We start from the raw sequence: 115343 nt of genomic DNA on the forward strand, positions 1-115343 counted from the left end.
GATGTGGAGCCAGGGCTGCCGGATAAGAAACGGGTTTTGATTCCCGCATTCCGGTCACTTGCCGGCAGTCTGGGAGCAGAGCGGGTCATATGGCGGTATGATCCTATCTTTTTCAGCGAACGGTATACGGCTGATTACCATCTGCAGGCATTTACACAGATTGCGGATGCATTGGAAGGATATACAAAGCGGGTGGTCATCAGTTTTCTGGATTTCTACCCTAAGATACGAAAGAACCTGGAAAGATTGGGCTGTGACCCCTTTGAGGAGGAAAGTCTGTGCGTGCTGGCCGGGAAGTTGGCCCGGACTGCCAAAAGCCACGGCATGGAGATCGTGACCTGCGCGGAAAAGGCGGACCTTCAGAAATACGGGATCGCCCACGGGAGCTGTATGGACAAAGAACTGATCCAGCGCCTGTGCGGCTGCGGCCTGGAAGCTGGAAAGGACAAGAACCAGAGAAGTGAGTGCGGCTGCATGGAGAGTATTGATATTGGCGCCTATGACACCTGTCCCCATGGATGCCTCTACTGCTATGCCAACCAAAGCGGTGCTGCCGTGGCTGGGGGAAGGAAGAAATATAGGGTGGATTCTCCGATCCTCTGCAGTGAGATACTGCCGGAGGACAGGGTGACGGAGAGAAAGGTGAGATCATGGAAACGGCTGCAGGAGAGTCTGGAATCTTATTTCAGCTGAGACGGAAATAAAGAGGATTGCATATGCCATTGAGGACAGCGGCACCAGCCGTGCAATTTGTCCGGCAGCAGGTGAGGAAAAGCTATAGGGGCGTGCAGAAAAATAGGAAATTGGGATTTTATACGAAAGCGGCAGTGACAATAACCCACTTACCGTGATATAATAATGGCTATATTTTATGGCATCAGCCGGAGAGGAGGAAATATAGGTGCAATGCACACTTATGAATAAAAATACTCCTATTATAGATTTGCAGATTGACCATGATTCATCTGCCATTACTAAAGTTTTAAAAGTATATGATTTGAATTACCTTCCAGTGGGAATAGAGAAAAGAGCGGGTCTGCCCAATCGCAGAGATTTAAACGAATGGTGGCAGGGGCGTTCCATACCAGCCAGCCGTCTGGGTATCCTGGAAGCACTGGAGCATTTGGAAATGTTTGACACAAAGCAGCTTCTTATGAAATGCTTTGGCCTGAGTTTGTCAGATCAGTATTGGATGAAGCCGGCAGATATGGAATTGTCATGGAGAAAGGTAAACTTTTTTGAGAATTCTTTTTCTGAGGATGTAGGAAATGCATTGTTTGGACAGCCGCTGGGAAAAGAGGCAGACCTTATGTCTCCCTGCAACACTTCTGACGGCTGGTTAAGGAAAAAGTGGAAAATTATCAACGGTAAAAGATGCCTGATAAAAGGGGGAAGTGCGCCCTATATGCAGGAGCCGCTGAACGAAGTATTCGCCACAAAACTATTAGAATGTATGGGGATAGATAACCATGTTTCATATGGCCTTCTATGGGAAGAACAAATACCATACAGCATATGCGAAAATTTTATTACAACCAGTACAGAACTTGTAAGTGCAGTCAGTATTAACAAGTCACTAAAAAAGAGAAGCCAATATTCTGCTTATGAACATTTCCTGCGGGCATGTGACAGCCTTGGGATACCCGGAATCCATAAATTTCTCGATCAGATGCTGGTATTTGATTATCTGATGGCGAACACAGACAGGCATTTCGGTAACTTTGGTGCCGTACGAAATGTAGAGACGTTAGAATGGATGGGGCCGGCACCCATTTTTGACAGCGGCACCAGCCTCTGGCATAACATTCTCACCAGCCGTATCCAGCCCCTTGCAGAAGTTGATACGAAACCCTTCTGCACTAACGAAACAAAGCAATTAAGCTTGATCACAGATTTTACCTGGATTCCCTTTGAAAAGTTAAAGAATCTCCACCAGGAGCTATACAATATTTTTATACAATCTCCATACCTGGACGAGCAAAGATGCTGCGCATTATCACAAGCCTTCCAGGAGAGGATGACTAACCTTCAATACCTTGCCGCTCATAGAAAAAAATAAAATATTTACCTTTTAAGGTCCTTCCATTCCATAGAGAGCACCGAAGATCTGTTGAGGAGCAGGGGCAGCAGCAAAGTTATACTGCCTGCCTCCGCTTCTTAGCAATTACATTAAATACCGTCCAAAAATCCCCTCACAAATTCCAACGACGCCCCAACAGGCACAGAATCCCTTGCAGTTTCCGACAAAAAGATAAAATCCTCCTCATCCGGAAAGGCAGATCTTTCCCATACTTTTTCATGCAGGACATCCATATCCGCCCTTGTCAGATAAGGCGCCATATGTCCTCCCAGAATCACATCGCAGTCCATCACCATATGCAGGTTATTCACCGCTGTGGAAAGATGATCCAGATATTCATCAAAACGTCTCTTTTTCTCCGCCTCCCCATCTCTAAGTCCGGTGAAGAACTCCTCCAATGTCTCCTCCTCATGTATAAGCGCATTGACAGAACAGTATGTCTCCATACAGCCTGATTTTCCACAGTAACAGGGCCGTCCTCCCGGGATCAGGGTCATATGTTCCACGGCACCGCCATGGTTCTGTTTTCCCATCACAGTCTGTCCCCCGATGATCACGGCACCACCCAGATGCTTTCCGATCGAGAGATAGATGGCGTCCGTCAAATCCCTGCGGTTCCACAGCTCTGTGGCAGCAGCGCATTTGGCGTCATGGAGAAACATACAAGGATATTTCAGATGTCCGGAAAGAGCCGTGATCTTAAGCCCTGTATATCCCAGTGTTTTGCCAAAGATGATCTCCTGCCCGTCAGCCGTTGTCAGGCCCTGCACAGCAAATCCGATTCCGAGAACCTGTCCTTCTTCAAATCCGCTGTCCCGGATAAAGGTGCTGACAAAGTTTGCCGTCTCCTTATAATAGGCATCGTCATTTCTATAGAGAAGCTTATGTTCCACACAGCCGCAGATTTGGCCTTTTAGGTCAACGGCCAGGATCCTTACCTGCTTCTTTAATATTTCCACCCCGATCCCAATTCCTGCCTGAGGGCAGACGGTGTAGGCAACAGCCCTTCTTCCCACCTGCGATTCAAACTGTCCTCCCTTTTCGATCAGTCCGGCCTCCTCCAGTGCAACCAGATTCTGTGTGACGGTTGGCAGGCTCAAGTGAAGCTGGTTTGCAATTTCCTGCTTGGAGAGCTTTTCCTGCTCGTACAGAAGATTGTAAATTAAAGAGTAGTTGTTTTTCTTTATATCAGTCAATGTAATATTTCCCATATTCTTTTCATTCCTTTCCGGCAGGCAGCGGGAGATACCCAGCAGCCTTAGATTTATAAAGGATATTTATAAAAAAACTTTACACAATAGAGTATAACACAAACACCCAGCAAACACCGTTGGTAGAAATTCATAAAAATGCAACCCAATATTTGGATAGTTATACATATTGACGAATTGGCGTCCGGGGATTATTATATAAATATATTTTACAAAATGATTTTACAAAATTAAATCACAAAACAAATATCACCAAGAAAAGGAGAGAGACCATGGGTATTATCGAGAAAATGAGACTGGATGGAAAAGTATCTTTTGTAACAGGAGGTGCCCGAGGCATCGGCAAACAGATCGCGATCGCGCTTGCGGAAGCAGGCAGTGATGTGGCGATCGTGGATGTGGACATTGAGGAAGCGAAAAAGACCGCAAAAGCCATTGGGGAGGAGAACGGTGTGAAGACCATTGCCATCCGGACGGATGTGACAAAGCCCGAAGAAGTCAATGCCATGATGGAAGAGATCGTGGGCACATTCGGCAAGCTGGACGCCGCATTCTGTAATGCGGGCATCTGCATGAATATCCCCTGTGAGGAGATGACCTATGAACAGTGGAAAAAAGTCATTGATATTAATTTAAGCGGCGTATTTTTAACGGCACAGGCAGCCGCAAAACAGATGCTGAAACAGGGACACGGCTCTATCATCAACACAGCGTCCATGTCAGCACACATTGTAAATGTACCTCAGCCCCAGTGTTCCTACAACGCGTCAAAGGCAGGTGTGATCCAGCTCACAAAATCCATGGCCATTGAGTTTGCAAAACGCGGTGTGAGGGTGAACTGTATCAGCCCGGGATACATGGGAACAGAGCTGACACTCAATTCCCCAAGCCTGAAACCATTGATCGAACAGTGGAATGCCATGGCGCCTATGGGACGTATGGGACGCCCCGAAGAACTGCAGTCCATAGCCGTGTATCTGGCGGGAGATACCAGCAGCTTTACCACAGGTTCTGACTTCATTGTGGACGGCGCTTTTACCTGCTTCTAAAAAATCTGCAGTTGTTCAGCGGCTTTGCCTTTGGCTATGGGGCCGGCTGCTGAACACTTTTTACGGTCAGCGCAGTCAGTGCGCGGACCTACGGAATCGTTATGCCTTTACTATAAATGTCTGCCAAAGGAGAACAGGATGAAATATTTATTAGGCACAGATATCGGCACATCCGGTACAAAGACTATTTTAATGGATACAGAGGGGAAACTGATCGCAAAGCATCTGGTGGAGTACGACGTACTGACACCACGTCCCCTATGGGCGGAGCAGTGGCCAAAGGTTTGGCTTGACGCAGCGTTTGCTTCTATACGGGAAACGGTTAAAAAATCCGGTGTGGCAAAAGAGGACATAAGCGGCCTTGCTGTCAGCGGCCTCTACGGAGGTTCCGGGATTCCCCTGGACAAGGATATGAAGCCGGTGCGCCCCTGCCTCATATGGATGGACCGGAGAGCCCAGGAGGAAAGTGATTGGGTTCTCTCGCACATCGGGGAGGAGAAACTGTTAGAGATCACACAAAACGGTGCGGACCCATACTATGGGTACACAAAAATGCTGTGGATCAAGAACCATGAACCGGAAAACTGGGAGAAGACAGAGCTTTTCCTGCCGCCCAATGATTATGTGATCTACCATCTCACCGGACAAATTGCCATTGACTACTCCTCAGCCGGAAATATCGGCGGTATTTTCGACATGCGGACCAGAACCTGGTCAGAGGAAATGATGGAGGCCATGGGGATCCCCATGGAGAAAATGCCCCAAAACATTGTGGAATCCACGGATATTGTAGGGGGCCTGACAAAAGAGGCAGCACAGGACCTGGGGCTTATGGAGGGGATGCCGGTCATTGCAGGGGGCATTGACTGCGGCGCTGCCAATATTGGCCTGGGTGTGCTGGAGTCAGGGATTTATGCAGCGGCGATCGGAACATCCATGTGTGCGGCCCTGATTTCCGATCAGCCCGTAAAAGGGAACGGGCTGATCGTATGGCCGTATCTGTATGACGCGAAAAACCTCTCCTATTATTTTGCGGGAGGAGCCACGGCAGGTGCCATTGTCAAATGGTTCCGAAATACTTTTGCGGAGGAAGAAATGCGTGCGGAAGCAGAGGGAAGGGGCAATGCCTACGATTTCCTGAACAGGCAGGCAGAGAAAATCCCTGCGGGAAGTGAGGGACTGGTTGTGCTTCCTTATTTTATGGGGGAGAGAAGCCCGGTCTGGGACTCTGATGCAAAAGGAACCATTGTGGGGCTTTCCCTGACACACACGAAAGGTCATGTGTACCGTGCATTTCTGGAGGCAGTTGCCTATTCCCTGAGAGACGCTATGGAAGCTACCAATGAGAACCTTGGGGAGTATATCCTTCTTGCCGGGGGCGTAACAAAATCCCAGGTGTGGAGACATATTTTTGCTGATGTGACCGGGTATCCGGTGGTCTGTCCGAAACAGGATGTGGAGGCAAACATGGGGGATGTGATCCTGGCAGGGATCGGAACCGGAATCCTGTCCTATGAGAAAGTGAAAAAATGGCAGGTGCTGGATGAGATGATCCTGCCGGATGCAAAGAACCATGAGAAATATAACGAATATTTTAAGCTGTACCACTCAATCTATCAGAACCTGAAAGAGGATATGAAAAAGCTCACAAAACTGGCAGAGTAGGGACTGCCATGGGAAACACCGCCCCGGACGGCGGCTGTGGACCGTAATTGGGAATACCAATAGGAAAGTATGAAAAAGAAAGAGATTAGGGAGGAAGAAGAATGGAGCAGACAGCAAATTTGCAGAACCCTTCACGTGCGGCAAAAAACGAAGGAGCAGCAAAATGGAAGAAACGGATCGGATACGGGGTGGGGGACCTGGGATGCAATCTGGTATTCAGTACCATGGCGTCTTATCTGATGATATTTTATACAGACGTATTTGGAATCTCAGCGGCAGTGGCGGGGACGCTGATGCTGGTAACAAAGTTTATCGACGCACTGACGGATACAGGCATGGGGATCCTGGTGGACAGGACCAACACAAAATGGGGACAGGGCAGGCCTTATTTCCTGATCGGCGCAGTTCCCTTTGCCATATTTACCGTCATGACGTTTTTTGTGCCGGATCTGCATATGACAGGAAAGATCGTTTGGGCTTATGTTACATACTGTCTGCTCTGTACAGCTTATACAGTGGTGAACATTCCACTTAATACCATTGTTCCCCGGCTGACCTCAGATCTGCATGAGAGAAACTGTCTGGTTTCCTCCCGCATGATCTGTGCTATGATCGGAACCGCCATTGTCATGACCATCACCTCTCCCCTTGTGGAGTTTTTCGGAAAAGGAAATGCCAGGAAAGGCTACCTGGTGACCATGACCATCTACGGAATCGCAGCCATGCTTATTTTTGTAGTGACATTTTTAAACACAGAGGAAGTGGTGCCTCCTTCGGTAAAACGGGAGAAGTCCTCCCTGGCACAGGATTTAAAAGGACTGACAGGCCAGAGTGTGATCTTTTTTGCAGTTAACTTTCTCTATTTTGCCATCTATGTGGTGCGGAATACCACAGTTATCTATTATTTTACTTACAATCTCCAGAAGACCCAATGGCTGACTTTTGTGGGACTTTTCGGAATCCTTTCAGGACTTCCCATGCTTCTCGTATTGCCTTATCTGGAGAAGAAAATGTCGAAGCGGAATGTAATGTTTCTGAGTGTACTTATTTATATCATCGGGGATTTTGTGATCTATTTTGGAAAATCTTCCGCAGCATGCCTGATCATCGGCCTGGCGGTGACAGGACTGGGCATATACGGCATATTTGGAACCACTTTTGCCATTCAGCCGGATGTCATTGACTATTCTGAGTACAGGAAAAACAAAAGTGTTTCAGGTCTCATTGCCGCTTTTCAGGGCTTTTTTGTAAAGGCCAGTATGGGCCTTGCAAGCGCCATCATCGGTCTGCTCTTGAAAAAGGGCGGCTATGTGGCAAACGCGGCCCAGACGCCTAAGGCACTTGCATACATTGAGGCCAGCTTTATCTGGATCCCCATGGTGCTCTGTGTAGTCATCGGCGTTGTGATGTGCTTCTACAGACTGGATAAGGAGCGGGGAAATATGGATGTGGAGCTGGAGCGAAGAAGGCGTTCCCTGCGCGCGGACTGAGCCGGGTCCGAACAGGTGGGCATAAGGGGATGTACCTCAGGCAGAAAAAAACGGATATTGTGAGCAGCCTATTGACATTCTGCGAAAACCGTCTTAAGATGCGGGAAAGGACAGTGGAAGGAGAATGCAATATGATATTTCAAAATAATAAAAGGGCCTGGATCCTCTTTGCCCTGACACTCATACTTACTGTTCCCGCATATTTTATGCTGGGAGAGAATACGGAGATTTTGGTGTTTCCGGCCATACAGGCGGCCATCCTGATCCTGGGCAGCAGTGAATCCGTAAAGACTTGGTTTATGAATTATAAGATAAGTGTCATGCACAGTGAGCATCAGTATTATTTTATCTTGTTCCTGGTAGTCTTGCTGATGCTGCTTGTGGGGATCGGATATTTTTATAACCAATATATAGATTTGAACGCTATACATGTATCCGACTCTTAGTTACGGTTCATAGTATACTGGCCAACTCGGGATTTTGCTGCGCATCGCGCAGTATCCCTTTGGGAAAATACCTCCCGGGACATTGGACTGTGAACGGTAACGATTCTTAACAGAAATTAAGTATCTTATATAAATATAGGTAGATATTCGTCATCTGTTACGTTATAATGAGCCTTAGGAAAAATCATGCCGCGCGTCAGCAAAACGGCTGGCAGCAGTCATGGACGCGGTTGGAGATAAAAAGACGTAAGATAGGAGCGTGAGGGTGACGGATATAGAAGGTTCACTTAAGATGATCTTCGGTGCAGAGGAGATCCGGCAGTCCAGTCTGGAACATCTGTCCCGGTACAGTGTGCTGCTACAGATGAAAAAAGGCCAGCACCTGTACCGGGAGAGGGAGGAGATCGTCACGGTTTATGCCGTGGTCAGCGGGACGGCTGCCTTATATAAGATGAATGCCATGGGAGAAAAGAAGGTGATCTTCGTCCTGGGAAAAGGCAGTATCCTGAATGAGGAGATACTTCAGGATTTGCCGGAACCTGTGAGCTGTGAGATCATGGAGGCCGCGGAGATTCTGGCAATCCCCAGAAAGCAGCTTTTGTCTTTGATGGAAACAGATGGGAGACTCATGCGTTTCCTTTTTTCCTCTCAGTCCCATAAAGTCCGGAGACTGTACCGTCAGCTAAAGAATACCACCAATGCCACAAGAGGGGAAAAGAAAATGGCAGCCAAGCTGTGGAAGCTGGCACGTGATTACGGGAAAAAGGAGGAGGGCGGTGTCCGTATCTGCCTGAAACTCACCGTGACCCAGATTGCGGATATGCTGGGAACCAAAAGGGAGACAGCTTCCCGCCAGCTTAAAGTCCTGGTGGAACATGGGCTTGTCCGCTATGATAAGAATACTTTTGTGATACCAAACCCGGATGCTTTAAACCGGTACTTTAAAGAATAAGCAGTTAGGAACATTGTCTAAAACCGTGATTTATGTCACGGTTTTTTTGCGTGTATGGCGTTATCCTTTTTATATAGAAGAAAGCATGGAAGACATTCTCCCGCCTCTGCAGGTGGAGAGAGAGCATCACCAAGAACAAGGGTAACGGCAGCGGCGGGCGGAGAGGAATCGGTATCCCACACTGACATGAGGTCGATCCATGCATCTATATAAGAAGTAGTCGTACTCTGTGAAATTACCGAACAGGATTGAAATAAGGAAAATAGGAGGAAGTCATGAAGAAAATACAATCCACCTGCAATTACTGTGCCATAGACTGTAATCTGGATTTTTACGTGGAGGACGGCAGGATCATGAAAGTTGTGCCCACAAAAGGGTATCCGGTCAATGACGGATTCTGCTGTATCAAAGGTCTATCCCTGGACAAGCAGCTTACCGTTAAAAAACCGTCCCCTCTTCCTAAGATCAGGCAGGCAGACGGGACCATGCGGGAAGTATCCTGGGAAAAGGGCTTTCAGTATGTGGCTGACAAGCTTGCAGAGCTTCAGGAAAAATACGGGACAGAGAGTGTGGCGGGCATCAGTACGGGACAGCTCACCATGGAAGAGTTTGCACTGTTCGGCCATGTGATGCGCAATTATCTGAAGACAAATGTGGACGGAAACACCCGCCTTTGTATGGCAACCGCGGTAGTGGCACATAAACAGAGCTACGGTTTTGATGCCCCGGGGTATACCTTAAAGGATCTGGAGCTGTCTGACACCATTATCCTTATAGGAGCCAATCCGGTGGTGACACATCCGATTATGTGGGGGAAGATCAAAGACAATCACAATAAGAAACTGATCGTCATAGACCCCAGAAAGTCTGAGAGTGCCAGAAATGCGGATTACTGGTATAGCCTGAAGCATAAAAGCGATCTGTACCTCTATTATGCCATAGCCAATCTGCTGATCGAGAAAGGCTATATTGATAAAACATACATAGAGGAGCACACAGAAAAGTTCCAGGAATTCAAGGCGTTTGTGAAAGACTATACACTGAACCGGGCAGCAGAGGCGACAGGCCTGTCGGAGGGACAGATCCTGGAGCTGGCGGAGCTGATCCACACCGGCAAACGTGTCTCTTTTTGGTGGACCATGGGTGTGAACCAGGGGTATGAAGCTGTCCGCACCGCCCAGGCTGTGATCAATCTGGCGTTAATGACAGGCAATATGGGGCGCCCCGGAACAGGAGCAAACTCCATCACAGGCCAGTGCAATGCCATGGGCTCCCGGGCCTACAGTAATACTGCCGTACTCTATGCAGGGGGCGATTTCACCAATCCCACCAGAAGGGCAAGGGTGGCAGAAGCTCTGGGCGTGGAGGAAAGTGTGCTGGCGGAGAAACCCACCAAGACCTATAACCAGATCATTGAGGGGATCAATGCAGGGGAGATCAAGGGTCTGTGGATCCTCTGCACCAATCCAAGACATAGCTGGACCAACAATGAAACCTTTGCGGAGGCTGTGAAAAAACTGGAGCTATACGTGGTGCAGGATATCTATGACACCATTGAGAGCGCAGAGGGGGCCACCGTATTTTTCCCTGTGGTATCAGGTATGAAAAAGGAAGGCACCTATATCAACCTGGAACGCAGACTTTCAGCTATGCGGCAGGTACTTCCGAGACAGGAAAATGAGATATCAGACTACGAGGCCATTTTAGGAGTGGGAAAAGCCCTGGGGATGGGGGATCTGCTTCACGGCTGGGAGACACCAAAGGACTGCTTTGCCCTGATGAAGGAATGTTCCAGAGGGATGCCCTGTGATATTACAGGGGTGACTTGGGAGGGCCTGGAAAATTCCCATGGCATCCAGTGGCCGTTCCGGGAAGGCGATAAACTGCAGGAAGACCAGAGAAGGCTTTACGAGGACGGTAAATTTTTTACTCCCTCCCAAAAGGCACAGTTTATTTTTGAGAAGCCTATGGAAAATCCCATGCCTGTAACCAAAGAGTTTCCCTTTGTGTTTAACACCGGGCGCGGTTCTGTTGGGCAGTGGCATACACAGAGCAGGACAAAAGAGGTGAAATTCGTGGAGGATGTCTCCCTGAAAAAAGCATATCTCTACATGCACCCAAACACAGCAAAACATCACGGTATAATAGAAAACGAGAAGATCCGTGTCTGTTCCGCCAACGGCCGGAACGCAGAGTTTGCTGTAAAGATAACGGAAAATGTCAGGGAGGACGAGTTGTACGCGCCCATCCATTATATGGAGTGCAACAAGCTCACCCCATCCATCTATGACTCTTATTCCAAAGAACCATCCTACAAATCAGCGGCTGTCCGCATTGAAAAAAGATAAGGGGGAACCAAAATGTATCGGATAAAAATAGACCGCAGCAAATGTATCGGCTGCCTGACCTGCGTTACCGCCTGTGTGGTCAGCCATGAGACAGACAGCGGGGATGCCAGAAACCGTGTGGTGATCGACAGTGAGACAAAACCGGCCCCCATATTCTGCCGGCACTGTGAGAGACCGGAGTGTGTTTATACCTGTATGACAGGAGCTATGAGCAAGAACCCTGAGACGGGCTATGTGGAATACCACAAGGAACGGTGTGCCAGCTGTTATATGTGCATCATGTCGTGCCCCTTTGGTATCTTGAAAAGTGACAGCCATGAGCATAAGGAAATTATGAAGTGTAATATGTGTGTGCACAGGAGCCGCGACCATAAAGGCGCCCCCATGTGTGTGGAGAAATGTCCCATGCAGGCCATAACATTTGAGGAGGTGTAGGGTATGAGATATGTGATTCTGGGTTCCTCCGCAGCAGGCGTCAATGCGGCAAAAGAGATCCGCAGGGTGGACAGGGACGGGGAGATCCTCATGATCTCCAGGGATGAAACCATTTATTCCAGATGCATCCTGCATCATTATCTGGGAAATATAAGGAATATACAGCAGCTTGATTTTACGGAACCGGATTTTACGGAAAAATACAGAATAAAGTTTTTGAAAGGCAGAGAGGCTGTATCTGTAAACTGCCGGGAGCACGCCGTTCTTTTAGAGGATGGGGAGCGTGTTTCCTTCGACAGGCTTCTCATAGCAACCGGTTCCCATACTTTCATCCCTCCCGTAAAAGGAATGAGGGAGGCCGGGAATGTGGTTGGTTTCAGGAACCTGTGCGATATTGACAGGATCAAGGCGGCACTGCCAAAGGCCAGCCATGTGGTTGTCATGGGGGCAGGGCTTGTGGGCCTGGATACGGTTTCCGGACTGCTGGATAACAAGGTAAAGCCAGTGGTCGTGGAGCTGGCGGACCATCTGCTGTGTAAACAGCTTGACAAAAAGGCAGCTTCTGTCTATGAGGCAGCTATGGATGAAAAAGGAGTAAAGCAGTATTATGGTGTGGGCGTACAGGAACTTTTTACCGGCCGGGATGGAAATGTAAAAGAACTCCTTCTCTCAGACGGCAGCAAGATTCCCTGTGATTTCCTCATTGTGACGGCAGGTGTGCGCGCAAATGTGGAATTTCTGGAAGGATGCCGGGTGGAGACCGACCGCTTCGGTCTTCTCTTTAATGAATCCGGAGAGACTAACGTGCCGGGAATCTACGGGGCCGGGGATGTATCCGGCAGGGCACCCATCTGGCCCGTGGCTGTCAAGGAGGGCATTATCGCCGGCAGCAATATGGCTGGGGTGAAACGGAAGATGACAGATTTCTTTGCCAGTAAGTCCACCATGAATTTCTTTGGTATCCCCACCATGTCCCTGGGACAGGCAGAGCCTAAAGATGAGACAGAGCTTGTGGAGACACAGGAGGGAAGAGAGGGGTACAAAAAGATCATCCATAAAAACGGACGGATCCTGGGTGCGGTCATCCAGGGGGATCTATCCTACAGTGGTGTTCTCCAGCAGTTAATTGCCAGGAGGATTGACGTGTCAAAGGTGAAGAAACCCATATTTGAGATAGATTACTCCGACTTTTTCCATGTGAGCGACAATTTTGAATATTATTATCAGGAGGACACAAAAGATGAATAGATTGGAAAAATTACCTGTGCCCATACTGCCCACATTTGTGGGAGCACTGACTCTGAGCAATGTATATGCAGGGTTTGGCTATAGCTGGCTGAGGCATGTTATGATGTGGACAGCCATGGTGATCCTGATCTGCTATATAGTAAAAATGATCCGTTTTCCCAAAACCTGTCTGGAAGAGTATAAGGCAGTAGTGCCCTGTAGTCTTTATGCAGGGTTTTCCATGGTGACGATGATCCTGGGCAGTTACTTCTTTGAACTGGGATTCACAGCGGGAAAATTCATCTGGGGAGCGGGCCTGGCCATCCATACGGTGCATTTGCTTGTGTTCACAGTCCGCAACATGATCATGAAACGCGAGATCAGCACCTTTGTGCCCAGTTGGTTTGTTACATATAACGGTATCATGGTGAGCTGTGTGACGGGGGGAGCCATGAATGCCAAGGGGATCCTGACGGTGGTGACATATTATGGGATCGCTATCTATGTGATCCTAGTCCCGTTCATGATATGGAGACTTATGAAAGTGGAAGTTAAGCCGGCGGTCTACCACACCATGGCTGTCCTGCTGGCACCCTGCAGCCTCTGTGTGGTGAGTGTTCTGAATGTTCTGGAAAAACCGAGTCAGGTTCTGGTGACATTTTTGTACCTCTGTGTGCTGGCGTCCCTGGTGTTTATTCTTATAAAACTGCCTAAGTTTTTTTCCTTCCCCTTTGCTCCGGGGTATGCAGGCATGACCTTCCCCATGGCCATCGGGATCGTGGCGTCCGCAAAAATGGGGGCTTTCCTCACAGAAGGAGGACAAGAAGCACTGGGAAATGCAGTGATCCAGCTTGCAGGTTTCCAGACTTTTATCACGACCATGATCATCGGCTATGTACTGCTTCGCTTCTTTATGATGTTTATAAAAATAGAAGCAAGATAAATTTGATCGTCTACGGACAGATATAGGGACGGAAACTTGATATTTTGAAAAAACAGCGGAGAATATTTGAAGATTGGATATTCTCCGCCTTGTTATTCTTGTGAACCATTTTCTTATTATTGGCTATTTCTGCTATTTATGATATAATACATAAATATGTATGTGAACAAACGAGGAAGACTTGTTTTGATACAGGTGTTTTGAGGGATAAGAGGATTAATCGGTTGAAGGAGAAAGACATGGAATGTCAAAGAAATACAGACCCTGCAGTGAACAGAGCTGAGGGGAGCATGCCATCCGGTGAGTGCAGCAGGCTGTCAGGCTTGAGAGAGGGAACCTGCAATTCGGATAGAAGATCAGATTATTTTAAATGGATGATGGATGAATATGTGGGAAATGTCTATCTGGCCGATCTGGAGACATATGAACTTCTGTATTTGAATTCGTCTTCCTGTGAAACCCTGGGCAGGCCGTTTGAGCAGGTGGCAGGCCGCAAATGCTATGAGGTAATACAGGGCAGGACCAGCCCTTGTCCTTTCTGTACCAATCACCTTTTGACAGAAGATGAATTCTATGAATGGGAATATTATAATCCTGTGCTGGACCGCACATTTCTGATCAAGAACCGTATTGTGTACTGGGAGGGCCACAGGGCACGCCTGGAGTTGTCCCACGATAATCACAGTATGGAATACAACATGGCAAAAAAGGACAGGGAAAAAGAAGCCATCATCCGGACCATCCCCGGTGGGTTTGCCAGGGTGGATGCCAGGGATATGCGGACGGTTCTATGGTATGGAGGCGGTTTTCTGCAGATGATCGGTTATACCAAATCGCAGTTTGAAGCAGAACTGCATTCCCGCTGTGATTATGTGCACCCGGATGATCTGGAGCGGGCGGTAAAGGTCATGGAGAATTCCAGAGAAAATGGCGGAGATACAAGCACCGAGGCCCGCATTATCACACGCAGCGGCAGGATTAAAATCCTCACCATGACGTTCAGCTATGTGAGTGCTGAGGAGAGCTGGGATGGTATCCCTTCTTTTTACAGTGTGGGGATTGATATGACCAATGACCGGGAGGAACAGCAGAGACAGCGCATCGCCCTGGAAGAAGCCTGCCAGGCTGCCAGGATAGCCAATCAGGCGAAGACAAACTTCCTTTCTTCCATGTCACATGATATCCGGACACCCATGAACGCTATTATGGGAATGGCGGTAATTGCCCAGGCCAATATAAATTCTCCGGAAAAGATACGGGATTGTCTCAACAAGATCGGCACATCAAGCCGTCATCTGCTCAGTCTGATCAATGAAGTCCTTGATATGTCAAAGATTGAAAGCGGGAAAATCGATCTGACGCCGGAAAAGGTCAATCTGCCGGAGCTGGTCCAGAATATAACGGACATGTGCCGCCCTCTGGTGACAGAAAAACAGCAGGAATTTCAGATCAGTATCGGCCAGGTACGGCATGAGAATATCATTGCTGACGGCGATCGGCTGCAGCAGATCCTCATGAACCTTTTGTCCAATGCGATCAAGTATACCCCTGAAAAAGGAAAGGTCATACTGCGCATCAATGAACTGCACGCACCGTCTCCGGGGAAAAGCCAGTATGAATTTATCTGTATCGACAATGGGATAGGGATAGCCGATGATTTCATCCCCCGGATATTTGAACCATTCACCAGGGCAGAGGATTCCCGCATCAGTAAACTGCAGGGCACAGGCCTGGGTATGACCATTACGGAGAATATTGTCAGAATGATGAACGGTTCCATCCATGTGCAGAGCGAGCTGGGGAAGGGCAGTAAATTTACCGTTTCCGTTCCCCTTGAACTCTGTCTGGAAAAAGAGGAATACAGTGAGGAACTTGCCGGTCTGCCGGTACTGATCGTGGATGATGATAAAATAACCTGTGAAAGTGCAGCGGCACTGCTCAATGAATTGGGAATGCGGGGATATTGGGTATTATCCGGTAAGGAAGCTGTCCGGCGGATCGTAGAAGCCCATGAAGAGAAGGATGATTTTTTTGCCGTTGTGCTGGATTGGAAGATGCCGGAGATGGATGGTCTGGAGACAGTGAGAGCCATCCGCAGAGAACTGGGCAGCGATGTGCCCATTATCATTGTTTCCGCTTATGACTATTCGGAAATCGAGGAGGAATTTCTGCAGGCAGGAGCAGATGCGTTTATCACAAAACCACTGTTTAAGTCCAAAATGCTGCAGGTACTCCATATATTTATATCTTCAGATCTGGGTGAGGCGGCAGAATCAAAGGATGAGAATATACATACGCAGACAGACTGCAAAAAGATCCTGTTGGCAGAGGACAATGACATGAACCGTGAGATCGCGGTGGAGCTGCTCCAGATGCAGAATTTCGCTGTAGACGCAGTGGAGAACGGACAGCGTGCCCGGGAAGTGTTTGAAGCATCCGCAGTGGGTGAATATGATGCCATTTTGATGGATATCCAGATGCCGGTCATGAATGGTTATGACGCTACTTCTGCCATACGTTCCCTGAACCGCTGTGATGCGGGGACTGTACCCATTATAGCGCTGACAGCGGACGCTTTTACCGCTGACGTGGCAAGAGCCAGGGATAAAGGTATGAATGATCATATTGCCAAGCCCATTGAACTTAAGCGGCTGCTGGATGTTTTAAACAGATGGATGCAATAAAGGTTGTGCGTGATCCTGTCTGAGCTGCAGGGAAATGGGATAGGAAATGCAAAGGTCAGGTACCAGACGATACCTGACCTTTGCATTTCTGTCTGTATAAAGTTAGCATACATCGGAGATAAAGCCCAGTGTACTGTCCGCGGCTGTGCCGCTGATGACATAGCGGGCAGTATTCCGGCAGGATTCCGAGTAAATAAAAATCTGATGAGCCTCCCGGTCTGGTCCCTGAGGGACTTCCGCATAAAAAGTGATACAGGAACCTTCCGAGATTCCGTGATCCTTCAGACTGATGGTGGCGGAAGCTCCGGGTGGGAGCATGGTGTGCCCCTTCTCATAAATCCGGCAGCCCCGGCAGTCCACATAGACAAAGCCGGGACGCACAATAAAATTTCCCTGGTTTTTCAAATGAATATGGCTGATCTCCTTCATGTAAAGACTCCTTTTCACAGAATATCCTCTATAGACACTCTATGCGGAAATCCTTGAAATCAGTATGCTTACTTGAAAGCAACTTCCAGACGCACCGGCTGGTGGTCTGTGTATTCAAACCCCACGTCAATGACATTTACATTTCTCACCGCCAGGTTGTCGGATACAAGGAAGCCGTCGATGACATACACCTGAGAGGTATCGTATGACCCGGTATAAGGGGCGTTCAGCAGACGGCAGGTGGGGAAGGAATCATCTATGGCAAAGGAAAAATGTTCGGGGATGTCACTTTCCCCGATCACACCGGGAACCCAGTCTTCCTTATGGGTGACAGGATATTTGTCTACGCCCTCAAAGGTCTGGTTGAAATCTCCCCCTGCAATGACATAATTTCCTTTTTCATATTCCCTGGCCAGCACATCTGCAAGCATTTTGCTCTGAGCTATTTTACCCTCCCCGCTGTCATATGCCTCCAGATGGAAATTGATGAGCACCAGTTCTTTGGAGGAATCCTTCAGAGGAAATCTGGTAACCAGAAGACAGCGTTTCAGATTACAGGTCTTTACCGGCCAGGAGAAGGACTCCGGCAGGGAAAGTCTGACAGCATCTGTAACATAGTTGTCCGTCAGAGTGACCAGGCCGCTTTCCACATGCCCGATAGGAGGAATCGGGTAGGGTACAAAATCACATTTGAAATTATAGGCGAAGAAGCTGTTTTTGTTCAGAGCTTCGCTGTAGATGCTGCGTTGATCTATGCCGTAGGAGCGGGTGGAATTGATGTCAACCTCCTGTAAGAAATACGCGTCAGAGGGATTATCCTGAAGGATTTTTGTGATACCGTCCAGGTTGTCTTCCACCAGGGATTTGGAGCCGGGTTTGACCTTGCTCCCGCCGTCCATGAAAAAATCCTCATCTTTACTCAGGGATGCATAACCGGTATTGTAGCTCATGACAGAAAAAGGACGGCCCAGTGAGAGCAGTTCACCGTCTTTGTAATTCCCCTCCACGGTTTCCTCTGCCTTTGGACGGTATTCCCTAACGGTAAGGTAAACCACAAGAAGCAGTAAAATACCAATGAGAACCAGTAAAAGGATACCAATGCCTTTGAAAACGGTTTTTGCTTTTTCCATAATCTTCCTCCTCTTTTGTTATAGTTTCATTATAATAGACTGCAAGGGAAACTGTAAAGGAGTTTCTTTAATTCAAATTGACGGGGCATCCGCGCTCCTATATAATATATAGAAGAGACACGGAGTCGGCGTTCAGGAAGAAGGAATGATATGCAGAAAAAAAAGAGGTGGATCACAGTCGGAATCCTCACCCTGGCCATTGGGTTTATCATAGGGGCATCTTTCTTCTATGCTGCTTATATTTATGACATTCTGGAAAATGAAACAAATGCCTATGCGCAGGAGCTTGCGCAGCAGAGTATAAAGCTGATCAATGAGCGGATAAACAATGATTATCTGTATCTGGAGGGAATCGCGGATTCTATTGGGGGACAGAAAACATCGGTCCATTCAGAGCGGGTTTTGGATATCCTGGAGCAGAAATCCAATATAACCCGTTTTACAAAGCTTGCTGTTGTGGATTTGGACGGCAATATGTATTACAACGGCATGGAGCAGCAAAGGAATGTGAAGGACAGGGATTATTTCAAAAAGGCGATGCAGGGGGAAAGCTCCGTGGAGAGCCTAGTTGGAACCGACAGCAGCAGGAGAATGATGATCATCAGCGTACCCATATACCGGGAAGGGGAAATCAAAGGGATCGTGCTGGGACAGTATACCATGGACCAGCTGGAATATTTAATGTCCATCCAATATTTCAATGGAGAAGGGTACAACTATATAACGGATTCCTCCGGAGAAATATTAGTGCGTTCAGAGCAGGGGGACGCCAAAGAGAATGTGCTGGAAGACCTGGAAAAAGTGGTCAGTAAAGAATTCACCAGGCAGAATCTGCAGGATTTGGCAGAGCATATGAAAAAGAAAGACAATGGATATATTCGTTACCAAAAAAAGGGTGAGGAATATATATTAGAGTATACGGCTGTGGGGATCAATGACTGGTATCTGCTTCTGGTGATCCCCTGTAATGTGGTGGACGCCAAGACAAGGGATGTGATCGACGGCACGGCACTGTACTGTGTTTCCGTTCTGCTGGTGCTGGGTCTGATGGTTTTTGTCATGCTGAACAGCCGCCGTATGACCCATAAAAAAATAAAGCAGGCATATGAGAATATCCGTTCTATTTACCGGACTGTGCCCAGTGCCATTGTCCGTTTTCGCCTGGATGAGAATCTGCCGATCCTGGATTCCAATGACGGTTTTTACCAGTTCATGGAATGTTCTTCGGACGAGTATCAGGAGAAATACGGAAGCTTCCTTTGGCCGGTCCTGGAGAGCGGAGACCGTGAGTGGTTTCAGAATCTCAAAGAGGGGCTGGTGTCCAGGGAGTTTTTGATCCGATGCGGAAAAAAGCAGAGCAAATGGGCTTACGGGAATTTTGATGTGCAGAGACAGGAAGGTCATCTGGTTGTCCAGTGCGCCTTTATAGATATCAGCCGCCAGAAACAACAGCTTTCAGAGGCTGTGAAAAGTGCATCCAGAGATTCCCTGACCGGTTTAAAGAACAAGAGAGCACTGGAGCAGGAGATGGATTTGGTCATTGAGGAGAGCGGCAATGCAGGGGCTTTTCTGATCTTAGATCTGGATAATTTCAAGAATGTGAATGATACCTGCGGCCATCCCCAGGGGGACCGGGTTCTGCAGTTATTTGCAGCCTGTATGAAGAACACCTTCCGGGGAGATGACTTTACGGGACGTATGGGCGGCGATGAGTTTGTGGTGTTTATGAGGAATGTAAATGAACGGCAGAAAATTTCCAGAAAGGCAGAGCAGCTTATGGAAAATTTCCAGAGCAGCCTGCCGAAGGAGTTCAAGGGATGCAGCCTGTCGGTCAGTATAGGGATCGCTGTGGCACCTGATGACGGAACTACATTTCCTGTGCTTTACCAAAAGTCAGATAAGGCACTTTATGAGGCGAAAAAGCGCGGAAAAGACCAAGTTTGTTTTTATGAAGGATAAGAGGTATGGGAACTGTCCACACAGGGGCTGTTCCCATACCTTATTATATTTCGTGCAAAAATTCATCTATATAATAGAGAGCCGCCCCCACGGGAGGTGCAAGCTGTCCGTGGGTACTCAGAAAAATAAAATCCTTCTGCTGTTTATATGGGGAGGAGTCTGTGATCATACGTGTGAGCCGTTCCAAATCTTCCGGTAGAAAGTAGGGGGCCAGATATCCGCTTATAATGACATAGCAGTCCAGCACCACATTCAGGTTACATATGGCAAACGCCAAGTGCCGCAGGTAATCCTCCCAGATCTTTATGAAGGCAGGGGTTCCAAGCCGGAGTTGTCCGAAGAAAGTGGGAATGTCGGTCCCTGCCGCCCGCTCCAGACTGTCCGCGGAACAGTAGGTTTCCAGACAGCCCCGCTCCCCGCAGTAGCAGAGCGGGCCGTCAGGATTGATACACATATGTTCTATGGAACCGCTGTGCATGCCGAGGCCGTTATGCACTTTTCCATCCAGAATGACAGCCCCGCCCAGATTCTGGTTCAGCAGGACTACAATGGAATCCCGGAACTTTTCCTGATGCCAGGTTTCCAGATAACCGGCTGCTTTGGAGTCGTGTTCCAGGCGGCAGGGATAGGGAATATGGCGGGCAAAATCCGAAAGCTTCATACCGGTATGGTCCAGCACCCTGCCATAGCTTACAGAGGTACCGTCAGTGGAGATCAGGCCCTGCATTGCGATCGCTGCGCCCAGGATCTGTTGCCGGGGCAGCCTATATTTTTCTGTGAAAGCATTTACCGTTTGCCCTACTTTTTCACAGTATGCATCTGAGACATGAAAAGGGAGGGGGTAAGATTCCTGTTCTAGAATGCAGCCGTATAGATCCACAGCGGCAATATGCAGGGTTTTCCTGAGTATCTCAATACCGAGAGATATTCTGGCCCTGGGCAGAATGCGGATAGCCTGGGCCTTTCTGCCGCCTGTGGATTCAAAATAACCGTTCCGTTCGATCAAGCCTTCCTCCTCCAGAAGCTTCAGATTCTGTGTCACAGTGTTCATACCCATCTGCAGGGCAGAGGCGATCCCCTGCTTGGAGATGGTGTGGCTGTCATATATGAGATGGTATACTTTGCTCTTATTTATCTTTTTGATTTCCATTGTGGTCATGCCGGTTGTCATCATGAATTTCCTCCTGGGATATTGCTGTTTGCATCGGTTCCGTATCTCGCCGGTTACTGCTGCTGTTTCTATTTTAGTATGAGAAAAAGAAAAAGACAATTCCTAATCAAAAGTTATAGCAGAATGAATAAAAACTTGTGCTTAAAATTGGTATTATTGTCAATTGTAATTTGTGGTACCTTGCTATATAGTGAACTTATGCGTAATACATAATCATAAGTTTAAGGTAAAAGTAAAAATTAGTTTTGATTCAGGAGGAGTCGGATATGAGAAGTGCAGTATTTTACGGAAAACATGATCTGAGAGTGGAAGAACATAAGATGCCTGTTGTGGGGCCTCATGATGTGTTGATTCAGGTTAAGGCATGTGGCGTGTGCGGAACCGATGTTCATATTTATGAGGGAGATAAAGGCGCAGCGGAAGTGACACCGCCCACCATCCTGGGACATGAATTTTCCGGTGTGATCCGGGAAGTGGGAAGCCAGGTGAAGAATTACAAAGCGGGGGACAGGGTGTGTATTGATCCAAACTGTTACTGCGGAGCCTGTGACCCGTGCAGAAACGGGGTTGCCCATTACTGTGAAAATATGATCGGATATGGAACCACAGTGGACGGCGGATTTGCGGAATATTGTGCGGTGGATGAACGTCAGGTCTATCTGCTGGGCGAGCACACCACTTTTGAGCAGGGCGCAATGGCAGAACCGGTGGCCTGCTGTCTCCACGGTATTGACATGTGCGAGATCCAGCCCGGACACCAAGTGGTGGTGATCGGCGGCGGTATGATAGGGCTTTTGATGCTTCAGCTTGCAAAGCTGGCAGGGGCCGCTAAGGTGGCCTTGCTGGAACCGGTGGAGAACAAGAGGGAAGTGGGAAGAAAGCTTGGGGCAGATGTATGTATTGACCCGCTGAAGGAAGATGTAAAAGGCCGTCTGGCAGAATGTGGGATGAACTGGGTGAATGTGGTGATCGAATGTGTGGGGCGTCCGACTACTATTGAGCAGGCAATTGATATTGCGGGGAATAAGGCGGTTGTCATGATGTTTGGGCTTACAAAGCCGGATGAAGAGATTGCTGTGAAGCCGTTTCAGATCTTTCAGAAGGAGTTGGTGCTGAAGGCTTCCTATATTAATCCTTATACACAGAGACGGGCGCTGGATCTGATTAATTCGGGGAGACTGGATGTGAGCAGTATGGTTTATGCGGTATGCGGACTGGAGGAATTGGAGGATGTTTTGGGGAGGCCTGAGGTGAGGGCGAAAGGGAAGTATGTGATCGATCCGGGAAAATAGGGGAGGAGATGAGTGGACTTTGGTAAGCGGATTTAGATAAGCGGATTTAGATAAGCGAGTATAGATAAGCGGATTTAGATGAGCGGATTTAGATGAGCGGATTTAAATGAACGGATTCAAATAAACGGATTCGGGGGAGAGGCTGTCGGGCGGAACACGGTTGTGGGAGCTTGGCGGCTTCTTTTTTTGTGTTTTGGCTGGGAGGGACGGGATGAGGGGAGGTACCGGGAGGGGCGGCGGGGTGTATATCTGTGGCCGCTCGACGTTCCAGAACCTGTGAGCTAGCCAATAACTACGACTAAGACGTTCGCCAGCGGGCTCACGCCTAAGTCTGCGTAATTGGCGGATCTCACAGAACCTTCCACTTAACCTCGCTGCCACAGATATACACCCCGCCGCCCCTCCCGGTACCTCCCCTCATCCCTGGTGTTCTCAGGCGGATGGGTTTGAGGCAGACGGAATCCAGGCGAAAAGTGCTTGAGACAGATGAGCTTGAGGCATAAGGGCTTGAGGTAGAAAAGGCTTGAGACGGATATGCTTGAGGTGGAGAGCATTGAGGCGGAAAGTGCTTGAGACAGAAGTGCTTGAGGCAGAATAGGCTTGAGACGGATATGCTTGAGGCGGAAGTGCTTGAAGCGAAAAGTGCTTGAGGCAGAAAGTGTTTGAGGCTTAATGAGTTTGAGACGGATAGGCTTGAGACGGAGAGCATTGAGACTGAAAGTGCTTAAGACAGAAGGGCTTGAGGTAGAAAAGGCATGAGACGGATAGGCATGAGACGGAAGGGCTTGAAGCGGAAAGTGCTTGAGGCAGAAAGTGCTTGAGGCAGAAAGTGCTTGAGGCAGAAAGTGCTTGAGGCAGAAAGTGCTTGAGGCGAAAGTGCTTGAGGCAGAAAGTACTTGAGACGGATAGGCCTGAGGCGGAGGGCATTGAGGTAGAAAGTGCTTGAGGTGAAAGTGCTTGAGGCGGATAGGCTTGAGATGGACAGGATTGGGGCAGAAGGGCTTAAGGCAGAATGGATTAAGGGGGAATGTGATTTGGTTACATAAGAGGGGGAAATGGAAAAAATGTGGGAAAGGGTATTGACATTTGGAACTGTAACTAATATAATTTCAGTATGAACTGTAACAGAGAAGATAACAATATGGAGGTTTATTATGAGAAAACGGAGACAGTATTGGATGGCAATGGCGGTGACGGCTGTAGTGGCGGCTGGGGTGCTGGCTGGTTGTGGGGATAAAGAGGATGATGGGGGGAAGGTTGAGACACAGACAGAAGAGAGCGCGAAAAGCCAGAAGGAGGAGAGTGTAGCCTCCGGCAGTGCTGCAGAGGAAAGTGCAGAGACGAAAGAAGTGCAGGAGGGGAAGGATGACAGTCAGGGAGAGGGACAGAAGGCGGACGTAGAGAGCGGCAGCCAGGATGGACAGCAGGCAGAAGCGCAGGATGAGGGCGCTGGGGATGCGGTGGAGAAGAATGATGTTTTTGGGGAGTTTCAGACTAAGACACTGGATGGGGAGGATGTGGACCAGGAATTGTTTGGGAAATCGGATCTGACCATGGTGAATATCTGGGGGACTTTCTGCGGGCCTTGTATCAGGGAAATGCCGGATCTTGGGGAACTGAGCCGGGAATATGCGGATAAAGGATTTCAGATGGTGGGGATCATCAGTGATGTGAGTAAACCGGGGGATGAGACGGCGCTTGAGATCGTGGAGTCAACAGAAGCTGATTATACACATCTTGTGATACCGAAGGATGCCAATATGCAGTATAGGATCTTGAAAAATGCGCAGGTTGTACCCACAACGATTTTCCTGGATAAGGATGGTAACCAGATTGGAGATACTTACCCGGGAGCAAAGAGTAAGAAGCAGTGGACAGCTATTATAGATGAGATGCTTGGGAAGGTGTCAAATGAGTAGGAAGAAAGCGGCAGTGATCAGAGGCCTGCTTCTTGTCACGGCGGCGGCCTTTATCCTGTTTGGGGTGAGCCGGGGGGAAGCGGATACAGTGCTTACAAAAGCGATCAATATATGTCTGGAGTGTATAGGAATTGGTTAATATCTGGCAGAAGATCCAGAACAGGCTGCGGCTGATTGTGCAGGTGGGATTTACGGCACTGACCAACGGCTATGTTTTGGGATTTATCAAAGGAAGGATTTATAAAGGTCCCACCAAGGCGCTGTGTGTGCCGGGGCTGAATTGCTACTCCTGTCCGGGAGCACTTGGGGCCTGTCCCATTGGCTCTCTGCAGGCAGTGCTGGGGAGTCGTAATTATCGGTTTTCCTTTTATATTATCGGATTTCTGATTTTTATCGGTTCCCTGATCGGAAGATTTGTGTGCGGCTGGCTTTGCCCGTTTGGGCTGATTCAGGATCTTCTTTATAAGATACCGTTTCTTAAAAAGAGAAAGAGGAAGAATCTGCCGGGGCACAGATGGCTTATATGGCTGAAATATGTGATATTAGTGGTATTTGTGATACTGCTGCCAATGTTTTATGTGGATATTATCGGACAGGGAAGTCCCTGGTTCTGCCAGTTTATCTGTCCCAGCGGGACACTGACCGCAGGTATTCCCCTGGTGCTTTTAAATAAGGATCTGCAGGGAGCGATCGGATTTCTGTTTGCCTGGAAGGTGGCGATCCTGGTGGTGATCGTGCTCCTTTCCCTTATGGTATACAGGCCGTTTTGTAAATATCTGTGTCCTCTGGGCGCGGTTTACGGCCTGTTTAATCCGATTGCGCTGTACCGATATCAGGTGGATGAATCTAAGTGCAACCGGTGCGGGAGCTGTCAGAGGGCCTGTAAGATGGATATCCGTGTGTGGGAGAATCCCAACAGCAGGGAGTGTATCCGCTGCGGCGACTGCATCAGGAGTTGTAAACGCGGTGCTATATGCACAAGCATGAAAAAGAACAGGAGTGAGGGTGAGAAAAATGACAAGTGAATTTGCAATTGCAGTACATGCGCTGGTTTATCTGAACCATAAACAGGAGACCCTGGCAAGTGAGGAGCTGGCAAAGAATGTCTGTACCAATCCGGCGCGTATCCGTAAGGTTATGGCAAAGCTGAAAAAGAAGAATCTTATCGCCACCAAAGAGGGACAGAATGGTGGGTACCATACTTCTATGGAAGCAGGGGATGTGGATCTTGCCATGATTTATGACGCATTGGAGACAGAGGCTGTGTGCGCGTCCTGGAAGTCCGGGAATCCGGATATGGAATGTATGGTAGCTTCTGGGATGGCTGACATTATGGATGATATTTATGGCGAGCTGAATGAAGTTTGCAGGGAAAAACTCAGTAAAATAACCATAGAGGATATAGATAAAAGGATTTTCCACAGAGAGGAAAGGTAAAGAGATATGAAAAAATATGATGCAGTGATCATCGGATTTGGCAAAGGCGGCAAAACACTGGCAGGCAAGCTGGCAGGACAGGGTAAAAAGGTGGCAATGATTGAGAAGGACGCGGGCATGTACGGCGGAACCTGTATCAATGTGGGGTGTATCCCGTCAAAATCCCTGATCAGAAGCTCCGGGCTGGCTTTTAATAAGAAAGAAGCATCACCGGAAGAGAGGACTGCGGATTATGAAGCGGCCATTGATGAAAAGAGAAGGCTTACCTCCATGCTCCGGGAAAAGAATTTCAGGAAGCTGGATGACCTGGAAAATGTGGATGTATATAACGGAACTGCATCGTTTGTCTCCAACACAGTTGTGGAGGTGAAGATGGCTGAGGAAACCTTTGAAATCAAGGGGGAGAAAATCTTTATCAACGCAGGAGGAACCCCTGTGATCCCGCCGATCAAAGGGCTGGAAGGTAATCCCTTTGTACATACCAGCGCAGAACTGATGGATTTAAGAGACTATCCAAAGCGCCTTGTGATCGTGGGAGGCGGTTATATTGGCCTGGAGTTTGCTTCCATGTATTCAGGATTCGGAACAAAGGTGACGGTTCTGCAGGACGGGGAAGTGCTGATCCCAAGAGAAGACAGGGATATCGCGGGTGCTATTCAGGGTGTGCTGGAAAACCGCGGTGTGACCTTTAAGCTGGGAGCCGGGATCCACGAGATCGCCCAGGCAGACGGCCATGCCCTGGTGAAGCTGACGTTCAAAGGACAGGAGGAAATCCTGGAGGCAGATGCTGTGCTGATCGCAACCGGAAGAAAACCCAACACGGAAGGTCTGCACGCGGAGCGGGCAGGGGTAGCGCTTAACAGCAGAGGGGCAGTGGTTGTGGATGACAATCTGAAGACAACGGCTGATAATATCTGGGCCATGGGAGATGTGCACGGCGGGCTGCAGTTTACTTATACTTCCCTGGATGATTTCAGGATCATCTGGTCCCAGATGAACGGCGGCAGCTATGCACTCTCCAGGAGAAAGGCGGTTCCTTACAGTGTGTTTATCTCTCCCTCCTATTCCCGCGTGGGAATGAATGAGACAGAGGCCAGGAAGGCAGAGATACCGGTGAAGATCGCAGTACTTCCGGCAGCAGCCATCCCCAAAGCACAAGTTTTGAAGAATCCCCAGGGCATGTTAAAGGCAGTGATCCATGAGGAAACAGGGCAGATACTGGGAGCTATGCTTCTCTGTGAGGAGTCCTACGAGATGATCAACACTATAAAACTGGCAATGGACTTAGGTGCTCCTTATCAAGTGCTGCGTGACCAGATCTATACCCATCCAACTATGAGCGAGGCGTTCAACGACCTGTTTGCTGTCTGATGAAAAAAGAATTGCTATTTTTCCTGTTTCTGTTATAATAAATTCATTGCTTTACATTCATAAAGGGAAACAGGGGAAACAGCATGAAAGACAAGAGAGATTTTGGATATAATATCGTCCTTATCGGATTTATGGGAGCAGGAAAATCCACAATTGCGCGTACACTGAGTGAAAAGTACGGCCTGGAAGTAGTGGAGATGGACCAGCTTATCTCCGAAAGAGAGAAGATGAGCATACCGGAAATTTTTGAGACTCACGGTGAGGAATATTTCCGCAATCTGGAGACAGAACTTTTGATCGAGCTGCAGGACAGGAAAAATGTAGTCGTATCCTGCGGAGGCGGGGTACCTATGCGGGAGTGTAATGTGGCAGAGATGAAAAAGAACGGCAGAGTGGTGCTGCTGTCCGCCTCTGCGGAGGTGATCCTGGAACGGGTAAAGGACAGTCATGACCGTCCCGTCATAGAGGGCAACAAGACAGTAGCGTACATCCGTTCGCTTATGGAAAAACGCAGAGAAAAATACATGGCAGCAGCGGATTTTATTGTCAATACGGACAAAAAAAGCGCGGAAGAAATCTGTAGGGAACTGGTGGAAAAATTGGAAGAAAGTAACAAAAATATGGAATAATGTTACGTGAAAAAACGGCATTTTGCAGTAAAAAAACCTGCAAATTGCCGTTTTTTTGCCTTCTTAAGGAGTCTTCAGAAAATGTTTTGTTGCCTTTTCGTTAAATTTATAGTATTATAAGTGGGAATTATCGTAACTAAGCAGCAGGTCTGCGCATTTACTGTGCTGACTGTAAGACCGCGTTTTACAGACAGGCGCAAATTCCATTGTCAAAGGCAGTTTGCATGGATTTTTGTCTGTGATTGTGAAGGTACTGAACGGTTACGGATGATCGTGGTCAGCTGGCAGAGTAAAGTGCAGATGGCTGCGAATTATGAAGAAGAGAAGGTGATAAACCTTGATAAAAGAGAACCAGAAGCATTTTAACCGTCTGCAGGTGGTGATCGATGCTTTTGTGATTGCGCTCTCTTATTTTCTGGCTTGGGTCATTAAGTTTTATGTACCTTTCCTGAACGACAATGTAGGAAGATTACCTTTCCGGGTCTATATGTCAGCGCTGCTGTTCATTGTGCCCGGATATTTGATATTAAATTATGCATTTAACATGTATACGCCAAAGCGTATGCAGGGAAGAAGGCTGGAACTTTCCAATATCATTAAGGCCAATACCATTGGGATGTTTCTGTTTGTCGGGGCCTTATATCTGGTTAAGCAGATTGATTTTTCCCGTCATGTTATTGTCATTTTTTATGTGGTCAATATTTTTCTGGAGACTGTGTCCAGGAACCTTATAAGGCTGGGGCTGCGTCAGATGCGCTCCAAGGGATATAACCAGAAGCATGTTCTTTTGGTGGGCTACAGCCGTGCCGCTGAGGAATATATCGACCGTATTCTCGCAAATCCCCAGTGGGGATATAAGGTGAGAGGAATTCTGGATGACCATATTGAGGCGGGAACCGAGTATAAGGGGATCAAAGTGCTGGGAAGGATTGCCAATCTGATGGTGATCCTGCCGCAGAACCACCTGGATGAGATTGCCATCACTCTTGGACTGAATGAGTATTACCGTCTGGAACAGATTGTGGCGCTCTGTGAAAAATCAGGAGTGCATACAAAATTTATACCGGATTATAACCGCATCATCCCCACAAAACCCTATACAGAGGACATTCTGGGACTGCCGGTTATCAATATCCGATATGTGCCCCTATCCAATACCTTCAATGCCCTGATAAAGCGCATTATGGATCTTGGAGGCGCGCTGGCCGCAATTGTATTATTTTCACCGGTTATGCTTTTCTCGGTGATCATGATAAAAATCACATCTCCCGGGCCGCTTATTTATAAGCAGGAGAGGGTGGGTCTGCACAACCGGAATTTTATGATGTACAAATTCCGCTCCATGGATGTGCAGCCGCCGGAAGAGGAGAAAAAAGCCTGGACCGTTAAGGATGACCCAAGAGTCACCAATTTCGGCAAATTTATGAGAAAAACAAGTATCGACGAACTGCCTCAGCTTTTCAATGTACTGCGCGGAGAGATGAGTCTGGTTGGTCCCAGACCGGAGCGTCCGTTTTTTGTGGAAAAGTTCCGGGAAGAGATACCCAGATACATGATCAAGCATCAGGTACGCCCAGGACTTACGGGATGGGCTCAGGTGAATGGATACAGGGGAAACACCTCCATCCGCAAGCGAATTGAGTATGACCTGTATTACATTGAGAACTGGACCATAGGGCTTGATATTAAGATACTGTTTCTCACAGTTTTTAAGGGCTTTGTAAACAAAAACGCTTATTAGTAAATAAGGGGAAGTGAAATGGCAAAAAAGAACAAAAGCGTCAGAAGACGCAGAAAAAGAAGAGTGCTTTTTGGTATTGAACTGTTTGTGCTGCTGATCCTGGTGGGCGGACTCTTCATATACGCTAAGGTTAACGAAAAGATGAATAAGCTGGATCTTGACAACAACAACTCGGAAGAAGCAAGCCAGGTTGAGGTCAATGAGGACGTGATCGGTAGCAAAACGCTGAAGGGATTTACCAACATTGCTTTGTTCGGTGTGGATAATAGAGAAGAAAATGTAAAATCAGGACAGAGTGATACGACCATTATTGCCAGTATCAACAATGATACAAAAGAAGTGAAGCTGGTTTCTCTTTACAGGGATACCTATGTGAATATTGGCAATGACGTCTATACCAGATGTAATGCCGCGTATAATACCGGCGGTCCGACCCAGGCAATGTCTATGATAAATACAAACCTGGATTTGAATATTACTAATTATGTTGCCGTGAATTTTAAAGCGTTGGCTACTGCAATTGACTGTCTGGGCGGTCTTGATGTGGATATGACCTATGTTGAGATCAAGAACATGAATGATTACTGTGTGGAGACGGCAAAAGTGACAGGTATGGATTATGAACCTATTGAAATGCCGGAGTACCCTGGTGATGATAAACAGGAGTCAGAGATTATAGGCACTTATCACCTGAATGGTGTCCAGGCAACATCATACTGCCGTATCCGCTATACCAGCGGCTGGGATATGAAGCGTACCGAACGTCAGCGATACATCATTTCTCTTATTGTAGAAAAGGCAAAAAAAGCAAGTCTGTCCACATTGAACGATATTATGGACGAGGTATTTCCAATGATCGCCACTGATTTCAGTAAGAGCGATCTGATAAAGCTTGGCATGGGCATCCTGTCTTACAAGCTGGGAGAAACCAGCGGATTTCCCACCAGTAACATGATGGGAGAGGAAGTGAAACGCAGTCCTGTAGGTGAAGATTATGTGATACCTACAACTTTGGAGACAAACGTTAAAGCACTGCATCAGTTCCTTTTTGGAGAAGAAAGCTATGAACCTTCTGAGACAGTAAAACAGAGAAGTGACTATATTGCAGGCTTTTCAGGATTCGGAAATTCTTATGTTTCAGATGAGCAGAAAGCATTTATATCAGAACGGGCCTCCACTTATGACGGGTCTGCGCTCAAGCAGTCAAGCAAAAGCGGTTCTGTCGGCTCCGGTGATACGGATGACAGCGGTTCCGGTGGCTATAGCGATTCTTCTGATTACAGCGACAGTGGCCCTTCCGACTACAGCGACAGCGGCTCTTCCGACTACAGTGACAGCGGTTCTTCCGACTACAGCGACAGCGGTTCTTCCGATTACAGTGACAGCGGATCCTCCGACTACAGTGACGGCGGATCATCCGATTACAACAGCGGAGATGATTACGATGATTCCGACGATAATTATGACAATGGTTATGATGACAGCCAGGATAACGGATACAGCGGCGGTGGTTCAGGAGATTCCGGTGACAATGGAACCGGAAGCGGCGAGTATGAAGATTATGAATAAAAAATAAGAAAAGCGGCAGGGGATGTTGTGTGTATAACACAGCATCCCTTGTGCCATATCAAGGAGGGATCCAATGGATTCTTATACAGTGACAGTGATAATACCGGTATACAAACCGGATGAAAAGTTCAGGAAGCTGATGAAAGGGCTGAAGAGGCAGACCTATCCCATAAAAGAAATCCTGATCATGAATACAGAAGAAGAATTCTGGAAAGATGCCTGGATACAGGGGATGGAAAATGTCCGGGTGGAACACTTAAAAAAAGAAGAATTTGACCACGGTGGAACAAGGGCCAGGGCGGCGGCTGTGAGCACAGGCAATATACTGGTCTTTTTTACACAGGATGCAGTGCCTGCGGATGAACATGTGGTGGAAGAACTGGTAAAAGCTTTCCATGATCCCAAGGTGGGGGCAGCTTACGGCAGACAGCTTGCAGACAAAGACTGCCGTATCATTGAAAAGTACACACGTTCCTTTAATTATCCGGCAAAGAGCAGCGTCAAGAGCAAAGACGACCTGCCGGATCTGGGGATCAAAACCTTTTTCTGCTCCAACGTCTGTGCAGCATACAGAAGGAGTATTTATGAAAAAATGGGAGGGTTTATCACACACACCATTTTTAATGAGGATATGATTTTTGCTGGCAGACTGATTCTGGAAGGTTACTGTGTGGCATATGAGGCGGAGGCCAAGGTCATTCATTCCCACAATTACGGGTGTATGCAGCAGTTTAGACGAAACTTTGATCTGGCAGTATCTCAGGCGGACCATCCGGAAGTTTTTGCAGGTATCCGTTCTGAAAGTGAGGGCATCCGCCTGGTAAAAAAGACGGCAGGGTATCTGTTCAAAATACACAGACCCTGGCTGATCGCGGAGCTGGTGGTGAAGAGCGGCTTTAAATTTCTGGGTTACCGCATGGGAAAATCCTACCGCCGTCTGCCCAGATCCGTTATAAATTTTTGTACTATGAACGCTTCTTACTGGACATCAACACAATAATCTGCTAAAATAGGCCATGTTTCATGGATAGAAAGACAAACACACCGGATGATAAGACAAAGATAGAAAGACCGATCCGGTTACATGGAGGAAATGATTATGTGTGGAATAGTTGGTTATATCGGAGAAGAACAGGCAGCCCCCATTTTGCTGGAAGGCCTGGAGAAACTGGAATACAGAGGATACGATTCCGCGGGAATCGCTGTCTATAATGGAACATCCATTGAGATGATGAAGTCCATGGGAAGGCTGAAGATCCTGGATGAGCTTACCCACGGCGGAGCAACTCTGCCGGGTACCGTGGGGATCGGACATACCAGATGGGCAACGCACGGTTCACCTTCCGATGTCAATGCCCATCCCCATTTCAATAAAGAGCAGACCATTGTTGTAGTACATAATGGGATCATCGAGAACTATATGAAACTGAAGAAGAAACTGGAGGCAAAAGGTTACGAATTTGTGTCTGAGACAGATACAGAGGTAATCGCCCATCTTCTGGATTATTATTACAAGGGAGATCCGCTGGAGACCATCGCCAAGATCATGCACCGTATGGAAGGCTCTTATGCACTGGGCATTATGTTCAAAGACCAGCCCGATAAACTTTACGCAGTGAGAAAAGACAGCCCTCTCATTGTGGGGAGGAGCAATGTGGGAAATTTGATCGCCTCCGATGTGCCGGCAGTGCTGAAATACACAAGAGATGTGTATTTTATTGAGAATGAAGAGATTGTCTGCATGACAAAAGACAACATCACCTTCTACAATATTGACGAGGAGGAACTGGAGAAAGAGCCTACTACCATTGAATGGGACATTGACGCGGCAGAAAAAGGCGGCTATGAGTTTTTCATGCTCAAAGAGATGTATGAACAGCCCCAGGCAGTCGGTGACACCCTGAATCCCCGGATCAAGGACGGCAATGTAGTGATTGAAGAACTGGGCATGTCTGATGACGAGATCCGCAGCATCCGCAAGATATACATGATCGCCTGCGGTTCCGCTTACCATACCTGCGTATCCGCAAAATATGTGTTTGAAGGTCTGGCCAGGATACCGGTTGAGGTAGACCTGGCAAGTGAATTCCGTTACCGCCACCCCATCTATGAGCCGGATACCCTGGCGATCATCGTGAGCCAGTCAGGGGAAACCGCGGATTCCTTAGCCGCTCTGCGTGAGGCGAAAGATCACGGGATCAAGGTGCTGGGGATTGTCAATGTGGTGGGAAGCTCCATTGCCAGGGAAGCAGACAATGTAATGTACACTTGGGCAGGACCCGAGATCGCGGTTGCCACCACAAAGGCATACAGTACCCAGCTCATCGCCCATTATCTGCTGGCGCTGAAATTTGCCAAAGCCAGAGGAGAGATTGATGATACACAGATGGCGGAGATGGTGGAGGATTTGAAGAAGCTTCCCGGACAGATTGAGATGCTGCTGGAGAACAAGAAAAGGATCCAGAAATTTGCCAACCGTTATCTGGCTACAGAGCATGTGTTTTTCATCGGAAGGGGACTGGACTATGCCATTTCTCTGGAAGGTTCCTTGAAATTAAAGGAAATCTCCTATATCCATTCAGAGGCGTACGCAGCGGGCGAATTAAAACACGGCACGATCTCCCTGATCGAGGAGGATACCCTTGTGACCGCAGTTGCCACCCAGGAAGAACTGTACAAGAAAACACTCAGCAATATACAGGAAGTTAAGACAAGAGGCGCATTTGTGCTGGCTGTGACAAATGTGGGCAATACCGAAATTGAGAAAACTGCGGATTATGTGATCTATCTGCCAAAGACAAATAAATACTTTACCAATTCTCTGGCAGTGGTACCGCTTCAGCTTTTTGCATACTATGTGTCTCTCGGAAAAGGCCTGGACGTGGATAAGCCCAGAAACCTGGCCAAATCTGTGACTGTAGAATAGAATTTCATTTTTTCTTTGCTGTTTTATCACAATTTGAACACAAATGGCTGGTAAACTATGTTCAGAAAGATAAGAAATAAGAGAATTAAAGTAACGATTCCGCAGCCGAGCAAAATCCCAACGCCAAAGGCGGTTCCACAGGGATTTTTGTTCGTGACTGTGAAGAGACGGAACCGTTACAATTTAGAGATAGATAGCAGTGAAGGGAGAATGTATCATGAGTGAAGAATTCAAAGAAGGCATGAATGAGAACCGTGGTGTGGAGGAAGACAATACTTCCGGTATGGATACAACGGGCGGTGTAAACTTTACGATAAAAGATGCGGCAGATGTGAGGCCGTCAGAACCGGAGCAGGCAGCACCGGAACAGGCGGCACCGGAAACTTTGGTTCAGACAGCACCGGATTCTGCAGCGGCACCCGGAATGGAATCCCCAGTACCGGGCAGGGAGCCGGGGACACCGGCCTATGAAACCGGAGCAGCCATGTCAGAGGCAGCTGCAGCCAAAGAGCCGGATCATACGAATACAGACAGCGCCGGAGAAAAAGCAGAAGAACCTGCCGCAGCTCCCACACCGGAGAATCCTGTCTATGCCCGTTCCTACAAGGGTGAACCGAAAAAGGAAGAGTGGTATGAGAAGGAGAGGAAGAAAAATTATGATTCCTACAAATTTTCATCCCCCATTCCTCCGGAGAATAATAAAAAAGAGAGGCCCCGGAGATCGCAGGGCGGAATCGGAAAGAAGCTGGGGACAGCAGCAGCCTGCGCAGCAGTTTTCGGTCTGGTTGCCGGTGTAGTCTTTCAGGCAACCAATTACGTGGGTGACAAAGTAAATCCAAAAGAAAATATAAAAATAGAGAACACGCAGACAACCGGTGATAACTCCGCAAAAGAAAACAACGCGATCAGCACCGGCAATACGGATTCCTCCGGGGCCACTGTTGCCCAGGTGGCTAAAAATGCCATGCCTTCTATTGTGTCCATTGTAGGAGTGAGTGTTCAGGAACTGCCTGATATCTATAAGTATTTCTATGGGGAGCAGGCACAGGAAGCAAAGAGCAGTGGTTCCGGTATCATTGTCAGCCAGAATGATACAGAACTTCTCATAGCCACCAACAATCATGTGGTGAGCGGTGCGGATTCCCTCACGGTATTCTTTACCAACCAGGACGGCAGCGCGGTTACAAGTTCCCAGGTGGAGAAGACCAGCAGCGAACAGGGAGAGGGCACAGAGGAGTCGGAAAACCCGGGCAGTGCGGTTGCAGCCCAGGTGAAGGGTACAGATGCGGACAATGACCTGGCGGTCATCTCTGTAAAGCTGTCGGATATCCCTCAGGATATTCTGGAGGAAATCAAAGTGGCAACCATCGGTGACTCCGATGCTCTGGCTATGGGTGAGCAGGTGGTGGCCATCGGCAATGCACTTGGATACGGACAGTCCGTGACCAGCGGTTATGTGAGTGCCCTGAACCGTCATGTGAACTCTGAGAATGCCAACAGCACATTTATCCAGACCGATGCAGCCATCAACCCGGGCAACAGCGGCGGTGCGCTTCTGAATATGAACGGGGAGCTGGTAGGGATTAACTCTGCCAAGATCGCATCCAACGAAGTGGAGGGAGTAGGATTCGCGATTCCTATTTCAAAAGCGGAACCTATCCTGGATGAACTGATGAGCAAGGAAACCAGATATAAAGTGGAAGACGAGGATAAAGCATCTTATCTTGGAATTACATGTACCGATGTAACATCCGAGGCCGTTCAGGTATACGGCATGCCGGTAGGTGTCTTTGTATACAGCCTGGAGGAGGACGGTCCTGCTGCACAGGCAGGTATCCAGAAGGGCGATGTGATCCTGAAGATTGACGGAACAACCCTGAACACCAGGGATGAACTGATCGAGAGACTGCAGTATTATGAAGCAGGGGAGAGCGTGGAGTTTGTCATCTCCCGTGCCCAGAACGGAGAGTACAAAGAGCAGACCGTTACTGTGACCCTGGGTGCAAAAAAAGATGCCAAGACAACGGACAAAGCAGCTGACAAAGGAGAGGAACAATCCCGTTAAGGGTTAAAACAGCAGATAAAAGGTGTCTGCCTGTACATATAAGGGTACAGGCAGATGCCTTTTTCTGCGCAGTTCGGAGCCTGGAGGAGGTTTAAAAGCCCGGTTTTACAGGCAGTTAATGAAAAGTTTACTTGTTACTCATATGAATTTGTGATAAGATACCCACAAACGATATAGAAAATAGTTATGATCAAATTTTATATAGAAAAGGCAGGGAGAACAGGAAATGGCAGACGATAAGGACTATTTGGAGAAATCCGATAAAGAACAAACAGCACCGGACAATACCTCCGGCGATGAGGAAGAATTTGAGAAGATCTGTTTTATGTGCAGAAGGCCGGAGAGCAAAGCAGGGAAGATGATAGACCTGCCAAACGATATCCATATCTGTGTGGAATGTATGCAGAAAAGCTTTGACACCATGAACAATGCACCCATTGACTACAACGATCTGATGAAAAACATGCCAAATGTGAGCATGATCGATCTGAATTCACTGCAGAACCAGATTCCCAAGCGCCAGAGGGTGAAGAAGAAAAAAGAGGAGCCAAAGCAGGAAAATGTGGCGCCAAAGGCATTTGACATCAGAAGTATTCCTGCGCCTCACAAAATAAAAGCAAGCCTGGATGAGTATGTGATCGGACAGGAACGGGCAAAGAAAGTTATGTCGGTAGCTGTATACAACCACTATAAAAGGGTGTTCGCTGACAGGGAAGATGATATAGAGATTGAAAAATCCAATATGCTGATGATTGGACCAACAGGAAGCGGCAAGACATACCTGGTTAAGACCTTGGCAAGGCTTCTGGATGTGCCGCTTGCGATCACGGATGCCACTTCCCTGACGGAGGCCGGTTATATCGGTGATGATATTGAGAGTGTTGTCAGCAAACTTCTGGCAGCAGCCGGCAATGATGTGGAGCGTGCGGAGCACGGCATCATCTTTATTGATGAGATTGATAAGATCGCCAAGAAAAAGAATACCAACCAGAGAGATGTAAGCGGGGAAGCCGTACAGCAGGGAATGCTGAAGCTCTTAGAGGGCAGTGAGGTGGAGGTTCCGGTGGGAGCTAACAGTAAGAATGCTATGGTGCCTCTCACCACTGTGGATACGAAGAACATTCTGTTTATCTGCGGCGGAGCCTTTCCGGATCTGGAAAATATTATCAAGGAGCGGCTGAATAAACAGGCATCCATCGGTTTCTTTGCGGATCTGAAAGACAAATACGACCAAGATGCCAATATACTGGATAAAGTCATTGTGGATGACTTAAAGAAGTTCGGCATGATCCCTGAGTTCTTAGGACGTCTTCCCATTGTCTTCACCCTCAGCGGTCTGACGGAGGAGATGCTGGTGCAGATCCTCAAAGAGCCCAAGAACGCCATCTTAAAACAGTACCAGAAGCTGCTGGCACTGGATGAAGTGAAGCTGGAGTTTGATGACGGAGCCCTGGGCGCCATCGCCAGAATGGCATTGGAGAAACATACAGGTGCCAGAGCCCTGCGGGCTATCCTGGAGGAATACATGCTGGATATTATGTATGAAATTCCCAAGGATGAAAATATTGGGGAAGTTATTATCACAAAGGAATACATTGAACATACCGGCGGTCCCAGGATCCTTCTGCGCGGACAGGAGATTCCCAGGATAGGCATGAACTGATCAATAAAAAAGGACTGTGCATCAGAGGCTAGTGTTCCATCCAGTCAGAAATCATAGTGGCAGTGCTGCTACTATGGTTTCTGGCCGGATGGAGCACTAGTACAGCAGTCCTGAATATGTTCTGCCGGGCGGACATAAGAGGCGCGGCGTGTTTATTTGGCAGGAACCACCTCCAGCCAGTAGCCGTCCGGGTCTGCAATGAAGTAGATGCCCATATCATGATTTTCAAAACAGATACATCCCATTTTTTCGTGGAGTGCATGAGCTTTTTCAAAATCATCTGCCTGGAAAGCCAGATGGAACTCATTGTCACCCAGGCTGTACGGTTCTTCTCTGTCCCGGAGCCATGTCAGTTCCAGCTCAAAGTCAGTCGTCTCATTTCCCACATACACAATGATAAAGGAACCGTCATCGGCAGTGATGCGTCTTTTTTCCGTGAGACCCAGCGCTTCCTCGTAGAAAGCCAGAGAACGTGACAGGTCAGCTACATTGTAATTTTCATGTATCATTTGAAATTTCATAATAACAGTCTCCTTTTCGTAACTGTAAGGGTGCAAAACAGTTACTCTTTTTCTTTTTTTCTATTATAAAATAAGTGAGAGCAGATGGCAATAAGGCAGCAGAAGAAAAAAATCATAAAATGCATATTATTCTTTTGCTTTTTTCCAGAAAGTATGATAGGATAAAAAAGAAGTAGAGACATTCGTAACTATTCAGTAGGTCTGCGCATTTACAAACATTCATAGATCTATTCAAGTCGAATCAGACATTTATCCATTTACCATTATTTTTGAAGAAAGGATTATTAAATGAGAGAAAAATATGAGTCCCTGTCTTTAGGGGCATTAAAAGAAATAGCAAAAGCCAGAGGTATGAGAGGAATATCCACCCTGAAAAAAAGTGAATTGGTGGAGCGTATGGTGCAGGAAGATGATAAGGAACGCCAGATGAAGGATAGCACGGCATCCCAGGAGAACGGACAGGAATCAAGAACTGGGATGAGAGCAGGCAGGGCAGAGGAACGCCAGGATAGCCGGTCATCCCTCCGCCAGGAAGACGTTCAGGAAAACCGGGACCGTCAGGAGAACAGAACATCCGGCCGCCAGGAGGAACACCAGGAAAGCCGCACATTCAGCCGTCAGGAACCCAGGCAGGAGAACCGTACAGAGCGTCCGCCTATGGAGCAGTCTGATCTGGACAGCGGTATCAGTGTCAGCGGGATTTTGGAGGTTCTGCCGGATGGTTATGGATTTATCCGGAGCGAGAATTATCTGCCGGGCGAGAACGATGTCTATGTGTCCCCGTCACAGATCCGCAGATTTAATCTGAAGACCGGGGATATTCTGCGGGGCAATACAAGAGTAAAGAGCCAGAACGAAAAATTTTCAGCTCTCCTGTATGTGACCTCCATTAACGGAATCAAACCCAATGAGATGCGTAGACTGAACTTTGAAGATATGACCCCTATTTTCCCCAATGAGAGACTGCACCTGGAGCGTCCGGGCGGAAGCCTGGCCATGCGTATTGTGGACCTGGTAAGTCCTATCGGCAAGGGACAGAGGGGAATGATCGTATCTCCGCCGAAAGCCGGTAAGACAACCCTCTTAAAAGATGCAGCCAAATCCATTCTGAAGAACAGCCCCAAGATGCATTTGATCATCCTGCTGATCGATGAGCGTCCTGAGGAGGTAACAGATATCAGGGAAGCCATTCAGGGGCCAAATGTGGAGATCATCTATTCCACCTTTGACGAGCTGCCGGAGCATCACAAGAGAGTCTCCGAAATGACCATCGAGCGTGCCAAACGCCTGGTTGAGCATAAAAAAGATGTTACCATATTCATAGACAGTATCACAAGACTGGCAAGGGCTTACAACCTGACAGTTCCGCCCAGCGGCCGTACCCTGTCCGGTGGTCTTGACCCGGCTGCCCTGCACATGCCCAAGCGTTTCTTTGGTGCTGCCAGAAATATGAGAGAGGGCGGAAGCCTTACCATCCTGGCAACAGCCCTGGTGGATACCGGAAGCAAGATGGATGATGTGGTCTACGAGGAGTTCAAGGGAACCGGCAATATGGAGCTGGTCCTGGACAGAAGACTTCAGGAGAAGCGTGTGTTCCCGGCTATTGACATTGCCAAATCCGGTACCAGAAGAGAGGACCTTCTGCTTACGAAAGAGGAGCAGGAGGCAGTGGATATCATGCGCAAAGCCCTGAACGGTATGAAGGCGGATGACGCACTGGAAAATATCCTGAATATGTTCGCTCACACACGCAATAACAGCGAATTTGTACAGACTGTGAAAAAACAACGATTTCTATAATAATACTTGCATTTATAAAAATCATATGCTATAATTTAAAAGCTGTTTGAATTTGTAAAACGCAAAATAAAGATAAATAACAAACGATAGAAGAGGTGAAAAAGATGAAAGAAGGAATCCATCCAAACTACCAGGAATGTACAGTAGTATGCAACTGTGGAAATACATTTAAAACAGGTTCTACAAAGAAAGAACTCCACGTAGAAGTTTGCTCTAAATGTCATCCTTTCTATACAGGACAGCAGAAAGCTGCACAGGCTCGTGGACGTATTGATAAGTTCAACAAAAAATACGGCATGGACAAATAAAAAAACGGGAGAGGCTGAGGTTTTCGGACTTCAGCCTCTTATTGTATCTCCCAGGCAGTTTCTCTGCTTTGGTTAAAACAGAGCTGCCTTTGGGATTTGGATTTTATGGAGGTATAGATGAAATCATCCAACATCGGCGGACAGGCAGTCATGGAAGGCATCATGATGCGTCATCAGGACCAGTATTCTATTGCTGTCCGAAAGCCGGATAAAGAGATTGAAGTTAAGATAGAGGACTACAAGAGTTTTATCAAGAACAAAAAAATCCTTTCTCTTCCTATTATCAGAGGTGTCTTCAATTTTATTGATTCCCTGGTGGTGGGCACGAAATGCCTGATGTATTCCGCCACTTTCTTTGAGGAGGAAGAGGAGGAGATCAAAAAGAGGGAAGCCCTGAACCGGGAGGACCGGGAAAAATACGATGCGAAGCAGAAGAAGATGGAAAATATCCTGATGACAGGAACCGTGATATTTTCCGTTATCCTTTCGGTTGGCCTGTTTATGGTGCTGCCGTATCTGATCGCCAGCCTGCTTCATAAAGTGGGGGCATCCGAGACCGGGGTGACCCTGGCGGAGGCGGTTGTGAGGATCCTGCTCTTTTTGGGATACCTGCTCTTGATCTCTAAGATGGAGGATATCCAGAGAGTGTTCATGTACCATGGAGCGGAGCACAAGTGCATCAACTGTGTGGAGCATGGAAAAGCCCTGACTGTGGAAAATGTCATGGAAAGCTCCAGACTCCACAAACGCTGCGGAACCAGTTTCTTATTTTTTGTTATTGTTGTGAGTATTATATTTTTCCTGGGATTTTTTGCTGTTGTGCCGGTACATACCATGTGGCTGCGTGTTGTGATCCGTATCCTGCTGGTGCCGGTGATCGCAGGGATTTCTTATGAGATTATCCGTCTGGCGGGAAGGAGCGAGAATCCGGTAGTATGCGCTCTCTCAAAGCCCGGTATGGCTATGCAGAAGCTGACCACAAAAGAACCCACACCGGATATGGCAGAGGTTGCCATTGCGGCGGTGGAGGCTGTTTTTGACTGGAAAGCTTATCTGCTGGAAAACTTTCCGGATGCCCGCGAAGAAATAGAACAGGCGGAAAATAGCCGGATGGCCGCTTCACACAGATGCGAAACAGGAGAGGGCTGTTATGCGGACGCATAGAGAGATACATCTGGAGGGAAGGAAGACACTGGAGGAAGCAGGGATCGCGGACAGCAGGTCGGATGCATGGCTTCTGATGGAATATGTGACAGGTATGACCCGGGCTTCCTATTTTCTGAGGGAGACGGAGGAAATGCCGAAAGACCAGGCGGCAAGGTACAGGGAGATGATACAGAGAAGGGCACAGCATATCCCTCTCCAGCACATCACCCATGAGGCCTGGTTTTACGGACTGAAATTTTATGTGGACAGACATGTGCTGATCCCACGGCAGGATACGGAAATTCTGGTTGAGGAAGTGCTCCTCGAAGCCGGGAAGATGCAGGCAGGCGGCAGATTCAGGATTCTGGATATGTGCACAGGCAGCGGCTGCATTTTGCTGGCTCTTTTGTCCGTTCTGAAAGGAGCAAAAGGCACCGGTGTGGATCTGTCCGCTGAAGCGCTTGCCGTGGCAGGGAGAAACAGCAGGGAACTGGGTATTCCGGCTGTATGGAAAAGAAGCGATCTGTTTTCAGATATCAGTGGGACGTATGATATTATCGTGTCCAACCCGCCTTATATAGAGAGTCATGTTATAGACAGTCTGATGGAGGAAGTGAGGGACCATGAGCCGAGAATGGCCCTTGACGGGACAGAGGATGGCCTGTATTTTTACAGAAGGATTTCCCGTGAGGCAGGGGGATATCTGAGGCCGGGAGGAGTCCTGGCTTTTGAGATCGGATATGATCAGGGCGGTCCGGTGCGCCTTATGCTGGAAAATGCCGGATATGAAGAGACCAGAGTAGTGAAAGACCTGGCAGGCCTTGACAGGGTGGTGCTGGGAAGAAAGAAACAGGAGGAACACCATGTTTGATAAGTTAGATGATATTTTGATTCGCCTGGAGGAGATCTTAAATGAGTTAAATGAACCCACAGTGGCGAATGACACGGCGCGCTTCCAGAAGCTGATGAAGGAACAGAGCGACCTGCAGCCCATTGCGGATGCATATCGGGAATATAAAAACTGCAGACAGACAGTGGAAGACAGCCTTATGATGCTGGATGAGGAATCGGACCCGGAGATGCGTGAGATGCTCAAGGAAGAGCTTTCAGACGCAAAGAAGCGCATTGAGGAGCTGGAGCGGGAGCTGAAGATCCTGCTTCTGCCAAAAGACCCAAATGATGAGAAGAACGTTATTGTGGAGATCAGAGCAGGAGCCGGCGGGGATGAGGCCGCACTTTTTGCTGCGGAAATCTACCGCATGTATGTAAAATTCGCGGAATCCCAGAACTGGAAGACTGATATGATGAGCCTCAATGAAAACGGCATCGGCGGTTTCAAAGAGGTCACGTTTATGATCAATGGTAAAGGGGCCTATTCCAGGCTGAAGTATGAAAGCGGTGTACACCGGGTGCAGCGTGTGCCGGAGACAGAGAGCGGCGGACGTATCCACACCTCTACCATCACTGTGGCGATCATGCCGGAAGCGGAGGAGATTGATTTCCACCTGGATATGAATGACTGCAAGTTCGATGTATTCCGTGCTTCCGGAAACGGCGGGCAGTGTGTCAACACCACAGACTCCGCCGTGCGTCTGACCCATATTCCCACAGGGATCGTTATTTCCTGCCAGGATGAAAAGTCACAGCTCAAGAACAAGGACAAGGCGCTGAAAGTGCTGCGTTCCAGACTGTACGAGATGGAACTGGAGAAGCGCCACGACGAGGAAGCAGAGGCAAGAAGAAGCCAGGTAGGTACCGGGGACCGGTCTGAGAAGATCAGAACTTACAACTTCCCCCAGGGACGTGTGACGGACCACAGGATCAAGCTGACCCTGCATCGACTGGACGGTGTGCTGAACGGTGATCTGGAAGAGATCATTGACAGCCTTACTGCTGCGGATCAGGCGGCTAAGCTTACGAAAATGAATGATAAATAGTAACGATTCAATAGGTCTGCGCATTCGCTGCGCTGACCGTAAGAAAGTGTACCACAGTCAAGCAAAAATCCCATCGCCAAAGGCGATTTTGCATGGATTTTTGCCTGTAACTGGGAGGGTATGCGCTGGCTGCCTCGGGATTTTCATGCTTCTGGCATGAAAACGCCTCCCGGTACAGTGGCCTGTGTACAGTAACGTTGTGTTACCCCCTTATTAGCTGTAAGAAGTTAATAAGGGGGTTTTTTGTTACCTCCTGTTTTCTACTATTCTTTTTTATTTTTGTATCTGTTATAATCAGTTTATATGGAATAGCGCAGAAGGGCGGGGATGAAAAACACAATGAAAACGAAAATAAAAAACTGGTTTTATAAGCTGAAGTTATACCCCTCTTTGATGTTAACCTTTAACGGCATTTTTGTTTTGGCAGTTCTGGTGATCTTGGCCACATCGGCTGTAATAACAGGGAAAATAACAGTCAAAAATTATTCGACTTATGCGTCACAGTTCATTCAGGATCTGTCAAGAAATGTGGAATACATTACAAATGACGTGGAAAACAAATCGCGTTTTATCCTTTCGGAATCCAGTATCCAGGAAATGCTCACCGCAGAACATCGGAACCCCGCCTACAATGATATCCTGCAGCGGGCAAAGGGGGAGATCACCAGACTGATCATGGAGCAGGATTACATAGAATCACTTTCTGTTTTTGATCTAAAAGGAAATGGTTTTACAGTGGGGGACAGCCCTTCGTATATCAGCAGCCTGTCTGTATGGAAAAAACAGAGTTGGTATCCTGAGATGATCCGAAAGAAGGGAAACTACATCTGGGTAAGCTCCGATTTTACCGGCATCAGGGAACAGGAAAACAAAATTTTGTTTGCCAGGGTAATTAACAGAAAAGACACCATGGACGGGATTGGGATACTTATGGTCGTGCTTGACAACGCATATCTGTCCAAAATGATAAACAGTTTAAGTAATCCTGCCATCGGTGAATTTTATATATACGGCGGGGAAAAGCTTTTGTTTGGACCTGAGGAAGAGAACCGGGAGATACAGGAATTTATAAGCGGAATAAAATTGACCGGAAAAGAGGAGATAGACAGCAGAAGGAGTGGCAGATATTTCGTTACAGGGTGCTATGACCCGCACATGGACTGGAATTATCTGTGTGTAGGCATGGTGCGTGGGGTACTCAGCAGCCAGTGGATAAACTTTTTGATCGTGGCAATGGTCACATGCATTGTGATCATCATTGCCTCTTACATATACAGCCGCTTTTCACGGGGCGTTACCCGGGAGCTTCAGAGCCTGAATGAGATCATGGGGCGTGCCGAAGACCGGAACTTTAAGGAAGAGATCAAGATCAGGAGGATTGAGGAGTTTATACAGCTTGGGGGAGCTTACAATAAGTTGATAAACCGCATACATATTCTTGTCAATGAGGTCATGAGAGAAAAATTGAACGCAAAGCAGGCCCAGCTTGAGAATCTGCAGGCCCAGATCAACCCTCATTTTCTTTATAATACGCTGGATTGCATCAGTTGGAAAGCCATGGCAAATGACCAAACGGAAATAGCGGAAATGATACAATGCCTTTCAAAAATGTTCCGCTTCAGCCTGGGCAGGGGCGAAAAAGAGATTGAGCTGTCAAAAGAGGTGGAAAATACTAGAAATTATCTGCTGCTGCAGAAAAAAAGGTTTGAAGATAAGCTGGTATATCTCATTGATATCCCTGATTCTGTGATGAAATACCGTGTGATCAAGTTCTTCCTGCAGCCGTTGGTGGAGAACAGCATCCTTCATGGGATTCAGTCTAAACCTGAAAAAGGATACATCGGTATCTCAGCCGGGGAAGATGATGGGCAGCTTGTGGTCCGGGTCTGGGATAACGGAACAGGGATTGATGAGCAGCAGGTAGCTGTGCTGCTTCGGGGAGATACTTATGACAGCAGCGGAAAGAGACACAGACATGGGATATACAACGTAAATGAAAGGCTGAAAATGCGTTATGGGGAGGAGAGCGCATTGCGGTTTGAGAACCGAAAAAATGGTGGGACTAAGGTTACCATACGGATTCCCGTAGATAAACTTCAGGGAAGGAGTGGAGGAAGTAATGTATCAGGTATTACTGGTGGATGATGAACCTGTTATTCTAAGAAATATAAGTAAAGTCATAGATTGGGAAAAATTCGGGTTCAGCGTCTGCGCCACAGCAGAATGTGGGGAAGAGGCGTGCAGGCTGCTGAAAGAGTACAAGCCAAGTCTTGTGATAACAGATGTGATGATGCCCCAGATGAACGGTATTGAGCTGGCGGAGTTGATCGGGGAGAATTATCCAAAAACAGAGGTTATCATCATCAGCGGATATGATGAGTTTGATTTTGCCCGTTCCGCCATGCGGGCAGGGGTTATGGAATACATTATGAAACCCACGAAAAGAGAGGAACTGGAACTGGCCCTGCAGAAGGTCCGCGAAAGAATACAAAAGAAGGAGGACCTGGAGCGCAATATCAGAGAACTGCAGGAGGAGGCTGAAAAAAACATACCCATACTGAAAAATCAGTTTTTCAGCGAACTGGCGGAAAAGATCATCTCTGAGGGACAAAACCTGCCGCAGAGCCTTAAGTATTACGGCTCCCCGTTGAAAGGGAATCCGTTCAGGCTCTGGTGTTTTGATCTGGACAGGGAAGAAATCTGCGACAGCATTCCGGAGATGCGGGAACTGCTGTGGGTACAGCTTCGGATGATCATCAGAGATCATATCAGGGGACAGTTTGTCAGTGATTCTTTTGTAAAGGGAAAGCATTTATTTTATGTGGTTGAGGATTCCGACACGCTGCAGGATGGAACGGCCATGGAGGAAGTTCTGGAAAGCATCCTGAGTGAATTTAAAAATCTTACCAGGACCAGTCTTTCTGTGGGAGTAAGCTGCGTTTATGAGGAGTACCACAGATTATCTATGGCACGCAAGGATTGTGAGGCAGCACTGGAGGAACGCTGCAATTTGGGAGAGGGAAGCTGTATCTTCTACGATGAAGTCAGAATATTTTCGGATGAAAGTGTGGAATATAACCATGAGCTTATGAACCAAATCTGCATGAAGCTCCGTGCACTGAATAAAAAAAGCGCAGTGGACCTGATTGAAAAGATGTATAATGGGATGAGGGAAAATAAAGCCATATATCAGCAGTTTTACAGCCAGACTATCCTTATCTTAACAGAGCTGTTCAATCTCTCCCCGGATGAGGAGAGGAAGAAAAAGATCAGGGATGCGATTGCCGGGCTGAATGACTATAAGACAGGAGATATGCTGAAGGCTCTTGTTCTCGGTATCACGGAAGAGATCGTGGATGAAGCGGCAGCTGATTCGGCAGGAAAAAACAGAGAGATCATGGGACAGATTGTCCGGTATGTGGAAGAGCATCTGGGAGAAGAAATCTCCCTTGCAGATGTGGCAGATGCAGTCCATCTGAGCAAAAACTATCTGTGCAGCATATTCAAAAGAGAGAAAGGGGAGACATTTTTTTCTTATCTTACAAAAGTCAGGATGGAACGGGCAAAGCAGCTTCTGCGGAAAACAGAACATAAAGTTTATGTGATCGCTGAGATGGTAGGCTATACGGATTATCCTTATTTTTCACAGGTGTTTAAAAAGCATACAGGGATTACCGCCGGAGAATACAGGGAAATTTATGCCGGCGAATAAAAGAAAAAGGATATAGGCTGGGCTGTGGTCTTACAGGAAATGTAAGGCTGCAGCCCAATTTCTGTTTTACTGCTGAAGTGAGGAATATATTTAATGCAGTCGGAATATATTCTATATTTTTCACCAAAGTGCAATGATAGAATGGAAACATAAACAAAAGGTAACTGTTCAGTATCCTCACAGTTACAGGCAAAAATCCATGCAGGATCGCCTTTGGCGATGGGATTTTTGCTTGGTTGCGAAATGCTTTCTTACGGTCAGCGCAGTGAATGCGCAGACCTACTGAATAGTTACAACAAAAGGACAAAACATGGAGGTAAGAAAATGGGAAAGGCGAAAAAAGTAATCGTATTGCTGGGGATCACAGGTATGATCGGTACGCTTGCAGGGTGCGGCGGCAATGGGGCAAAGGACAGCAAGTCTGAGGCAAATGCAGGAAATAAGGATGGGGAGGGCAAGACGGAAATTTCAATTTTGGTGCATTTTGACCCGGAAACAGACAATCCGGCAAAGGTGGACAGTTTTCAGGAGGCGGCAGATAAACTCGGTTATAAGATCAACTTAGAGCGTGTGGATGATGCCACATATAAGACGAAGATCCGGGTTATGCTTCAGGCAAACGAGCTGCCGGACTTGTTTTATACCTGGGGAGGTTCTTACAGCGAACCGTTTTTATCCGCCAATGCGCTTTATCCCTTGGAGGATGCCATTCAGGATTCCGGCTATACACTTTATGACACCTATGCGCAGGCAGATGAAAACGGCCACAACTATGTGGTACCCACAGGGGCCCTGGAATCCTACTGTCTCTTTTACAACAAAGCGGTTTTTGAAGAGATGGGAAAAGAGGTGCCCGCGGACTGGGAAGCGCTGCTGGATGTAGTGGATGCATGCAATGCCAAGGGCATTGGAGCCATGGGGCTTGGAGACAAAGACCGGTGGGAGGGAGACCTCTTTTATAACATGATGGTGGTACGGGAAGAAGCGGACGCATTTACTGACGCTATGAAAGATGGAGGTACTTTCACCAGTGAACCGTTTGCAGTGGCAGCCGAAAAGGTGCAGACGCTGATAGAAAAAAATGCATTCCAGAGCGGTTATATGCAGGCAACCCCCTCTGAATGTGTTGAGCTTTTGAAGGCCGGAAAGATAGCCATGTATCCCACCGGCTCCTGGCAGGTATCCGCATTACAGTCTGATGAGAACTTAGGATGCGCCGTCTTCCCTAAAACCGGGAAGGAAGATCCATATCTCTCCTGCTGCGGAAATGCAGCAGATGCGGGAATTGCTGTCAGCGCCAACTCTGAGAATAAGGAAGCAGCAGCGAAACTGGCAGTGGAATACTCCAAGATCCTCAATGATCATCTGGCGGAAAGCGGGGAACAGACCTATTTTGAAACAGAGATCGAAGAAGCCGGACAGACAGAAATGATGAAAACGTATATTGAAAACTTTAAAAAACTGGAGAAGACCCAGCTCTGGTGGTTCACATATCTGGATACTGCGATCGGAGAGCCTATGAGGGATTTATCTCAGCAGCAGTTTGCAGGCGAGGTGGATGCGGATGATTTTCTTCAGCAGCTGGAAAGTATTATAAAAGGCGGATGATATAACAGAAGTGCAGGACTGTCCTCAGTGGAGGACAGTTCCGTTTGAAGGAGGAAGAAGAATGAAAAAAATGTTGTCCAACAAACCGGTCATCGCACTGTTTGTGATTCCGGGGCTTCTTATATTCGCTTTTATCTTTGTGTATCCCATTTTGTATACAATAAATCTTAGTTTTACATCATGGAAGGGAATCGGACCAAAAGAATATGTGGGATTTCTCAACTATACAAAACTATTTTCCGATGATGTGGTTTTTAGAAAAGCACTTGTCAATACACTGGTCATTCTGGTGGTTGCGGTGATCGGACAGTTGGTGCCTGCGCTGTTTTTTGCCATGCTGCTGTCCAATATGAAAAAGAGAACACGTTTCTTCAGAATCGCATTTTTTATACCCGTGCTTTTATCCACCACAGCGATCGCCCTTATGTGGCAGAAAATATACGATGTAAACTATGGGCTTCTGAATGAATTTTTAAGGCTTGTGGGTTTGTCAAATTTTCAGCACGAATGGTTATCCGAGAAGGGCACTTGTCTGATCGCAGCTATCGTTCCGGTGATATGGCAGTGGATCGGCTATCATATGATCATTCTCTATGCGGGGTTAAAGGCCATCCCGGAACAGTATGAGGAGGCGGCAAAGCTGGACGGGGCCAATGGCCTTCAGATAACGTTCCGTGTTATCATACCAATGCTTCGGGATATACTCAAAGTCTGTCTGGTGCTTGCTGTGGTGGGCAGCATAAAGATTTTTGATAATATCTATGTTATGACTGCAGGCGGGCCTTACAATCTGACCACAACCATAGCCATCCATATGTATAAGGAATCCTTTCTGAAATTTAATTACGGATATGGCAGCGCTATTGCCGTCATGCTCTGTGTGGTATGTATCGGAGTCTATCTGCTGATCAACAAGGCTATGTCACGGGAACCCATGGAATATTGACAGGAGGAAACGGCAATGAAGATAAAAAATAGAGTCAAAATCGTGATCTTGATCATTTTTTCCGTGATCCAGATATTTCCGCTGCTATGGCTGGTTAATTTTTCTCTGAAGGACAACAGTGAGATTTATACGGCCAGCTCCTTAAAACTGCCGGAAACACCTGTGTTTGGCAATTATGCGGAGGCATGGCTGAAAGGAAACGTGGCCGAATATTTTCTGAACAGTGTGTTGGTCACTTTTATAAGTGTTGCCATCACCGTTGTACTGAGCTGTATGATGGGATATGCGATCACAAGGATGAAATGGAGAGGGAGCAATGCCGCATTGGGATTTCTGATGCTGGGCATGATGGTTCCCATACACGCCACCTTGATCCCTTTGTTTCTACTCATGCAGAAGGCGGGGCTGCTGAACACACATTGGTGTATCATCATCCCGTACATAGCGGCAGGTCTGCCTCTTGCCGTATTTATCATCAGTAATTTTCTCAGGAGCATCCCCCATGAACTGGAGGAAGCTGCGTTTATAGACGGATGCGGTGTGATAAGATCGTTTGTACATATTATAATCCCGGTACTGAAACCGGCGGTGGCTACGGTTGCTATCTTCACTTTTATGAGCAACTGGAATGAGTTTATTATGGCATCCACGTATCTGCAGACATCGGAATTGTATACACTGCCCATTGGACTGACTGCTTTTCGGGGGGCCTATTCCACCGCTCTGGGGCCTATGGCGGCAGCTATTGTCATAACATGTATACCACTGATCTTATTTTATTGTGTTTGCAGTGAGCAGGTGGAAAAAAGTTTCGCGGCGGGAGCTGTGTTGAAGTAAATAACGGAGCAAAGGAGAGAAAAGTATATGCAGACGTCAAAAGAATGTGTTTTGAATGCCATAGAGGGAAAAGGACCGGACAGGATACCTCTCTGTCTGGATTTTGATTCAGATGCCCTGAACCGGGCAATTACAGAGAATATAGTAAAAGATTACAATGCGGATATTTTAATCATTCCGAGTTATGACCCTGAATTTGTGCCGGTTGCTGAGGGATACACCCAGTGGGGATATAAGATGGAGACATTTGGGGAAACAATGGGGGAGGTGAAGAATCCGCCGCTAAAGAACTGGGAGAACTTTGAAAACTGGAAAAGCCATCTGCCGGATTTCACAGCGCCCGGCAGATATGCAGAGGCAAAAAGGTGCAGGCAGCTTTACCCGGATAAATTTCTGGTGGGAGGGCTTGGCATGATGATGGAAGAAATCATCAACCTGCGGGGGTACGCCAACTGCATGGTAGATTATTACGATGAGGAGGAGAATTTGAACCGTTTGATCGACTGCCTCTACGAAGTGGGAAAACAGATGGTGGACGGCTATGCCGAGGCCGGCATGGATGCGGTTATGGCCTGGGAGGACTGGGGGCTGCAGCGGGGGCCTATGATGTCATACCAGATGTGGGAGACATATTATTATGACAGGATGAAAAGTTTTGTGGATTACATCCATAAAAAAGGTATGAAATATTTTCTTCACTCCTGCGGGCACATTACCTATCTTCTGGATGTCTTTACAGAATTTGGGGTGGATGTGATCCAGATGGACCAGCAAATGAATATGGGGCTGGAACTGCTGGGCAAATGGACCGGAAAAATATGTTTTTTATGTCCCGTGGATATCCAGCACAGTGTGCAGATGACGAAAGAGGAGATGGGCAGCTATATCAAAGACATGATACATGCCCTGAGTACAGAAAAAGGGGGATTTATGTACAAAGCATACCCCCAGCCGGCTGCCATCCATATGCCGGAAGAACAACTGAGGCAGGAAATTGAACTTATGAAAAACGGTTGAGTTCCTGTGGAATATACGCGGAACTGCCAGGCAAAAGTATGGTATCATACTTCTGCCTGGCATATTTTATTAGATAGAAAATCTTCCGGCTTTTAAATATCCCGTATGAAAACGCCTCCCGGTACAGTGGCCAGTGAACAGTAACGCCTTGTGGGACAGTGGCTGTACGCAGGGGAATTCCAGGTTGTATCTAACCGCATATCCATGATACAATAGAAAATATGACCAGAGAAGATTCCTGAAAATACAAGGCTTTTTTCTGTTACCATATGGAAAAGGACATTGCATTTCCCGGCAAATTGTAATATATTATGGAAGTAAGTAGTTATGGTTACTGTTCAAAGGACCGGCCGGTCCGGTGCAGTATGCAGACCGCGGAAATGGATTTTCAGACATGCTCTGGCTGTCAGGAAATAGATAGAATTTATAAATGAGGAACGGGAGAAAAATCATGAAAAAAACAGCATTGGTAATCATGGCAGCCGGAATCGGCAGCCGCTTTGGAAAAGGGATCAAACAGCTTGCGAAAGTGGGTCCAAGCGGTGAGATCATCATGGACTATTCCATTCACGATGCCCTGGAGGCCGGATTTAACAAGATTGTATTTATCATCAGAAAAGATATAGAAGAAGAATTCCGTGAGGTGATCGGCAACCGGATCGAAAAGCTTGCAGAGGTGGAATATGTGTTCCAGGACCTGAACGATCTGCCGGAAGGTTTTTCCTGCCCCAAGGAGCGCACAAAACCATGGGGAACCGGACAGGCTATCCTGGCAGCAAAGGAAGTGCTCTCTGAGCCGTTCATTGTCATCAACGCGGATGACTACTACGGCAAAGAGGCCTATGTGAAAATCCACGACTATCTGGTGGAGGAGCACCCGGATACCGGAAAGCTGGACGTCTGCATGGCAGGATTTATCCTGGAGAATACATTGAGTGACAACGGTTCTGTGACAAGGGGGATCTGCTCCCTGGATGAGCATAAAAATCTGGTGGGAATTGCAGAGACTTATCATATCAAAAAGACACCCCAGGGACCTGCTGTGGAGACCGAAGAGGGAAATCTTCGTATGCTGGACCCGAAAAACCTGGTGTCCATGAATATGTGGGGACTGACACCTGCATTTTTAAAGACCCTGGAAGAGGGATTTGTGGAATTTTTGAAGGAATGCCGCCCGGAAGACCTGAAAAAAGAATACCTGCTTCCCACCATCGTGGATAAGCTCATCAAGGAGAACAAAGCGGACGTGGCTGTCCTCAAGACACATGACACTTGGTTTGGTGTTACATATCAGGAAGACAAAGAAATAGTAATGAAAGCTTTTGCCGATCTGGCAGAACAGGGTGTGTATAAAAAGAACCTGTACGCCTAGACCGGAAATAACGCAGATTCCACATTAACAGTGACAAATCGCTGAAAATATGATATTTTATAATACGGTAACGAAAAGATAAATAAATTGAATTTTTGTATAAGGAGTCAATTATGGGAAAATATTTTGGAACAGACGGTTTCCGCGGGGAAGCTAACGTAAACCTGACAGTAGAGCATGCGTTTAAAGTGGGACGTTTCCTGGGATGGTATTTCGGACAGGAGCACAAGGCTCAGATCGTGATCGGCAAGGATACCAGAAGAAGCAGTTATATGTTTGAATATTCACTGGTTGCAGGTCTGACAGCATCCGGAGCAGATGTATATCTTCTGCACGTGACCACCACTCCCAGCGTTTCCTATGTTGTGCGCACAGAGAACTTTGACTGCGGTATTATGATCTCAGCCAGCCACAATCCGTTCTATGACAACGGAATTAAGATCATCAACGGCAACGGACAGAAAATGGAAGCATCTGTGGAAGAACAGATCGAAGCTTATATTGACGGAAAAGTGCCGGAGCTGCCTCTGGCAAAGAGAGAAGAGATTGGGCGTACCGTGGATTTCTCTGCTGGGAGAAACCGCTATATCGGATATTTGATCTCCATTCCCACACGTGCCTTTAAGAATAAAAGAGTGGGTCTTGACTGTGCAAACGGCAGCGCATCCGCCATTGCCAAGAGCGTATTCGACGCACTGGGCGCAAAGACCTATGTGATCCACAATGATCCGGATGGAACCAACATCAACACCAACTGCGGCTCCACCCATATTGAAGAACTGAAAAATTTTGTGAGAGAAAACCACCTGGATGTGGGCTTTGCCTACGACGGGGATGCTGACCGCTGTATCGCTGTGGATGAGAACGGGGATGAAATGAACGGTGACCTGATCATGTATGTGTGCGGAAAATACATGCAGGAACAGGGCAAGTTAAACAACAACACCATTGTCACCACGATCATGTCAAACCTGGGCCTTTACAAAGCCTGTGAGAGAGAGGGCATTGCGTACGAGAAGACAGCCGTTGGAGATAAATATGTCTGCGAGAACATGATGGCAAACGGCCATTCCATCGGAGGCGAGCAGTCCGGCCATATCATCTTCTCAAAACATGCCACCACAGGTGACGGCATCCTGACATCCCTGAAACTGATGGAAGTCATCATCGAGAAAAAACAGCCATTAAGTGTGCTGACTAAAGAAGTGAAAATTTATCCCCAGGTACTGAAAAATGTACGGGTATATGATAAGAAAGAAGCCAGAGAGAATCCGGAAGTGGTGAAAGCCATTGCAGAGGTGGAGAAAAGCCTTGGAGATGACGGAAGGATCCTGGTGCGTGAAAGTGGTACAGAGCCTGTTGTCCGTGTTATGGTGGAAGCAGCTACAAACGAAATCTGTGAACAAAATGTAGATCATGTGATCGCTGTCATGAGGGCTGAGAACCTGATCGTACAGTGACAGGACGGAGAATTTATTTGTGAAGGGAAAATTTATTGTTCTGACAGGATGCATCCTCTGCCTCTTGGCAGGATGCGGGAAAGATACACCCAGTTATTATGAGCTGGGGGCGGAAGATTTAGAGGGGAAAGATTATCAGAGTGCCATTGAGAACTTTGAGCTGGCAATCGCCGATGAGAAATATGAGGTGGAGGCTCTCAGGGGAGAAGGCATTGCCTATCTGAAGATGGGCAAATACGAGGAGGCGCAGCAGGCCCTGGAAAAAGCCAGGGACCTGGCAGCGGATTCGGAGAAAGCCATGAGAGCGGACATTCTGGCCTATCTGGCAGTGGTGCAGTATCAGAGAGGCGATTATGAGGGCAGTGCCGCTACCTGTGACCAGATGCTGGATGTGAAGAACAGTAAAGAAGGATATTTTCTGAGGGGTACTGCTTATCTGCATCTGGACCAATATGACAAAGCTGCCTCTGATTTTGGAAAAGTGGCTGCAGATTCCAAAGAGTACAATGACTATCTGGAGATCTACCGTGTATACGAAGAGTGTGACATGAAAGCTGACGGAGAGTCTTACCTGGAGATGGCTCTTGAAATAGAGGGCAGTGATGAGCAGGACCACTATGACAGAGGCCGTGTCTACTATTATCTGGAGGAGTATGATGAGGCAAAAAAAGAACTTACCACATCATACAATGACGGGTACAAGCAGGCAGCCATATATCTGGGCAAGGTTTACGCCGAGCAGGGTGATACAGCCAACGCCCGCGCCAACTATAAAGAGAGCCTGAGTGAGCAGTCACTGCAGGCAAAAGCTTACAACGGTATGGCATACTGCGATATCCTGGACGGGGACTATGACAGTGCCCTCTCTAATATCCAGAAGGGATTGGATACAGGAGACCAGGACGAGAAACAGGCACTTCTGTTCAATGAGATCGTAGCCTATGAAAAGAAGATGGACTATGCGTCTGCAAAAGAGAAGATCACTGCTTATCTGGAGGCATATCCCACAGATGAGAGAGCAGTGAAAGAAAATTATTTTTTGGAGACAAGGTAAGAAATGCCGGATTTCCCATATAAAGAACAGAGTATGTAAGTGTACTCTGTTCTTTTATCTTTTAGAAATAATTATAGAACATACTGCTGATGACTGCAGAAGTGCCGGATACAGCCCTGCTCTCAGATGCGAAAAAGTGATGACAGGAGGAAAGATATGAAGAAGGTATGGCAGATATTCATCAGGGACTGCAAAAGACTGCTGCGCAGCCCTGTGGCGGTGATCGTGGCGGTGGGAATCTGTATCATCCCCTCCCTGTACGCATGGTTCAACATTGCCGCTAATTTTGACCCTTATGCAAATACAGGGGATATTAAAGTGGCAGTGGCAAACAGCGATAAAGGCGCGGAAAGTGAGCTGACAGGAAGACTGGATGCAGGCGGTGAGATCGTCAGTAACCTGAAGGAAAATGATGCCCTGGGCTGGGTTTTTGTGGATGAAACCAGAGCGGTGGATGGGGTGAGATCCGGAGAATACTATGCAGCCATTGTCATTCCCGAAACATTCAGCCAAGATATGCTGAGCATTACCAGCGGAACATTCAGCAGGCCGGAATTTACATATTACATCAATGAAAAGAAAAATGCCATTGCCCCCAAAATAACCGATACCGGGGCGGAGACTGTGGAGAAAGAGATCAACAGTACCTTTACAGCCACAGCGTCAAAGGCAGTGGCAGACATCATAGAAAAATCTACAGGTTCCCTGTCCGAAGAACTGGGCAGATCAAAGGAGAGCCTGCTGGAAAGAATCAGCCTGGTATCAGATAATATCGGGGAATATCAGACCGGCCTGGAAAAATTCCGGAATTCTGCGGACAGCTCAAATGAGACGATCAAGGATACCAAAGGAACTCTGGATGCCCTGACAGAAGCCGCCGGGGAGGGCAGCAGTGCCATGGACAAGAGCAGTGAGATCCTGGAACACGCCAGGACGGCGGCAGCTGATTTTTCCACCGGAATATCATCTGCTCTCTCCCAGGGGCAGGGTACGCTGGCGGATATAAGTGCTGCCTCCAAGTCCGCTGTGGGTGAAATGAACGGCAAGATCCTGGAGATCAACAGTCAGGTGGACGGCATGATCACCAAAGCGGAGCAGGCAGCTTCTCTGGGGCAGAATGTCCTTGACAATTTGGAATCTTTCAATAACACATACCCAACAGATGCCATGACATCTGTGATCGCGGCCCTGGAAGCAGAGCTGGAGGGACAGAAGCAGACCATATCCAGTCTCAGACAGGGAAATGACAGCATCGGAAATTCCGTGGAGACCGCATCCGACGCCCTTAGCCGGATGGATACCATCATACAGGAGGCAGGGGGACAGCTCCTTACATCCAGAGAATCCTTTGACCGGCAGATCCTGCCGGAGATCAGCCGGAATCTGGATTCCTTCTCAGCACTTTCCGGCCGGCTTTCCGGTATTTTAGACGGTGTGGAGCCGTCCACGGAGCAGGTGAAAGCTGTTTTGGATGAGCTTGCCGCAAGTCTTGATGATATACAGGCTGTCCTGGTGAGCACCGGAGATTCCCTGCAGAGTGTACAGCATATACTGGAAACTGCCATGACGGACTTAAAAGCCCTGGAAAACTCTAAATCCATGGAACTGCTTTTTGACCTTTCCGGGATTGACGGGGAATCCGTGGCGGACTTTATGTCCTCCCCTGTGGAGGTGGAGACAAAAGATGTTTACAGCATTGATAATTATGGCTCTGCGCTGGCCCCCTTTTACACTAACCTGGCCATCTGGGTGGGAGGCATTGTGCTGATCGCCATCTTCAAACTGGAGGCAGACAAAGAGAAGGTGGGGAAATTTTCGGCTGTACAGGGATATTTCGGAAGATGGCTGCTGTTTGTGGCTTTCGGGATCGTGCAGTCCCTGATCGTGTGTCTGGGAGATCTATACCTGCTTGACATACAGTGTGCAAATCCGGCAGCATTTTTATTTGCAGGTGTTTTTGCCTCCTTTGTGTATGTAAACATTATTTATGCGCTGTCCATCACCTTTAAACATATCGGAAAAGCAGTCTGTGTTATTCTGGTGATCGTACAGATACCGGGTTCTGCGGGAACCTATCCCATTGAGATGACACCCGGATTTTTCCAGGCGCTCCATCCCCTGCTTCCATTTACCTACGGCATCAATGCCATGCGGGAAGCTGTGGCAGGCATTTACCGGTACCATTATCTGAAAGATATGCTGTGCCTGACCGCCTTTATCCCCATAGCGCTTTTGATCGGTGTGGCTGTGCGTCCGTGGATGCTGAACCTGAACCTGCTCTTTGACAAAAAGCTGGCTCAGACAGATTTGATGCTCTGTGAGGAAAATGGAATGCCAAATGAGAGGATGCGCCTGTCCTCTGTGGTGCGAATGCTGGCAGGCCAGGAGGAGTTTCAGGAACAGCTCCGTGAAAAGGCAGCCGGATTTGAAAGGCGTTATGAGAGAAGGATCAAGCGGGGATTTCTGGCTATCCTTGTGATCCCCCTTATTTTCCTTCTGCTGATGTTCAGTATAGACTCCAAGATGATCTTTTTGGTGCTTTGGATTGCATCTATTATAGGGATCGCGCTCTATCTGATCTGTCTGGAGTATATCCATGAAAGCCTGAACCGGCAGATGCGGCTCAGTAAAATGAGCCGGGAGGAACTGCATCAGGTGTTGAAAAATAAGAAGGAGGACAGCGGCAGATGAAAAATATATGGAAAATTTTCCGGTCAGATATCAGCCATATTAAAAATAATGTCATTGCGCTGATCGTCATTCTGGGGCTGACGGTGGTGCCTGCTCTGTACGCGTGGTTTAATATTGCCGCAAGCTGGGACCCATACGGCAATACCGGCGGGATCAAAGTGGCTGTGGCAAACGCGGATGAGGGGTATGAGAGCAGCATTGCCCCTATCAAGATCAATATGGGCGACACGGTCATCTCAAACCTCAGGGCAAATGAGCAGATGGACTGGGTTTTTACAGGTAAGAAGAAGGCAGTGGAGGGTGTGAGATCAGGAAAGTATTATGCGGCCATTGTCATACCAAAGTCTTTCAGCAGGGATATGATGACCGTTTTCTCCGATGATGTGACACATTCAAAGCTGGTCTATTATTCCAACCAGAAGGAAAACGCCATTGCGCCCAAGGTTACGGACAAAGGGGCAGACTCCATACGGTCTCAGATTGATGAGATCTTCACCAAGACCATCAGCCAGATCGGACTGGATGTGATGAATTCCCTGTCCTCATACCTGGATCAGGACGGCACAAAGACCATGATTGGAAATCTTGCCGGAAATACGGAGAACAGCGCGGATGATCTGAGAGGGCTGGCCTCCACCATGACGGCATTTTCAAATATGATGGATTCCATGCAGGGAATTCTGGATACCACCTCCTCCTTATTGGAACAGTCAGGGGAGAGTACGGATACCGGACTGGATGTGCTTAGTGATGCCGGGGACGGCATTGACAGTCTGAGCAGCACCCTTGCGGGGACCACAGAGGCTGTTAGTCAGGTACTTGGGGACAGTGGTTCCTATTACCGGGCGGTATCCCAGGTGATCAACGAGACCTTTGACTCCATGGAGAACAATACCCAGGATGCAGCGTCCAGCCTTGCAGGACTCTCCGAAGTGACCCAGAGTGTGATCGACAAATATACGGATTTCCGGGACAGTCTGGCATCCATTCGGGATTCCCTTCCTGCAGGAGGAGAACTTCTGGATCCGTTTATCAGCAATATGGAAGAACTGATCGCAGGACAACAGGCATTAAAAGATAAGCTGGATGAGACAGCCGGTAAAATTACAGATACAGCCGCTGATATCAGTACATACCACAGTCAGCTCGGGCAGATGGCAGAGGACAGTGTACAGCAGATCTCCTCGGTGCAGAGTGATTATGAGGATAATCTCCAGGCAGAGCTTGAGGAACTTTTCCAAACCCTGGGCGATACAGGCACCTCCGTGGCAAAGATGATGGGAAAACTGGATGACAGTCTTTTGGGGCTTAAAAATATATCAGACGGTGCTGCCCTTGATCTGGCAGATGTGAGAAAAGCACTGGATACCTCTGCGTCCCTTCTGACCGAGGCGGCGGATCAGATAGAAGGTGTGTCAAAAACGCTGGGGGATGCTGCAGACAGTCAGGATTCGGATATGCTGCAGAATCTCATCGGCAGCGACCCGGCATCCCTGAGCGCCGCTTTGGCAGCGCCTGTAAAACTGCAGCGGACGGCTGTGTATCCTGTAGAGAATTATGGCTCCTCCATGGCACCTTTTTACTCCTCCCTGGCAATCTGGGTAGGAGGGATCGTACTGGTAGCCATGATGAAGGTAAATGTATCAAAAAAGACCACGGACAGCCTGAAAAATGTGAAAGAATACCAGATGTACCTGGGCAGATATATTTTGTTTTTGCTCATGGGTCTTTTCCAGAGCGGGCTTATCTGCCTGGGGGATCTATATTATCTGGGAATCCAGTGTGAGCATCCGTTTTTATTTGTGGTGGCTGGATGGATGGCAAGTATAGCTTTTGTGAACCTGATCTATACCCTTACGGTCTCCTTTGGGGATATCGGCAAGGCAGTATGCGTGATCCTTCTTGTCATCCAGGTGGCAGGCTCCGGCGGAACTTTCCCTATAGAGGTGGCGCCTGCGTTCTTTAAAAAGGTATATCCGTTCCTGCCGTTCACCCACAGTATGACTGCCATGCGCGAGTGTATCGGGGGATTTTACGGGAATACTTACTGGGCAGAGCTTGGAAAACTGGGGCTTTTTCTGGCAGCATCCCTGCTTTTGGGGCTGGTTTTAAGAAAACCGGTGATCCGCCTGAACCATGCGTTTATGGAAAAGTTGGAGAGTACAAAGGTCATGTAAATGCGGTGGTATCCGTCTGTTTTGCTGCGAAAGTCTGCAATTTAGTGATGGAGTTATAGTGAATAAAGTAATAGTGAATGAAGTTATAGTGAATGAAGTAATAGAGAATAAAGTAATAGTGAAAGAAGGAGGACAGAGCGTGGAAAAGATATTGATCGTGGAGGACGAGGAAGAGATTGCCTGCGGTCTGTCCTCTGTTTTAAAAAACCAGGGATATGCAGCGGTTATCTGGGATGGAAGAGGGGGCGTCAGGGAGATCATCGAAGAGTCAGCTCCGGATCTGATCCTGCTGGATATTAATCTGCCGGGACAGGATGGATTCACCCTTTGCAGGGAGATCCGGAATCTCTGTTCCCTGCCTGTTATTTTTCTCACAGGCCGCAGCACTTCCATGGATGAGCTGGAAGCCCTGCAAAGCGGCGGGGATGATTTTATCACCAAACCATACAAAGCGCCTATTCTGCTGGCACGTATACAGACTGTGCTGCGCAGGGTAAAAGGGGCGGGAAGGCCCGCAGTGCTTGAATACCGGGGCATCACACTTGATTTGGGGGCTGCCCGTGTGTCTTACAGAGGAGAGAGCCTGGAGCTTGGCAGAAATGAGCAGAAGATTCTCTGCAGGCTTTTTGAACATGCAGGAAATATTGTGAGCAGGGAAGAATTGGTGGACTATCTCTGGGAAAACCAGATTTATATTGATGATAACACGCTCAGCGTAAATGTGCGCAGGCTCAGGGAAAAGCTGGCCGCCATAGGCCTGTCCGGTCTGATACAGACAAAGAGGGGAATGGGGTACAAGATATGAAGTTCAGAGAGTTTTTAGAGGACAGGACAGGTATCGTGCTTTTGCAGATGGGGTCTGCCTGGGCTTGTTCTGTTTTTTTGACAGCGCTGGGAGTACAGCCAAGGGAAGTGGCGCTGCTTCTGATCACCTGGTTCGGGATTTTTGCTGCCTGGACCGGGTTTTCTTTTTACAGAGAAAAAAAGTATTTTGATCAGCTCATGGACACGGTGCGGAATATGGAAAAACCCTGGCTGGTCACAGAGATTTTAAGCCCCCCGGATTCGTGGGAGGGGAAGAAATACTGGGAAGCCATGCAGATTTCCATGAAAGCCATGGAGGAGCAGGTGTTTGAGGCCGGGCAGAAACAAAGAGAGTACCAGGAATATGTGGAGAACTGGGTGCATCAGGTGAAACTGCCGTTGACAGCCGCCCAGCTTGTATGTGAGAATGACAAAAAGAAAGACAGCCGCCGCATCTTAAAAAGCCTGGAAAACATAGACAGGGAGATTGAGCAGGCCCTTTATATGAGCCGGATGGAAAATACGGAGCAGGATTATATCATACAGAAGACCCAGATACAGATATGTGTGGCGCAGGCGGTGGCGGCTGATCAGGAGTCTTTCCGCCAAAGAGGTGTCCGTATAGAGACAAAGGGGCTGGAGACAGAAGCCTGTACGGACAGCAAGTGGCTTATCTTCATGCTGCGCCAGGTACTGTCAAACAGTCTGAAATACATGGAGGATTCCCCCTGTATTATGATCTCAGCTTGGCGGGAAGAAAATACGGTCTCGTTGTCCGTGGAGGATAATGGCTGCGGAATCCGCGAGAGTGAGATGGGAAGGATCTTCAGCAAAGGGTTCACAGGAAGCAATGGGAGAAAAAACAGGGAATCCACAGGGATGGGCCTGTATATCTGCAGGAAACTCTGTGAAAGACTGGGTATGTCCATCCGGGCAGAATCTGTCTGGGGAGAATATACAAGGGTTGTGTTTGAAATTCCCGTATCGGAACAGGTATCTGTTTTTCCTCATCTTACGAAAGTGTAAGATAATATACGGCAAAATCACAGGTATTCTGCCTTTCTATTTTCTATAATAAAGAGGAACAGAGGATAGAAGGAAAACAGGGGGAATGTAAAATGGCAGAAGTATTGAGAGTGGAGAAGATAGAAAAATATTATGGTACCAGGGAAAATCTGAAGAAAGCGCTGGACGGCCTGAGCTTTCAGGTGGAGGAAGGGGAATTTACCAGTATTATGGGGGCCTCAGGTTCCGGTAAAACAACACTGCTGAACTGTATTTCCACAGTGGACTGTGTGAGTGCCGGGCACATTTATCTGAACACCGGCAGGCAGGCTTCCTCCGGCGAGATAGATATCACCGGAGTGGAGCAGGGGGCACAGGCAAAATTCCGAAGAGAGAATCTGGGGTTTGTGGTTCAGGATTTCAATCTCCTGGACCGTCTTACCATTGAGGAAAATATTGCCCTTCCCCTGGTGCTTCTGGGTATGCCGGCAGGAAAGGTGCATGCGAAAAGTGTGGAGATGATGGAACGGCTGGGGATAGGGGATGTTGCCTCCAGGTTTCCTTATCAGGTATCAGGAGGGCAGAAACAGAGGTGCGCCTGCGGCAGGGCGCTGATCAAAAAACCCAGGATCCTGCTGGCTGATGAGCCTACGGGCGCGCTGGATTCACGAAGCTCCCGGCAGCTTATGGGGCTTTTGGAAGAACTGAACCGGGAACTGCAGGTGACCATACTCATGGTGACTCATGACTCGTACTGCGCAGGATTTGGGAGACGTGTACTTTTTCTAAAGGACGGAAAGATTTTTAATGAGATCGTCCGGGGGGAGAAGCATCAGCGGGAGTTTTACGAGGAGATTTTACAGGTACAGTCCTTTCTGGGAGGTGATGTATCATGTTAAGAAAACTCTCAGGAAGGAATGCACTGCGGCAGATGCGGGATTATGTGGTGTATTTGGTGACGCTGATCCTGTCCGTGACTCTCATGTATTCTTTTCATCTGCTGGTATTTTCCGCAGAGATAAAGGCGGTCATGAAATCATGGTCCATAATGCCGTTTATTGTTGTTTTTATCAGCCTTATCATTGTACTGATCCTGGGCAGGCTTGTGAGCTATATCACAGAGTTCATCTTCAGGAGAAGGAGCCGGGAGTTTGGTACTTACATGATGCTGGGGATTGAAAACAGAGAGATCGCTGCCATGTTTGCCAGGGAGAGCAGAATGCTGGGCGCTGCGGCATGGATCGCAGGACTTGTGGGAGGAACTTATTTTTATCAGATACTCAAGGCGATGGTGATGCACCTGTTTCTCCGGCCTTTTCATATCAGTGTGGGATTTTCCTGGGAGGCATTTTGTCTGACCGGTGTGTATCTGTTTTTGATATTCGGCCTCTCGGGAAGGAAATTAAAAAAGAAGATCATACGGCTCAGTATCCGGGAGCTGCTTTCCATGGAGACAGAGAACGAGAAGGCTTTGGTGCAGAAGAAAAAGGGGAAAAGAGTTCTTTTTGCCATGTCAGTATTTGCTTTGCTTCTGGGATGTATCACTTTTGCGGTACTGCTTATCGGAGAGGTGTCGGATAATGCCGGGGGAGCGCTGAGCTTGTTTGGTCTTGCCATGATCGTGTTGTCCATATTCGGTCTTTTTATGAGTGTCCCCGCAGTATTGGAACAAAAACTCAGGAAGGTGAAGTGGAAGTACAAAGGCAGAAATCTGGTTCTGGGACGGCTATTTTCGGGGAAAATATGCAATCTCAGCCTGACATTTGCCAGTGTCAGTATCCTGTTCCTGCTGGTGTTTCTGGCGGTGGGCCTGGGGCTGTTTTTTAATAAGCGGGTGGACAGCCGGGTGGATGAGACTGCTTTTGATTTTGCTGTGGGTACGCTGTATGGACAGGAAAGCCTGGAGCGTTTTGAGGAGTATATAGAGAGGGAACTGCCACAGGCCAGGACAGCTCGTTATAAGGTCTATACTTCCGGGAAAATGGATTTCAGACAGCATTTTTCCGTGGAGGATATAGGGAAATTTATGAGTATCTCCCATATGGATGCCATGGATAATGATTGTTATATGGCCATGTCTGTCTATGAGGAATTAAGAGAGCTGCTGGGAATGGAGAAGGCAGATCTGGAGGAGGATAAATACTACATGCATTGCAGCCAATTCGCCAGGGATGATCTGGTGAGGTATGCCAAGAGCCGGGATCTGACGGAAATGGGAGGGAAGAAGGAGACACTTTCCTTTGGCGGGTCATTTACCGGTGCATTTTTCCAGCAGGAGTTTTTCGGAAACGGCAGCTATTATCTTCTGATTGTGCCGGACAGAGTGGCAGAGCATATGCAGGTGATGGAGGACTTATATGTGGGAGTGGCAAAAAAGGAGCTTTCCATGGAAACATATGAAGGAATTGCTTCTATTGAGAGAGGCGAAAAGACATATATCACAGGGAAAGCGGAAATCAGGGAGAGCGGGGCGTCCATTGTCATGTGCCTTACATTTCCACTGTTTTATCTTGCCTTTATTCTCCTGGCAGCGGCAGCAACCATTATGACGGTACAGATTCTCAGCAATCTGGACCAGGAGAGGCGGCAGTTTGGCATACTGGGAGAATGCGGGATGGACAGGGCAGAGCAGATAAAGCTTCTGCGGAGATATTTTGCCGTTTACTATACCTTCCCTGTACTTCCAGCGGCTGTGGGGAGCACTGCTGTATACCTGGCGATCACAGCCAGTGTGGATTGGGATGTGTATCAGGGAATGACGCTGGTGGGATTTGGCGAGGGTATGGGGATTCTGGGGATGACCGCAGGTGCTTTCTTCAGTATCTATCTGATATATTGTTTCAGCGCGTATCTGTCTTTTAAAAAAGCGGTTTTGTAGAAATGAGGTCCGGTAAATGCCTTGTACGTCAGGGATACCGGGCTTTTTTCTATTCGATTAAAGCGTAATAGTACATATATTCAAAAAAAGTTACATGTACTTAAAATTGAGAATACATTAAGATATAGCAGAGTAGATAGATTTGGAAACCATTTTTTGTGTAGCAACAGGAGTGAGACATATGACAAAATTTGAACCGGACTGGCTGACGATCCCGCTGTTTGCCCATGTAAAACCGGAAAACCCTTATCACAAGGAACAAAAACCCAGGGCCCTCAGGGAGTTTCCGGTAAAAAATCTGCATGTTCTTGCACGTGCGGAGATGGAACTTCCGGGGGATAAGCGCAGGTATATCCTCCGGATATCCGCGGATGATCGTTACATGCTTTGGATAAACGGAATCTATGCGGGACAGGGGCCTGCCCCGGCGTGGCCGGAAAAATATTATTTTAATGAAATAGACATTACCGGATATCTGCACCCCGGGAAAAATGTACTTGCTGTACATCTGTATTACCAGGGACTTGTGAATCGTGTCTGGAACAGCGGGGACGGGCGCTTCGCTCTGGCCGCACAGGTGACGGCAGAGACTGAGACTGCAGAGTCCGTGGAAGGCCATACAGAAGGGTGCATAAAAGAACAGATACCTCTCATATGGAAATATCAGATAGCAGAAGCTTATTCAGGTGAGACTACTGGATATGAGACACAGTTTTTGGAGGATTTTGACAGCCGCTGCTGGGAGCAGGGCTGGAATCAGACAGATTTCGACGACTCTGTGTGGGAACCTATGGTGAAAGCCCGGTGGGCAGATTATAAGTTGATAAAACAGCCCACCGAAATGCTGGCTGTGTATGAGAGAGCGCCGAAGACAGTGGAAAAAGCGGAGGGATGCTGGTTTGTGGATATAGGACGGGAGATCACGGGCAGCCTGCGGGTCAAAGCGCTTGGCCCGTGGGGAGCAGCGGTGGAGGTCCTCTGCGGGGAGGAAAAAAATGACGACGGCAGTGTCCGTTATGCTATGCGGTGCGGCTGCTGTTACCGGGAGAAATGGACCCTGGACGGAAATATATGTGAACTGGAGCCATATGATTACAAAGGATTCCGGTACGCGGAAATCCATTTTGGCAGCGGGGTAAAGATTCTGGATGTTTCTGTGCTGGTGCGCCACTATCCCATGGATGATTCTCTGTGCAGATTAAGGACTACAGATGAGAAACTGGCAGGCATTTTTCACATATGCAGAAACACAGTGAAATACAGCACACAGGAGGCATATCTGGACTGCCCCACAAGGGAGAAGGGACAGTACCTGGGAGATGCAGTGGTCACATCCCGTTCCCAGGTGTGGCTTACCGGGAAGACCGATATGCTGAGAAAATGTATAGACCAGTTTGCTCTTACGAAAAGTGTTTGTCCGGGTCTTTTGGCTGTAGCTCCGGGTGCCTTTATGCAGGAGATCGCAGACTTTTCCCTGCTTTGGTCCCAGCTTTTGATGACAGATTATGAATTCACAGGGGATAAAGGATTTTTGAGCAGTTATTATGATACGGCCAAAGGTATTGTCAGCTATTTTGCCGGATTTCAGAATGAGAAAGGCCTTTTAGATCAGGTGTGGGACAAATGGAATCTGGTTGACTGGCCGGAAAACCTGCAGGATGATTATGATTTTAACCTGAGCCGTCCTGTTGTGGCAGAAGGCTGTCACAACGTTGTCAATGCCCTGTATGCAGGCGCAGTAAAGACGCTGACAGAGATAGAGACGATCCTTGAGCTGCCGGTCACCTATTCATTCAGCAGAATAAAGGCTGCTTATGTGAACGCTTTTTACAGACCGGATAAAAAACAGTTCGCAGACAGTGTGCAAAGTACACACTGCTCCCTCCATTCCAATTTATATGCACTGTACTTTGGCCTTGTCCCGGATGAGGCCGTGGAGCATGTGGCGGATCTTTTGGAGGAGAAGGGCTTCTGCTGCGGCGTTATGCCCAGTTATTTCCTTTTGAAAGCCCTGGCGGGAGCCGGGCACCATGAAGGGGTGTACAGGCTTTTGACCAATGAGGGAGAACACGGCTGGGTCAACATGCTGCGGGAAGGAGCCACCACCTGTTTTGAAGCATGGGGAAAAGATCAGAAATGGAACACCAGCTTATGCCATCCCTGGGCAACTGCGCCTGTCAGTATTGTGATAGAAGAACTGGCAGGGATCCATCCGGACCCAGGGGAGGAGAAAGGGTTTAGGTTTGAGCCTCATATACCGGATTCTGTGGGACAGTTTCATCTTACGGTGCCATATGGTGGGAAGCGTTTTCAGGTAGTAAAGGAAGAGGGGGATGACAGGACCTTGCTATGCATTCTGCCGGAACCGTAAGTGTTCCTTTCCGATAATAGTAACCGGTAGATCACAACATAATATTATCCTAAGTTTGTTTATCCTTGTATTGACTATATGCAATAGGTTGCGTATAATAGATATGTAACCTATTGCATAATGGAGGTGCATATATGGATAGAATAGAAAAAGAAGAATATATAATAGGGAGTATTTCTTTGCTTTCAAATAAGATAACATTATTTGGTGATTCGATATTCCCCGACATTACCTTTAAACAGTGGTTTTTGTTGATGATGATCTCTAAAATGGAGCTTCAAGAAAAGAACCTCAATAGTATTGCAGATTTTGTAGGAACAACAAGACAGAATGTAAAAAAAATGTTGGTACCACTAGAAAGCAAGGGATATGTGAGGATTGGAAAGTCAAAGAATGACGCAAGAGCTTTAAAAGTGGAATTGACAGATAAGACATATCAGTATTTTGCTGAAAATGACGAGCCTACTGCTTGTGAGACCGATAAATTATTTTCTTCATTTTCTGTTACGGAAATTGATAGTTTCGTCTATACACTTGAAAAACTACTCTGTTGTTTTGAAGCTTACGGAAAGGACAGGAAGATCAATGAATGATACAAAACCGATAGTTCAGGTTTTAGACGTACTGATCATACTGCTATTGCTGCTTGTAACAATGGTGGGCATAAGTTCTTTTCATACTTCACATTCCTATGAATTTGTGAATCAGTATGGAGATAGGATACAGATGTGGGGAGCTGGAATATATGCCCATGATTCTTATTTCAAAGCACCTATTTTTATTGGCTCTGATTTTACCATCCTGCTGTTTATTGTCCCCTTGTCAATGGTTACTTTTTTAAGAACAAGGAAAGAACAAAGTGTTGAGCATTTTATACAAAGTTTTGGTATTGTCAGTTTACTGCTTTATTATTCCGCAAGTCTGGCTTTTGGTGTTTCTTATAACCGGCTGCATTTAGTCTATATCGCATTATTTGGGGTATGCTTTTTCCGTGCCGGTATGCTGCTTGCAAAATTGCATACGACCGGTATCAGGCAGGAAAAAGTTTGCTCATATCATTTTACAAAAGGAATGAAAACATTTTTGCTGGTGGCAGGGCTGTCTCTTTTTGCTGCCTGGCTTCCCGATATTTTGATATCTATCGTAAATGGAACATCTTTAGAGCTGATTGAAGTATATACTACGGAAATTACATATGTACTGGATATGGGAATCATTAGTCCGCTGATGTTCCTTACATATTATCTGATCAGACGTGATAACTTTATTGGATATGTTTTTCTTCGGATGATCTTCAAGGTATGTATGTGTATTGGCATCATGCTCCCTATTCAGTCTGTATTTCAGCTGCTGGCGGGGATTTCAATACCTATACCGGCTTTGATGACCAAAGTTTTTATATTTGTTGTCATGGCTCTTTTTGCTGCTTATTTTGAATATTGTATCAAACAAGAAACGAAATATATTTAGCTAAAGGAGTGCATTTCAATATAGTGTTGAATGAATATCTTCATACAAAGTCCTATCAAGAATTTGCCTCGAGAGGTGATGCGAAGCATTCTTGACGGGGCTTTTTATTTTAAAGAATCCGTTAACCCGGTGAGATTGAGATCCCAGTCTTTCAAGCTTTTTTCTTTCCAGTATTGACAATGATGATATGTAAGTGTATAGTGTGATGTATAGAGATACACACTAAAGGGGTGAGTCATGAAGATAACCATATCAAACAGTGCCAATGAACCGTTATACCAGCAGATCATGGAGCAGATCAAAGAGAATATCCTGAGCGGAGAGCTGCAGGAGGGGGAGCTGCTTCCCTCTATCCGCAGTTTTGCCAATGATCTGAAAGTCAGCGTGCTGACCATCCGAAGAGTTTACGAGGAACTGGAAAAAGAAGGATTTGTAGTGAGCCAGGTAGGGCTGGGGACTTTTGTTAAGGCCGGGAATACTGAGCTTTTCAGGGAATCGAAGCGGAGAATGATCGAGGAAAAGCTCATGGAGGCTTTGAAGCTGGCGTCCATGCTGGATATCGGGAAAGAGGAGATCATGGAAATGATTGACATTTTAAGTGAGGAGATAGGAAATGGATAATGTGCTGGAAGTAAGGGATTTAAGAAAGAAGTATGCCAGATTTGAACTTCAGGATGTAAGCTTTACTATACCGGAGGGATGCATTGCCGGATTTGTGGGGAACAATGGTGCCGGCAAGACAACTACCATCCGTGCCATCTTGAATCTGATACACAAAGACGGCGGTCAGGTAAATATTCTGGGAATGGATATGAATGAAAAGAGGGAGAGGGAACAGGAAATTAAGAACCGGATCGGTGTGGTTACCGATAACGGAGGTTTTTACGGAATGTTTACGTTAAAAGAGACAGCCGCTCTTTTCGCCTCCCTTTATAAGAACTGGGATGATTCGGTGTATAAAGACTGGATACGGAAATTTAACTTAAATGAGAGACAAAAGATACAGGAGCTGTCAAGAGGGATGAAAGTGAAATTTTCCCTGGCTCTTGCCATGTCCCATCATGCGGAGTTTTTAGTTATGGATGAACCCTCCAGCGGACTTGACCTGATCACCAGAGCACAGATCCTGGAAAGCCTCAGAGAGTACATGGAGCGGGAGGGAAGAGGCGTATTTTTTTCCACTCATATCGCTACAGATATAGAAAAGGTAGCGGATATTGTGATTCTCATTGACAAAGGCAGAATTGTATTTCAAAAAGAAAAAGATATTCTCATGGAGGAATACAGGATCGCAAAAGGGGACATGAGAGACTTGAGCAGGGAGGCAGAGGAACTGTTTATCAGCCTCCAAAAAACAAAATATGGCTTTACCGGTGTCACCGGAAGGATGGAGGACATGAAGCACCTGATTCCGGATGTGCTGTTTGAGAAGCCGGATATGGAGGAAATACTCATGGCATGTATGGGAAAGGAGAGTATGGAATATGGTAAAAGCGCTGTTTATGAAAGATGTCAGGCTGACTAAAAAAAATCTTCCCGTTATGATCGTATTTATCATTGGTATGCCGGTTTTCCTGAATTTGAAAGTGAACAGAGGATTAGAAGTGGGAGCTGTACCTCTTTTGATTATGGTCAACATTTTGGGAATAATTCTGTATGGAAATATCTGCATGGAGGAAGAAAAATATCCTGGTGGTGAAATTGCTCTTTTGTGTGCCCCATGTTCAAAGAAAATATTGGTGGCTGTGAGATATTTGGTAATGAGTGCATTTTTTCTGCTTTGTACGACAGGATACGAAGTGGTTGCTCTGATTATGGGCAGAAGGCTTCTGTATATATGGCAGATTTTGCAGGCAATGTCTGTTTATATTATATTAATTGGAATTTTTATCCCCATTGTATATAAGGTAGGAGTAATAAGGGTTCAATATATACTTTCAGGAACCGTGGTGTTGATGGGATTTGCGGTAAGTATGTTTACAAACTCTGAGTTTTTTACTTCTATGACGGAAATTTTAAACAGAAATCGTAATTTGGCAGTTGCGTGTTTTTGCGGATTTTGCATTGTATTTACAGCCGTTTCCTACATTATATCAATAAAAATATACGAGAAAAAAGAATGTTCATAAAAGCATTTGACCGAATCACCAGAGCCGGACAGCCTTGTAATTCCCAGCCTGCGGCGCCTTTGTAATGCCGCAGGCTGTAGATGACAAGGTGCTGGCTCTGCATTTTTTCACCCATTATGTATGACAAAGCATAGGAAACATAAATAGGTTATCTCTGAAAATATTGTCTTTTTCCTGAAGTACAAAAAGATGTGTATCCTCTTCTCTAAAAACAGCCGGTTCAAACGAAAGGTTATCCTTCGGTGTAAATCCTAAGCAGACTTTGCGGCAGTGTTCATCTGCAGTGACGGATAAAATATCTTCCGGATGAGCATCTTCACCACAGAAAACATCATAGCATAACAAAGTATCGCCCTCTTGTTGGGCCACAACAACTGCATCGTATTCAGGTAAGAAGTATAGATTGTCATTTTGGGACATGATACAATGAAACATGACAATTTCTGTACTGCCGGGCATCGCAACAGATGCAAACGGATTTCCGTATTGGATTTTTTTGATCAGAATCGCCCTGTCAGCAGGGTCCTCTAGGTTCAGTTTCCGAAGACTTCCCTTTCGGGCGGAGATCGGTCTGCTGTACTGATACTCGTTTACTTCTTTAAATCCAAATTTGGGATAAAAATCAACGGCCCGGTCATTAGCGTACAGATAGACTGCGTCACAATCGTCTTTCCATTCTTTCAGTATCTCATGCATTAAAAACCGGCTCAAACCTCTGTTTCTGTACGCGAGAGCGGTCATAACCGTACCGAGCTGAATATAAGTCTTCTCTTCCTTCTGAAAGATCACGTGAAAAACAGTGGCAAAGATATTTGCCACACAGTTATTGCCGTCAAACAGTGCGTATGGGGTGGTCTTTTCAGTCCAGAAGCCCTGTTCATACCATTTTTCAAAGGACAGGCCGCCAAAAGTTTCTCCGGCCAAACGATTTAAACAGTTACGCAGATCTTTATTATCCTGAAAATTTTTGTGGTAATCAAATGTGGTTCCATTTATGACACATTTCATCCTATTCCCTCTTTTATCGTAAAAGTATTTCCCTTATGTCGCGGGTCCTTATTATTTTATCATACCGTCAAAATTATTTCCACCAATGTGTTGGGCAGTTTCCCTTTCGAGAAAACATCGTGTTACTGTACACTCCGTGTCCAGTAACACGCTTCGTGATGCACAGATATGGGGCATTCTGCCCCATATCGCGCTGGCTGCCTCCGGATTTTCATGCTTCCGGCATGAAAACGCCTCCCGGTACAGTGACCTGTGTACGGTAACAAAATATCTGTCCGCCAATGTTTTTGTGAAAAATGTCCCCTTGTCAGCATATAGAAAAAGCGTTATGATGGTAAGACAGTTTTATTTATGAAAATCCGTGTTGCGTTATTTTGGAAGTTACCATATAGCCGGTATCTCTGCACATTGCAGTTAGGCCCGCAGGCGGCAAGCAGAAGTAACACAGGCGGATCATAGGAGATATATATGGAGTTATACGATTTAAACGAAATAGAGGAGCGCGTTATCCTGGTAGGAGTTCAGGAAGGCGACGGCGATGATACCGTGGAATCCGTGGAAGAGCTTGCAGAGCTTGCAAAGACGGCGGGGGCACTTGTGGTGGGCACGGTCATCCAGAAAAGAGAACGGATCCATCCCGGTACCTATGTGGGAAAAGGCAAGATGGAGGAGCTGAAAATGCTGCTCACAGCCCTGGATGCCACAGGGATCATCTGCGATGATGAGCTGTCACCGGTACAGATGAACAACCTGCAGCAGGAGCTGGACTGTAAGGTAATGGACAGGACCCTTTTGATACTTGATATTTTTGCGGACCATGCGTCCACAAGCGAAGGAAAGATCCAAGTGGAGCTGGCACAGCTCCGTTACCGGGCAGTCCGTCTTGTGGGACTGCGCAATTCCCTGTCCCGCTTGGGCGGCGGTATTGGGACCAGAGGCCCTGGTGAGAAGAAGCTGGAGATGGACAGGCGTTTGATCAAAGAGAGGATTTCCCAGTTAAAGAGGGAGCTTGAGCAGGTGAAGCGTCACAGAGAGCTTCTGAGAGAGGGCAGAAAAAGAGACCGCGTCATGACAGCAGCCATTGTGGGTTACACCAATGCAGGAAAATCCACGCTCTTGAATACACTGACAGATGCTGGCGTGCTTTCAGAGGATAAGTTGTTCGCCACTCTGGATCCGACTACCAGAATGCTGGAGTTATCCAAAGGAACCAGAATTTACCTCACAGACACCGTAGGGTTTATCCGGAAACTGCCTCATCATCTGATCGAGGCGTTTAAAAGCACACTGGAGGAAGCGAAGTATGCCGATATTATTTTACATGTGGTAGACGCGTCCAATCCGCAGATGGAAGATCAGATGCGTGTGGTATATGACACCCTGCAGGAACTGGAAGTGACCAATAAAAAAATAGTTACACTTTTTAATAAACAGGACAAACTGGCAGAGGAACAGATACTCCATGATTTTAATGCCAACCATGTACTGCGTATTTCAGCTAAGACAGGGGAGGGCCTGGACCGTCTGAGAGAGGTGCTGGAAAAAATTGTGACAGAAGACCAGATTTATTTGGAGCGTGTAATTTCTTATAAAGATGCAGGGATCCTGCAGCAGATCCGTAAGTACGGACAGCTTATGGAGGAGGAGTACACAGAGGGCGGGATTGCAGTAAAAGCAAGGGTTCCGAAGGATATTTTAGGACGCCTGTAGTCCATGTCCGGATGGATGTTTGTGGGGATTTACGCAAACGTTGAATTAATAATTTAATTAATAAACTACCATATATTGGAAATATTAAAAGAATGTTTACAATATATGGTAGTTTTTACGGTTGACGAAAAGTATAACCTTTGCTACAATAGACCTACAGCGTTTATACAGAGGCCATACTCTGTGAATGCGAGGCGGGACGGAAAGACGGTCCTGCTTCTTTACATATAAGGAGGAAGAGGAATGTTTCAGGTAGTAAAACGTGATGGGGAGATCGCAGAATTTCGGCTGGATAAAATTGCGGAAGCAGTTAAGAAAGCATTTGATGCAACAGAGAATGAATACAGCAATGATATGCTGGATCTACTGGCACTCCGGGTGACATCAGATTTCCAGAAGAAAATCGTAAAGGGGAAAGTTTCTGTTGAGGATATTCAGGACAGTGTGGAAAATGTACTGATCCAGGCCGGTTACTCTGATGTGGCAAAATCCTATATCCTGTACAGAAAGCAGAGAGAAAAAATCCGCAATATGAAGTCCACGATCCTGGACTACAAAGAGATCGTAAACAGCTATGTGAAGGTGGAGGACTGGAGAGTAAAAGAAAATTCCACGGTAACATACTCCGTAGGAGGACTGATTTTAAGCAACTCCGGTGCGGTGACTGCCAACTACTGGCTGTCTGAGATATACGACACGGAGATCGCGGAGGCGCACAGGAATGCAGATATCCATATCCATGACCTGTCTATGCTGACAGGATACTGTGCCGGCTGGTCCTTAAAACAGCTGATCAAAGAAGGGCTGGGCGGTATCGAAGGCAAGATCACCTCATCCCCGGCCAAGCATCTGAGCGTGCTCTGCAACCAGATGGTGAACTTTCTGGGAATCATGCAGAATGAATGGGCAGGGGCACAGGCTTTCTCTTCCTTTGACACATACCTGGCACCTTTTGTCAAAGCTGACAATTTGAGCTATCCCGAGGTGAAAAAGTGTGTGGAATCCTTTATCTACGGCGTCAATACTCCGAGCCGCTGGGGAACACAGGCGCCATTCTCCAATATTACCCTGGACTGGACCGTTCCGGGTGATCTGGCAGAGCTTCCTGCTATTGTAGGCGGCCAGGAAATGCCCTTTAAGTATAAGGACTGTAAAAAAGAGATGGATATGGTAAACAAGGCATTCATCGAGACGATGATCGAGGGAGATGCCAATGGACGCGGTTTCCAGTATCCGATCCCAACTTACTCCATTACCAGGGATTTTGACTGGTCAGATACAGAGAATAATAAGTTATTATTTGAGATGACTTCAAAATACGGAACACCATATTTTTCAAACTACATAAACAGTGATATGGAGCCAAGTGATGTGCGCAGTATGTGCTGCCGCCTGCGTCTTGACTTAAGAGAACTGAGAAAGAAAACAGGGGGATTCTTTGGTTCCGGGGAGAGCACCGGGTCTGTGGGTGTTGTGACCATCAACATGCCCAGGATCGCATACCTGGCAGAGGATGAGGAGGATTTCTTCCGCCACCTGGACCATATGATGGATATTTCAGCCCGCTCTCTGAAAATCAAGAGAGATGTCATCACAAAGCTTTTGGATGAAGGTCTCTACCCATACACCAAGAGATACCTGGGCAGCTTTGAGAACCACTTTTCAACCATTGGTCTTCTGGGCATGAACGAAGCTGGCCTAAATGCCAGATGGCTGAAATGTGATATGGCTGATGAGAGGACCCAGGAATTCTCCAAGCGTGTGCTGAACCACATGAGAGAGCGTCTGAAAGATTATCAGGAAGAGTACGGCGATCTGTACAACCTGGAAGCAACTCCTGCAGAGTCCACTTCCTACCGTCTGGCAAAGCACGACAGAAAACGCTGGCCGGACATCGAAACAGCAGGAAACGAGGGAGACACTCCCTATTACACCAACAGTTCCCATCTTCCGGTGGACTATACGACAGATATCTTCGATGCGCTGGATATTCAGGACGAATTACAGACATTATACACCTCAGGCACAGTTTTCCATGCGTTTCTGGGAGAAAAGCTGCCTGACTGGAAAGCAGCGGCAGCGCTGGTGAGAAAGATTGCGCAGAATTACCGTCTGCCTTACTATACCCTGTCACCAACTTATTCTGTCTGCAAAGACCATGGCTATCTCTCCGGTGAACATTTTGTGTGCCCCAAATGCGGCAAAAAAGCTGAAGTTTACAGCCGTATCACAGGTTATTACCGTCCAGTGCAGAACTGGAACGACGGAAAGAGCCAGGAATACAAGAACCGTACGGTTTATGATATTGCCCATTCTGATTTCAAGGGCAGTACCCCTACGGTATCAATGACGGAGCGTGAGGTTAGGATGGAGGAAGCAGATGCCGGACAGGTAACGGCAAAATACTTGTTTACTACAGAAACCTGCCCCAACTGTAAAATAGCAAAACAGATGCTGGAAGGCGAGGACTATGAGCTGGTGGATGCGGAAAAGAATCCGGAACTAGCCCGCAAGTTCGGCGTTATGCAGGCTCCCACCCTTATTGTCATAGACGGCGAGGAGACAAAAAAATATGTAAATGCGTCTAATATCCAGAGATATGTAGACGAAGATTGAGAGAAAAGGCCCGGTCTGATCACCGGGTCTTTTGGTGTAAAAAGATGAATTTTTGTTTTTCTTGTCGGAGCGTTTCCGTTGACAATGTAATGATTATTCTCCATAATAGAGGTTAGAAACAGAAAGATTTCTGTCCGCAGCCATCTGCCGGATAGGAGAAAATATGGTAAAAAAGAGCCGGGGATGGGAGGCAAAGTATATGAAATTTGAAGAGTTACTGCTTGATAAAGAACAGGAGGGAAGAGAAGACGGAATTCGTGAAGGTATGGCAAAAATGTCAAAACTCATCAACCAGCTTCTCCGGGACGATCAGGCAGAACAGATACCTCTTATAACGGAAGACCCTGAACTCAGGGACCGGTTATTTAAAAAGTATCATATCTAAATTTTCATTTCTATAAATCTCTTAGCAGAGCCGGGCGGGTTTCTGCCCGCCTGGCGGACTGCTTCTTAGTATTAACTGTTTGAAACTTTCACAGTTATGAGTCTATTACATTTATTACAATAATCCCAATTCAGATTAAAATGGCAGAATACCTGCGCCAATCATCTCTCTGTTCCAAACAAGCAGAAAGACAGCCAGGAAAATTCCCGGCTGCCTTCTGCATAAAATATAAGTTAAAGAAAATACAGGCTTATTTATTCTGAGTCTTTTCGGCTTCAGCCATTTTCATAGCGCGGACCTTCAAAGGCAGACCAAACAATGTGATAAATCCGTCTGCATCGTGATGATCATACAAATCTCCTGTTGTGAAGGATGCCAGTGATTCACTGTACAGGCTGTACGGAGAAGTAGTACCGGCTTTGATAATATTGCCCTTGTACAGTTTGAATTTTACTTCACCTGTCACATACTGCTGGGTGCTCTCCACAAAAGCCTGGATAGCTTCGCGCAGCGGTGTAAACCATTTTCCTTCGTATACGATCTGAGCAAACTGACTGCCCAGTTTTTTCTTTGTCTCCATTGTGTCGCGGTCCAAGATCAGCTCTTCTAACTGGTCATGAGCCTCCATCAGGATAGTTCCGCCCGGTGTCTCGTACACACCGCGGGATTTCATGCCTACAACACGGTTTTCCACAATATCAATGATGCCGATCCCATGTTTTCCGCCCATTGCATTCAGCTCTGTAATGATTTCAGAAACCTTCATGGATTTTCCGTTCAGGCTTGTGGGGATACCTTTTTCAAAGGTCATAGTCACATATTCCCCTTCTTCAGGAGCTTTTTCCGGTGTAACACCGAGAACCAGCAGATTATCATAATTGGGTTCCTGCGCAGGGTCTTCCAGTTCCAGGCCTTCGTGGCTGATGTGCCATAAATTACGGTCACGGCTGTAGCTGTGGCTTGCATCAAAAGGAAGGTTGATTCCGTGTGCTTTACAGAATTCAATCTCATCCTCACGTGACTGCATGGTCCATACATCTGTCATGCGCCATGGAGCGATGATCTTTAAATCAGGAGCCAGAGCCTTGACGCCCAGTTCAAAACGAATCTGGTCATTTCCTTTACCGGTAGCGCCGTGGCAGACAGCGGTAGCGCCTTCTTTTCTTGCGATCTCAACCAGTTTCTTGGCGATTCCGGGACGAGCCATGGATGTTCCCAGCAGGTATTTGTGCTCATATACAGCACCGGCCTGTACGCAGGGAACAATGTAGTCGTCACAGAATTCGTCAATGATATTTTCAATATATAATTTGGATGCGCCTGATAATTTGGCACGTTCGTCCAGTCCGTCCAGCTCGTTTCCCTGTCCGCAGTCTACACAGCAGCAGATAACTTCATAGTCAAAATTTTCTTTCAGCCACGGAATCAGAGCTGTCGTGTCCAGTCCGCCTGAATATGCTAAGATAACTTTTTCTTTCATAATGAATTCCTCCTGTATTTGCCATTTTCTATGTACCGGGGTATGTCCCGCCTTGAGGTATATTTACTGTTACATCTTGTTTTCAAACACACCCTAAAAATTTATTTTGCTATCGACATGCTTTACTATACAACAACTTTTATATTTATGCAATAGAAAAATGAAAAATATGTAAAAAAAATTTCTTGGCATTTTTCTCGGAAAATTATATTTCCTTAATTAATATACAGAATATAACAGAAATAGAACTAAGAAAAAATGGAAAAATATAAAAGAAAAGACTTGCATATTATACAGAAAAGATGTATGATTATGCAATCGAACAAAACTTTATGCATAATGCCCCGGACAGGATAAAGCTTTACTACACAAAACAACTGGAGTATGATAAAGGCATATACGAAAGAATATAAAGTTTATTGGGAAAGGATGTTGAAAAACATGATAAAAGCAGGAATCATCGGAGCAACCGGCTATGCCGGAGGCGAACTTGTCAGATTACTTTTAAATCATAAAGAAGTGGAAATTAAATGGTACGGCTCCAGAAGCTACATAGATAAAAAATACTATGAGGTTTACCAGAACATGTTCAAGCTGGTAGATGACAAATGTATGGATGACAATATGGAAGCCCTGGCTGATGAAGTGGATGTGATCTTCACTGCAACCCCCCAGGGGTTATGTGCGTCTTTAGTGAATGAGGAAATCCTCTCCAAAGTAAAGATCGTGGATCTGAGCGCAGACTTCCGTTTAAAAGATGTAAAAGTATACGAAGAATGGTACAAGATCCGGCACAAGTCCCCTGAATTTATAGAGGAAGCCGTATACGGTCTTTGTGAACTCAACCGGGAGGATGTAAAAAAGGCACGTTTGGTGGCAAATCCTGGCTGTTACACCACATGCAGCATCCTGACTTGTTATCCCCTGGTAAAAGAGGGGCTGATCCGGCCGGAGACATTGATCATTGATGCAAAGTCAGGAACATCCGGGGCGGGCAGGGGAGCCAAGGTCGACAATCTATACTGTGAAGTGAATGAAAATATCAAAGCATACGGCGTGACGACCCATCGCCACACACCGGAGATAGAAGAGCAGCTTGGGTATGCGGCCGGCAGAGAGTTCTGTCTGAATTTTACTCCGCACTTGGTTCCGATGAACAGGGGAATCCTGGTGACCGCCTATGCTTCCCTGGCGCAGGACGCCGATGAGGATGTCATCCGCGCAGCCTATGAAAAATACTATGGCAGTGAATATTTTATCCGCGTCCTGGATAAAGATGTGTGTCCCCAGACCAAATGGGTGGAGGGCAGCAACTTTGTGGATGTGAATTTTAAGATTGATAAGAGAACAAACCGCGTGATCATGATGGGCGCCATTGATAACCTGGTAAAAGGTGCGGCAGGCCAGGCGGTGCAGAATATGAACCTGATGTTTGGTTTCGAGGAGACAGAGGGCCTGAAGCTGGTGCCCATGTTCCCGTAAGTGACAGGAGGATGTAGAGATGAAAGTTATAAACGGCGGCGTGACCGCAGCAAAGGGATTTCAGGCAGCAGGCATTGCAGCAGGGATCAAAAAGGGAAATGCCAAAGACATGGCTATGATCTACAGTACAGTGCCCTGCATGGCGGCAGGCACTTTCACTACCAATGTGGTAAAAGCAGCCCCAGTAAAATGGGATCAGCAGATCGTATATCATGCACCGGCTGCACAAGCAGTCGTCTGTAACAGCGGGATTGCCAATGCGTGTACAGGGGAAGAGGGATACGGATACTGCAAAAAGACAGCACAGGCGGCAGCGGAGATCCTGGGTATCCCGGAAGATTCTGTGCTGGTGGCATCCACAGGCGTTATCGGAAAACAACTGCCCATGGATATCCTGGAGGCTGGTGTGGAGAAAATGGTTCCCCTTCTCTCAGAATCTGAGGCAGCGGGCACACTGGCAGCAGAATCCATTATGACCACAGATACGGTAAAGAAAGAAATCGCGGTAGAGACAGAGATAGACGGCAAAAAAGTTACCATTGGCGGTATGTGTAAAGGTTCCGGCATGATCCATCCCAACATGTGCACCATGCTTGGGTTTGTGACCACGGATGTGAATATCAGCAAAGAACTGCTCCAGGAAGCGCTCAGTGACAGTGTAAAGGACACTTACAACATGGTTTCCGTGGATGGAGACACCTCCACCAATGATACGGTTCTTCTTCTGGCAAACGGTCAGGCGGGTAATGCAGAGATACAGGAAAAAAATGAGGATTACGAAAAATTTGCAGAAGCTCTTGGTTATGTGAATACCTGGCTGGCAAAGCACATTGCAGCGGACGGAGAGGGCGCCACCGCCCTGTTCGAGGTAAAAGTGATCCATGCAGCGAGCAAAGAGCAGGCCGTGACCCTGAGCAAGTCTATCATTACCTCTAACCTTACAAAAGCAGCAATTTTCGGACACGATGCCAACTGGGGGCGTATCCTGTGCGCCATGGGGTATTCAGGAGCGCAGTTTGATCCGGAGAAAGTGGATTTATACTTTGAGAGTGCAGCGGGCAGCCTGAAAATCATAGAGGACGGCGTGGCAACCGGATACAGCGAGGAGGAAGCAACAAAAATCCTGTCGGAAAAAGAAGTGACCGCTGTGGCAGATATCAAGATGGGAGAGGCATGCGCCACTGCCTGGGGATGTGACCTGACCTATGACTATGTGAAAATAAATGCGGATTACCGCTCATAATAAGATATGAATGGCAGCGGGTGTTCCGTCCGACCAGAAACTACACGTCCGGTGCGGTTTCGGCCGGATGAAGCACTAGGCACCGAATCGTTACAGGAATCGTTAACGGAGGAGAGAAAAAATGGTGAATCAAAAATATTTGGATAAAGCGGAAGTGCTCATAGAGGCACTTCCGTACATACAGCGTTTTAACAGGAAAGTGATCGTAGTAAAATACGGCGGAAGCGCCATGGTGGACGAACAGCTCAAGCGTGATGTGATCAAAGATGTAGTGCTTTTAAAGCTGGTTGGTTTTAAACCCATTATTGTCCACGGAGGCGGCAAGGAGATCAGCCGCTGGGTAGGAAAAGTGGGAAAAGAGGCAAAGTTTGTAAACGGCCTCCGTGTCACAGATGACGAGACCATGGAGATCGCGGAGATGGTCCTGGGAAAGGTGAACAAAGAACTGGTAACCCTGGTGCAGTCTCTGGGCGTAAAGGCAGTGGGCATCAGCGGAAAAGACGGCAGCCTTCTGAAGGTCAATAAAAAACTGTCCGACGGTCAGGATATCGGCTATGTGGGGGATGTAAAAACCGTGAACCCCAAAATCCTTTATGACCTGCTGGAAAAAGATTTCCTTCCCATTGTGTGCCCTATCGGCCTGGGGGATGACTTTGCCACATACAATATCAATGCGGATGACGCGGCATGTGCCATTGCCTGCTCCATGAAGGCAGAAAAATTGGCGTTTCTCACAGATATTGAAGGTGTGTACAGAAACCCGGATGACCCCTCAAGCCTCATATCGGAGCTTTTCGTTAAAGACGCGAAAAATCTTATTGAGAACGGCAACGTAGGCGGCGGCATGATCCCCAAACTGCAGAACTGTATTGATGCCATTGAGGAGGGCGTATCCAGAGTACATATATTAGACGGCAGGATACCACACTGTCTGCTTTTGGAAATCTTCACAAATAAAGGGATTGGAACGGCAATTCTCAGGAAAGGCGAGGGAAAGTATTATCATGAAGACGAATAGTTACGAATATATGGAGCGGGCGGAGCATGTGGTTCTCCACACCTATAACCGTTTTCCTGTTGTCTTGGAAAAAGGGGACGGTGTCCGCCTTTATGATGTGGATGGAAAAGAGTACCTGGATTTTGCAGCAGGTATTGCGGTCTTTGCTCTGGGATACAACCATCCGGCATACAATCAGGCATTGAAAGACCAGATAGACAAAGTGATCCACACATCTAATCTGTATTACAATATCCCCATGGTGGAGGCAGCCGAGAAGCTTACAAAGGCATCCGGCCTTGACAAGGCTTTTTTTACCAACAGCGGCACAGAAGCCATTGAGGGTGCCATCAAAGTGGCAAGAAAATATGCCTGGCTGAAGGATAAGAATACAGACCATGAGATCATTGCCATGAGGCATTCCTTCCACGGCAGGAGTCTGGGCGCTTTGTCCGTGACTGGGAATACCCATTATCAGGAGCCTTTCAAGCCATTGATTGGCGGCATTAAATTTGCGGATTTCAACGACCTGGAGAGTGTGAAAAACCAGATCACGGAGAAGACCTGCGCTGTTATTATGGAGACAGTCCAGGGGGAGGGCGGTATCTATCCGGCAGAACCGGAATTTTTAAAAGGTGTGCGTGCCCTGTGTGATGAACACGATATCCTGCTGATCCTGGATGAGATCCAGTGTGGTATGGGCCGGACCGGATGTATGTTTGCGTTCCAGGATTACGGTGTGGAGCCGGATGTAATGACAACAGCAAAAGCGCTGGGCTGCGGTGTGCCGGTTGGAGCGTTTGTCCTGAATAAGAAGACAGCAGAGAATTCCCTGGTGCCCGGTGACCACGGAACCACCTACGGCGGGAATCCTTTTGCCTGCGCAGCGGTGAGCAAGGTGTTCGACCTGTTTGAGAGCGAGAAGATAACAGAACATGTAAAAGAGGTGTCCGCATATCTGGTAAAGAAACTGGATGCCCTCACAGAGAAATACGATTTCCTGACAGCCAGAAGAGGAAAAGGCCTGATGCAGGGCCTTGTTGTCTCCGGCCGTCCTGTGGGTGAAATTGTGACAAAATCCATAGAAAACGGCCTGCTGGTCATATCAGCGGGAAGTGATGTCCTGCGTCTTGTGCCGCCTCTTGTCATTACGGAACAGGATGTGGATGAAATGATAGAAAAATTAGAGAAAAGTTTGTAACTGTGAGGGTACTGACCAGTTACAAAAGTTTTTAAAAAACGGACTGTCCAAAAGTGGATAGCCCGTTTTTACATTTCTGAAAAGGACCGCATAAAAACTGCCCTTCGGGACATTCTAGTAAGAAAAAGGATGTGGAGGGATTTTTTATGTGGGGAATTTTAGTTGCGCTTTTGTCAGGTGCACTGATGAGTGTACAGGGAGTTTTCAATACCGCACTGACAAAACAGACCAGCTTATGGGTATCCACCGGATGGGTACAGATATCGGCCTTTCTGGTCTGCATTGCAGCCTGGCTGTTCACAGGGAGGGACAAGATAACGGATTTGGCGAGAGTTGACCACAAATACATTTTATTAGGCGGAGTCATCGGCGCGTTCATAACCGTGACGGTGATCCAGAGTATGTCTTCCCTTGGTCCGGCCCGGGCAGCCATGCTCATTGTGATCGCACAGCTGGCGGTGGCATACCTTATTGAAGTGTTCGGCATTTTCGGCGTGGAAAAAGTCGGGTTTGAGTGGAGAAAAATCATCGGCATGGCAGTGGCCATTGCAGGGATTGTTATTTTTAAATGGGAAACAAAGTCATAATGGAAATAAGTGACAAAATTTCAGCCACCGGCAGGAGATCCTGCCGGTAAACTGTAAAATAACAGTCCGAAGGGTACTGTTCCCATCACCGCCCTCTCTCCGGGTGTTATCCTGCAGGAGAAGCTGCAAATCAACAGTTGAAAAATCGTATAGCCTAGATTAAAATAAAAGAAGTAGAAACTCTGGAAAAACACCAAGGAATTGCGAGATAGATCAGGGAGAAAAATGAGGGAAGAAAATGTCATATAACAAGGCTATGCTGGCACAATGGAATAAGAAGACAGTGCTGGAAATGATTCGTACACAGGGTCCTATCAACAAAGCGGAAATTGCAAGAAAGGCAGAGCTGAGTATTCCCACTGTAATGAAGATCACAGAGGAGTTTGAACGGGCGAATCTGGTGAAAACTATCGGAAAAGGTGAATCAACAGGAGGAAAAAGACCTGATTTACTGGAATTCGTTTCAAACGCCTATTACATAACAGGAATAGATATTGGCCGCCATTACGTGAAGATCGTGATTATCGATATGGCGGCTGTCATTATGTCAAGGGAGTGCTTTCCCACCACAGAGGAGGATATCAAACAGCCGGAACAGTTCCTGGAGAAAATAGCGGACCGAGTGGAGGCGCTGATAACAAAAAGCGGGATATCCCCAAAACGCTTCATGGGAATTGGGATCGGTATGCCGGGGATTCTGGACTACAAGAGTGGAGATGTGATCTTCTCGCCGGATTTTAACTGGGTAAATGTCCCCCTCCTGCATATTTTTCAAAAACGTCTTTCAGATTACCGGATCATACTGGAAAACGCCAACCGTGCCCTGGCGCTTGGTGAGTACACCTACGGTGCGGCAAAAAATGCGGAATACATACTGTGCATAAACCTGGGGTATGGAATAGGAGCAGCCATTATTGAGGGCGGGGAACTTCTCTATGGAAAAAGCGGTACCTGCGGAGAATTCGGACATATGATCATGGAACCCGGCGGACCCCTCTGTGACTGCGGCAACCGGGGGTGTCTGGAAGCCCTGGCATCGGGCAATGCCATTGCAAAACGAATGGAGGGGTATATAAAGGAGGGGAAGCAGAGTCTGGCCGGCAGATTGGCTTCCGAACATGGGAAAATAGAGGCGGAGACCGTATTTGAGGCTGCCAGGGCAGGCGATATCCTGAGCCGGCAGATCATAGAGGAGGCCATGGAATATGTGGGCATTGCCATAGCAAGCAGTATTAATCTGCTGGATCCGGATATGATCATCCTGGCCGGCGGCCTGACAAAGTCACAGGATCTATTTTTGGGAATGTTGTATGAGACAGTAGAGAAGTATAAAATGAAATATTCGGGAAAAAATGTATCTATCAAGGTGGGAACCCTGGGGGAATACGCCACGGCTATAGGTGCGGCCACTATGCTGATCAGGCTGCTTATAGAAAAGGGCGGAGAACTTTGACAGATAGATAGCTGCCGTGAAGGCTTTTCAGGACTTTTACGGCAGCTTTTTTCACTGTTACCATGGTACCCAGCTAGCTCTGGAAACTTCATGGTAAAATGCACAAAAAAGTGTTGACAACAGAAAAGCAGTACGTTATAATTCACATATAAAGTTAGTTAAGTTAATTAAGTAACTGTGGTGTTGTTAGAATTCCTTGTCGAGTAAAATGAAATAAATTGATAATTTGTCTAATAATAGCATGACTATTTTTTTTATCCAGTTAGTTAGTTAAATTAAGTAAGTTAATGAGGAGCAGAGAATAGTGAAATACGATAAGTTTGCAATGGCACAGATGAACCGGAGCATGGTCTTTGATCTGATCAGAAGAAAAGGTCCCATCAGCCGTGCGGAGATAGCCCGGACCATTGGCCTTAGTATTCCCACTGTGATGAAAATAACAGAGGAATTTTCGCAAAAGCAGTTTGTGCAGGATGTGGGAAAAGGCGAATCCAGCGGAGGGAAGCGGCCCGAGTTACTGGAACTGGTGCCTGACTCAAAGTACATTATCGGAGTAGGGGTGGGGCGCAGCAAAACAAATGTGCTGCTGATGAATCTGGCCGGTGAGGTATTTATCCGTGAGATCATGGAGACCGGGGGCACGGCAGTACCTGAGGTGTGGATATCCAGGCTGATCCAGGTGATAGAAAATGTAATACGCGAAAGCGGACTGCCGGAAAAAAGGATCTTAGGGATGGGAATCGGTATGCCGGGGATCTTAGATGAGGAAAGCGGAAAGGTCCTGTTTTCCCCTGACTTTAAATGGGAAAATGTGGATATGCTAACCCCGATCCGGGAGCGGTTTAAGATGGATATTACCATTGAGAATGCCAACCGGGCATTGGCTATGGGAGAGTATTATTTCGGAGCGGGCGTGGATTCCAGAAACTTTTTGGTGGTGAATCTGGGGCATGGTATCGGTTCCGCCATAATGCGGGAAGGCGGATTTTACCGGGGGAGTTCCGGAAGCAGCGGAGAGATCGGACATATTATCCTGGAGAAAAACGGACCGAAATGCAACTGCGGAAACCGGGGATGTCTGGAGGCCATTGCATCCGGAAACGCCATTGCCAGGGATGCCAAGATAGCCGTGCTGGAAGGGAATGCATCCCAAATAATGGAATTGGTAGGCGGGGATATCAACCGGATCGAGGCGAAGACCGTGTTTGAAGCGGCACGTCTGGGTGACCAAACGGCGATCCGGATAACAGAACGTGCCATGCAGTATATTGGAATTGGGCTGGCGAATTATATTAATCTGCTGGATCCGGACCTGATCATCCTATTCGGGGGTCTGACCAATGCAGGTGATATATTTTTAAAGAAAATAAAGGAAGTGCTTCGGGAGAGGCAGATGAAATTTGCAGGAAGGCAGGTGAAACTGGTTATTTCTCAGATGGGTGAGAACGGCACCGCGGTCGGATCCGCATCCCTGGTGCTGAAAAAGTTTATAAAATACGGGAATTAAATCCGGTAAAAAGAAATGCCCTTTGGGGGTACAGCAAAAATAATGGAGGTATGGATCATGAGTAAAGGAATGAGAAAGAAGATTGCAGTGCTTTTGACAGCAGCCTTAGCGTCAGCCGGGCTTTCTGCCTGCGGCGGAAACGGGTCTGACAACAGCGGCGGGGGACAAGACACGGAAAGCAAGGCAGGGACAAGCAAAGAGGAGGCAAAAACCGATTCTGAAAAAGACGGGGGCGGAGAAGACATTACCATCCGCCTGCTCACAAGGATGTCCGGTGCTGACAGCGGAACCAAGCTGAAAGAGGAGGTCATCCAAGAGTTTCAGGAGAAATACCCGGATATTACCATTCAGGATGAGAGTACCAATGACAGCAACAGCTTTACAAACCAGTTCAAGACAGATATTGCATCCGGGAATGTGGCAGATATTATCCAGTGGCCCGGCATCAGTATCATGAAAGAATATGCAGACACAGGTGTTTTTCTGGACCTGACAGATTTGATCGCGGAGACACCGGATATCAAAGACAATGTGGATACCACGCTTCTCGATATGATGGAGCTGTCTTCCGTGGGAACTGAGGGAACGTATGCGCTGCCCATCAACAATCAGATGGAAGTCTTCTATTACAACAAAGAGCTGTTCCAAAAAGCAGGCATTGAGAAAACACCGGAAACCTGGGATGAATTCTATGAAGTCTGTGATAAACTTAAAGAATCGGGAGTCACACCATGGGTGGTGGGAGCTTCTAATGCATGGCGCGTTGTACATATCCAGACCGGACTGCTTTATAAAATGTGCGGAGTGGAAAAAGCGAAAGAACTGGGCGGAAAAAAAGCTAAATGGACAGATGAAGATGTGGTGGAGACCATTGCGTTTATTCAGGATCTGGCAGACAGGGGAATCTTTGGGGAAGACTACCTGGGACTTGATTATGAGACAGAAAAAGCTATGTTTGTAAACGGTCAGACAGCCATGTCATTTGACGGAAGCTGGAGGATCGCGGAACTTACAGATATGGAAGACAATGTGGGCGTATTCCGCATGCCGTATCTTACAGACAGAGAAGAGTTTAAGGACAATGACATTGCATATCCGTCGCAGCTGGAGCTGGGCGGACACCTGAAGGATGAGCCTGAGAAACTGAAATATGTGTGGGAGCTGGCAGGAATGTTTGCCGGCAAAGAGACCCAGCAGAGGTATGCGTATGACTGCGGCAATATTCCGGTCAGAAATGATGTGGAGCTGGAAGCAGACAAGATGAGCCCGCTCCTTTCAGATTTGCTGGAGATAAAGGAAAATGAAGTAAAGGTATGGGGCAGCGATGCGTGGGCATACGATACGGTGGCAGTATTGGAAGATATTGTGGGGGAAGCATTTATCGGTGCACTTACCGGAATGACGGCAGAGGATGCAGCAGAACAGATTCAGAGCCGGCTGGAAGCAGCCGGTACAGGCCAATAACCGGGAGAAGTTTTAGGCCGCTGCGGCCTGGCCTGACAGCGGCCTTTTCAAAAAAGGAGGCACAGCAATGGAGAGAATAAGAAGGAATAAAAGGGCAGTGTTATGTTTTCTGCTTCCCGGGTTCCTTTTGTATACTGTACTTTTAATGGTTCCCATCGGCGGTTCCCTGGTCATGTCTTTTTTTAAGTGGAACGGAATCAAAAATGTCCCCATGGTATTTGTGGGGTTCAGCAATTTTAAGGCTGTCATTACGGATGTCATGTTCTGGCATTCCATCAAGAATATTATGTGGTTCATGGTACTGACATTATGTACGCAGCTTCCCATTGGACTTTTGCTGGCGGTCATGCTCAGTGAGCGGTTCCGGGGATATCGTTTTTTCAAGTTTGCCTATTTTGTACCCCAGGTGTTGTCCACAACGGTCATCGGGCTTTTATGGTATTTTATACTGATGCCCACAGGGGTACTGAATACCATGCTCCAGGGAATCGGGCTTGGCGGTCTGGTGAAGAGCTGGCTGGTGGATAAAAATACAGCAATGACCACCATCATCCTGGTTAATGCCTGGTGCGGCATTGGTTTCCATATGACGGTCAGCTATGCGGCTATTTCGGGAATCCCGGATGATGTGGTGGAGGCCGCAAAACTGGATGGGGCAGTGGGGATAAAGAAGGTGTTCCATATCATCATCCCAATGATATGGGAGTCTATTATCTCAAGCATTGTGGTGATCGTGACTGCCGTGCTGAAAACCTTTGACCTGGTGTATGTTATGACAGAAGGAGGCCCCAACGGATTGACGGATGTACCAAGCACCCTGCTTTACAAAGAAGCTTTTCGCTATAATGACTTCGGGAAGGCATCGGTGATTGGCGTCTACATATTTATCCTGAGTATTATATTCACTGTCATTAGTCTCCGTATTACAAAACGGGAACGGCTGGAGTATTAGGAGGAGAAGAATGAACGATCATGCTAGAAAAATAACAAAAAAAATCATATTATACCTGGTCTCCCTTTTCTTTCTTTTTATTTTCATCTATCCGCTGTATTTTGTTATGATCTCATCGGTCAAGACAAATACGGAGATTTTTACTTCCCCGTTTCAATTTCCTGGGGAATTTCATTTTGAAAACTATAAAACAGCTATTGAAATCGGAAATATAGGGAGACAGTTTTTAAACAGTATGTTTCTGGCAATTGTGACACTGGCACTGACGGCGCTGGCTGCAAGCATGGTTTCTTTTGCAATCTCCCGTCTTCGTTTTAAGGGACAGGGGGCTGTGAGGGTTTATTTTGTCATGGGAATGATGGTGCCGATCCAGAGTATCATCGTGCCTTTGGCCTGGGCTATCAATAATTTTGACATCAGAGATAATTATCTGATCCTGATCCTGCTTTTTACTGCTTCCCATATGCCGCTGGCAACCTTTATCATAACAGGTTCCATGAACAGCCTTCCCACCTCCCTGGAGGAGGCCGCCATCATTGACGGATGCAGTATTTACAAAGTATTTACAAGGATCGTACTGCCCCTTGTGAAACCGGCCATCGCCACTGTGGGTATATTTGTATTTATGTATACATGGAATGACCTTCTGGTTTCCATGGTATTCATCGGCAAGGCGGAGCTGAGGACAATTTCCGTGGGGCTGCTGAATTTTGTAGGAGCCAGAAAAAGTGATTACGGCGCACTGATGGCAGCTATCTTCATAGCCATTCTGCCGCCTCTCACTATGTATCTGGTACTGCAGGAAAATGTGGTGAAAGGGCTCACAAGCGGAGCTAACAAATAAAAAGGAGAAGAAGTTTATGGGAATAGAAGTAAAAGATTGGAAGGAACTGACAGATTACCGGACTCCGGACTGGATGAAAAAAGCGAAATTCGGTATCTATACCCATTGGGGTGTTTACAGTGTGCCGGCATTTGGCCCAAATGTTTCCTGGTATCCGTATAAGATGTATCAGGAGGGAAGCGACCAGTTTGCCTATCACTGCAGAGAGTACGGACACCCTGCAAAAGTGGGGTACAAAGATTTGATTCCCATGTTCACCGGGGAGAAGTTTGACGCTATGGAGTGGGCAGAACTGTTTAAGAAGGCGGGCGCCCGGTTTGCAGGCCCGGTTGCGGAACATCATGACGGATTTAGTATGTGGAATAGCCATGTCAATGAGTGGAATGCCGCAGTTATGGGACCTAAGCAGGACGTGGTGGGAGCCCTTGAAAAAGCGGTACGGGCCCAGGGAATGCATTTTATGATAGCGTTTCACCATGCAGAGAACTGGAAGTTTTACCCTCACTGGGTGAAGGAATATGATACCTCGGACCCCCGGTATGCAGGCCTGTACGGGGAGGCACATAACATGGACTGGGGTTCTGAAAAAAGATATCTGCCGGAGCCCATCCGCTGGTCTGATACCATGGATGGAACCATTGACAGCCAGTGGATCGCCCAGGACCTGCCAAGCCCCGCCTTTCATGAGAAATGGTTTACAAAGTTGAAAGAGGTCATAGATGCATACAGGCCCGATTACATATGGTTTGATTTCGGGCTGGCCTTTATCAATGATCATTACCAGAGAAAATTTCTCACTTATTACAGGGAAATGGCTGAGAAAAACGGGCAGGAAACGGCGGTCTCCTATAAGTGGAACCATCTGCCTGTCGGAGCCGGATTGATCGACCTGGAACAAGGGAGATTCGCGGAAGCCACATATCATGACTGGATCACAGATACGACCGTGGACGCGGGGGAAGCCTGGGGATATATGCGGGACGCAAAGTACAAATCAGCCAAATCCCTGATCCACTATCTGCTTGACAATGTGAGCAAAAACGGCTATCTGCTCTTGAATGTGGGACCAAAACCGGATGGGACGATCCCGGAGGAAGCCAGAAAAGTTCTTCTGGAAATGGGAGAATGGCTGGCTGAAAACGGGGAGGCTGTCTATGATACCACACCGTGGCGCACAGCACAGGAGGGGCCGACAAAGATGACAGGTTCCGGTGCTTTTTGCGAGATGGATGAGGTGGAATATACACCAAAAGATATCCGTTATACCATGAAAGATGAATCAATCTATGCGTCTGCCCTTGGCAGGATAGGGAACCGGGTCACGCTGCACCAGATAATTCCCATGGTTTACAAAGAGGAGATCGAGAGTATCACCGTGCTGGGAGACGGAAAACCGCTTGCATGGGAGGCAAAAGGAAATACCCTTATCATAGACACTTCAAAGGCCGGGAAAAATGACATTGCCACTGTCCTGAAAATTAAGAGGAAAAACATATATGGGTGACGGGGGAGTGCATATGAAGAAAAAGTTTGAATATGAGCAGACCACAAAGATCATATTTGGAAACGGCAGTATTGCAGAACTCCCTGATCTGGCAGCATGTCTGGGTGATAAAATCCTTCTGGTCACCGGCAGAAAAGAATCTTCCAGACAACAATTATATGACGGCGTAATTAAAGGGCTGCAAAACAGGGGGCTTACCGTTTCCCACTTTGATAAAGTGGTGCAGAACCCTACTACGAAATGTGTGGAGGAAGGAACCGCAGTCGCTAAAAAAGAAGGCTGCCAGGCAGTGGTCGGTCTTGGAGGCGGTTCTGTCATGGATACGGCAAAAGCTATTGCAGTGACAGCCGCAAACGGAGGAAGGGCATGGGATTACCTGTTCTTTAAAAATCCCCAGCCAAAAGCAACACTGCCTGTGATCGCAGTGCCCACAACCGCAGGTACAGGCTCACAGGTCACACAGGTAGCAGTCATGACAGAGACAGAAACGTGTACCAAGAGTGCTATTTTTAATAATCTGATCTATCCCCGTATAGCTCTGCTTGACCCTGAACTGACGGTATCTATGCCTGCCCATATCACGGCTTCTACCGGATTTGATGCATTTTGCCACTGTTTTGAAAGCTATATTCATGTCAAAGCGTCACCATATACGGACATGATCGCGCTTGAGGGCATAAAGTATGCTGTACAATATCTGAGAAGGGCAGTCAAAAACGGAGAGGACATGGAAGCCAGGGAAGGAATGGCCTGGGCGGATACATGCGGAGGCCTTGCTATCGCCAATGCAGGTGTAACACTTCCTCACGGCGTGGGCATGATGATCAGCGGTCATTGTCCCCAGATCATGCATGGGGAATCCCTGGCCCTGACTTACCCTTCCTTTTTGCAGTTCACCTGCCCGGCGGCAGAGAAAAAATTTGCGGATGTGGGCCGCATCTTCCAGCCGTCCCTGAGAGACGCAGAGGATTCCAGGGCCGCATGGGAGTGCTGCAGGGAAATAGAAAATCTGATGAAAGATATCGGAATGTGGCTGAATTTCCGCCAATTTGATGTGACATATGATATACTTAGAAAAATAGCAGATAGGGGACATGAATTGCCTGACTATCAGGCAAACCCCAGAATTGCGGATATTGAAGAAATCTACAGAGAGCTGAAGGAGGGATATGACCGTGTCTGAAAAATCAGGGAGATATCTGGAAAAACTTTTTGGACTTGAAGGGAAGACAGCTGTTGTAACCGGAGGAAACCGGGGAATCGGCCAGGTAGTGGCCAGAGGGCTGGCGAATGCGGGAGCCGAGGTTGTCATTTTAAGCCGCTCCGGCGGAGCGGGAACAGTAGAAATGATTCAGAAGGATGGAAATAAAGCCTATGAGATCAAAGCTGACGTGACGGATGAAAAAAGTGTGGACCGGGCCGTTTTGGAAATTGAAAAGAGAAGCGGCGGCATCCACGTACTGTTCAACAATGCGGGAATCTGTATCCACAAGAGTACCTTTGAGGCCAGCATAGAGGAATTCAGGCGTGTGGTTGATGTAAACCTGACCGGTGAGTACATTATGGCACGGAGCGCTGCCCGCCTTATGGTGCAGAAAAACATACACGGAAGCATCATCAATATGGCGTCCATGTCAGGAACGATCGTGAATATCCCCCAGTGGCAGGCTTCCTACAACGCCTCCAAGGCAGGGGTGATACATCTGACAAAATCTCTGGCCTTGGAATGGATTCCATACGGAATCCGGGTAAACAGTTTAAGCCCGGGATACATTTCCACCCCCATGTCCGTAGACACGCCCCGTGAACTGAAGGACGCGTGGAGTGGCATGATGCCTTACGGCAGAATGGGTACCCCGGAGGAACTTATCGGGGCGGTATTGTACCTGGCCGGGGATTCCTCCTCCTATACGACCGGAACCGACCTGATCGTGGACGGTGCCTATATCTGCCAATAGTATTCCCGCAGGTTTTGTCGAACACATTTTCTTGCATTTTTTCCATGCCCTGTTATAATGTTTCTTAAAGAAAGTCGCATAGATGGAAGGGGTCAGTATATGAGTGAAACCAGCTATTCGGTTTCTGAGACGGCAAAACTATTGGACGTGCAGTCCCATGTCCTGCGCTTTTGGGAAGATGAACTGCACCTGCCGATAAACAGAAACGAAATGGGACACAGATACTACACCCGATATGATATCCAGGTACTCCTGGCTATTAAAGAACTGAAGAAAAAGGGACTTGCATTAAAAGAAATCGGCAGCCTGATTCCCTTTTTATATAAGGATGAGGAAAATAAGGAAAAAACAGCCGAACAGCCCCAGCAAAAACCAGCAGAACCAACCGAGCAGAAAAAGGAATTGCCCGCAGCCAGAAAAAACAGAAAAGCATCCCGGAAAAAGAACAGGGCAGTTCAGAACCATAATCCTGTGCAGGAGAAAAGCAAAGCAGCGGCAGGCAGAACACAGCAGCCGGCAGCACAGGCTTTCCTGGAACCGGACAACCAGGTTCCGGCTGAGTTTATGGAAATCTTGGACAGGCTGGTAAAAGAGAGGATGCGGACACTGCATTCAGGGGAAGAACGTTATAAAAAGCTGGATGAGAGGATCAGGATCTGTCAGAAGTCGCGCAGGGAAGTGGCAGCAGCCATGGAACAGGAGCGGCAGAAGAATAAAAAATTATTTAAGAAAAAGAGATAATAAAAAAACACAAACCTGCAGTGAAACAGGTTTGTGTTTTTTGTTATTAAGCCTCTACGATTGCTTCTGTAGGACATGCTTCTGCGCAAGTTCCGCAGTCAACACATTTGTCAGCGTCGATAACGTATTTGTCATCGCCCTGGGAGATAGCTTCAGATGGGCATTCTCCTTCGCAAGTTCCACAGCTTACGCATTCGTCTGTAATTACATATGCCATACTTAAAATCCTCCTTTTATAATTTCTGAACCATACCTTATCTTACCCCGCGCCAGCGCGGCAGAAAATTCGGAACATCCGTTGGTATAAGATTCAGGTCTTACGCATATTCTAATATATTTGGTATTAGAATACAAGTCTTTATTTCTAAACAATACGTGAATTATTACAGAAAAAGAAAACCGGAGAAAAACAGTTGAATATAGGAGAAAAAGAGTTTATAATAGTACACAGTACGAAAAAAGGAGGAAACTATCATGACAATTTCCAAAGATATGACAATCGGCGAATTACTCCGTGTGGATGAAAATATTGTTCCGATTCTGATGAGAGCCGGTATGCACTGCATCGGCTGTCCTTCCGCTCAGGGCGAAAGCCTGGAAGAAGCTGCTATGGTTCATGGAATTGATGCAGATGTATTAGCTGCTCAGATCAACGATTTCCTGGCAGATAAATAATGAAATGATAGAAACCACGCTCCGCGAGTTTTTATTATCATGAATGAAAAGCCCCGGCGGTTCCTTCCATAAGGAAACCGCCGGGGCCTTTTTACCAGCATCCGGTCATAGGGCTGCTAATTTCTGTAGTGCTTTATCTGCAATGATGCGTTCGCTGTGCTCCTGCAGATAGGCCTCGCCTGCCTGTGAGAAAGCACTGCCGCTTCCATACTCGGAGAGCATGTTGCAGACCTTATTGAAATCGGATGGGGAGTTATCCGACTGGTGAACAACCAGTTCATATTCCCCTGATGCACTGTCCTTGTATAAGGAGTTAGCACCCTGGAAGAAGTTGTTCAGTCCGCGGGCTGCGCGAATCACGCCGTCCAGGTCCTGAAAACGGTACTGCCGTATGAGGCGGACCGGAACTTCCGGTGTCTCGGTGGGTGCAGGGGTTTTCACTCCTTTTTTCTTGGCTGCATTTTTTGCTTTGGCCTCGTAAATTTTCTGGAATACGTCGATGATATCATCGGCCCCTTCAAACTCTAAAGGCGGCTGTGTATTGTCTCCTGCAGGTCCGCCGAATGGCGTAAACTTGGAAAAACGTGTGTCCAGTTCCTCCGGGTCTTCCACCTTGGTAATGATCAGGATAATGCTTTCCGAAGAAACCGGAATCGCCTCGATCATGAGCGGTATATTATCGGCCTCAAAGCCGAATTCATAGTTAGCCTGCTGCATCATATCACGGAACAGGTCTTTGGCCTTATCCGTACCATAAGCCAGTTCACTTAAACGAATCTGACGGTCTTCCAAATCAGCCTTTGTGAGCGTGCAACGTATCTGGTTGTCATTGATTTTTTCTATCTTCATTTTATCACATCCTGTCTATCTGTCAGTTCTGCCGCTTGGCAAAACAAAGATGCTGGTATCTCACTTATATTATATACTATGAAACGCCGGTATGTAAAGCGCTTCATACTTTTTTCATATATGTGGAAAAAATTAAAAATATGATAAAAATGCGAAATAATTACATAAAATACCTTGCTAAGACAAATTCATCTATGATATAATGATTTCTACAGAGAAAGAAGGTGCGCTGTAAAATATTTTACAGAAGGGAGTGATGATATCCCGCAGGCCTTCATCAAGGACAATTTTCTAAGTTTTCATTTCAGGCGGCATCTGACCGCAGGCAGAGAGTACATTCTGTACGATTTGCATGATCCCATGTGACAGAACACACAGACTATGGATATTTTTTTATTATGGGGATTACAGTGCCTTTCTTTATCTGTAATATTGGAACCGCGTTTCAAGAAGAAAGGAGAGGGCAGAGGTATAATATATCACGAACTCCTGTCCACAGCAAACATGAAGAAAGACAAGGAAACTTCAGCACTCCGATGTGAGCTGGAAACTTACCGGCGCCAGGGAATCCCCCTTATGCTGAACGGAAGTCTCAGCACACCGGAAGAGATTGAACAGGCATGTAGTATTGCAGAGGAAGGTGTCTATATGCGGGACTATGTGCAGAATGAGAGAGGGGAGGTTGAAAGACTGCAGTTTGATTTCGTAAAAAACGAGTAAGCCATACCATGAACCTGTGATATTTGCGTTCCCAGTATGTATAACAGGGGGCCGGAACAGAGAAATCCCCGGGTTTTTGAGGGGATTTCTCCAGTCCGGCTGTAAAGTTTTTCCGTATTTCCTACTATTAAAAAAATATAAATTGTCGAAGAAAGTAATGACGAACGGAAAAAGTATGTTATAATGGTTGAGAAATGCGAGAAAAAATAAGGAGTTAAATTATGAGTCAAAAAAAGAGAAGGCGGAGGCGGAGAAGGAACAGCAATGCCCTTATGGTGCTGGTAGTTGTCCTTCTTATTGTAGTGGTTGCAGCCGTGGGAGTGCTGACTGCCGCCATTAAGAGACATACACCTTCCGATACAAGAATGGATCTGAACACATACTATGGATTGGAGAAAGAGGATGATGTAGCCTTGGTGCTCCAGAATACAGTAAGTGAAACGAAGGGTAAATGGATGGACGGACGTGTCTATCTGGATTATGACACCGTGTCAAATGTGCTGGGAGGGCGTTTCTACTGGGAAGCGGACAGCAGCCAGATGCTCTACACCACACCGAATGAGATTTTGGTTATAGCACCGGAAAGTACAGCTTATACTGTGAACGGTGAAAATAAAGACGAAGGCTATAAGATCATCCGTCAGACAGGGGATAAGATTTATCTGGCGCTTGATTTTATTCAAAAATATATGAAGATCACCAGTACGGTGACGGAGAGCCCGAACAAAGCGGTGATCCGTTATGAGTGGGGCAGCGAAAAAGTTGTAAAGGCAAAAGAGGATACCGTGCTCCGCTACCGGGGCGGCATTAAGAGCGATATCCTGACCGATGTGGCAAAGGGAACGGAACTGACACTCATAGAAGAGCTGGATAATTGGTCCCAGGTAGCAACTGCGGACGGTTTCAATGGCTATGTGGCAAAAGAGGACCTGGAGGCACCTACGGAGAAAGAAGTGGCGTATGAGGGCAGTTATCAGGAGGATTTCACAAGCCTGACAAGAGACCATAAAATCAATCTTGCCTGGCATCAGGTCACATCCGAGGATGCCAACGCCGGACTTGCCCAGACATTAGAGAACATTACAGGCATTAATGTGATCTCACCGACTTGGTTTTCTGTGACAGGGGCAGAAGGAACCATTTCCTCCCTTGCCAGTGCCGATTATGTAAATCTGGCCCATGAAAAGGGGCTGGAAGTCTGGGGACTGATTGATAATTTCAACAAAGATGTAAGCACTCTGGACACGCTGTCAAACCGCACATCCAGAGAACATCTTATTCAGAAACTCATAGAAGAGGCGAAAAGAGTAGGGCTGGACGGTATTAATGTGGATTTTGAGACGCTGACACAGGAGGAGGCCCCTCATTTTATCCAGTTCATCCGTGAATTGTCCATATCCTGCCGGAAAAATAACTTAGTGTTGTCCATAGACAATCCGGTTCCACAGTTCACATCCTTTTATAATAGGAAGGAACAGGGAATTGTGGCAGATTATGTCATTATTATGGGATACGATGAGCACACAGACGGAACTGAGAGTGCAGGTTCTGTTGCCTCCCTGCCTTTTGTGGAGGAGGGTATCCAACAGACCTTAAAGGAAGTGCCGAAGAATAAAGTCATCAACGGAGTTCCCTTCTATACAAGACTTTGGTTTACCGACAAGGCAGGCACTGTGACCAGTGAGATCATGGGCATGGACCAGGCAAGCAAAATAGTCACGGAGATGGGAATGGAAATGTATTGGAACACAGAGGTTTCACAGAACTATGCGGAACTTTCTACAGACAATGGTTTATATCAGATGTGGCTGGAGGATGAGCAGTCACTGGACGCCAAGATGCAGTTGATACAGAAGTATGAGCTGGGAGGCGTGGCAGAATGGAAACTGGGATTTGAGAGGGCTGATGTATGGAATACGATCAGTCAGTACCTGCAGTAGAAGCTGGAAACAGCAGGATGTGATTTAGAAAGGAACAGGTGGAGTAATGGGAGAACACGAAATGTTTAAAACCACGATCATGGGGGGATTTGATAAGGAGGATGTGCTGGAACAGGTGCAGCGAATGAAGGATGATGCTGCTTCTGAACAGTTAAGACTGAAAAAGCTGGTGTCAGAAAAGGATGCCAAGATCGCAGAGCTTATGAAGCGCATTGAGTTGAAGGATGCACATCAGGAGCGTCTGGAGATGGAGATCCATGAGAAATACCAGAAATACATTGATAATTATGAGAGCATCGGAAAGCTGGTCTTTGATGCGCAGTTAAAGTCAGATGCCATGATCAAAGAAGCTGAGGAGAAATGCAGCATCATGATCTCCGGGGCGGAGGCAGAGGCAAAGCAGCGTGTGGAGGCAGTGCAGTCTGAGATTGATGATAAACTGCGGGAAGGCAAGAAAAAGTACATAGCGGTTCAGGATGAGATGAATGAGATCGTACAATTGATCAATCAGGCACAGAAGCGTTTCATGGCCTCCTACAAAGAGGTACATCAGATCATCAGTACCATGCCCACTTCACTCAATGACATTGAGGAGGAGCCGGAAGTGGAGCTTCCGCAGCCGGCAGAGGAGGCAGAAGAACTTCATCTGGGGGATACCCAGGAGCTGGATCTTTTGGATGCCTTGGATGATATTGCGGAGCTTGAAGAATTTGAGGAGGACGAAGACCGGGATTCCAAACTTGCCATGCAGATATCAAAGCTATTAAGCGAGGAAGACGAGGCTCTCCTTGAGGAAGAATTGGAAAACGAAAAATAAACACCTATTGCCCCGGGAGGACAAATCCCGGGGGTTTTTTGAATTTAGTTGAAACTTAAAATAAGTTTTTGATTATCTTTTCATAAATTCTTATATGTCCGTAAAGCCTTATTCTACAGGCTTTACGGGCATTTTTACTATCGGTAGATACTTCACGTTTCTTTTCATAAATTCTTATGTTTTGCCTTTGGAAAGTGGTAAATAAGTGGTAAATTCGTTACGCTATCAGACTTACCATTTCAGCCTTTACACCGTCCAGTGACGCATGGGCGTACAGGTTCAGCGTAATATTGATGTTGGAATGACCCATGATATACTGCAAGCTCTTAGGGTTCATGTTCTTATTCGCTAAACGGGTACAGAACGTGTGGCGCAGGATATGTGGCGTGATGTTCGGCAATGCGTCCTCATGGTTCTTGTTATACTTCTTGACAAGATTTCCAAATGTAGAGGTATAATAAGCTCCTGTCATGGGATAGCCTTTCTGATTGAGGAATACAAAATCTTTGTAACCGTCAATCACTATCGACTGTATGTTCTTACGCTCTGCCACCACCTTTTGAAGCGTCTGGCAGGTTTCCTCGCTCATAGGAACTTGTCGTACTCCGCTTTTGGTCTTTGGCGTTTCAATGTAATAGCCGACTTCCTTATTTCGTAGTAGCTGGTGGTCTACATTGATAAGTCTGTTCTCAAAATCTAAGTCACTGACTGTCAATCCGCACATTTCCGAAGCACGAAGCCCCGTTTTCAAAAGCAGAACAATCACATCATAATACTTGCGGTATGTCCTATCATTTTCCACAAAGGATAACAGATTTTCTTCCTGTTCCTCTGTCAATGCAATTCGTGGCTTTCTATCGTCCTCAATTACCGTATTCAGTGCATAGTTGAATGGGTTCTTTCTCACACAGTCATCCTCTATGGCAGTGTAGAATGACGCTTTCAGCGAACGCTTGTAATTGTTGATGGTTTGATAGGCGTAGCCGTTTTCTTTCATTCTGACAGCCCATTCTTTAGCGTCTGACGGTTTTATGCTGTCAATGCTCCTTGCTCCCAGCTTGTCCGCTTTCAGTATCTCCATGAGCTGTTCACGCTGTTTCTGTGTGCTTTTCTTCACGTTGCCCCTCTGGGCGTTCTGTTTGGCGTAAAGCTGGCACAGCGTCATTTTCTTGCCCACAGCGTCTATGCCGTCCTCTAGGTCTTTGCGTATCTCTGCTTCTTTTTCCCGTAGCGATACACAGTCACGTTTCCCTTTCGGTACGCTGTCCGTAGTGGTCAGTTTCCATGAATATACTGATTGCGGTTCTCCAAAGGTATCTATATATTTGTATAAGTATCTGCCGTCTGTTCTCTGGCTCTCTCCGGTCTTTAAAATGCGACCTCTGTTATCTCTTCTTTTTTCTGACATGCTGTCATGCTCCTTTCCGAATTGGAAAGAGCCTTGATACGACTAACACTATGATAGCATATGCAAAGCTCATTTTCATTAGATAGCGTCCAATTTATCTATGATTTTTTCAAATTGCTTCCGCTTAATCTGAATGCGGTTGCCGTTACGAATGAGCCAGTTTGCATGTTTGTTTTCTTCTGCCAGTTTCCGCAGTTTATTTTCTCCAATGCGAAAATAATGTGACGCTTCTTCTATGGTCAGCGTGTAACGCTCCCATACTGGAATATGCATATTGCCTTTTTCTATAAGAACCACCTAACCTTTCTTTGTATCGTATTGCACATAGGGTATCAGTTCTTCCCTGTGTATCTTGCATAAATGACCTGTCAGCTTGTTGCCGAGCTTAGGACTGTATCTGACGTGTTTCAACATATCCTCAATCCGTTCCAAATCTCCCAATGCCTGATGGACTTCTAGGAAATGAAATGCCTTGACCGCTGACAGTACGCCACCCTCTTTAAGCCAGTGCTGGGTTTCCAGAAGCGTGTTGCATGGTGTTTCTGCACGGAGTTTCAAAGGTTCTACTGCCCCTAAGAAGCGTTCCCAGAAACGGCAGGTTTTCCACCTGCTTTTATTGCTCTCGTTTTTATTGGGAACGAGAAAGCGGAGATTCTCAGCCAGCAGGTCAAATGCCAGCTTTCCCAAGTCAAAAGGATTATCCTTGAACAGCATTGCGAATATATACGCCTTTTCATCACGCAACTGCATTTCTGTCCGTTTCCAGCTCCCAATATCATCTAGGGTCTTGTCATGCTTCATGCTGACCTCTTTGTCCTTGTCATAAAACCGATAGGACATGGCAGACTTGCCAGCACCAATATAGACCGTCTTAGCAGTGCTGTATTCTTGATACTTGCTCTCATTGAATCGGTGGGTGTTGCTGTTGGCGATATATTCTTCCCGTTCACATTTTCGCTTTAACTGCTTGATTGTGAAATATGGCACTTCGTTTCTATCGTCTATGGCAATGTCAAGTCTTGTGAAATGGAACTTGTCGCAGAACCAACGTTCACACCGTTTGAATAAATCTCCGAAGCTCTGACCGTGCATATCCAATATGCGGAAGATTTCATCACATCCCATGCCCTTAAGCACAAGATAAGAGCCAAGCCCCATAGGGTTATCCTCATTTTTCTTTGGATTGCCGAATACCTTAATGCTCCCAATGGCATAGGCACTCTGATAAGTCTTGTGTTGTACCTTTGCCGACTGTATGTCGAAAATATCGACAGGCAGTTCCAAGACACGCCGTATGACTTCCTCTGCCGTTGCGGTATCAAACACAATGCTGATGTAGTCAATCTTGATGGTTAAAAATTCGTGTTTTGCTATAATTCATTTCTCCTTTCTCTGCACCATTTTTGTGCGTCGCAAAATCCTTGATAAACGCTGATTTTAAGCCTGTTTTCTATTATCAGTTCTGTATACGCAGGGCGGTGTTACTAATGCGCCCTGCTGGAACGCCTAAAGGCGTTCCTTTCCTAAAGCAACTGTCTGTCCAGAACACGTCTGGGGGACGTGTCCCGTCCAGCCAGTCACTTTAGGAAACCATGTTTTCCAATTCCAAAAGTCTAACATTAACGCTTTCAGAATGAAAATAATTCTTTTTAATGCTTATGTAAGCAGATAATTAACGTTGTTATGCTTAATCAATCAACTACTCATATAATAACCCCATTGAACTTATTTGTCAATAATATTTCTTGACATTTTCAAAATAATTAAGTATGATAGGCTTAAACAAGTGAGAAAGTGAGGAATAACAACATGAAATATCAGCTTTTAGGAGAGAATATACAAAGGGTACGGAAGTTTCGTGGCATGAACCAGCAGGAACTGGCTGACGCAATCGGTATCAATATGCAGAGCCTTTCCAAGATTGAAAGAGGTGTCAATTTTCCCACCTTTGACACATTGGAGAAGATTACTTCTGTTTTAGGCGTGACACCTAATGAACTGCTGTCTGGGGAATGGAAGAACACTTCTCATATGGAACAGGAGATTTTGAAATTTCTGGAATGTGAGGAACGGTTGAATGTGGAGCTTGCACACGGACAGCATGACAATGATTTTGACAGTGAAGAAGAATGGAAAGAATACGAGTTAAAGAAGCTCCGTGAATATATCATGGACTATATCGGTTCAGAGGACAGGCAGGCGTCTGACCTTTACCCTATCAAGAAACTGATACAACGTCATAAATTCCAGAATATGCTGGATAAGTATGATGATTTATACAGCCTTGACTTGTTCGGAGAAACTATTGAGGGGCATAGAAATATCAATCCTTATGAATGGAATCCCATTGAGGGTAAAATCATACTGAACAGGCATATGGACGAGGACAGGGAAAGTCTATCCAGTGTTCCAGCCATAGAAGGTTTTGAAGATTTAAAAGGCATAGAATAGCTCTTATCCTCTCACGGAAGATACAGTAAAGTAAAAAGCCCAGTCAAGAATGCTTCGCACCACCTTTGGTGGCAGGTTCTTGACAGGGCTTTTTATTTCCTGTGTTGGGTAATCAAGAGGATAAAGAGAAAACATGTTCATGTCTGAACGTACTCTCATTGATCCATTGCTGAAATGATAAGATTTACTACGTCTTTGAAACCTTGCATATATGCTTTTTCGCCATATCCAGAGCTTCTTGCATTGCAGGCAGATAAAGCTCTGTCTACGGTTTTCCACTGGTTATGGGTTAGACCAATTTTATCTATATGCATAATTGCTTTATGAATTTCTTCGTCTTTTTTCTGGTAGCTTTTATCTTTCCTTATAGATTCCTCTAAAGCCGTATCCAGTCTATGCATACAAAAGGATTCCAATACAGAGCTGGCTTCATGGTCTGTATCAAATGGCTGTTTTCTCTTTTCCAAAATAGCAGAAATGTCCTTGTCTGCATGGTGTTCATACTTTTCGGTCAATTCTTTGTATAGTTGAAAGCCCACCAGCATTCCTGCTTCAAAATAAATATCGTCATGAACACAGGCAAACTCTGATATAATATCAAAAAGTTTGTTATCTTCTCTGTCAGCGTCCGAAAACATGCTTTCAATATCATCAAATAAAGTTTCGTAGGATTCATCAATCGCACTGTCATAACTTTCTACCATAGTATCATTTTCTCCTGTGGCATATATCAGATAAGACAGGATATTGCTGAATTTACTTCTTTTCAACACATCGCTAATTTCATGCATAAATTCTCTCCTTTCTTAATGGTACACCGTTAGTTTACATCTTTTTGTATTTGTTGTCAATGGTGTACCGTTAATATTGCTTTTGAAAATGATATATACTTGAGTTAACCGTACACGAGTAAAGGAGATTTCGTATGACGTATTCAGAAGCCATTATAAAAAGATTGACAGAATTATGTGAGGAAAGAAAAATCACAATCAATAAACTTGCTACTTTGTCTGGTATCACGCAATCCACAGTAGAAAATTTGATGAAAGGTAAGACGAAGAATCCAAAACTGAAAACACTTCACAAACTTGCGATAGGTTTGGATATGACTGTTTCTGAATTACTGGATTTTCCAGAAATGAACGAATCAGCATTTGATGATGAATGAAAGGTATTATTTTGTTGCCAGTTATATTCAATAACTGTATAATAGACCTATAAATTAGAATTTGTAATAGATATAATTTATATTAGGTTTGGGAGGGTAGCTATGAATTATTTAGATTTTATTCTTGAAAATGGTGAAGCTTGGTTGCAATATGCTGTAAAATTGAATGTTTTAGGCGAAAGTAAAGATAGTTTGAAAGAGCTAAGAGAGCAAGCATTGTCCGACCCGAAAATCAAGACATATCTTTCCGACGTTTCAGATTTTCATAATTGCCTTGTGACCAATCATAAAAATCCCGATTTATCTATGCACAAATTATTGTTTTTACTTGAGCTTGGCTTTGATATTGACATTCCGGAGATACAATCCGGCGTGGATAAAATTTTAGAACACGTTGATGAATATGGTGTTTATCAATCGTCGACAAATATTCCAAAACACTACGGCGGTATTGGCGAGGACACCTTTGGTTGGTGCCTGTGTGATGCCCCATTGTTGCTACTTTTACTGCTTAAGGCAAACGTTGACTATGAAAAACATATCAATCGTGGTGTAGAGTACCTTTTAAGTTTTTATAAAGAGGGCGGATTTCCTTGCACCGTTTCTAAGGAGCATGGAAAGTTTAGAGGTCCGGGGCGCAAGGACGATTGTTGCCCTTATGCAACACTGATAATGCTAAAGCTACTTTCCAATATAGAAAAGTACAAGGAAAGCGAGATTGCACAAAAAATTGCACAGAACTTGCTTTCTCTGTGGGAGGACAGCTTGGACAAGCACCCATATATGTTCTATATGGGAACTGACTTTAGAAAACTGAAAGCCCCTGCAATGTGGTACGATATTGTGGGTGTTGTTGATGTTTTAAGCCATTTGGATTGTATTAAAGATGACGAGCGTTTTACTCAAATGGTTATGATTATAAAATCCAAACAAGATGAGAATGGTTTGTTTACACCCGAAGCTACATATCAAAAGTTTAAGAGTTGGGATTTCGGGCAAAAGAAACAGCCATCACCGTATCTGACCTATCTCTGCAACCAAATTTTACTGCGGATAGGATTATGAGTATTACCCTCATTGCGTCAAATTCCAGTTTGTCGAGCAGTTAGTCTTATAAGATTGACTGCTTTTATTTATAATGAAAGGACACCAGCAAGGTGTCCAAAATTATGTGCCGTATCAAAGCTCTTTGGTTAGTGGTAAATCAGTAGTAAATTAACCCTTTTTTTCCTCATGAATTGCTAATAAGTGTAGTGTTTATGCGTTAATCTGTTCCTATATTTTAAATTTAATTTAAATATATGATAAAATAGACTTGTATCTCTTCCTGCTGCAGTTTAGAATAATAAAATAGCAGAGGAATAAAGGGTGTAACTGCAAAAACACGGAACAGTTACAAAAGGGTCTTATTTAGGAGAGGTCATTATGGAACACAGGGAGTTGTGGCAGCTGACAGCAACAGATTCATTGACAGGGGTATCCAGCCGCAGAGAAGGCAAAGACAGGCTGGAATTGATCGTAAAGAGAGCAAAAAAAGAGAATAAGATGCTGACCGTGGCAATGTTTGATGTAAACAGCCTGAATTGGATCAATAACCGTTATGGAGACAAAGAAGGTGACAAGGTACTTCAATTTGTTACGTCTGCGTCCAGGCGTTGTCTGCGCCCGGAAGATGTGATATTCCGTCTGAGCAGTGATGAGTTCATTGTGGCATTTTATGGGGAAGAGCGTACCCATGCGGAAACCCGTATACATAAAATTTTGGAAATTCTGGAAACAGAGCATGAGACGTACGGACTGGAATGCAGGCCTTCGTTTTCCTACGGAGCGGTGGAAATTTACCCTGAGGACTGTTTTACCGTTTCCGATATTATAGCCAAAGCGGATGAGCTGATGTATATGCAGAAACGGAATTATCATATTATGCGCGCGAAGAATAAATTAAAGCACTCAGATCCGGAATCTGCATCTAAGGATGACTTCCAGTACAATCAGGCACGTCTGTATGACGCGCTGATAGAGAGCACAGATGATTATATATTCATAGGCAATATGAAAACCGGCGTTTTCAGATATCCCCCGGCTATGGTGGCGGAGTTTGGCCTGCCCGGTGAAGTGGTGGAGAATGCTGCGGCCTGCTGGAGCGGTTTGATTCACCCGCATGATGAAACACATTTCCTGGAGAGTAACCAGGAGATCGCTGACGGACGTGCAGAGGAGCACAACATTGAGTACAGGGCAAGAAATACAGAGGGGGAATGGATCTGGCTTAGATGCAGGGGAAAGCTGATCCGGGATAAGTATGGAAATCCCGACATGTTTGCAGGCATCATCACCAATCTGGGTAAAGAAAAGCAGATTGACCATATGACCGGATTGTACAACCGGTTTGAATTTGAGGGCAGCATCAAAAAATATCTTATGGACGGCAGTCAGATCACAAGGATTGGCGTTATGATTCTGGATATGGATGCTTTTAAAAATGTGAATGACTTATATGACCGGATGTTCGGGGATGAGATCCTGCGGATAACCGCCGCCAGTATAAGCGCCATACTCTCTGACAATGCCAGGGTCTACCGTCTTGACGGGGATGAATTTGGGATCATCATTACCAATGGCTCCGAGACAGATGTCCAGGATATCTTTGCAAAGATTCAGGGAAAATATACACGTCAGCAGGAATACAACGGAAAGAAATATTACTGCACCATATCGGGAGGCTACGCGGCCTGCCCGGATAACGCGGAGAATTATCTGGAACTTTTAAAGTGCGCAAATTATGCGCTTGAGCGCTCAAAGGCGCTTGGCAAGAACCGGATGACCATTTACTCTCCGGAGATACCCCAGGAAAAAGAAAAAAAACTGGAGATGGTGCAGATGCTCAGGGAGAGCATAGAAAGAGGATTTGCCGGGTTTTCCGTCTGCTACCAGCCCCAGGTGGATGCAAAGACCGGGAAGCTATACGGCGCGGAGGCGCTGGCCCGCTGGCACTGCAGCAAATATGGGGATGTGTCGCCGGGTGAGTTCATACCTCTTTTGGAGCAGAACGGTCTGATCGTACCTATGGGCATGTGGATTCTGCGCAAAGCTGCCGCCCAGTGCAAAAAGTGGTGTGAACAGAAACCCGATTTCAATATGAGCGTAAACCTGTCCTATCAGCAGTTTTTGGAAGGGGATCTGACGTCCTTCGTTAAGGAGATCCTGAAAGAGATGGACCTTGCCCCCTTCAACCTCACTCTGGAACTGACAGAATCCTACTTTGTAAAAGAGGATGCCATTGTCAGGGAAACGCTGGAAAGTTTCCGGGCGATGGGTGTGCAGGTGGCAATGGATGACTTTGGCGTGGGATATTCCTCTCTGTTTATGCTGAAGCATATCCCTGCGGATATTGTGAAGATAGACAGGGGATTTGTCAAGGGGATCACCACGGATCTGTTCAATGCCACATTTATCCGTTCTATCACGGAGCTGTGCAATGATGTGGGAAAACAAGTCTGCCTGGAAGGTGTGGAGACAAAAGAGGAATACGGCAGTGTGAGCAACATGGGCCTGAGGCTTATACAGGGCTTCTATTTCGGGCGCCCCGTTCCTGCGGATAAATTCTATGAAAAATTAAAAGATTAGGAAAGTCCCCCAAAGCATATACTTTAACGAATAGGCTTTGAGGGATTTTTTTGTGATGAAGAAAAGACGTGTTGTGGAACTGGGAATGGCAGTTCTTTTGCTCGCCTCTGCATTTCTGCTCTCCAGGGAAGGAGCGCGGCTGGTGAGTAAAGAGGCAGAGGGAAAGAAAGGGGTCATTGTAGTGGATGCCGGACATGGGGGTATGGATCCCGGAGTGGTTGGCATAAAAAAACTGGAGGAAAAGGGAATCAACCTGAAAATATCAAAAAAACTCCAGAAGCTTCTGGAGAAGGAAGGGTATCAGGTGATCATGACCAGGTCTGAGGACAGCGGCCTTTACGATGCGGACAGCAGGAACAAGAAGGTGCAGGATATGCAGAAACGCTGTGAGCTTATCAAAGAAAAGCAGCCCCTTCTCACGGTGAGTATTCACCAGAACAGTTATCCTGACGAAGCAGTCTGCGGCCCCCAGGTGTTTTATTTTACCCACTCGACAGAGGGCGGGAAGCTGGCAAAGTGCATTCAGGATGCCATGAATACCCAGTTAGATGTGAGCAGACCCAGAGTTGAGAAGGCCAACTCCACCTATTATCTGCTGAAGCGCAGTGAGGGAATCTTAAATATTGTGGAATGTGGATTTCTGAGCAATACCAGAGAGGCGGGGCTTCTGGAAACAGAGGAATATCAGGATAAGGTGGCAGAAGCAGTCAGGGACGGCATTCTTACATACCTGGGAGACGGACCGGCATAAGTTACGGAAAAAAATTGTGGAAAAACCATAGAGACAATGGTATTATGGTTATGTATGTAAAGAACTACAGGAAGAAGAGAGAAAACGTGAAGACCATAATATTGGCAGTAGACAGGGAACACCCTGATGAATCTGCAATAAGGCAGGCGGGAGAAATCCTGAAAAACGGCGGTCTGGTGGCGTTTCCCACAGAGACCGTATACGGACTGGGCGGAGACGGGCTGAATGCAAGATCCTCTGAGAAAATATATACGGCAAAAGGCAGGCCTTCTGACAATCCGCTGATCATCCATATTGCGGACATGGAGAGTCTTGACCGGATCGTCAGCCACGTTCCGGAAAAAGCAAGGAAGATGGCTGAAAAATTCTGGCCGGGTCCGCTTACCATGATTTTTAAAAAAAGTGATGCAGTGCCTTATGAGACCACGGGCGGGCTGGACAGCGTAGCGGTGCGGATGCCGTCCCACCCTGTGGCGCTGTCGCTGATCCGGTTAGGCGGAGGCTATATTGCGGCACCAAGTGCCAACACTTCCGGGCGTCCGAGTCCCACTAAGGCAGCCCATGTGGAGGAGGATTTGACCGGGAGGGTTGATATGATCCTGGACGGCGGAGATGTGGGAATCGGCCTGGAGTCCACAATTGTGGATTTCACAGAGGAGATACCGGTCATTCTGCGTCCCGGTTATATCAGCCAGGAGATGGTGGAGGCGGTGATTGGGCCGGTGCGGATGGACAGGGGGCTTTTGATCACAGATGAAAAGGTCAAGCCTAAGGCACCGGGGATGAAATACCGCCATTACGCACCAAAAGCCGGTTTGACCATTGTGGAGGGCAGTACGGAGCAGGTCATAAAGACCATCAATGAAAGAAGCCGTATTTTGCAGGCACAGGGAAAACAGGTGGGTGTCATCGGTACAGACGAGACCGTGGGTGCTTATGAAGCCCAGGTTATCAAAAGCATCGGTACGCGGCAGGACGAGGAGACCATAGCGAGACACCTGTTTGGTCTTTTGAGGGAATTTGATGAGGAGCAGGTGGATTATATTTTTTCAGAGTCATTTGATACCCCCAGGATGGGACAGGCTATTATGAACCGTCTGCTGAAGGCAGCAGGGCATCATCTGATACATGTTTAACAAGAAAAACACAGGAGGAAATTTATATGTTAGCATTAGGCTGTGACCATGGTGGATTTGAGCTGAAACAGGAGATCATCGGATATCTGGAGGAGCACAAGATCCCTTATAAGGATTTCGGATGTGACAGCAACAAGTCTGTGGATTATCCCGTTTATGCAAGAAAAGTTGGGAAAGCGATCCAGAGCGGAGAGTGCGATAAAGGGATCTTGATCTGCGGCACAGGTATTGGCATTTCCATAGCAGCCAACAAGATGAAAGGGATCCGGGCGGCCCTCTGCACAGACTGCTTCTGCGCTGAGGCAACCAGACAGCACAACAACGCAAATGTACTGGCTCTGGGAGGCCGTGTAGTCGGTCCGGGATTAGCCGTAAAGATCGTGGATACCTTTTTGAATACAGAGTTTTCCGGTGAGGAGAGACATCAGAGAAGAATTGATCTCATAGAAGAATAGCAGGAAGAATTCCTGCATGTAACGGTGAAGGGATCAAATTGTTACGATCAGAAGACAAAGGAGAAAACAGATGGGTAAAATAATGGTAATGGAGCATCCGCTCATTCAGCACAAAATCGGTATTATCCGCCGCACAGAGACAAGTTCAAAAGAGTTTCGTGAGCTGGTGGGTGAGATTGCCATGTTCATGGCATATGAAGCAACAAGAGGACTGAAATTAAGAGACATCGAAATTGATACGCCGATCACAAAGACAACCGTGAAGGAACTGGCAGGAAAAAAACTGGCCGTAGTTCCTATTCTCCGCGCCGGACTGGGCATGGTGGAGGGAATGCTCACCATGATCCCCGCTGCCAAGGTAGGACATATCGGCCTGTATCGTGACCCGGAGACACTCAAGCCGGTGGAGTATTACTGCAAACTTCCGGCTGACTGTGAAGAGCGTGAAGTCTTTGTTACGGACCCCATGCTGGCCACCGGCGGTTCCGCGGAGGCGGCGATCACCATGCTGAAGGAAAAGGGTGTAAAGAATATTCATTTTATGTGTGTTATAGCAGCGCCGGAAGGTGTGAAAGCATTAAGTGAGGCACACCCGGATGTGGATATCTACATCGGTGCCCTGGATGAACATTTAAATGACCACGGCTATATCGTGCCAGGACTGGGCGATGCGGGAGACCGTATCTTCGGAACAAAATAACAGGTGATTTCCGGGAGGATTTACAAAATGGCTGGAAAAAGAAATGACTATATATCCTGGGACGAGTATTTCATGGGTGTTGCAAAGCTCTCCGGAATGCGCTCCAAAGACCCCAATTCCCAGGTGGGGGCCTGTATTGTCAGTCCGGACAACAAGATTTTGTCCATGGGCTATAACGGTTTCCCAAAAGGATGCTCAGACGATGTGTTTCCCTGGGCCAGGGAGGGGGATGAGCTGGATACAAAATATCTCTATGTAACCCACAGCGAGCTGAACGCCATCTTAAATTACAGGGGCGGTTCTCTGGAAGGGGCCAAGCTCTATGTATCCCTGTTTCCCTGCAACGAATGTGCCAAGGCCATTATCCAGTCGGGGATCAAGACCATTGTCTATGACAGCGATAAATATGCGGATACCCCGTCTGTCCAGGCTTCCAAACGGATGCTTGACGCTGCAGGAGTCCGTTATTATAAATATAACCACACAGGCAGGAACATCAGTTTCGATGTATGACGTTTTCCATACACAGGGCTGTATTTGACAGTCCAATACAAAGCGTTTTACCTGTATAAAAATAAACAGTAGAAGGAGACAAAACATTACTATGGCTAAAGACAAGAAAATGGTAGAGGCCATTACTTCCATGGAGGAAGATTTTGCGCAGTGGTATACCGATGTTGTAAAAAAAGCAGAGCTGGTTGACTATACCAGCGTGAAAGGCTGTATGGTGATCAAACCTGCAGGTTATGCAATCTGGGAAAATATCCAGCACGAGCTGGACGGACGTTTCAAGGAGACAGGTGTGGAGAATGTTTATCTTCCCATGTTCATTCCGGAGAGTCTGCTTCAGAAAGAGAAAGACCATGTGGAGGGATTTGCACCGGAAGTGGCCTGGGTAACACACGGCGGTCTGGAACCGCTTCAGGAAAGACTCTGCGTGCGTCCCACTTCCGAGACTCTTTTCTGCGATCTGTATGCAAGAGACATCCAGTCCCACAGGGATCTGCCCAAAGTATATAACCAGTGGTGCTCCGTGGTCCGCTGGGAGAAGACGACCCGTCCGTTCCTGCGCTCCAGGGAGTTCTTATGGCAGGAGGGCCACACAGCCCATGCCACAGCGGAGGAAGCTGAGGAGAGAACCGTGCAGATGCTGAACCTGTACGCTGATTTCTGTGAGGAAGTTCTGGCTATTCCGGTCATAAAAGGCCGCAAAACAGACAAAGAAAAGTTTGCCGGTGCGGAGGCAACCTATACGATCGAATCCCTCATGCATGACGGAAAAGCCCTGCAGTCAGGAACCAGCCACAATTTTGGGGACGGATTTGCAAGAGCATTTGACATTCAGTATACAGACAAAGACAACACTTTAAAATATGTGCACCAGACTTCCTGGGGCATGACCACACGTATGATCGGCGCTATCATCATGGTGCACGGCGACAACAGCGGTCTTGTACTTCCGCCCAGGATCGCGCCGGTACAGGCAGTGGTCATTCCCATCCAGCAGAGAAAAGAAGGCGTATTAGAAAAAGCGTTTGAACTTTCCGACGCACTGAAGGCTGCCGGAATCCGGGTGAAAGTGGATGAGACAGACAAGAGCCCGGGATTCAAATTCGCGGAGCAGGAAATGCGCGGTATTCCCATCCGTATCGAGTGTGGTCCTAAGGATATTGAGGCCAACCAGGCAGTCATTGTCCGCAGAGACACCAGAGAGAAGACAGTGGTATCCCTTGATGCTCTGGCAGAAAAGGCAGCAGAGATTCTGGAAAACATGCAGAGTGATATGCTTACACGTGCCAGAACACACCGTGATGCACACACATATGTGGCAACTGATTATGAAGAATTCAAACAGACTGTCAATGAAAAGCCGGGATTTGTAAAAGCCATGTGGTGCGGCTGCCAGGAATGTGAGGACAAGATCAAAGAGGACGTCCAGGCAACATCCCGCTGCATTCCTTTTGAGCAGGAAACCTTATCAGACAAATGCGTCTGCTGCGGCAGACCGGCGAAGAAGATGGTCTACTGGGGGCGTGCGTACTAGAATGAAAATAGAAGTTCCTAAGAGAGTAAAAGAGATAATAGAAACCTTGCAGGAACATGGATATGATGCTTATGCGGTAGGAGGCTGTGTTCGTGACAGCCTCCTCCATTCATCTCCGGCGGACTGGGATATCACCACATCAGCCAAACCCATGGAAGTCAAGGAGCTTTTCCGCCGCACTGTGGATACAGGGCTGGCCCACGGCACGGTGACGGTTATGCTGGGAAAGGAAGGCTTTGAGGTGACAACTTACCGCATTGACGGAGAATATGAGGACAGCCGTCATCCAAAAGAGGTGGTTTTCACAGGAGACCTGCGGGAAGACCTGCGCCGCCGGGATTTTACCATCAATGCCATGGCCTACAATGACAGGGAAGGCCTGGTGGACGCTTTCGGCGGCATCCGGGATCTGGAAAAGGGAGTGATCCGCTGTGTGGGTGACCCTTACGAGCGTTTCACAGAGGATGCCCTGCGTATTCTGCGGGCAGTACGTTTTGCTGCCCAGTTAGGATTTTCCATAGAGGAGCGGACGAAAAAAGCAGCCAGGGAGCTGGCACCCACGCTGGCTAAAATCAGTGCTGAACGTATTGCGGCGGAGCTGACAAAGCTTCTTGTATCGAAAAATCCCCATCTGCTGAAAACAGCCTGGGAGGCGGGAATCACAAGGGTTGTTCTGCCGGAGTTTGATTCCATGATGGAAACCCTGCAAAATACACCTCACCACTGCCTGAACGTGGGAGAACACACACTGAAAAGCCTGGAGTATGTGGAGGCAGACAAAATCCTGCGTTTTACCATGCTTCTTCACGACACAGGCAAGCCGGCATCCAGAACCACGGATGAGAATGGCAGGGACCATTTTAAGGGCCACAGCCTGGAGAGTGAGAAGATCGCCAAGAATGTTCTTCAAAGGCTGAAGCTAGACAATGACACCATCTGTAAGGTGACAAAGCTGGTATACTGGCATGATTACAGACCCGAACCAAATCCAAGATCCGTCCGCAGGGCACTTAATAAGGTAGGGGAGGAGCTGTTTCCTCTGCTTTTGAAGGTGCAGTATGCGGATACTATGGCGCAGAGCGAGTACCTGAGGGAAGAAAAGCTGGAGCGCATCAGGAACGTGGAGAAGATTTACCGGGAGGTACTGGAGCGGAAGGAATGTGTTTCGGTGAAAATGCTGGCTGTGAACGGAAGGGATCTGATCGCAGCAGGAATGAAGCCGGGACCGGAAATTGGGCAGATGCTGGAGAGGCTGCTTCAGGTGGTGCTGGAGGAGCCGGGGAGGAATGAGAAGCAGGAACTGATGGAAATTGTTAAGGGGGAATTGCGGAGGTGAGGCGGCTCACGGACGCCCAAACATCCGGTACGGCATGAGGGCGCGGGAGGCAGGGATACACCCTGGCTCCTGGCTTCACTCCCCTCAGCTAACTTGCTCCCAGTTGTTAGTGCCGACCAACGTAAATACGCCATCTTACAGCACCCGCTATCCATGCCAGAACTGAGCCTGCGAATCTAGTCGTAGGCACCACTACGCCGTCGATTCGCAGGCTCACTTCTGACACGGATATCAGGCACTGTAAGGTGGCGTATTTACGCCGGTCGGCACTAAATTCGTCAGCAACGGCTTCCTCATTAATCAACTGGGGCAAGTGGATCTTCGGCTCGCTCCGCTAGACACTCGCCAGTCTGTATCCCTGCCTCCCGCGCCCTCATACCGCACCGGATGTTTGGACTGACGGTGGAAGACGTGAGGGTGATGAACGGGCAAGGTTTACCTGTTTATGATAGTGTAAAAGAAGCAACTATAGGAAAAGATATATTTGTTCAGATTCTCTGCCTCCTGGCTTACTTCATAATTTTGAATTGCCGTGTTACACTGGAAGTGATGAAACTGGCAAATAAAGGAGCAGTTTTAAATCCCTGTCCACCATTTTATCGTGGGGAAGAAGTTTCTGAGGATGTAATAAATTCAGAATATTTTGTGGGCTATGATTTTAAACGTTATTTACTCCAAGTTCAGCAAGCTGTCACCATATATTGTTTAACCATGTAAATTACCATTTCTTAATGTATTCTTATAACAATACCCTTTCCTCAAATATTTTCAAAAAAAGAAGCTCCCTTCCTATAAATAGCAGCAACGAAGAACCAAACATCGGTATCAAACCAAGCATCAATCCAACAGACAAGCCGAAAGCAGACCACGGTATGCCGAAAACCAGGCAGCAGACGGGGCGGGAAGGGCGGGCGGGGCAGCGGGTGGCGAGTGTCTAGCGGAGCGAGCCGAAGATCCACCTGCCCCAGTTGATTAATGAGGAAGCCATTGCTGACGAATTTAGCAACTGGGAGCTGGTTAGCTGAGGGGAGCGGAGCCAGGAGCCACCCGCTGCCCCGTC

The 115343-nt window shown here is 47.0% G+C and carries 98 protein-coding genes (1 of these 98 only partly in view); 85 read left to right on the plus strand and 13 right to left on the minus strand.

Annotated features, from left to right (window positions below):
• Together C6P39_RS16190 and C6P39_RS16195 are read left to right on the plus strand one after the other, a co-directional pair.
• Window positions 1–693, plus strand: the 3' portion of a protein-coding gene (locus tag C6P39_RS16190; RefSeq protein ID WP_104804473.1) for a DUF1848 domain-containing protein. The gene continues 255 nt to the left of window position 1, outside the view; 693 of the gene's 948 nt are visible here — the last part of the coding sequence; the start codon falls outside the window, past its left edge; it ends in the stop codon at window positions 691–693.
• Between the two features lie 223 nt (window positions 694–916).
• Window positions 917–2059 (plus strand): HipA domain-containing protein, encoded by a 1143-nt coding sequence (locus C6P39_RS16195; RefSeq protein WP_242987060.1) that lies wholly within the window; start codon window positions 917–919, stop codon window positions 2057–2059.
• A gap of 110 nt (window positions 2060–2169) precedes the next feature.
• Here C6P39_RS16195 and C6P39_RS16200 read toward each other — a convergent pair whose 3' ends face one another.
• Window positions 2170–3291, minus strand: a complete 1122-nt coding sequence (locus C6P39_RS16200; RefSeq protein WP_104804475.1) for an ROK family transcriptional regulator — start codon at window positions 3289–3291, stop codon at window positions 2170–2172.
• Between the two features lie 272 nt (window positions 3292–3563).
• Here C6P39_RS16200 and C6P39_RS16205 point away from each other — a divergent pair, with 272 nt between their 5' ends.
• The 10 genes from C6P39_RS16205 to C6P39_RS16250 all read left to right on the plus strand — a co-directional run bounded on the left by C6P39_RS16205 (window position 3564) and on the right by C6P39_RS16250 (window position 16530).
• Window positions 3564–4340 carry an SDR family oxidoreductase gene (locus tag C6P39_RS16205; protein ID WP_104804476.1) on the plus strand — a complete coding sequence of 259 codons (777 nt, stop codon included), beginning with the start codon at window positions 3564–3566 and terminating at the stop codon, window positions 4338–4340.
• Between the two features lie 138 nt (window positions 4341–4478).
• The gene (locus C6P39_RS16210) at window positions 4479–6005 is read left to right on the plus strand and encodes an FGGY-family carbohydrate kinase (protein WP_095171615.1); all 1527 of its coding nucleotides are present in this window, start codon (window positions 4479–4481) and stop codon (window positions 6003–6005) included.
• Between the two features lie 101 nt (window positions 6006–6106).
• On the plus strand, window positions 6107–7495 hold the full coding sequence (locus C6P39_RS16215; protein ID WP_104804477.1) for an MFS transporter: 1389 nt from the start codon (window positions 6107–6109) through the stop codon (window positions 7493–7495).
• Window positions 7496–7626: 131 nt separating this feature from the next.
• Window positions 7627–7941, plus strand: a complete 315-nt coding sequence (locus C6P39_RS16220) for a hypothetical protein (RefSeq protein WP_147737689.1) — start codon at window positions 7627–7629, stop codon at window positions 7939–7941.
• A gap of 265 nt (window positions 7942–8206) precedes the next feature.
• Window positions 8207–8893: a Crp/Fnr family transcriptional regulator gene (locus C6P39_RS16225; protein ID WP_095171609.1), complete on the plus strand. Its 687-nt coding sequence runs from the start codon at window positions 8207–8209 to the stop codon at window positions 8891–8893.
• Between the two features lie 275 nt (window positions 8894–9168).
• Window positions 9169–11241: a molybdopterin oxidoreductase family protein gene (locus tag C6P39_RS16230; protein ID WP_104804478.1), complete on the plus strand. Its 2073-nt coding sequence runs from the start codon at window positions 9169–9171 to the stop codon at window positions 11239–11241.
• A 12-nt stretch (window positions 11242–11253) separates the two neighbouring features.
• Window positions 11254–11676: a 4Fe-4S dicluster domain-containing protein gene (locus C6P39_RS16235; protein ID WP_095171605.1), complete on the plus strand. Its 423-nt coding sequence runs from the start codon at window positions 11254–11256 to the stop codon at window positions 11674–11676.
• 3 nt (window positions 11677–11679) lie between these two features.
• The gene (locus C6P39_RS16240) at window positions 11680–12924 is read left to right on the plus strand and encodes an NAD(P)/FAD-dependent oxidoreductase (protein ID WP_104804479.1); all 1245 of its coding nucleotides are present in this window, start codon (window positions 11680–11682) and stop codon (window positions 12922–12924) included.
• Complete coding sequence (locus C6P39_RS16245) at window positions 12917–13846, plus strand: TDT family transporter (RefSeq protein WP_104804480.1); 930 nt, start codon at window positions 12917–12919, stop codon at window positions 13844–13846. The genes C6P39_RS16240 and C6P39_RS16245 overlap by 8 nt, the downstream gene beginning before the upstream one ends.
• 239 nt (window positions 13847–14085) lie before the next feature.
• Window positions 14086–16530, plus strand: a complete 2445-nt coding sequence (locus C6P39_RS16250) for a response regulator (protein WP_104805957.1) — start codon at window positions 14086–14088, stop codon at window positions 16528–16530.
• Between the two features lie 102 nt (window positions 16531–16632).
• On the opposite strand, the gene C6P39_RS16255 is transcribed toward C6P39_RS16250, so the two are convergent.
• The gene (locus C6P39_RS16255; protein WP_104804481.1) at window positions 16633–16959 is read right to left on the minus strand and encodes a hypothetical protein; all 327 of its coding nucleotides are present in this window, start codon (window positions 16957–16959) and stop codon (window positions 16633–16635) included.
• A gap of 68 nt (window positions 16960–17027) precedes the next feature.
• Complete coding sequence (locus C6P39_RS16260; RefSeq protein WP_095171593.1) at window positions 17028–18089, minus strand: endonuclease/exonuclease/phosphatase family protein; 1062 nt, start codon at window positions 18087–18089, stop codon at window positions 17028–17030.
• A gap of 150 nt (window positions 18090–18239) precedes the next feature.
• On the opposite strand from C6P39_RS16260, the gene C6P39_RS16265 reads away from it, so the two are divergent.
• Window positions 18240–20048 (plus strand): sensor domain-containing diguanylate cyclase, encoded by a 1809-nt coding sequence (locus tag C6P39_RS16265; protein WP_104804482.1) that lies wholly within the window; start codon window positions 18240–18242, stop codon window positions 20046–20048.
• Window positions 20049–20091: 43 nt separating this feature from the next.
• Here C6P39_RS16265 and C6P39_RS16270 read toward each other — a convergent pair whose 3' ends face one another.
• On the minus strand, window positions 20092–21222 hold the full coding sequence (locus C6P39_RS16270) for an ROK family protein (protein WP_104804483.1): 1131 nt from the start codon (window positions 21220–21222) through the stop codon (window positions 20092–20094).
• A 263-nt stretch (window positions 21223–21485) separates the two neighbouring features.
• Between C6P39_RS16270 and C6P39_RS16275 the strand changes: the two genes are divergently transcribed.
• The 13 genes from C6P39_RS16275 to clpX all read left to right on the plus strand — a co-directional run bounded on the left by C6P39_RS16275 (window position 21486) and on the right by clpX (window position 37831).
• Complete coding sequence (locus tag C6P39_RS16275; protein WP_104804484.1) at window positions 21486–22511, plus strand: zinc-dependent alcohol dehydrogenase family protein; 1026 nt, start codon at window positions 21486–21488, stop codon at window positions 22509–22511.
• Between the two features lie 1154 nt (window positions 22512–23665).
• Window positions 23666–24430 (plus strand): TlpA family protein disulfide reductase, encoded by a 765-nt coding sequence (locus C6P39_RS16280; protein ID WP_242987061.1) that lies wholly within the window; start codon window positions 23666–23668, stop codon window positions 24428–24430.
• Window positions 24423–24569 (plus strand): CD1871A family CXXC motif-containing protein, encoded by a 147-nt coding sequence (locus C6P39_RS27705; protein WP_167388440.1) that lies wholly within the window; start codon window positions 24423–24425, stop codon window positions 24567–24569. Before C6P39_RS16280 ends, C6P39_RS27705 begins: the two co-directional genes overlap by 8 nt.
• A 1-nt stretch (window position 24570) precedes the next feature.
• The gene (locus tag C6P39_RS16285; RefSeq protein ID WP_167398066.1) at window positions 24571–25455 is read left to right on the plus strand and encodes a 4Fe-4S binding protein; all 885 of its coding nucleotides are present in this window, start codon (window positions 24571–24573) and stop codon (window positions 25453–25455) included.
• The gene (locus tag C6P39_RS16290) at window positions 25445–25867 is read left to right on the plus strand and encodes an RrF2 family transcriptional regulator (RefSeq protein ID WP_095171581.1); all 423 of its coding nucleotides are present in this window, start codon (window positions 25445–25447) and stop codon (window positions 25865–25867) included. The genes C6P39_RS16285 and C6P39_RS16290 overlap by 11 nt, the downstream gene beginning before the upstream one ends.
• Before the next feature lie 6 nt (window positions 25868–25873).
• A complete protein-coding gene (locus C6P39_RS16295) occupies window positions 25874–27238 on the plus strand; it encodes an FAD-dependent oxidoreductase (RefSeq protein WP_104804486.1) in 1365 nt (454 codons plus the stop codon).
• An 83-nt stretch (window positions 27239–27321) separates the two neighbouring features.
• Window positions 27322–27867 carry a shikimate kinase gene (locus C6P39_RS16300; protein WP_095171577.1) on the plus strand — a complete coding sequence of 182 codons (546 nt, stop codon included), beginning with the start codon at window positions 27322–27324 and terminating at the stop codon, window positions 27865–27867.
• Window positions 27868–28204: 337 nt separating this feature from the next.
• Complete coding sequence (locus C6P39_RS16310) at window positions 28205–29608, plus strand: undecaprenyl-phosphate glucose phosphotransferase (protein WP_104804488.1); 1404 nt, start codon at window positions 28205–28207, stop codon at window positions 29606–29608.
• A gap of 18 nt (window positions 29609–29626) precedes the next feature.
• A complete protein-coding gene (locus C6P39_RS16315; RefSeq protein WP_104804489.1) occupies window positions 29627–31177 on the plus strand; it encodes an LCP family protein in 1551 nt (516 codons plus the stop codon).
• A 73-nt stretch (window positions 31178–31250) separates the two neighbouring features.
• Window positions 31251–32177, plus strand: coding sequence for a glycosyltransferase (locus tag C6P39_RS16320; protein ID WP_095171569.1), 927 nt, complete (start codon window positions 31251–31253; stop codon window positions 32175–32177).
• Between the two features lie 99 nt (window positions 32178–32276).
• The gene (gene glmS / locus C6P39_RS16325; RefSeq protein ID WP_095171566.1) at window positions 32277–34103 is read left to right on the plus strand and encodes a glutamine--fructose-6-phosphate transaminase (isomerizing); all 1827 of its coding nucleotides are present in this window, start codon (window positions 32277–32279) and stop codon (window positions 34101–34103) included.
• Window positions 34104–34320: 217 nt separating this feature from the next.
• Entirely contained in the window at window positions 34321–36168 is a 1848-nt protein-coding gene (locus tag C6P39_RS16330) for a S1C family serine protease (RefSeq protein WP_207657134.1), read from the plus strand.
• Between the two features lie 226 nt (window positions 36169–36394).
• The gene (gene clpX / locus C6P39_RS16335) at window positions 36395–37831 is read left to right on the plus strand and encodes an ATP-dependent Clp protease ATP-binding subunit ClpX (protein WP_104804490.1); all 1437 of its coding nucleotides are present in this window, start codon (window positions 36395–36397) and stop codon (window positions 37829–37831) included.
• Window positions 37832–37983: 152 nt separating this feature from the next.
• Here the strand turns inward: clpX and C6P39_RS16340 are convergent, their stop codons facing one another.
• The gene (locus C6P39_RS16340) at window positions 37984–38352 is read right to left on the minus strand and encodes a VOC family protein (RefSeq protein ID WP_104804491.1); all 369 of its coding nucleotides are present in this window, start codon (window positions 38350–38352) and stop codon (window positions 37984–37986) included.
• Between the two features lie 288 nt (window positions 38353–38640).
• Here C6P39_RS16340 and rho point away from each other — a divergent pair, with 288 nt between their 5' ends.
• From rho to C6P39_RS16470, 26 genes are all read left to right on the plus strand, one after another.
• Window positions 38641–40152, plus strand: a complete 1512-nt coding sequence (gene rho, locus C6P39_RS16345) for a transcription termination factor Rho (protein ID WP_104804492.1) — start codon at window positions 38641–38643, stop codon at window positions 40150–40152.
• A gap of 104 nt (window positions 40153–40256) precedes the next feature.
• Complete coding sequence (gene rpmE, locus C6P39_RS16350) at window positions 40257–40460, plus strand: 50S ribosomal protein L31 (RefSeq protein ID WP_018593782.1); 204 nt, start codon at window positions 40257–40259, stop codon at window positions 40458–40460.
• 117 nt (window positions 40461–40577) lie between these two features.
• Complete coding sequence (locus tag C6P39_RS16355; RefSeq protein ID WP_104804493.1) at window positions 40578–41624, plus strand: DUF1385 domain-containing protein; 1047 nt, start codon at window positions 40578–40580, stop codon at window positions 41622–41624.
• Window positions 41611–42477, plus strand: a complete 867-nt coding sequence (gene prmC, locus C6P39_RS16360; RefSeq protein ID WP_104804494.1) for a peptide chain release factor N(5)-glutamine methyltransferase — start codon at window positions 41611–41613, stop codon at window positions 42475–42477. The genes C6P39_RS16355 and prmC overlap by 14 nt, the downstream gene beginning before the upstream one ends.
• The gene (prfA, locus tag C6P39_RS16365; RefSeq protein ID WP_095171551.1) at window positions 42470–43543 is read left to right on the plus strand and encodes a peptide chain release factor 1; all 1074 of its coding nucleotides are present in this window, start codon (window positions 42470–42472) and stop codon (window positions 43541–43543) included. The genes prmC and prfA overlap by 8 nt, the downstream gene beginning before the upstream one ends.
• 339 nt (window positions 43544–43882) lie before the next feature.
• Window positions 43883–45688: a sensor histidine kinase gene (locus C6P39_RS16370; RefSeq protein ID WP_158661596.1), complete on the plus strand. Its 1806-nt coding sequence runs from the start codon at window positions 43883–43885 to the stop codon at window positions 45686–45688.
• Window positions 45663–47255, plus strand: a complete 1593-nt coding sequence (locus tag C6P39_RS16375; RefSeq protein ID WP_104804496.1) for a response regulator transcription factor — start codon at window positions 45663–45665, stop codon at window positions 47253–47255. Before C6P39_RS16370 ends, C6P39_RS16375 begins: the two co-directional genes overlap by 26 nt.
• A 324-nt stretch (window positions 47256–47579) precedes the next feature.
• The gene (locus tag C6P39_RS16380; protein ID WP_158661597.1) at window positions 47580–48863 is read left to right on the plus strand and encodes an extracellular solute-binding protein; all 1284 of its coding nucleotides are present in this window, start codon (window positions 47580–47582) and stop codon (window positions 48861–48863) included.
• 61 nt (window positions 48864–48924) lie between these two features.
• Window positions 48925–49809, plus strand: coding sequence for a carbohydrate ABC transporter permease (locus tag C6P39_RS16385; RefSeq protein ID WP_104804498.1), 885 nt, complete (start codon window positions 48925–48927; stop codon window positions 49807–49809).
• Window positions 49810–49824: 15 nt separating this feature from the next.
• Window positions 49825–50646, plus strand: coding sequence for a carbohydrate ABC transporter permease (locus C6P39_RS16390; protein ID WP_095171539.1), 822 nt, complete (start codon window positions 49825–49827; stop codon window positions 50644–50646).
• 27 nt (window positions 50647–50673) lie between these two features.
• Entirely contained in the window at window positions 50674–51663 is a 990-nt protein-coding gene (locus C6P39_RS16395) for a uroporphyrinogen decarboxylase family protein (RefSeq protein WP_095171537.1), read from the plus strand.
• 451 nt (window positions 51664–52114) lie between these two features.
• Entirely contained in the window at window positions 52115–53035 is a 921-nt protein-coding gene (locus tag C6P39_RS16400; RefSeq protein WP_104804499.1) for a nucleotidyltransferase family protein, read from the plus strand.
• Window positions 53036–53148: 113 nt separating this feature from the next.
• Window positions 53149–54495 carry a phosphoglucosamine mutase gene (gene glmM / locus C6P39_RS16405; RefSeq protein WP_104804500.1) on the plus strand — a complete coding sequence of 449 codons (1347 nt, stop codon included), beginning with the start codon at window positions 53149–53151 and terminating at the stop codon, window positions 54493–54495.
• 19 nt (window positions 54496–54514) lie between these two features.
• On the plus strand, window positions 54515–55549 hold the full coding sequence (locus C6P39_RS16410; RefSeq protein WP_104804501.1) for a tetratricopeptide repeat protein: 1035 nt from the start codon (window positions 54515–54517) through the stop codon (window positions 55547–55549).
• Window positions 55550–55705: 156 nt separating this feature from the next.
• The gene (locus C6P39_RS16415) at window positions 55706–58240 is read left to right on the plus strand and encodes a YhgE/Pip domain-containing protein (RefSeq protein WP_104804502.1); all 2535 of its coding nucleotides are present in this window, start codon (window positions 55706–55708) and stop codon (window positions 58238–58240) included.
• Window positions 58237–60417, plus strand: a complete 2181-nt coding sequence (locus C6P39_RS16420; protein ID WP_104804503.1) for a YhgE/Pip domain-containing protein — start codon at window positions 58237–58239, stop codon at window positions 60415–60417. The genes C6P39_RS16415 and C6P39_RS16420 overlap by 4 nt, the downstream gene beginning before the upstream one ends.
• A gap of 139 nt (window positions 60418–60556) precedes the next feature.
• Window positions 60557–61222, plus strand: a complete 666-nt coding sequence (locus tag C6P39_RS16425) for a response regulator transcription factor (RefSeq protein WP_104804504.1) — start codon at window positions 60557–60559, stop codon at window positions 61220–61222.
• Window positions 61219–62247, plus strand: coding sequence for a sensor histidine kinase (locus tag C6P39_RS16430; RefSeq protein WP_104804505.1), 1029 nt, complete (start codon window positions 61219–61221; stop codon window positions 62245–62247). Before C6P39_RS16425 ends, C6P39_RS16430 begins: the two co-directional genes overlap by 4 nt.
• 92 nt (window positions 62248–62339) lie before the next feature.
• Window positions 62340–63125, plus strand: coding sequence for an ABC transporter ATP-binding protein (locus tag C6P39_RS16435; RefSeq protein ID WP_104804506.1), 786 nt, complete (start codon window positions 62340–62342; stop codon window positions 63123–63125).
• A complete protein-coding gene (locus C6P39_RS16440; protein WP_104804507.1) occupies window positions 63119–65104 on the plus strand; it encodes an FtsX-like permease family protein in 1986 nt (661 codons plus the stop codon). The genes C6P39_RS16435 and C6P39_RS16440 overlap by 7 nt, the downstream gene beginning before the upstream one ends.
• Window positions 65105–65285: 181 nt before the next feature.
• Window positions 65286–67475: a family 78 glycoside hydrolase catalytic domain gene (locus C6P39_RS16445; RefSeq protein WP_104804508.1), complete on the plus strand. Its 2190-nt coding sequence runs from the start codon at window positions 65286–65288 to the stop codon at window positions 67473–67475.
• A gap of 134 nt (window positions 67476–67609) precedes the next feature.
• The gene (locus tag C6P39_RS16450; RefSeq protein WP_104804509.1) at window positions 67610–68068 is read left to right on the plus strand and encodes a MarR family winged helix-turn-helix transcriptional regulator; all 459 of its coding nucleotides are present in this window, start codon (window positions 67610–67612) and stop codon (window positions 68066–68068) included.
• Window positions 68061–68945: a hypothetical protein gene (locus tag C6P39_RS27980; protein ID WP_104804510.1), complete on the plus strand. Its 885-nt coding sequence runs from the start codon at window positions 68061–68063 to the stop codon at window positions 68943–68945. The genes C6P39_RS16450 and C6P39_RS27980 overlap by 8 nt, the downstream gene beginning before the upstream one ends.
• Window positions 68946–69182: 237 nt before the next feature.
• Window positions 69183–69566: a GntR family transcriptional regulator gene (locus C6P39_RS16460; protein ID WP_095171511.1), complete on the plus strand. Its 384-nt coding sequence runs from the start codon at window positions 69183–69185 to the stop codon at window positions 69564–69566.
• Window positions 69559–70470, plus strand: a complete 912-nt coding sequence (locus C6P39_RS16465; protein WP_104804511.1) for an ABC transporter ATP-binding protein — start codon at window positions 69559–69561, stop codon at window positions 70468–70470. The genes C6P39_RS16460 and C6P39_RS16465 overlap by 8 nt, the downstream gene beginning before the upstream one ends.
• A gap of 16 nt (window positions 70471–70486) precedes the next feature.
• Window positions 70487–71074, plus strand: coding sequence for an ABC-2 transporter permease (locus C6P39_RS16470; protein ID WP_242987062.1), 588 nt, complete (start codon window positions 70487–70489; stop codon window positions 71072–71074).
• Window positions 71075–71188: 114 nt separating this feature from the next.
• Here the strand turns inward: C6P39_RS16470 and C6P39_RS16475 are convergent, their stop codons facing one another.
• Window positions 71189–72082, minus strand: a complete 894-nt coding sequence (locus tag C6P39_RS16475) for a GNAT family N-acetyltransferase (protein ID WP_104804513.1) — start codon at window positions 72080–72082, stop codon at window positions 71189–71191.
• 468 nt (window positions 72083–72550) lie between these two features.
• On the opposite strand from C6P39_RS16475, the gene hflX reads away from it, so the two are divergent.
• The 3 genes from hflX (at window position 72551) to C6P39_RS16495 (ending at window position 76793) form a co-directional block, all read left to right on the plus strand.
• Window positions 72551–73792, plus strand: a complete 1242-nt coding sequence (gene hflX, locus C6P39_RS16485) for a GTPase HflX (RefSeq protein WP_104804515.1) — start codon at window positions 72551–72553, stop codon at window positions 73790–73792.
• A gap of 243 nt (window positions 73793–74035) precedes the next feature.
• On the plus strand, window positions 74036–76408 hold the full coding sequence (locus C6P39_RS16490; RefSeq protein ID WP_104804516.1) for a ribonucleoside triphosphate reductase: 2373 nt from the start codon (window positions 74036–74038) through the stop codon (window positions 76406–76408).
• A gap of 199 nt (window positions 76409–76607) precedes the next feature.
• Window positions 76608–76793, plus strand: a complete 186-nt coding sequence (locus C6P39_RS16495; protein WP_207657135.1) for a hypothetical protein — start codon at window positions 76608–76610, stop codon at window positions 76791–76793.
• Between the two features lie 250 nt (window positions 76794–77043).
• Here the strand turns inward: C6P39_RS16495 and C6P39_RS16500 are convergent, their stop codons facing one another.
• Complete coding sequence (locus C6P39_RS16500) at window positions 77044–78273, minus strand: argininosuccinate synthase (RefSeq protein WP_104804517.1); 1230 nt, start codon at window positions 78271–78273, stop codon at window positions 77044–77046.
• A gap of 441 nt (window positions 78274–78714) precedes the next feature.
• On the opposite strand from C6P39_RS16500, the gene argC reads away from it, so the two are divergent.
• The 14 genes from argC (at window position 78715) to C6P39_RS16570 (ending at window position 94206) form a co-directional block, all read left to right on the plus strand.
• Entirely contained in the window at window positions 78715–79755 is a 1041-nt protein-coding gene (gene argC / locus C6P39_RS16505) for an N-acetyl-gamma-glutamyl-phosphate reductase (protein WP_104805960.1), read from the plus strand.
• Between the two features lie 19 nt (window positions 79756–79774).
• Window positions 79775–80998: a bifunctional glutamate N-acetyltransferase/amino-acid acetyltransferase ArgJ gene (gene argJ / locus C6P39_RS16510; RefSeq protein ID WP_104804518.1), complete on the plus strand. Its 1224-nt coding sequence runs from the start codon at window positions 79775–79777 to the stop codon at window positions 80996–80998.
• A 121-nt stretch (window positions 80999–81119) separates the two neighbouring features.
• Complete coding sequence (gene argB / locus C6P39_RS16515) at window positions 81120–82016, plus strand: acetylglutamate kinase (RefSeq protein WP_104804519.1); 897 nt, start codon at window positions 81120–81122, stop codon at window positions 82014–82016.
• Window positions 82003–83196 carry an aspartate aminotransferase family protein gene (locus C6P39_RS16520; RefSeq protein WP_104804520.1) on the plus strand — a complete coding sequence of 398 codons (1194 nt, stop codon included), beginning with the start codon at window positions 82003–82005 and terminating at the stop codon, window positions 83194–83196. The genes argB and C6P39_RS16520 overlap by 14 nt, the downstream gene beginning before the upstream one ends.
• A gap of 146 nt (window positions 83197–83342) precedes the next feature.
• Entirely contained in the window at window positions 83343–83783 is a 441-nt protein-coding gene (locus tag C6P39_RS16525) for a DMT family transporter (protein WP_104804521.1), read from the plus strand.
• A 238-nt stretch (window positions 83784–84021) separates the two neighbouring features.
• Entirely contained in the window at window positions 84022–85236 is a 1215-nt protein-coding gene (locus C6P39_RS16530; protein ID WP_242987063.1) for an ROK family transcriptional regulator, read from the plus strand.
• A 304-nt stretch (window positions 85237–85540) separates the two neighbouring features.
• Window positions 85541–86743: an ROK family transcriptional regulator gene (locus C6P39_RS16535; RefSeq protein WP_104804522.1), complete on the plus strand. Its 1203-nt coding sequence runs from the start codon at window positions 85541–85543 to the stop codon at window positions 86741–86743.
• 57 nt (window positions 86744–86800) lie between these two features.
• Window positions 86801–88207, plus strand: a complete 1407-nt coding sequence (locus C6P39_RS16540; protein WP_104804523.1) for an extracellular solute-binding protein — start codon at window positions 86801–86803, stop codon at window positions 88205–88207.
• A gap of 67 nt (window positions 88208–88274) precedes the next feature.
• Window positions 88275–89159, plus strand: coding sequence for a carbohydrate ABC transporter permease (locus tag C6P39_RS16545; RefSeq protein WP_104804524.1), 885 nt, complete (start codon window positions 88275–88277; stop codon window positions 89157–89159).
• Window positions 89160–89169: 10 nt separating this feature from the next.
• A complete protein-coding gene (locus C6P39_RS16550; RefSeq protein WP_104804525.1) occupies window positions 89170–90003 on the plus strand; it encodes a carbohydrate ABC transporter permease in 834 nt (277 codons plus the stop codon).
• A 16-nt stretch (window positions 90004–90019) separates the two neighbouring features.
• Window positions 90020–91507, plus strand: coding sequence for an alpha-L-fucosidase (locus C6P39_RS16555; RefSeq protein WP_104804526.1), 1488 nt, complete (start codon window positions 90020–90022; stop codon window positions 91505–91507).
• A gap of 13 nt (window positions 91508–91520) precedes the next feature.
• The gene (locus C6P39_RS16560) at window positions 91521–92690 is read left to right on the plus strand and encodes an iron-containing alcohol dehydrogenase (RefSeq protein WP_104805962.1); all 1170 of its coding nucleotides are present in this window, start codon (window positions 91521–91523) and stop codon (window positions 92688–92690) included.
• Window positions 92683–93465 (plus strand): SDR family oxidoreductase, encoded by a 783-nt coding sequence (locus C6P39_RS16565; RefSeq protein WP_242987064.1) that lies wholly within the window; start codon window positions 92683–92685, stop codon window positions 93463–93465. Before C6P39_RS16560 ends, C6P39_RS16565 begins: the two co-directional genes overlap by 8 nt.
• 99 nt (window positions 93466–93564) lie before the next feature.
• Entirely contained in the window at window positions 93565–94206 is a 642-nt protein-coding gene (locus C6P39_RS16570; RefSeq protein ID WP_104804528.1) for a helix-turn-helix domain-containing protein, read from the plus strand.
• A 46-nt stretch (window positions 94207–94252) separates the two neighbouring features.
• On the opposite strand, the gene C6P39_RS16575 is transcribed toward C6P39_RS16570, so the two are convergent.
• Entirely contained in the window at window positions 94253–94423 is a 171-nt protein-coding gene (locus C6P39_RS16575; protein WP_018593743.1) for a DUF362 domain-containing protein, read from the minus strand.
• A 257-nt stretch (window positions 94424–94680) separates the two neighbouring features.
• Here C6P39_RS16575 and C6P39_RS16580 point away from each other — a divergent pair, with 257 nt between their 5' ends.
• Complete coding sequence (locus tag C6P39_RS16580) at window positions 94681–94881, plus strand: DUF1858 domain-containing protein (RefSeq protein WP_018593741.1); 201 nt, start codon at window positions 94681–94683, stop codon at window positions 94879–94881.
• A 105-nt stretch (window positions 94882–94986) separates the two neighbouring features.
• Here the strand turns inward: C6P39_RS16580 and C6P39_RS16585 are convergent, their stop codons facing one another.
• Window positions 94987–95730, minus strand: a complete 744-nt coding sequence (locus C6P39_RS16585) for an adaptor protein MecA (protein ID WP_095171463.1) — start codon at window positions 95728–95730, stop codon at window positions 94987–94989.
• 504 nt (window positions 95731–96234) lie between these two features.
• On the opposite strand from C6P39_RS16585, the gene C6P39_RS16590 reads away from it, so the two are divergent.
• The 3 genes from C6P39_RS16590 (at window position 96235) to C6P39_RS16600 (ending at window position 99207) form a co-directional block, all read left to right on the plus strand.
• A complete protein-coding gene (locus C6P39_RS16590; protein WP_104805963.1) occupies window positions 96235–96450 on the plus strand; it encodes a hypothetical protein in 216 nt (71 codons plus the stop codon).
• Window positions 96451–96671: 221 nt separating this feature from the next.
• Window positions 96672–98390 carry a glycosyl hydrolase family 18 protein gene (locus C6P39_RS16595; protein ID WP_104804529.1) on the plus strand — a complete coding sequence of 573 codons (1719 nt, stop codon included), beginning with the start codon at window positions 96672–96674 and terminating at the stop codon, window positions 98388–98390.
• A gap of 46 nt (window positions 98391–98436) precedes the next feature.
• Complete coding sequence (locus tag C6P39_RS16600; RefSeq protein WP_104804530.1) at window positions 98437–99207, plus strand: hypothetical protein; 771 nt, start codon at window positions 98437–98439, stop codon at window positions 99205–99207.
• 217 nt (window positions 99208–99424) lie between these two features.
• Here the strand turns inward: C6P39_RS16600 and C6P39_RS16605 are convergent, their stop codons facing one another.
• From C6P39_RS16605 to C6P39_RS16615, 3 genes are all read right to left on the minus strand, one after another.
• The gene (locus C6P39_RS16605; protein WP_104804531.1) at window positions 99425–100615 is read right to left on the minus strand and encodes a site-specific integrase; all 1191 of its coding nucleotides are present in this window, start codon (window positions 100613–100615) and stop codon (window positions 99425–99427) included.
• A 78-nt stretch (window positions 100616–100693) separates the two neighbouring features.
• On the minus strand, window positions 100694–100888 hold the full coding sequence (locus tag C6P39_RS16610) for an excisionase (RefSeq protein WP_104805964.1): 195 nt from the start codon (window positions 100886–100888) through the stop codon (window positions 100694–100696).
• Window positions 100889–100912: 24 nt separating this feature from the next.
• Entirely contained in the window at window positions 100913–101959 is a 1047-nt protein-coding gene (locus tag C6P39_RS16615; protein ID WP_330407147.1) for a replication initiation factor domain-containing protein, read from the minus strand.
• A 465-nt stretch (window positions 101960–102424) separates the two neighbouring features.
• On the opposite strand from C6P39_RS16615, the gene C6P39_RS16620 reads away from it, so the two are divergent.
• On the plus strand, window positions 102425–103066 hold the full coding sequence (locus C6P39_RS16620; RefSeq protein ID WP_104804532.1) for a helix-turn-helix domain-containing protein: 642 nt from the start codon (window positions 102425–102427) through the stop codon (window positions 103064–103066).
• A gap of 155 nt (window positions 103067–103221) precedes the next feature.
• Here C6P39_RS16620 and C6P39_RS16625 read toward each other — a convergent pair whose 3' ends face one another.
• Window positions 103222–103857 (minus strand): hypothetical protein, encoded by a 636-nt coding sequence (locus tag C6P39_RS16625; RefSeq protein WP_104804533.1) that lies wholly within the window; start codon window positions 103855–103857, stop codon window positions 103222–103224.
• 134 nt (window positions 103858–103991) lie between these two features.
• Between C6P39_RS16625 and C6P39_RS16630 the strand changes: the two genes are divergently transcribed.
• The 11 genes from C6P39_RS16630 to C6P39_RS27770 all read left to right on the plus strand — a co-directional run bounded on the left by C6P39_RS16630 (window position 103992) and on the right by C6P39_RS27770 (window position 115000).
• The gene (locus C6P39_RS16630; protein ID WP_104804534.1) at window positions 103992–104234 is read left to right on the plus strand and encodes a helix-turn-helix domain-containing protein; all 243 of its coding nucleotides are present in this window, start codon (window positions 103992–103994) and stop codon (window positions 104232–104234) included.
• Window positions 104235–104336: 102 nt separating this feature from the next.
• Window positions 104337–105299: a hypothetical protein gene (locus tag C6P39_RS16635; protein WP_104804535.1), complete on the plus strand. Its 963-nt coding sequence runs from the start codon at window positions 104337–104339 to the stop codon at window positions 105297–105299.
• Window positions 105300–105659: 360 nt separating this feature from the next.
• A complete protein-coding gene (locus C6P39_RS16640; RefSeq protein WP_104804536.1) occupies window positions 105660–107861 on the plus strand; it encodes a bifunctional diguanylate cyclase/phosphodiesterase in 2202 nt (733 codons plus the stop codon).
• A gap of 55 nt (window positions 107862–107916) precedes the next feature.
• Window positions 107917–108612, plus strand: a complete 696-nt coding sequence (locus tag C6P39_RS16645) for an N-acetylmuramoyl-L-alanine amidase (protein ID WP_104805966.1) — start codon at window positions 107917–107919, stop codon at window positions 108610–108612.
• Window positions 108613–108698: 86 nt separating this feature from the next.
• Entirely contained in the window at window positions 108699–109748 is a 1050-nt protein-coding gene (locus C6P39_RS16650) for an L-threonylcarbamoyladenylate synthase (RefSeq protein WP_104805967.1), read from the plus strand.
• A 26-nt stretch (window positions 109749–109774) separates the two neighbouring features.
• Window positions 109775–110203 carry a ribose 5-phosphate isomerase B gene (gene rpiB / locus C6P39_RS16655; protein ID WP_033140989.1) on the plus strand — a complete coding sequence of 143 codons (429 nt, stop codon included), beginning with the start codon at window positions 109775–109777 and terminating at the stop codon, window positions 110201–110203.
• Window positions 110204–110273: 70 nt separating this feature from the next.
• On the plus strand, window positions 110274–110903 hold the full coding sequence (upp, locus tag C6P39_RS16660; RefSeq protein ID WP_095171454.1) for a uracil phosphoribosyltransferase: 630 nt from the start codon (window positions 110274–110276) through the stop codon (window positions 110901–110903).
• Between the two features lie 27 nt (window positions 110904–110930).
• Entirely contained in the window at window positions 110931–111416 is a 486-nt protein-coding gene (locus tag C6P39_RS16665) for a deoxycytidylate deaminase (RefSeq protein WP_095171452.1), read from the plus strand.
• A gap of 91 nt (window positions 111417–111507) precedes the next feature.
• A complete protein-coding gene (proS, locus tag C6P39_RS16670) occupies window positions 111508–112947 on the plus strand; it encodes a proline--tRNA ligase (protein WP_104804537.1) in 1440 nt (479 codons plus the stop codon).
• A gap of 1 nt (window position 112948) precedes the next feature.
• The gene (locus tag C6P39_RS16675) at window positions 112949–114283 is read left to right on the plus strand and encodes a CCA tRNA nucleotidyltransferase (protein WP_104804538.1); all 1335 of its coding nucleotides are present in this window, start codon (window positions 112949–112951) and stop codon (window positions 114281–114283) included.
• Window positions 114284–114685: 402 nt separating this feature from the next.
• The gene (locus tag C6P39_RS27770; protein WP_207657136.1) at window positions 114686–115000 is read left to right on the plus strand and encodes a Rossmann-fold NAD(P)-binding domain-containing protein; all 315 of its coding nucleotides are present in this window, start codon (window positions 114686–114688) and stop codon (window positions 114998–115000) included.
• The last annotated feature ends 343 nt before the right edge of the window (window positions 115001–115343 follow it).

Origin of the sequence: Blautia marasmi, assembly GCF_900258535.1 — a bacterium.
Classification (GTDB): Bacteria; Bacillota; Clostridia; order Lachnospirales; family Lachnospiraceae; genus Blautia; species Blautia hominis.

Bases quoted from the DNA above. Each gene is read 5' to 3' on its own strand.
- C6P39_RS16195 (WP_242987060.1), top strand. From the start codon at position 917: ATGAATAAAAATACTCCTATTATAGATTTGCAGATTGACCATGATTCA.
- C6P39_RS16200 (WP_104804475.1), bottom strand. From the start codon at position 3,291: ATGGGAAATATTACATTGACTGATATAAAGAAAAACAACTACTCTTTA.
- C6P39_RS16205 (WP_104804476.1), top strand. From the start codon at position 3,564: ATGGGTATTATCGAGAAAATGAGACTGGATGGAAAAGTATCTTTTGTA.
- C6P39_RS16210 (WP_095171615.1), top strand. From the start codon at position 4,479: ATGAAATATTTATTAGGCACAGATATCGGCACATCCGGTACAAAGACT.
- C6P39_RS16215 (WP_104804477.1), top strand. From the start codon at position 6,107: ATGGAGCAGACAGCAAATTTGCAGAACCCTTCACGTGCGGCAAAAAAC.
- C6P39_RS16220 (WP_147737689.1), top strand. From the start codon at position 7,627: ATGATATTTCAAAATAATAAAAGGGCCTGGATCCTCTTTGCCCTGACA.
- C6P39_RS16230 (WP_104804478.1), top strand. From the start codon at position 9,169: ATGAAGAAAATACAATCCACCTGCAATTACTGTGCCATAGACTGTAAT.
- C6P39_RS16235 (WP_095171605.1), top strand. From the start codon at position 11,254: ATGTATCGGATAAAAATAGACCGCAGCAAATGTATCGGCTGCCTGACC.
- C6P39_RS16240 (WP_104804479.1), top strand. From the start codon at position 11,680: ATGAGATATGTGATTCTGGGTTCCTCCGCAGCAGGCGTCAATGCGGCA.
- C6P39_RS16245 (WP_104804480.1), top strand. From the start codon at position 12,917: ATGAATAGATTGGAAAAATTACCTGTGCCCATACTGCCCACATTTGTG.
- C6P39_RS16250 (WP_104805957.1), top strand. From the start codon at position 14,086: ATGGAATGTCAAAGAAATACAGACCCTGCAGTGAACAGAGCTGAGGGG.
- C6P39_RS16255 (WP_104804481.1), bottom strand. From the start codon at position 16,959: ATGAAGGAGATCAGCCATATTCATTTGAAAAACCAGGGAAATTTTATT.
- C6P39_RS16260 (WP_095171593.1), bottom strand. From the start codon at position 18,089: ATGGAAAAAGCAAAAACCGTTTTCAAAGGCATTGGTATCCTTTTACTG.
- C6P39_RS16265 (WP_104804482.1), top strand. From the start codon at position 18,240: ATGCAGAAAAAAAAGAGGTGGATCACAGTCGGAATCCTCACCCTGGCC.
- C6P39_RS16270 (WP_104804483.1), bottom strand. From the start codon at position 21,222: ATGATGACAACCGGCATGACCACAATGGAAATCAAAAAGATAAATAAG.
- C6P39_RS16275 (WP_104804484.1), top strand. From the start codon at position 21,486: ATGAGAAGTGCAGTATTTTACGGAAAACATGATCTGAGAGTGGAAGAA.
- C6P39_RS16280 (WP_242987061.1), top strand. From the start codon at position 23,666: ATGAGAAAACGGAGACAGTATTGGATGGCAATGGCGGTGACGGCTGTA.
- C6P39_RS27705 (WP_167388440.1), top strand. From the start codon at position 24,423: ATGAGTAGGAAGAAAGCGGCAGTGATCAGAGGCCTGCTTCTTGTCACG.
- C6P39_RS16290 (WP_095171581.1), top strand. From the start codon at position 25,445: ATGACAAGTGAATTTGCAATTGCAGTACATGCGCTGGTTTATCTGAAC.
- C6P39_RS16295 (WP_104804486.1), top strand. From the start codon at position 25,874: ATGAAAAAATATGATGCAGTGATCATCGGATTTGGCAAAGGCGGCAAA.
- C6P39_RS16300 (WP_095171577.1), top strand. From the start codon at position 27,322: ATGAAAGACAAGAGAGATTTTGGATATAATATCGTCCTTATCGGATTT.
- C6P39_RS16315 (WP_104804489.1), top strand. From the start codon at position 29,627: ATGGCAAAAAAGAACAAAAGCGTCAGAAGACGCAGAAAAAGAAGAGTG.
- C6P39_RS16320 (WP_095171569.1), top strand. From the start codon at position 31,251: ATGGATTCTTATACAGTGACAGTGATAATACCGGTATACAAACCGGAT.
- glmS (WP_095171566.1), top strand. From the start codon at position 32,277: ATGTGTGGAATAGTTGGTTATATCGGAGAAGAACAGGCAGCCCCCATT.
- C6P39_RS16330 (WP_207657134.1), top strand. From the start codon at position 34,321: ATGAGTGAAGAATTCAAAGAAGGCATGAATGAGAACCGTGGTGTGGAG.
- clpX (WP_104804490.1), top strand. From the start codon at position 36,395: ATGGCAGACGATAAGGACTATTTGGAGAAATCCGATAAAGAACAAACA.
- C6P39_RS16340 (WP_104804491.1), bottom strand. From the start codon at position 38,352: ATGAAATTTCAAATGATACATGAAAATTACAATGTAGCTGACCTGTCA.
- rho (WP_104804492.1), top strand. From the start codon at position 38,641: ATGAGAGAAAAATATGAGTCCCTGTCTTTAGGGGCATTAAAAGAAATA.
- rpmE (WP_018593782.1), top strand. From the start codon at position 40,257: ATGAAAGAAGGAATCCATCCAAACTACCAGGAATGTACAGTAGTATGC.
- C6P39_RS16355 (WP_104804493.1), top strand. From the start codon at position 40,578: ATGAAATCATCCAACATCGGCGGACAGGCAGTCATGGAAGGCATCATG.
- prmC (WP_104804494.1), top strand. From the start codon at position 41,611: ATGCGGACGCATAGAGAGATACATCTGGAGGGAAGGAAGACACTGGAG.
- prfA (WP_095171551.1), top strand. From the start codon at position 42,470: ATGTTTGATAAGTTAGATGATATTTTGATTCGCCTGGAGGAGATCTTA.
- C6P39_RS16370 (WP_158661596.1), top strand. From the start codon at position 43,883: ATGAAAACGAAAATAAAAAACTGGTTTTATAAGCTGAAGTTATACCCC.
- C6P39_RS16375 (WP_104804496.1), top strand. From the start codon at position 45,663: ATGTATCAGGTATTACTGGTGGATGATGAACCTGTTATTCTAAGAAAT.
- C6P39_RS16380 (WP_158661597.1), top strand. From the start codon at position 47,580: ATGGGAAAGGCGAAAAAAGTAATCGTATTGCTGGGGATCACAGGTATG.
- C6P39_RS16385 (WP_104804498.1), top strand. From the start codon at position 48,925: ATGAAAAAAATGTTGTCCAACAAACCGGTCATCGCACTGTTTGTGATT.
- C6P39_RS16390 (WP_095171539.1), top strand. From the start codon at position 49,825: ATGAAGATAAAAAATAGAGTCAAAATCGTGATCTTGATCATTTTTTCC.
- C6P39_RS16395 (WP_095171537.1), top strand. From the start codon at position 50,674: ATGCAGACGTCAAAAGAATGTGTTTTGAATGCCATAGAGGGAAAAGGA.
- C6P39_RS16400 (WP_104804499.1), top strand. From the start codon at position 52,115: ATGAAAAAAACAGCATTGGTAATCATGGCAGCCGGAATCGGCAGCCGC.
- glmM (WP_104804500.1), top strand. From the start codon at position 53,149: ATGGGAAAATATTTTGGAACAGACGGTTTCCGCGGGGAAGCTAACGTA.
- C6P39_RS16415 (WP_104804502.1), top strand. From the start codon at position 55,706: ATGAAGAAGGTATGGCAGATATTCATCAGGGACTGCAAAAGACTGCTG.
- C6P39_RS16420 (WP_104804503.1), top strand. From the start codon at position 58,237: ATGAAAAATATATGGAAAATTTTCCGGTCAGATATCAGCCATATTAAA.
- C6P39_RS16430 (WP_104804505.1), top strand. From the start codon at position 61,219: ATGAAGTTCAGAGAGTTTTTAGAGGACAGGACAGGTATCGTGCTTTTG.
- C6P39_RS16435 (WP_104804506.1), top strand. From the start codon at position 62,340: ATGGCAGAAGTATTGAGAGTGGAGAAGATAGAAAAATATTATGGTACC.
- C6P39_RS16440 (WP_104804507.1), top strand. From the start codon at position 63,119: ATGTTAAGAAAACTCTCAGGAAGGAATGCACTGCGGCAGATGCGGGAT.
- C6P39_RS16445 (WP_104804508.1), top strand. From the start codon at position 65,286: ATGACAAAATTTGAACCGGACTGGCTGACGATCCCGCTGTTTGCCCAT.
- C6P39_RS16450 (WP_104804509.1), top strand. From the start codon at position 67,610: ATGGATAGAATAGAAAAAGAAGAATATATAATAGGGAGTATTTCTTTG.
- C6P39_RS27980 (WP_104804510.1), top strand. From the start codon at position 68,061: ATGAATGATACAAAACCGATAGTTCAGGTTTTAGACGTACTGATCATA.
- C6P39_RS16460 (WP_095171511.1), top strand. From the start codon at position 69,183: ATGAAGATAACCATATCAAACAGTGCCAATGAACCGTTATACCAGCAG.
- C6P39_RS16465 (WP_104804511.1), top strand. From the start codon at position 69,559: ATGGATAATGTGCTGGAAGTAAGGGATTTAAGAAAGAAGTATGCCAGA.
- C6P39_RS16470 (WP_242987062.1), top strand. From the start codon at position 70,487: ATGATCGTATTTATCATTGGTATGCCGGTTTTCCTGAATTTGAAAGTG.
- C6P39_RS16475 (WP_104804513.1), bottom strand. From the start codon at position 72,082: ATGAAATGTGTCATAAATGGAACCACATTTGATTACCACAAAAATTTT.
- hflX (WP_104804515.1), top strand. From the start codon at position 72,551: ATGGAGTTATACGATTTAAACGAAATAGAGGAGCGCGTTATCCTGGTA.
- C6P39_RS16490 (WP_104804516.1), top strand. From the start codon at position 74,036: ATGTTTCAGGTAGTAAAACGTGATGGGGAGATCGCAGAATTTCGGCTG.
- C6P39_RS16495 (WP_207657135.1), top strand. From the start codon at position 76,608: ATGAAATTTGAAGAGTTACTGCTTGATAAAGAACAGGAGGGAAGAGAA.
- C6P39_RS16500 (WP_104804517.1), bottom strand. From the start codon at position 78,273: ATGAAAGAAAAAGTTATCTTAGCATATTCAGGCGGACTGGACACGACA.
- argC (WP_104805960.1), top strand. From the start codon at position 78,715: ATGATAAAAGCAGGAATCATCGGAGCAACCGGCTATGCCGGAGGCGAA.
- argJ (WP_104804518.1), top strand. From the start codon at position 79,775: ATGAAAGTTATAAACGGCGGCGTGACCGCAGCAAAGGGATTTCAGGCA.
- argB (WP_104804519.1), top strand. From the start codon at position 81,120: ATGGTGAATCAAAAATATTTGGATAAAGCGGAAGTGCTCATAGAGGCA.
- C6P39_RS16520 (WP_104804520.1), top strand. From the start codon at position 82,003: ATGAAGACGAATAGTTACGAATATATGGAGCGGGCGGAGCATGTGGTT.
- C6P39_RS16525 (WP_104804521.1), top strand. From the start codon at position 83,343: ATGTGGGGAATTTTAGTTGCGCTTTTGTCAGGTGCACTGATGAGTGTA.
- C6P39_RS16530 (WP_242987063.1), top strand. From the start codon at position 84,022: ATGTCATATAACAAGGCTATGCTGGCACAATGGAATAAGAAGACAGTG.
- C6P39_RS16540 (WP_104804523.1), top strand. From the start codon at position 86,801: ATGAGTAAAGGAATGAGAAAGAAGATTGCAGTGCTTTTGACAGCAGCC.
- C6P39_RS16545 (WP_104804524.1), top strand. From the start codon at position 88,275: ATGGAGAGAATAAGAAGGAATAAAAGGGCAGTGTTATGTTTTCTGCTT.
- C6P39_RS16550 (WP_104804525.1), top strand. From the start codon at position 89,170: ATGAACGATCATGCTAGAAAAATAACAAAAAAAATCATATTATACCTG.
- C6P39_RS16555 (WP_104804526.1), top strand. From the start codon at position 90,020: ATGGGAATAGAAGTAAAAGATTGGAAGGAACTGACAGATTACCGGACT.
- C6P39_RS16560 (WP_104805962.1), top strand. From the start codon at position 91,521: ATGAAGAAAAAGTTTGAATATGAGCAGACCACAAAGATCATATTTGGA.
- C6P39_RS16570 (WP_104804528.1), top strand. From the start codon at position 93,565: ATGAGTGAAACCAGCTATTCGGTTTCTGAGACGGCAAAACTATTGGAC.
- C6P39_RS16575 (WP_018593743.1), bottom strand. From the start codon at position 94,423: ATGGCATATGTAATTACAGACGAATGCGTAAGCTGTGGAACTTGCGAA.
- C6P39_RS16580 (WP_018593741.1), top strand. From the start codon at position 94,681: ATGACAATTTCCAAAGATATGACAATCGGCGAATTACTCCGTGTGGAT.
- C6P39_RS16585 (WP_095171463.1), bottom strand. From the start codon at position 95,730: ATGAAGATAGAAAAAATCAATGACAACCAGATACGTTGCACGCTCACA.
- C6P39_RS16590 (WP_104805963.1), top strand. From the start codon at position 96,235: ATGAAGAAAGACAAGGAAACTTCAGCACTCCGATGTGAGCTGGAAACT.
- C6P39_RS16595 (WP_104804529.1), top strand. From the start codon at position 96,672: ATGAGTCAAAAAAAGAGAAGGCGGAGGCGGAGAAGGAACAGCAATGCC.
- C6P39_RS16600 (WP_104804530.1), top strand. From the start codon at position 98,437: ATGGGAGAACACGAAATGTTTAAAACCACGATCATGGGGGGATTTGAT.
- C6P39_RS16605 (WP_104804531.1), bottom strand. From the start codon at position 100,615: ATGTCAGAAAAAAGAAGAGATAACAGAGGTCGCATTTTAAAGACCGGA.
- C6P39_RS16610 (WP_104805964.1), bottom strand. From the start codon at position 100,888: ATGCATATTCCAGTATGGGAGCGTTACACGCTGACCATAGAAGAAGCG.
- C6P39_RS16620 (WP_104804532.1), top strand. From the start codon at position 102,425: ATGAAATATCAGCTTTTAGGAGAGAATATACAAAGGGTACGGAAGTTT.
- C6P39_RS16625 (WP_104804533.1), bottom strand. From the start codon at position 103,857: ATGCATGAAATTAGCGATGTGTTGAAAAGAAGTAAATTCAGCAATATC.
- C6P39_RS16630 (WP_104804534.1), top strand. From the start codon at position 103,992: ATGACGTATTCAGAAGCCATTATAAAAAGATTGACAGAATTATGTGAG.
- C6P39_RS16635 (WP_104804535.1), top strand. From the start codon at position 104,337: ATGAATTATTTAGATTTTATTCTTGAAAATGGTGAAGCTTGGTTGCAA.
- C6P39_RS16640 (WP_104804536.1), top strand. From the start codon at position 105,660: ATGGAACACAGGGAGTTGTGGCAGCTGACAGCAACAGATTCATTGACA.
- C6P39_RS16645 (WP_104805966.1), top strand. From the start codon at position 107,917: ATGAAGAAAAGACGTGTTGTGGAACTGGGAATGGCAGTTCTTTTGCTC.
- rpiB (WP_033140989.1), top strand. From the start codon at position 109,775: ATGTTAGCATTAGGCTGTGACCATGGTGGATTTGAGCTGAAACAGGAG.
- upp (WP_095171454.1), top strand. From the start codon at position 110,274: ATGGGTAAAATAATGGTAATGGAGCATCCGCTCATTCAGCACAAAATC.
- C6P39_RS16665 (WP_095171452.1), top strand. From the start codon at position 110,931: ATGGCTGGAAAAAGAAATGACTATATATCCTGGGACGAGTATTTCATG.
- proS (WP_104804537.1), top strand. From the start codon at position 111,508: ATGGCTAAAGACAAGAAAATGGTAGAGGCCATTACTTCCATGGAGGAA.
- C6P39_RS16675 (WP_104804538.1), top strand. From the start codon at position 112,949: ATGAAAATAGAAGTTCCTAAGAGAGTAAAAGAGATAATAGAAACCTTG.